Below are 113693 nucleotides of genomic sequence, written 5' to 3'. Positions count from 1 at the left end.
TAACCTCAGCTCGGTCTTGAGCACTTTGCCGTAGTTATTCTTCGGCAAGCTCTCGACCCTGATATAGCTCTTGGGACGCTTGAACCGCGCAATGCGGCTGAGGCACAGCGCATCCAGCTCCGCCTCCGGCACCTGCCCTACAATGAACGCCACGACTTCCTCGCCCCAATCGGGATGCGCGCGCCCGATGACCGAGGCTTCGCTCACCCCATCATGTTCCAACAAGACTTCCTCGACCTCGCGGGGATAGACGTTAGATCCGCCGGTGATGATCACATCCTTGCTGCGGTCTTGCAGGGTCACGAAGCCTTCGGCGTCCATCATCCCCACATCCCCTGTCATCAGCCAGCCGTCTTTCAGCGTTGCCTCGGTGGCGGCTGGATTTTTCCAATAGCCCGGCATAACGGTCTGCCCACGCACCATAATCTCGCCCGCCACACCATTTGCAACTGGCCTGCCGTTAGCGTCACCAATCCGCACCTCAACCGCGGCCTGCGCGCGGCCAACGGACCCCAGCCTGCCCCGCCAATTGGGATGACTGCGATCTGAGACGCTGGCGCGGGGCAGTGCCGTGATCCCCATCGGGCATTCGCCCTGCCCGTAAATCTGCACGAACACCGGGCCAAAATGATCCACCGCATCAATGATGTCGGCGGTATACATCGGCCCGCCCGCATAAACGATCGTCCGCAGCCCCCTACCAGTGCGCCGCAATGCCCGCGCGCCGTCTGTCAGCCGTTTGACCATCGTGGGGGCCGCGAACATATGCACACCGCCAAAATGTTCTGCCAGATCCAGAATTTCGGGCACATCAAACCCGCCCGAAACAGGACAAACATGCCGTGCACCCGCCTGCACATGCATCAGATTGTACAACCCCGCCCCGTGGCTGAGCGGCGCGGCATAAAGCGCGGTATCCTCCCCCGAGACCTGATCCACATCGACGCCGTAGCAAAGCGCCATGGACAGGGCCATGCCATGGGTGATGATCACGCCCTTGGGCTTGCCCGTGGTGCCTGAGGTGTAGAACAGCCAGGCCAGATCATCGGCGGCGCGATCCACGACGCCGTCCACAGGTGCGGATGCCAAAACCGTGCGATACGCCGGGGATGGGGCGACCAGCATGCTGTGATCCTGGCGCAGACCTTCGGCCAGATTGGGGCTGACAAAGACCAGCTTTGCCCCGGAATCGTTTAGGATAAAATCAGCCTCGCGGCTGTGTAGCTTGGCGTTAATCGGCACCACGGCCGCCCCAGCGTACCAAATACCGTAAAACACGATCAGATACTCCGGCGTGTTCTTCATAAAAATTGCAACGCGATCGCCGGGTTTCACCCCTTGGGCCTGTAACCACCCCGCCACTGCCCGCGCGCCTGCATCAAATTCGGCATAGGTTGCGACCTGTGTTTCCCCAAAGAACAAGGCGGGCCGGTCCCCGTCCGCCTGCGCACTGCGCACCAGCCACTGCGCTAAATTCATGGTGAATGCCCCTTTGTTTTCCGCAGTTTGGCAAGCCGCTGCCCTATAGGCAACTGGTTGCTTTCCATAACCGCGCCCATGTCCTATAAGACATCAGCTTTGGGGCTGAGGCATTCGAGCCCCGCGTTATATACTGGCTGAGGAACAAAATGACAAAAAACACCCATGACGCAGATGTGGCATTTATCCGTGCACTTGCCGAGTTGTTGAATGAAAACGACCTGACCGAACTTCAGGTCAAGCGCGATTATTCCGAAGATGATAGCCTGAATGTGCGGGTTAGCCGCAAACCACCTCAGCAGATCGTCGCTGCCCAGCAGGCCGTGGCTGCGCCCGCGCCGACGGCCGCTGCCGCCCCTGTGGCTTTGGCAGCCCCTGCCCCATCAGCAGCAGACAATGCCGATCCTGCTTCCGACCCCGGCGCGGTTGTGTCGCCCATGGTTGGCACGATCTATATGCAAGCCGAACCGGGTGCACCGGCCTTTATCAGCGTTGGCAGCACCGTCGCCGAAGGTGACACATTGCTGATCGTCGAAGCCATGAAAACGATGAACCACATCCCCGCCCCCCATGCAGGCACGGTCAAGCGTATCTTGGTCGAAGATGGTGCGGCTGTCGAATTCGGCGCACCTTTGGTGATTCTGGCATAAGGCGTAAACCCATGTTCAAGAAAATCCTTATCGCCAACAGGGGCGAGATCGCGTTACGCGTGATCCGCGCTGCGCGCGAAATGGGCATTGTATCTGTCGCGGTACATTCCACCGCGGACAGCGATGCAATGCATGTGCGCATGGCCGACGAATCTGTCTGCATCGGCCCGCCGTCCTCGCAGCAATCCTATCTGTCGATCCCATCGATCATCGCCGCCTGCGAGATTACAGGTGCCGAGGCGATTCACCCCGGTTATGGTTTTTTGTCTGAAAATGCGGGCTTTGTTCAGATCATCGAAGACCATGGCCTGACCTTTATTGGCCCCACAGCTGCGCATATCCGCATCATGGGCGACAAGATCACCGCAAAGGACACCATGAAAGAGCTGGGCGTGCCCTGTGTGCCCGGTTCTGACGGCGGCGTTGCGACTCTTGACGAAGCCAAGCGTATCGGTGACGAAATCGGCTATCCCGTCATCATCAAAGCCACGGCTGGCGGTGGCGGCAAAGGCATGAAAGTCGCGCAAACTGCGGCTGACATGGAACGCGCCTTTATGACGGCCCGTGCCGAGGGTAAATCGAACTTTGGCAATGACGAAGTTTACATCGAGAAATACCTGACCACGCCGCGCCACATCGAAATTCAGGTGTTTGGTGATGGCAAAGGCCGCGCTGTGCATTTGGGTGAACGCGATTGTTCGCTGCAACGCCGCCACCAAAAGGTGTTCGAGGAAGCCCCCGGCCCCTCGATCACGGAAGCTGAGCGTGCGCGCATTGGTAAGGTCTGTGCCGATGCGATGGCAAACATCAATTACATCGGTGCCGGCACAATCGAATTCCTGTACGAGAACGGCGAATTCTATTTCATCGAGATGAACACACGTTTGCAGGTCGAACACCCTGTGACCGAAGGCATCTTTGGCGTTGATCTGGTGCGCGAACAAATCCGCGTCGCGTCCGGCATGGACATGTCGTTCACCCAAGAAGACCTTAAGATCAACGGTCACGCGATCGAAGTGCGGATTAACGCGGAAAAACTGCCTAACTTCTCGCCCTGCCCGGGTAAAATCACGCAGTACCATGCACCCGGCGGTCTTGGTGTGCGGATGGATAGCGCGCTGTATGACGGCTATTCGATCCCGCCCTACTACGACAGCTTGATCGGCAAACTGATCGTCCATGGCCGCGACCGCCCCGAAGCCTTGGCCCGCCTGAAACGCGCTTTGGGAGAGCTAATCGTGGACGGGGTCGATACCACGATCCCGCTGTTTCACGCGTTGTTGGAAGAAAAAGATGTGCTGACAGGGGATTACAACATCCACTGGCTTGAACATTGGCTTGAAAACAACTTGGGCGATGCCTGACCTCACGCCAGAGCTTTTGCTACATGGCTATTCCATGGGTATCTTCCCCATGGCCGAACACCGCGACGACCCGGATATTTTCTGGGTCGATCCGCGTTTACGGGGCGTCTTTCCTTTGGACGGGTTCCATATCTCGCGCAGTCTGGCGCGGGCCATGCGGCGCACGGGTTTTACCGTTTCGATCAACAGCGCCTTTGCTGACGTCGTAACCGGCTGCGCAGACCGCGAAGAAACGTGGATCAACGCCGAAATTTTTGCCCTCTACCAGGCCCTTCATCAAGGCGGCGCTGCGCATTCGCTCGAGCTGTGGGAGGGCGATGCGTTGGTGGGCGGCGTTTACGGTGTCACGCTGGGAGCGGCATTTTTCGGCGAAAGCATGTTTTCACGCCGCGATAACGCGTCAAAGATTGCCTTGGCCTGTCTGGTCGACCGGCTCAAACGGGGCGGGTTCACGCTGTTTGATACGCAGTTTCTAACGCCCCATCTTGCGTCGCTGGGCGCGGTCGAAATTCCCCGCGACGCCTATCACAAACGTCTTGAGGCAGCATTGGAGTTGAATGCCGATTTCAACAGCCCTTCCCCTGCCACGCCTCAGGAGGTGGTGCAGCGGATGACCCAGATGTCATAGCGCGGATGCTCAAGCGCTGACAAAGCGGGCGACGAGGCAATCATCCAGCCTGAGAACAGACGGTTTTCCTTACCAAACTCAACTATCTCAAGCTCGGCAAAGGCGTCACCAGCGGGGTTTCCCACGGGAAAGCGGCAATCGTTCATCTGCACAGCCAGACTGCCCGCACGCACGATTTCGCCGCGCTTGATCTCGAAATCTTTGGTTTCGCCAGATATCTTATCCAAAGCCCGCAGCAACGCCCCATCGGCGCTGGTCACCTGCTGGGCCTGTACGGGCAACGCAAACAACGCCAAAAAAATCAGTATCTTACCCATCACTCACGTCCTTGACCTGAAACGAATTTCAACAAAAGCGGAATCAGGCTCAACGCGCCTTGCCTGTCGCTGATCACATCCCCATCCGACACATAGAACTGCGATCTGCCCGCCGCGCTGTCGTTGGGAATTTAGACACAGTGATCCACCGATACAACTGTGCCCATCCGATGCCAGCGGCCTGCCCTGCATAAACGATAAAACCCAACGCAGCGGCCAAAACGACGCCGCCCCTCATTGTTTCCGGCAGGTCACCACCCATGGATTATTCCGGGCTCCAAGCCTCGTAATCGCCGCGGTCCGCGGGGTGTTCGCGGCGGATCGAACCCGCTGGCGCATAGGCCAAGGCCGTGCCTGTCAGGTTTTCCTGATGCGGCTTTTCCCAGTGTTTATGTGCCAAAGGGCGGTCCTGAGGCGTTTCATCCCAAGTATGATGTAGCCAGCCGTGCCAATCGGGGTTCACCCGCGAGGCCTCAACCTCACCGTTAAAGATCACCCAGCGTTTGCTGTCATCCGCGTTGCGATAGTAAACGTTGCCCTCGGCATCTTCACCCACCTTGGTGCCCTTGCGCCAAGTAAACAGCTGCGTGTTCAGGGTCTGGCCGTTCCACCATGTCACGGCGCGCAAGAAAGAAGATAGAATGCCCATTTAGGTCTCCTGAAGCTTTGGTTTGTCTATGCCCGATTGGTGGGGCAACGTCTAGTCATCGCTGGCGGCACGGCCCCTGAATTTAACCGCCTAACCCTGCTTTGACCCTGATTTTGCTGCGAAAAGCCGCCCATTGCGCAGATGTATCAATTTTTTGCAATTTTGGGTCCCTCACCCTATATTAAGACCTACAGGCGTAAAAGGATCTGTATCAGCCGGAAGAACTGGCTTGCGGTCCTTTTGTATGATACGAGAAACGCATACCGATTGAGGGGTAGAGCAATGACAACTGACGGTTTCGGCAACGGCCTTCCCCGTGATGGCTTTGGCAACGGATAAGGCCAAGCTGCTTTAGACGATGATTGCGCGCGCATTCCTCTTTATATTTGGCGCGTTGCTAGTCCTTTGTACCCTTTGCATATTCCTGTTGATCCTGCTGCCCTTGGCATCGGCCAGCTTATCCAGCGTTTATGCATTATTTCCTAACAAGCCCAGTCCGCAATACACGGCATTCCTGACCGCAACCGGCACCATCGTTGCTGCGATTTCAGTGGTTGCGGCGATCCTGACCTTTTGGTTCAGCACCCGCGCCGCCCGCCACGCGCAGCGCAAGCAGCATACGATTACGGTTTTGCTGGAAACGCGGCTTAGTTCGGAATTCCAAGGCACCATCGAAAAACGGCGCGCCTATTTCCCCGAATATACCGATGTGGCCTTTGACGACTGGAACGCCGCACGCAATACCATGACGCCGCCCGGCGCGTCGATGGATGTTATTGCGGAACATAAGGTCAGACGGGACAGCGCCCTCGCCCTGACGACGCTGCTGAATTACTATGAATTTCTGGCGGTTGGCATCACCGAGGGCGACTTGGACGAAGAGATGCTGAAAAAGACGCTCAGATCCATCATGTGCAATCTGGTTGACGATTCCAGACATTTGATTGCGGGGATGCAAAAGATTAATCCCAACACGTATGAGCATCTGACCGCGCTTTATGGTCAATGGCGCAAGCAAAATGCCCGCGACATTAATGGCAGCCCGAACGAGCGACCCATCCCACGCCTGCGTTAAGCAGTAGGGACCAGCGCCGTCACTTCGATTTCAATGCGGTATTTAGGGTCGATCAATCCGCATTCGATCATCGTGGCGGCAGGCGGGTTCTGACCAAATGTTTCAGAAAGCATAGGCCAGCAAGGTTCAAATTCGGCCCGGTCGGGCAGATAATAGTTCACCCGCACCACGTCCGCCATGGAACAGCCAGCCTGCTTCAACGCGTTCTCGATCGTGGTTAATGCGGCACGACATTGATCGGTGACCGTATAGCCCTGCCCCACAGTGCCCGCGACATGGGCGAAACCGCCCGCGACGACGGCGCGGCAATAGCCGATCTTGGCCTCGAACTCTCCGCCGGAAGATATACGCTGTATCATGGTCTGTCCTTTGTGAAATCTCTGCGGCACAGTCAGACCCAATCGCCGATCTGACGTCAAGATAACAAAACCCCAAGAACGTCTAAAGCGCTGCGACCAAATGAAAAAGCGCGACCAAAAGGCACGCTTTCATCAATCTATAGGGGCGATACTTAGCCTGCGGTTGCGGGCTCTTTCTCGGCTTCGGCATGAATCATCAGCGGCGCTGCGTCCGACATCACGGCCTCTTCGTTCACCACAACCTCTGTGACCGTCTCCATGCCCGGCAATTCGAACATCGTGTCCAGCAGGATATCTTCGAGAATAGAGCGCAACCCGCGCGCACCTGTTTTCCGCTCAATCGCGCGCTTGGCGATGGCAGACAGCGCATCATCGGTAAAGGTCAGCTCTGTGTCTTCAATCTCGAACAGGCGTTGATACTGCTTAACCAGCGCGTTTTTCGGCTGGGTCAGGATGGTCACAAGCGCGTCTTCATCCAGGTCTTCCAATGTTGCCAAAACTGGCAAACGGCCCACGAATTCCGGGATCAAACCAAATTTCAATAGGTCTTCCGGTTCCAGATCGGTGAAAATCTCGCCGATGCCGCGGGCATCCTTGTCGCGCACATCTGCGCCAAAGCCCATGGCCGACCCTTTGCCGCGTGCGGCGATAATCCGGTCAAGACCCGCAAAGGCCCCGCCACAGATGAACAGGATGTTGGTTGTATCCACCTGCAGGAATTCCTGCTGCGGGTGCTTGCGTCCGCCTTGCGGTGGAACAGATGCAACCGTCCCTTCCATCAGCTTCAGCAGCGCTTGCTGAACGCCCTCGCCCGATACATCGCGGGTGATCGAAGGGTTCTCGGATTTGCGGGTGATCTTATCAACTTCGTCGATATAAACGATGCCACGCTGCGCACGCTCAACATTATATTCAGAGGCCTGCAGCAGCTTTAGGATAATGTTTTCAACGTCTTCGCCCACATAACCCGCTTCGGTCAATGTGGTGGCGTCGGCCATGGTAAACGGTACATCCAAAATGCGTGCCAGCGTTTGCGCAAGCAGCGTTTTACCGCAACCGGTCGGCCCGATCAGCAGGATGTTGGATTTCGCAAGTTCGATATCCCCACCCTTCTGGGCGTGGTTCAAACGTTTGTAGTGGTTGTGCACCGCAACGGACAAAACGCGTTTGGCCATTGCCTGACCGATCACATAATCGTCCAGCACGTCACAAATATCTTTGGGTGTCGGCACGCCATCGGTGGCTTTCAGGCCGGATGCCTTTGTCTCTTCGCGGATGATATCCATGCACAGTTCGACACATTCATCGCAGATGAACACAGTCGGCCCCGCAATCAGCTTGCGCACCTCATGCTGGCTTTTGCCACAAAAGCTGCAGTACAGAGTGTTTTTGCTATCGCCGCTGGTCGTATTCGCCATTTCAACCCTTTCAGGTCTGTCTTGTGATTTGCCCACCTTAAGGTGGTGCAGTTTTGCATTTGCTCGGTGCCAGCTTAGGCCAGCGGTGCGCGGTCCACAATCGCAAAATCGTTAACCGCGCACGCCTTATTTACTTGCCGCTTTTATCGGCGTCCGGGTCATCCATTTTACCGCGGTTTTCGACGATTTCGTCGATCAAGCCCCAGTCTTTCGCTTCTTCGGGGGACATAAAGTTGTCGCGCTCAAGGGCCGCTTCTACTTTATCAAGCGATTGGCCTGTGTGTTTGACGTAGATCTCGTTCAGGCGGGTTTTCAACTTTTGCGTTTCTTGCGCATGGATCATGATGTCGGTCGCCTGACCTTGATACCCGCCAGAGGGTTGGTGCACCATCACGCGGCTGTTGGGCAGCGAGAACCGCATGCCCGGCTCGCCCGCTTGCAACAGCAGTGACCCCATCGATGCGGCCTGGCCGATCACCAGCGTCGACACCTTGGGTTTGATGTATTGCATGGTGTCGTAGATCGACAAACCCGATGTGACAACGCCACCGGGGCTGTTGATATACATCGAAATCTCTTTCGACGGGTTTTCGGCCTCCAGGTGCAGCAACTGCGCGACGATCAGCGACGACATGCCATCATGCACAGGGCCGGAGAGGAAAATAATCCGCTCTTTCAGCAGACGCGAGAAAATGTCGTATGCGCGTTCGCCCCGGCTGGTCTGTTCAACCACCATGGGGACAAGCGTGTTCATATAGGTATCGTGTGGATCGTTCATAAGCCTGCCTGATTGTGCCGTCCGCAGGACCATACCCGCGAAACCCTTACTCACAGATTAGTCGCGCCATACTTGGGGTTCAAGGGGTGGTCTCCCTTCCAGTGACAGACAACGGGCTGCCCAGCGCAGGTTTATCGCCAAGGCCCTGCCCGCTGCGTGCAGATATACCGCCGCGCGATGTGCAAAACGCCTTATTTGGCCGCCTGAAAAAATGTCGAAAAATTTATCGAACTCGCTGCCCGTGCCCGCCGCCGACCGCCGTTTGTCACAAAACCTTCGTTTCATTGGCACGCGGTTGTGACATACCAAAATGATGTTTCGCGGCATCACAGCAAACATGCAGGAGCAGCCATGACCCGCCATGATATCCTTAACGATCCCTCTATCGGCAATAAGGCCGAAGCGTACGAGGCCTTTGACGACATCCCCACAAACCCCAACCTTGAGCGTACGATTGGCGATGTCATCAATGCGCGCTATGGCCGCCGCGAGATCCTGCGCGGCATGTTGGGTGTGACCGCGACCACGACCCTGTTCGGCACCTCGGCCTTGGTCGCGCCCCATCAGGGCAATGCCGCCCCCGCAAGCCGCTATCGCTTTGATGAATTGGCCTGGGGCAACGACGAAACTCACCATGTGGCCGATGGTTATGACGCGCAGGTTTTGCTGCGGTGGGGCGATCCGATCACCGCCGACGCGCCCGAATTTGACGTGATGAACCAGACCGCCGCCGCGCAGTTGAAACAGTTCGGCTATAACAACGATTACGTTGGGTTTGTGCCGCTGAACGATGATGGCACGCGCGGTTTGCTTTGTGTGAACCACGAATACACCAACGAAGAGGTGATGTTCCCCGGTCTTGGCCGTCAGGACCGCGCCGGATTTTCCGGCATGACGCCTGAATTGATCGACATTGAAATGGCCGCCCATGGGGGATCGGTTGTCGAGATCGCCAAAGATGCTAGCGGCGTTTGGCAGGTCGTGCGTGACGGCAAGATGAACCGCCGCATCAGCCCGCTGGACACCGCAATGACGATCGATGGCCCCGCCGCGGGTCATGCCCGTCTGCAAACCAATGACGACCCCACCGGCACCAAGGTGATTGGCACGCTGAACAATTGCGCGGGCGGCATGACGCCATGGGGCACATGGTTAATGGCCGAAGAAAACTTTCACGGGTATTACTGGACAGATAATCTGGATGCCGACGGCAAGCCAGTGATTGATCCCACCAGCCGCGAAGCTGCCTCGCAGAAACGCTATGGCGTGCCGGGGATGTGGTACGCATGGGGTCAGAAATACGACCGCTTCAACATCGACAAAGAACCCCACGCGCCCAATAAATTCGGCTGGGTGGTCGAGGTTGACCCGATGGACCCGACATCCACCCCGATCAAACACACAGCCCTTGGCCGGTTCCGCCATGAAGGGGCCGAAACGACAGTGTCGAGCGATGGCCGTTTGGTGATCTACATGGGCGACGACAACCGCTTTGACTACCAGTATAAATACGTCTCGGGCGGCAAGGTATCCGGCGACCGCGCCGCCAATTCCAAACTGCTTAGCGATGGCACCCTCTATGTCGCGCGCTTTGAAGAGGATGGCACTGTGCTTTGGCTGCCCCTGATCCATGGTGCCGGGCCTCTGACCGCGGAAAACGGGTTCAATGACCAAGGTGACGTGATGATCGACACCCGCATTGCCGCCGATCTACTCGGCGCGACCCCCATGGACCGTCCCGAAGACGCGCAGCCGCGCGGCGATGGCACGGCCTATATCATGCTGACCAATAACACCAAACGCGGCGAAGATGACCTGAACGCCGCAAACCCCCGCGCCAAAAGCAGTTTCGGCCATATCATCGAGATCAAGGAACAGGGCGGCAACCACGCCGCGACCATGGGCACTTGGTCGATCTTGGTAAAATGTGGCGATCCCTCGCTGGCCGAGGTTGGCGCACAGTGGAACCCGGACACGTCTGAAAACGGTTGGTTCGGCAGCCCCGACAACTGCGCCATCGACGCCGATGGGCGGCTGTGGGTCAGCACCGATCAGGGCGGCAGCTGGGCCAAGACGGGCAAGTCAGACGGGCTTTATGCCGTTGAGACCGAAGGCGACGCGCGGGGCACGTCCAAGCTGTTCTTTCGCTGCCCCGTCGGTGGGGAAATGTGCGGCCCCTATTTTACCGATGATGGCGAAACCCTGTTTGTTGCGGTTCAGCATCCGGGCACGGATGGCACAAAAAACCTCGCCGGGTTCGAGCGTAACAGCACATTTGAGGACCCCGCCACCCGTTGGCCCGACTTCGATCCTGCCATGCCCCCGCGGCCGGCGGTGGTGGTCATCACCAAGCAGGGCGGCGGCAAAATCGCCGTATAACAACACCTTACCCTTCTGCATGCGCGCAGATACTAAGCCTGGGGTTCCAGCCCCGGGCTTTTTCATACGAAGGTCGTTCCACGAGCTTCATCGAATCATATTTACAAAACTAGTTTTATAGTTTTAATTGAGCGCATGACAGATCACATTAAAACCGCCCGCTCTCTCGCCGCTCTTGGCCACGACACCCGTCTGGCCGTCTTTCGCCTGCTCGTTCGCGCAGGCCATGACGGTCTGAACGTGGGCGAAATTGGCCAACATTTGGGGGCGGCCCCTTCAACTCTTGCACACCACCTTAGCGCCTTGGTCGATGCGGGGCTGGTCCTACAGACCCGTCAGGGGCGGCAAATCGTTAATCGCGTCGATTTTGACGCGATGCAGGAAACAGTGGCCTTTTTGACGTCTGAATGCTGCGTCGGGGTCACATTAAACAAGGAAGACGCCGCATGAGCGATATCACCCTCCCCCCCCGCAATCGCTATACCGATCTGCTGCATCGCATCTGGACAAACGAACGCGTGTGGCTGTTTTGCGCGGGCCTGCTGGCCGTGCTTTTCATCTTTAACCCACCGCAAGCCATCAGCAGCGCCCAATTCGCTGTGCAAAACCTGCTGAATGTCGGCCCGTTTCTGATCCTTTCAATCGGGATCGCCGCCTATGCAGGGGCGACGGGCGCGGACGGACTGATTGCGCGGGCCTTTACCGGATCGCCTGCCGTCATGATCGTGATTGCAGCCCTTGCGGGCGGGCTGTCACCGTTTTGCTCTTGCGGGGTGATCCCGTTGATTGCTGCCCTGCTGGCCATGGGTGTGCCCCTGTCCGCCGTTATGGCATTCTGGCTGGCATCGCCGGTGATGGACCCGTCGATGTTTTTGCTAACCACAGGTGTATTGGGGGTTGAGTTCGCCATAGCCAAAACCCTTGCCGCTGTGGGCCTTGGTATCTTTGGCGGCATTGTCGTACATGCCATGGGCAAAGTCGGCGGTTTGACTGATCCACTGCGCGAAGGCGTCGGCAATGGCGGCTGCGGTGCCTCCAAGGTGCGCAGCGTACAGCCGGTGGTGTGGAAATTCTGGCAGGACGATGCCCGCGTGACCAAGTTCTGGCGCGAGGCCGTCAAGACCACCTTGTTCCTTGCCAAATGGCTGACACTGGCGTTTTTGCTCGAAAGCCTGATGCTGGCGTGGGTCCCGGCCGAGCTGATCACCAGCGTCTTGGGCGGCGCAGGATTTGCCCCCATCGGTCTGGCCACGTTGGTCGGTGTACCCGCCTATCTGAACGGCTATGCAGCGCTGCCGTTGGTCGGCGGATTGATGGGCCAAGGCATGGCACCGGGTGCGGGACTTGCGTTCCTGGTCGCTGGTGGCGTCACATCTTTGCCCGCCGCCATCGCCGTGTGGGCCTTGGTCAAAAAGCCGGTATTTCTTCTCTATGTCGGCATCGCATTGGTCGGGTCACTCACCTCTGGGATATTGTTCCAGCTGTGGGTGACCCTATGAACGCGTTACTCTGACAGACACTCGGCAAAGGATGTTGCAAGCCCCTGGATCACCTCGCCATACAGCGCAGGTCCGGGGGTCAGCTCTGCGCCCAAGGGGTCAAGCGGCGCTGATTTCACGCCGCCCCCTTCGGCCAAGGCATCAACGAGGCCGGCGTTGAACTGCGGTTCGGTAAACACACAGACAGCATTGACCGATTGCACAACCTCGCGCACCTCGGCCAGCCGCGCCGCACTGGGCGCGCTGCCATCACTCAGAGAAAGCGCAGCACTCGCCTCTACGCCGAAACGTGCCTCGAAATAATGGTATGCATCGTGGAACACGGCAAAATGCCTGCCTTGCAGGGGCGTGAGCTGTGCCTGAATATCGCCCTGCAATTCAACCAGATCGGCCTGCCCCTTGGCCGCGTTGTCCGCATACAGGGTGGCGTTCTCGGGATCTAGCTGGCCAAGCGCCTCGGAGATCGCTCCAAGCCACAAGGACGCGTTAACCGGGTCAAGCCACAGATGTGGATCAATGGCTCCCGGCGCGTGGTTATGGCCATCATGGTCTGCATGATCCTCGCCATCATGTTCTGCGTGTTCTTCATGGTCGTCGTGCCCCTCATGATCATCGTGATCATCATCCTTAGCGTGATCGTCGTGGTCGTCATGATCCTCATGAGCTTCGTGATCGCCATCCTCGCCATGCGCGTCATGGTCCTCATGAGCGTCGCCCTCATGATCGTCGTGATCGTCATGGTCATCACCGTGATCATGGGCCTCAAACGCTACGCCTGCGCGGTTGGTCAACACACGGATGCCTGCAACGTCCTCAAGCTCAAGATGCAGCGCGTTGCCCGCCAAGGAGTCAATCGGCTCTTCCAGCCACGGGGTCAGCGCAGGGCCGACCCAAACCACCAAATCTGCATTGGACAGCGCGCGCGCCTCGGAAGGGCGCATGGCATAGCTATGGGGCGACGCGCCCGGCGGGATCGTCAGATCAGGCGTCCCCACCCCTGCCATCACCTGGGAAACAAGCGAATGCACAGGCGCAATATCCGTCGCCACGCGGGGAACATCGGCCCACGCAGCGGTGGACAACAGCAGCAAAGAGACAGGGGCGAGATAACGCATAAGGACACTCCGAAATGTAATAATATAACGCTTGATACAGCGAGTGTTATAACATATCAATACCCAAACTTTCAACGGAGTCACAATGGCCACCATTGGATTTGAAACCCACGATCACCACGCCTGCGTGAGCGACACAATGGCCAAGGCCGAACAACGCTGTGCCGCCCTTGATCTGCGCCTGACGCCCGTGCGTCGCCGGGTGCTGGAGCTGTTGCTGGCCGAGCATCGCGCGCATGGGGCCTATGATATCCTGGCACATCTGGCAGCCGAAGGGTTGGGCACCCAGCCCCCCGTTGCCTATCGTGCGCTGGATTTTCTGGTCAAGGCAGGCTGCGCCCACCGGATCGAAGCGCTTAATGCCTATATTGCCTGCGCTCATCTGGGTCAGGACCACACGCCGGCCTTTCTGATTTGCCGCAGCTGCCAATCGGTCGCCGAAAGCGACACAACCCTAACCGATGGCCGTCTTGGCAAAGCAGCACGCGCCGCCGGGTTTCAAATTGAACATACCGTCGTCGAGGCCCAAGGTCTGTGCCCCGCATGTCAGCCGCAGGATACCTTATGAGCCTTATTTCGGCGCAGAACCTCACCATCGTCCTGAATGGGCAGACGGTTCTGAAAAACGTGAACTTCTCGATCAATCGCGGTGAGATCGTGACCATCGTCGGCCCCAACGGGTCGGGGAAATCCAGCCTGTTGCGCGCGTTGATCGGGGCGTTAACCCCGGCCAGCGGCACTGTTACCCGCGCCGACAACCTGCGCATCGGATATGTGCCGCAAAAGCTGCAGATTGATGCCACCTTGCCGCTGACCGTGCGCGGGTTCTTGAACCTGCCCCATCGTCAGCCCCGCACTGTCGTGGAAAACGCGCTGAAAAAGGCCGGCGTCGGCGATTTGGCCAAACGGCAAATGGTTGATCTGTCCGGCGGCCAGTTTCAGCGGGTCTTGCTTGCACGTGCCCTGCTGAACGCCCCTGACATCTTGATACTGGATGAGGCGACCCAAGGGCTCGACCAGCCCGGGGCCGCCGCATTTTATCGCCAGATTGATGATGTGCGTCGCGAAATGGGCTGTGCTGTGTTGATGGTCAGCCATGATTTGCACGTGGTCATGGCCGCCTCGGACCGTGTGGTGTGCCTGAATGGGCATGTCTGCTGCGAAGGCACCCCCGAGATCGTCGCTGATGCCCCTGAATACCGCGCCCTCTTTGGGACGGGGACCCAAGGGGCCTTTGCGCTGTACCGGCACGAACACACCCATTCACATGATCACGACCCGGATCACGATCATGACCATACACATTGCGACGGGGCTCACTGAATGCTGGACGATTTTCTACTTCGCGCGGCCCTTGCCGGCGTTGGCGTGGCGCTGGCCGCAGCCCCCTTGGGTTGTTTTGTCATCTGGCGGCGCATGGCGTATTTCGGCGATGCAACTGCGCATGCCGCCCTGTTAGGGGTAGCACTTGCCCTGTCACTGGATTTGCCAGTCTTTAGCGGCGTTTTGGTTGTCGCCCTGGCGATGGCCGTCATCGTTGCCGGTCTAAACGGGCGCAATGTCAGCACCGACGCCTTGCTGGGGGTTCTGGCCCATGGCGCGCTGGCCATCGGTTTGGTGGCCGTGTCCTTGCTGCCCAATCAACGGGTTGACCTCAGCGCCTATCTGTTCGGGGAAATTCTGGCCGTCACCCGGGGCGATCTTGCGGTGATCTGGGGCGGTGCGGCGATATCCATCGGGCTGCTGGTCTGGCGTTGGCAAGCGTTGCTGTCCGCGACGTTGAACCCCGATCTGGCCACCGCAAGCGGGTTGAACCCCAAACGCGAACAACTGATCCTGACGCTGGCCCTTGCTGTCACGGTTGCCTTCGCCCTGAAGGTTGTGGGGGCGTTGTTGATTGCGGCGATGTTGATCATACCCGCCGCCACAGCACGCCCGTTTTCGCGCAGCCCCGAGACGATGGCGATCACAGCCGCGGTGATTGGGATGATCTCGACCTTGGGCGGGCTGGCCGCGTCCTTTGCATTCGACACGCCCACAGGGCCCAGCATGGTCTGCGTCGCAGCAGTCCTTTTTGCGACGTCGACGGGTATGGCGGCGATCTTCCGGCGCTAGGCCCCTGCCTTTAACCCTTTGAAATAAAGGCGGTTGCTTCGATCTCTACGCGGGCTTCATCCTCGATCAGGCCCGCGACAACGACCATTGCCATTGCCGGGAAATGCCGGCCCATCACCTCGCGGTAGGCACGACCCACCTCGGCTTGGGCGGCCAGATATTCGGCCTTGTCGGTCACATACCATGTCAAACGCATGATATCTTCGGGCACCCCGCCTGCGGCTTCGACCACATCGCGGATGTTGCGCAAGGCCTGCTTCATCTGACCGATAAAATCATGTGCCTCGAATTTCTGTTCTGCCGTCCAGCCGATTTGTCCGCCGACAAACAGATGCCCGTCCGCGCTGAGCATCCCGTTGGCATAGCCTTTGGCCGGGGCCCACCCTTCGGGCTGGATCACTTGATGAGACATTTGTTTTCCTTTTCAGACAGGCGCTTAGACGCCAAGATATTGATCGGCCACGGCAGCATCCAGGACGTCCATGCGCCCCGACCAGACAGAAGTGCCCCGTTCCAGTATAACGGCACGGTCTGCGACATGTCGCAATTCGGCCAGTGATTTATCGACAACCAGCAAAGCCAGCCCGGACTCGCGCTTGAGCGTGGCCACGGCGGCCCAGATTTCCTGACGCACGACCGGGGCCAGCCCTTCGGTCGCCTCGTCCAGCATCAGCAGCGTCGGGTTGGTCATCAACGCGCGGCCAATCGCCAGCATTTGCTGTTCGCCCCCCGACAGTGACGCCGCAATCTGATCGACGCGTTCGCCCAAGCGCGGGAACAGGGCGCAGACACGCTCAAAGTCCCACGCGCCCGGACGTGCAGCAGCGATCAGGTTCTCGTAAACGGTAAGCGGGCCGAAACAGCGCCGCCCCTCAGGCACCAGACCCAGACCGGCCTGCGCGGCCTTGTAGCTGGGCAGTGGGCCCAGATCACGGCCGTTAAACTGCACCGTGCCAGCCGATTGTTTCAGCATCCGGCAGATGACTTTGATCGTGGTGGATTTGCCCATGCCATTGCGCCCCATCAGCGCGCAGACCTCGCCAGCCTCAAGCGCCAGATCGACGCCGAACAACGCTTGGGACGGCCCGTAAGAGGCTGTAATCCCTTTAAGTTCCAGCAAGCTCATGCCGCATCCTCCGCCCCTAGATAGGCCTCTCGCACGGTGGGGTCGCGCTTGATTTCATCCGCCGTTCCAGTGGCAATCACCCGCCCGTAGACCAAAACGCTGATCCGATCCGCAAGGGCGAAAACCGCATCCATGTCATGTTCAACCAGCAAGATCGGGGCCTGCACCCGCAACGCGTCCAAGAACCCCGTGAGCCGTTTTGATCCTGACGCACCCAGCCCCGCCATCGGCTCATCCATCAAGAATACCTTGGGCTCTAGCGTCAGGGCCACGGCGACCTCAAGCAAACGGCGCTGTCCGTGGGACAAATCAGCCGTGCGTTTGGCCGCCTGATCGGTCAGCCCGACGCGTTCCAGCGCCGCCATCCCGCGATCCACTAACCTGCGGTCCTTCATCACCGGGCGGAAAAACCGCATGACGCCGCCATCATGACCCAATGCGCCCAACACCGTGTTTTGCAGCACCGTATATTCCATCGCCAACGATGAGATCTGAAACGTGCGCCCCAGCCCTGCCCGCGCGCGCGGTACGGTGCCCAAAGCGGTCACATCGCGGCCCGCAAATTCAACCGTCCCGCTATCAGAGCGTAAGCCCCCCGCGATCTGCTTGATCAACGTCGATTTGCCAGCCCCGTTCGGGCCGATCAGCGCGTGGATTTCCCCCGGCATCAACGTCAGCGACACATCATCGGTCGCCTTGAGCGCACCAAAGCTTTTGTTCAGGTGCGATAGTTTCAACAATGGATCAGTCATGTGCCACCTCACGCCCTGCGATCGTGCCAATCAGGCCGCCGCGCGCAAAAAGCACCACAAGCAGCAAAAGCAGCCCCAGATATACGTGCCAGAACTCGCTTAGCCCGCCCAAAGTATGTTCGAGCAGGATATAGAGCGCTGCGCCAGCCACGGGGCCAAACAGCCGCCCCACCCCGCCCAAGATGACGAACACCATGATCTCGCCACTGGTGTGCCAGCTGAACATCGTGGGGCTGACAAAGCGGTTAAGATCGGCAAACAGCGCCCCCGCCAATCCGGTAACGGCCCCCGAAATCACAAACGCCACCAGACGCAACCGAAACGGGGTAAGGCCCACGGTTTCCACACGCTCGGCATTTTGCCGCGCCGCCGACAGCGCCAGCCCAAAGCGTGCCTTGGCCAGACGGCCCGCACCAAACAGAACGATCGCCAGGATGCCAAAGGCGATGGCAAAGAACTGGATCGGGTCAAGGGTATTGAGCCCCGGAAATTCGTTGCGAACATAGATAGATAACCCGTCCTCGCCGCCGTAAGCAGGCCAAGAGATCGCGAAATAATACAGCATCTGACCAAAGGCGAGCGTGATCATGATAAAGTAAACGCCGGTGGTGCGCAGGCTTAGCGCGCCAATGGCGAGGGCCGCCAGCGCCGAGGTGACAATCGCAACTCCCCAGATCACCAGCATCGATTTGGTGCCCTCGATCAGAAACGGCGTTTCCATCAGCGGCGTATAGCTTTGAGCGTGGCTGGCGAGGATGCCCATAGCATAGCCCCCCAGCCCGAAAAATGCTGCGTGCCCGAGGCTGACCAGCCCGCCAAGACCGAGTGCGATATTCAGGCCAACCCCCGCGAGCGCAAGGATCGCAGCCTTGGTCGCAAGCGTGATGATAAACGGCTCATCCAGTGCGAATGCGACCAGCGCGGTGGCGGGTAGGATTGCGAATAACACAATGTTCAAAAGGGTTTCGCGGGTCATGTTACTTCCCTCCAAACAGGCCGGAGGGCTTGAACAGCAACACCCCGACCATCAAGATATAGATCGACATCGATGCCACCGCCGAGCCGACCGATGTGGCCGAGGACGCCTGCATGAATGTCCCGAAAAGCGGCGGTAGCAACACCCCGCCCAACGTGTCGGTCAACCCCACAAGGATCGACCCGACCAGCGCGCCCTTGATCGATCCGATGCCGCCGATCACGATCACTACAAAGGCAAGGATTAAAACCGGCTCGCCCATGCCGACCTGCACCGATTGAATTGCCCCCACCAGCGCACCGGCAAGCCCGGCAAGCGCCGCACCAAGGGCAAAAACCATCGTGTAAAGCCTTGAGATATCAATGCCCAAGGCGGCGATCATCTCGCGGTCCGCCTCGCCTGCGCGGATCTGAATGCCGATGCGCGTCTTCGCGATCAACCAGAAAACCCCGGCGGCAACCAGCAAGCCGACCCCGATAATCACCAAACGATATAGCGGATATAATATGCCCCCGGGCAGCATGATCGGGCCAGCCAGCGCTGCGGGCACGTCAAGAAACAGCGGGAACGAGCCAAACAGCCAACGCGTCCCTTCGGAGAAAATGAGAATAAGTGCAAAGGTGGCAAGCACCTGGTCCAGATGATCGCGGTCATAGAGACGGCGGATCACCAGCAATTCTATCAAAGCGCCAGCGGCAGCCGCAGCGGCCAGTGCGGCGACCAGTGCCAGCGCGAAAGACCCCGTCCACCCCGCCACAGCAGCGGCGGCAAAAGCGCCAACCATATACAGCGATCCATGGGCCAGATTGATCAGGCCCATCACGCCGAAAATCAGGGTCAGGCCAGCAGCCATCAGGAATAGCATCACACCGAACTGAAGCCCGTTCAGGACCTGTTCGATCAATAATATCATCGACATAAGGGGGCGTTCCTTAGGTGGGTCTGGCAGGTATCAACCTGACTGAACACGCTGCGCCAGCGAACACCGGCGCAGCGCTGTCGGTTACATTTTACAGTCAGCACCATAGACGTCTTGGTGGTCGCTGGACGCCACACCGACGATCTTGTTTGTCACGACATCACCCTCTTTGATGACCTCGCGCATGTAGATGTCTTGGATCGGGTGGTGGTTTGGCGCGAATGCAAAATCACCCCGGACCGAAGCAAAATCGGCTTCTTCCAATGCGGCTTGGAACGCGGCTGCGTCCGCGACATCTGCCTTGCCCATTGCACTTTGCAACAGCAATGCCGTGTCATAGCCTTGCGCCGCATAAAGCGATGGCAGGCGGCCATATTCGGCTTGGAAGTCCGCAACGAATTTCTTATTCGCCGCGTTGTCGATGTCCTTGGACCAGTGCGATGTGTTCTTGACGCCCAATGCAGCATCGCCAATCGCGCCCAAGATACCTTGGTCAAAGCTGAATGCCGGACCCATCACATTTTTATCGACCCCGGAACCGGCAAATTGTTTCATAAATGAAATTCCCATGCCGCCAGGAAGAAAGAAATACACCGTATCGGCATCAGATGCGCGGATTTGTGCAATTTCCGCCGCATAGTCGGTTTGGCCCAATTTGGTGTAAACCTCGCCCACAACTTCACCCTTAAAGGTGCGTTTGAACCCGGTCATACCGTCTGTGCCCGCAGGATAGTTCGGAGCCATCAGGAATACCTTTTCGATGCCGTTCTCGCTGGCCCACAAACCGCCAGCCTCGTAGAAGGCATCATTCTGCCAAGCGACGTTGAAATACAGCGGGCTGCAGCCTTTGCCGGCCAATGCCGATGGACCTGCGTTCGGGGATAAATAGAATTTGCCCTGCGCAGTCGCCGCAGGCACAACGGCCATGGCAAGGTTGGACCAGATGATACCGGTCAACACGTCGACCTTTTCAGACTGGATCAGTTTGTCGGTCAATTGCACCGCAACATCAGGTTTACGCTGGTCGTCTTCGATGACCAGTTCCAGATTTTCGTTGCCCTTGGCCGCCAGCACAAAGCCGTCGCGCACATCGATACCAAGACCGGCACCGCCACCAGACAGCGTTGTGATCATGCCGACCTTGACCTTGCCGCCATCGGCATAAGCCATGCCCGCGCCAAGCGCCGCGATCGAGGCCGCAGCAATAAGTGTTCTTAGTTTCATTGTCGTCTCCCTTGGTGTGTGGGTCTCTTTTTTGGACCCGTTTGATAATTCTACAGTGACGTTTGTGGCGGAGCGGTCAAGCAGCGCCTTATGTGACCCGGGACTTCACCTTGTATGCGTCGTCATCCCAAAGATTATTGTTCATTACGTCAGCGATAATCCTGACCGCTGCGGACACATCGGCGCTATCGATGTACAGCGGCGTAAAGCCAAAGCGCATGATGTCGGGTGCCCGGAAATCGCCGATCACGCCGCGATCAATCACCGCCTGCATTGCGGCATAGCCGTGTTCAAAGCGCCACGACACCTGCGAGCCGCGTATCGCGGCATCGCGTGGGCTGGCCAAGGTCAATGCAGGCACATCGCGTTCAATTTCCGCGATGAACTGTTCTTGCAATGCGATGGAGGCAGCCCGCAGATCGTTCATATCCACATCGGCCCAAAGCTCCATCGCGACCTCAAGTGCTGTCAGCTGGATCACCGGGGGCGTGCCCACCCGCATCCGTTCGACCCCATGTCCGGGGGCATAACTCAAATCAAATTCAAACGGTTGGCGGTGTCCCAGCCACCCAGCCAACGCAGGTTCAACCGTATCCGCCAGATCAGGACGCACATAAATAAAGCCCGGCGCGCCCGGTCCCCCGTTAAGGTATTTATAGGTACAGCCCACGGCGAATTCCGCGTTCGAGGCCGTCATATCCACGGGCAACGCGCCCGCAGAATGCGCCAGATCCCAGACCATAACAGCCCCCTTGGCATGGGCCAGTTCCGTCACCGTTTTCATGTCATGCTTGCGGCCCGTGCGGTAATCAACCTCGGTCAGCATGACCACGGCGATGTCTTCACTGATCGCATCCATGACCTCTTCGGGGGCCACAGTGCGCAGCTCGTATCCCTGCTCCAGCAGCTTTACCAGCCCTTCAGCCATATAAAGGTCAGACGGGAAATTCCCATTATCGCTTAGGATCACGCGGCGATCCTTGCGCAGTTTCAGCCCCGATGACAGCGCCTGAAAGACCTTGATCGACAGGGTGTCGCCCATGACAACCGACCCGTCGGGCGCACCAATAATGCGGGCGACCATGTCGCCAACGCGGCTGGGCTGGCCCATCCAGTCAGCCTTGTTCCAGCCCCGGATCAGCATTTCGCCCCATTCATCCGCCATCATCGCCTGCACACGCGCAGGCACAGCACGCGGCAATGGCCCCAGCGAATTACCATCAAGATAAATCACATTTTCGGGCAAAAGGAACGCGTCTTTCTTCAAAATATCAGCCACTTAAAGGGCTCCTCTCACGTGCCACAGTTCCGGGAATAATTCGACTTCAAGCATTTTGCGCAGATAGGCCACGCCGTTTGTGCCGCCCGTGCCCCGTTTAAACCCGATGATCCGCTCGACCGTGGTCACGTGGTTAAAGCGCCAGCGACGGAAATAATCTTCGAGATCAACCAGCTTTTCGGCCAGCTCGTACAATGCCCAGTATTTCGACGGGTCTTCATAGACTTGCTGCCACAGATCCTGCACCCTAGGTTGCGCATCCCAGTTGGTCTGGCCCGGCTCCCCCGCGAGGCTCTCATGCCCTAGCCCCTTGCAGAGATGGCTGATCGCAACCTGATACAGGCTGGGAAGCGCCAATTCGTCTTGCAGCGCCTTCAGCGCCTCTGGCTTGTGTTTATGGACCTGCATCAACGCACCATTGCGATTGCCCAGCAGGTATTCGACCAGACGGTATTGATGCGACTGAAACCCGCTGGAATTACCCAAAGACGGGCGAAATGCGGTGTATTCACTGGGCGTCATTGTGCGCAGCACATCCCAGGCGCTGTTAAGTTGTTCAAAAATCCGCGCCACCCGCGACAGCATCTTGAACGCCGAAGCCAGATCATCCGTCAGCATAACCTGCCGTGCGGCTTGCAGCTCGTGAATCGCCAGCCGCATCCACAGCTCTGAGGTCTGATGCTGCACGATAAACAGCATCTCGTCATGGGCGTCACTTAGCGGGTGTTGCGCCGTCAGGATCGCATCAAGCCCCAGATAATCACCATAGGACATGTCCTTGGCAAAATCCATTTTCGCCCCTTCAGAGGCTTCGTCAAAACTACTCACTGTTTTTCCCTTAGCGCGAAACGCTGTATTTTGCCTGTAGCGGTTTTTGGTAAAGCATCGACAAACTGAATGTCTCGTGGATATTTGAACGGTGCGATACTGGCCTTAACATGATCCTGCAACAGCTTGATTGTGCTTTCATTTTTCGTTGCATCATTGGCCAGAACAACATGTGCCTGTACGATCGATCCGCGCTGTTCGTCGGGCTTTGCCACCACGGCACATTCCAACACAGACGGGTGCGCCAGCAGCGCCGCCTCGACCTCGGGACCAGCGATGTTGTACCCAGACGAGATAATCATATCATCGTTGCGCGCGGCAAAATGCAGGTATCCATCATCGTCCATGCTAAAGCTGTCACCGGTGATGTTCCAACCATCTTTGACGTAAACCGCTTGCCGTTCATCCGCGAGATAGCGGCATCCGGTGGGCCCTTGCACAGCCAAATGCCCCACCTCCCCGCGCGGTAATTCCTGGCCACCCGCATCGACAACCCTGACCCGATATCCCGTAACGGGCTTGCCGGTGCATGCCGCACGATGGTCGTTAAAGCGGTTCGAAATAAAGATGTGCAACATCTCCGTCGCGCCAATGCCATCCAGCATCGGCTTGCCGGTCTTCTCCTGCCATTCATGGTAAACAGGCGCGGGCAAAGTTTCACCAGCGCTGACAGCAGCACGGAGGCTCGACAAATCGGCACCGCCGTCCATCGCCACCAACATCGCGCGATAGGCCGTGGGCGCGGTAAAACACACGGTCGCTTTGTATTTCTCAATGATTTCAATCATATTCGGCGGCGACGCTGTTTCAAGCAACGTCGCAGCCGCGCCAAACCGCAACGGGAAAATCGCCAACCCGCCCAAGCCAAAGGTAAATGCCAAGGGCGGCGATCCGACGAAAACATCCTCTGGCGTGACGTTTAAAACTTCGCGGGCGTAGCCGTCAGCGATAATCAGCAAGTCCCGGTGAAAATGCATCGTCGCCTTGGGGCTGCCCGTCGTGCCTGAGGTAAAGCCAAGCAGTGCCACATCATCAACAGCCGTATCAACCGCCTGAAACTGCACCGGTTTTTCCAGCGCAAGCCGGTCCAGTTCAGCATCATGGTTGCTGGTCCCGTCGAACCCCACCACAGATTTCAAAAACCGGGATGTTTTGGCGCAGGCCGTCATCTCGTCCATCAACCGCGTGTCGCATATCGCGTGACTGATCTCGGCCTTGTCGACAATCGCCGTTAACTCTCCAGCACGGAGCATCGGCATCGTGTTCACCACCACGGCACCCGCCTTGGTCGCGGCCAGCCAACAGGCCACCATCGCAGGGTTGTTTGCCGACCGGATCAACACCCGATTGCCCGGCTCCACGCCTAAGTCCTCGACCATCGCGCGCGCCAGCTTGTTGGTCCAATCGGCCATCTCTTTATAGCTGCGTCTGCGCCCGTTACCGATCAGGGCCGTATGGTCACCAAACCCTTTTTCCACCATTTTATCAGTAATTTCAACGGCAACGTTCAATCGATCTGGATACTCAAAACCGTCGAGTATCAAATCCGGCCAGCTGTCCAATGGCGGCAGATTGTCTCGTGAAAAGCTATCGACATGTGCTGACGGCTGCATATCTAAATCCCCTTACATCGCACCAATGGTTTGACGCGCAATCACGACCCGCTGCACGTCCGATGCGCCTTCATAGATGCGCAACGCTCTGATTTCGCGGTACAGGCTTTCCACCATCATACCGTGGCGAACCCCGTCGCCCCCGAACAGTTGCACGGCCTTGTCGATCACAATCTGCGCATGGTCTGTGGCAAACAGCTTGGCCATCGCTGCCTCGCGGGTGACCCGCGGCGCGCCTTGATCTTTCAGCCATGCCGCGCGGTAAATCAGCAAGGCCGATGCATCCACATCCACGGCCATATCCGCAATGTGCCCCTGCACCATCTGTAAATCCGCCAGCGGTTTGCCCTGTACCTGACGCGCAGTGACCCGTTGCAGCGCCTCGTCCAAGGCCCGACGGGCAAAGCCCAAAGCCGCCGCCGCGACTGTCGAGCGGAACACATCCAGCACCGACATCGCAATGGCAAACCCCTGCCCCGGCGCGCCCAACATTGCAGACGCTGGTACCCGGCAATCGGTAAACCGCAAGGTCGCCAGGGGATGCGGCGCAATCACCTGCAACCGCTCGGCAACCTCGAACCCCTGCAAACCCGCAGGCAAGATAAACGCCGACAACCCACGCGCACCCGGCGCTTCGCCCGTTCTGGCAAACAAGGTGTAAACATCCGCGATGCCACCGTTGGATATCCAGGTTTTCTCGCCGTTCAGAATATAGTCATCACCGTCACGAACTGCTGTCATGGTGGAATTCGCAACGTCCGATCCAGACTGCGGCTCGGTCAAAGCAAAGGCAGAGATCGCCGCGCCCGACCGCGTCTTCGGCAGCCACTCAGCTTGCTGCTCTGGCGTGCCGAACAGACTGGTGGCCCCCGTCCCAAGCCCCTGCATGGCAAAGGAAAAATCAGCCAACCCATCATGGCGCGCCAATGTTTCGCGGATCAGACACAAGCTGCGCACGTCCAACGCCTCGCCTGCTTGCGCACCCGAATACTGCAGCCAACCACCCGCGCCCAACATCGCCACCAGCGACCGGCATGCTGCATCGGTATCGCTATGATCTACGCCAGCCAAAGCCCCTGCCGCCCATGCGTCCAAATCATCCGCCAAGGCCCGATGCCGATCCTCAAAGAACGGCCAATCCAAAAAACTGCGATCAGACATTGAACACCGCCCTCTTGTTCATTTTGCCAAGTAAACTCCCGCCGGAGGCTCCCGTACTCACATCAAACACCATCGCTCAGTTTCCCTCAAACACGGGCCGCTGCTTGGCGACAAAGGCGTTGTAGGCGCGTTCAAAATCACCGGTTTGCATGCAAATTGCCTGAGCCTGCGCCTCTGCCTCAATCGCTTGTTCAATCGACATGGACCATTCCTGCGCCAGCATCGTCTTGGTCATCATGTGGGCGAAATTCGGACCTGACTGGATTTGCTGCGCCAGTTTCAGCGCTTCAGCTTCCAATGTATCACCATCGACCAGACGGTTGAAAAATCCCCAGCGTTCGCCCTCATCTGCCGACATCGACCGCCCCGTATACAGCAGTTCAGCGGCGCGGGTCTGGCCGATCACGCGGGGTAAAATCGCGCAGGCCCCCATGTCGCACCCGGCGAGGCCAACACGTGTGAACAAGAACGCCGTCTTGGCCTCGGGCGTGGCGACCCGCAAATCGGATGCCATCGCGATGATCGCGCCCGCGCCGACACAAATCCCGTCAACCGCCGCGATGACTGGCTTGCCGCAGTTCACAATGGCCTTGACCAGATCGCCGGTCATGCGGGTAAAGCGCAGCAGCTCTTTCATATTCATGCGGGTCAGCGGTCCGATGATGTCATGCACATCCCCGCCCGAGCTGAAATTCCCGCCGTTTGACCCGAAAATCACCACGTCTACGTCATCTGCATAGACCAGATCGCGGAACCAGTCGCGCAGCTCGGCATAGCTGTCAAAGGTCAGCGGGTTCTTGCGATCAGGCCGGTCCAAACGCACCGTGGCAATCCCGTCTTTGATCTCGCAAAGAAAGTGTTTCACGTCGCTACGCATGGCTTGGGTCATCTAATTCTTCCTTATTTTCAGCGGCTTGAGCCACTGCTATCAGTTGTGCGGCCATCTGGCGGGCATCTGCCGCGCTGATGCCGTGCAGCATATCGTTGATCCACCCCTCATGGGCGCTGGCTTGCTCTGCGAATTCGGCGTTCCCGGCCGCTGTCAGCCGCAGGATCATGGCGCGGCGGTCCCCGGGAACGGGTACGCGCTCCACCAGCCCCTCTTCGGCGAGCCGGTCGGCGATACCCGTGACATTGCCGTTGGACACGCGCAGCACGCCTGAAAGCTGGCTCATCTTCAATCCTTCGGGATGGCGCGACAAGGCGGCCATCACGTCAAAACGTGGCAAGGTGGTTTTGAACTCAAGCCGCAGCTTATCGCGCAAGTGCCCGTCAACATGGCGGGTCAGGCCCAGCAGGCGCAGCCACAGGCGCAGGCGGTCTTTTGACGCGGTTGTCATATCTCGCCGCCCGAAACCGACAGCGCATGCCCATTAACCATCGATGCGCCGGGCGAGGCTAGGAATGCCACAGCTGCCACCACCTCGTCGGTGGTGATCATGCGCCGCATCGGGTTGCCCCCGACCACCATTTTTTCCGCCTTTTCACGCGGGATATCAAAGCGCGTCATCACATTGGTGACCGCCGTTTGGCCCATATCGGTATCCACAAACCCCGGGCAGACTGCGTTGCAGGTGATGCCGTCACGGGCGACTTCCTTGGCCAGCGCACGCACCAGCCCCAACACCCCATGCTTTGCCGCCACATAGGCCGAGATATTTGGCCCCCCCTGCAACCCCGCGGTCGAGGCGATGGCAATCAACCGCCCGCCTGCCTGCATCCCGGCCAGCGCGGCGCGGAAGGTCAGGAATGTACCGGTCAGGTTCACATCCAATGTCGATTGCCAGTCGGCCAGCGTCATGTCGCGCAACTTGGCAGGTGTGCCCGCCCCTGCGTTGGCAATTACAATGTCATAGGGCGCGTCAAATAACGCCTGAACCGCAGCCTCATTGGTCACATCCAACGCACGGCATGTCATTCCGCGGCCGCCATCGGTTTCCTCCAACGCCTCCATCCGGCGGCCCGCAATGGTAACATCGGCACCGTCCTGCGCAAAATGTCGTGCGATCGCGCGCCCGATGCCCGAACCACCCCCTGTAACAAGTACTCTGACCATCAGACACGTCCTCCCATTTCTGCGGCGCGGTCGGCATTACGCCACGCCTGATCACGCCCTGCCTCATAAGGTTTGGGCCAGACCGCCTGACGGTCACCAATCGCGGCCCCCTCGTGCAAGGTCCAATAAGGGTCAGCCAGATGCGCCCGCGCAAGGCACACCAGATCGGCGCGCCCGGCCATCAGGATTGAATTCACGTGATCGGCCTCGAATATATTGCCCACCGCCATCGTCTTGATCCCGCCATCGTTGCGGATGCGGTCCGAGAACGGCGTTTGGAACATGCGGCCATAGACCGGTTTGGCCTGGGTCGAGGTTTGTCCGGCGGATACGTCGATGATATCGGCCCCTGCCTTGTCAAACATCGCTGCAATTTCAACGGCTTCTTCAGGGGTCACACCATCATCACCCGCCCAGTCATTCGCTGAAATACGCACTGCCATCGGCTTGTCCTGCGGCCAGACTGCGCGCATCGCGGCGAATACCTCCAAAGGATAGCGCATGCGGTTTTTCAGCGATCCGCCGTATTCATCATCGCGTACGTTCGACAGCGGAGAAATAAAGGACGAAATCAGATAGCCATGGGCGGCGTGCAGTTCAATCATGTCGAACCCGGCACGGTCCGCCATCTGTGTCGCGGCCACAAACTCGGCCTTGAGCGCATCCATATCGGCGCGCGTCATCGCCTTGGGTGTCGCATTTTCATCTGACCACGGGATCGCAGAGGCGGACAACAGCGGCCAGTTCCCCGATGGCAAAGGCGCATCCATGGTCTCCCAGCCCACCTGCGTGGACCCTTTGCGCCCGGCATGACCGATTTGGCAGCAGATTTTTGCAGGTGTTTCGGCATGCACGAAATCCGTCAGCCGCGTCCAAGCGACCTCATGCTCTGGCGCGTAAAGGCCGGGACAGCCCGGTGTAATCCGCCCCTCGGCCGAAACGCATGTCATCTCGGTATAGACCAACCCTGCCCCGCCCTTGGCGCGTTCACCATAATGGATCAAATGCCAATCGGTTGGCGTGCCTTCGACCGCCTTGTACTGCGCCATCGGCGACACCACGATGCGGTTCTCCAACGTCATATCGCGCAGTTGGAACGGTGCAAACATCGGCGCGCGGGCGGGCAGATTGCTACCTGCGCCCGCTTGATCCATGAACCACGCCTCGGCCCCGCCCAGCCATTGCGGATCGCGTTCACGCAGGTTTTCATGGCTGATGCGCTGGCTGCGGGTCAGCATCGAATAGTTCAATTGCACCGGATCAAGGTCCAGATAGCGCTCCACATCCTCGAACCACTCGACCGAATTGCGGGCCGCCGATTGCAGACGCAAAACCTCGAGACGGCGCGCCTCTTCGTATTTCGCGAACGCCGATTTCAGATCCGTATCATCGGTCACATGCTTGGCCAGAGAAATCGCGGATTCCAGCGCCAGCTTGGTCCCCGACCCGATCGAAAAATGCGCGGTAGCCGAAGCATCGCCCAACAGAACGACGTTCTCGTGGCTCCATTTCTCGCAGAGAACGCGGGGGAATTTGATCCAGGCAGACCCACGGATATGGCCCGCGTTGGTCATCAACTTATGCCCGCCCAGGTGATCTTTGAATATTTCCTCGCAGACAGCGATGCTCTCTTCTTGGCTCATCTCACCAAAACCGAACGCGTCGTAGGTTTTTTGCGAGCATTCCACGATGAAGGTCGCCGTGTCGGGGTCAAATTGATAGGCGTGCACCCACACCCAGCCCTTGTCGGTTTTTTCAAAGATAAAGGTAAAGGCATCATCGAATTTCTGATGTGTGCCCATCCAGACAAACGGGCAGCGCCGTACATCAATGTCGGGTTTAAAAATGCCCTGAAACTCAAGCCGTGTTTTCGAATTCAACCCGTCGCAGGCCACCACCAGATCATAGTCGTCCATGTAAGCTGACGCCGATTTCACCTCGGTCTTGAACTGAAGGTTCACGCCGAGGGCCCGCGCGCGTTCCTGCAAGATCAGCAGCAGTTTCTTGCGCCCGATCCCGCAGAACCCATGCCCCGAGGACGTGATCACCTGCCCCTTGTGGTGCAGTGCGATATCATCCCAATAGGCGAAATGGCTGCGTATTTCAGCGGCGCTGATGGAATCGTTTTGTTCAAGGTTATCAAGCGTTTCATCGGACAGAACGACGCCCCAGCCAAAGGTATCATCGGGCTTGTTGCGTTCAAGAACGGTCACATCCGCATCGGGCTGACGCAGCTTGAGAGAGATGGCAAAATACAACCCCGCGGGCCCACCACCCAAACATATCGCCCGCATAACGCCACTCCCCATTCTGCCGATATCGATGACGGTAGAGTGAGTCGTTTATTATTTCAAGTATAGATATTTTAATCTTAAAGTATTTATTCCACCGCGCAAATTTTATGCGGAAACTACCGCGCGGCGAATGGAAAGCCGTCATACTCAGTTTTTATGCAGCCATAGCTTGCGTAAGCAAAGCCCACTGTCATGCATTGACACATCCAATAATATAGATAGACCAGTCTACCTATTTATCGCGAGGTCAGAATGCCACCACCATCGAAACATCAAGGCGCAAGCGCGCGGGATCGGTTGCTCAACGCAGCAGCGGTGTTGTTCTATAACGATGGCATTGCCGCCACCGGGATCGACGCAATCACCGCACGTGCGGGCGTTGCAAAGCAAAGCCTTTACAATAACTTCGCGTCCAAATCTGATCTGGTGACCACATATATTGAACAGCGTCATGATGAATGGCTGGCCCTTTATGCCGCCCGCGCGGCAGCGGCACACCACCCCAAAGACATAATAATCGCGGTCTTTGACGCCTATGATGACCACGCGACATTCGCCTATGAACGCGGCTTTCGCGGCTGCGGCCTGCTTAATGCCGCCGCTGAACTGGGCGCGGGTGATGCGGGCCGCAAAGCGGTGCGCCGACATAAGGAACAGGTCGAGGAGATATTGCACAACCAGCTCTCGCAGCTTCTGCCCGATGACGCAGGGCGTGCCGAAACGCTGGCCGCACATCTGGCCTTTTTACTTGAGGGCGCAATGACCCGCGCCGGGCTAGAGGGGGATGCAAACCGTCTGCGCAGCGCGCGCGCCATGGCCCGAGATATGCTGGCGCGTCTATGACCTCCGCCCCATCGAACGGCCCCGCCCCATCCAGCCCGCAACCCCGGCAGACAATCGGTGCCCTCTTTTGCCTGTTCGCAGCGATCGCTTGGGGCACGACCGGGACAGCCGCCACATTCGCCCCCGGGGTCAGCCCGCTTGCGATCGGAGCCGCGGCCATGGGGATCGGCGGCGCGCTTCAGGCTTTGATCGCATACAAAGGCATCTGGACCCATCGGGCAGCGCTGCGGCGCGAGCGGATGGCATTGCTGGTCGGGGCCGTTTCTGTGGCGATCTATCCGTTAGCTTTCTACGCCTCCATGCGCCTTGCGGGTGTGACGGTGGGCACGGTGATCTCAATCGGGTCCGCGCCGCTGATCTCAGCGCTGATCGAATACGCGCTTGATGGCCGCCGCCTGACCGTTCGCTGGGCCATTGGGGCTGCCATCGGTCTTGGCGGCATCGGACTGCTCAGCTTGTCCGAGAGTGGCCATGGCACGGCAAGCAACGTCCCCTTGGGCGCACTCCTCGGCCTCGTGGCGGGGGGCACCTATGCGCTGTATTCATGGACGGCCCAACGGATGATGCGCCGCGATTTACCGCCGCGCGTCGCCATGGGCGCGACCTTTGGCCTTGGCGGATTGCTGCTGTTGCCCGTCCTGTTGATCACCGGCGCATCCTTTCTGGACAGCGCGGGCAATCTGGCGGTCGGGCTTTACATGGCACTGGTCCCGATGTTCTTGGGCTACCTCGCCTTTGGCGCAGGCCTGGCCCGCGTGCCCGCCAGCATGGCCACAACCATCACCCTGTTCGAGCCCGTGGTGGCCGCCGTCCTAGCCGTTTACGTGGTCGGTGAAACGCTGCCAGCGCTTGGATGGCTGGGTGTCGCACTGATCGTCGCATGTCTGCTGTGGACCACGCTACCTTGGCCGCGCAGGAAGGTTCTGGCGGCGTGAGGCTTTAGTTAGTTTGTACGGGAGGATTATCGGCCCTGCCTGAGCTCAGGATTCCTAACCCGAAGATAACGGTTGCTGCGAGAGCGATTGCGGGGAGGAAGACGGTTGGGGATCTGTTGTAGCGGGTTGCGACGCGACGCCAGTCTTTGATCCTGTTAAACATTCGCTCAATCCGGTTGCGCCTTTTGTAGCGGCGCTTGTCGTATTTGACGGTCCTTGTGCGTGACTTGCGTCCTGGGATGCAGGGCTTTGTTCCGTTGTCTGTAAGGGTATCGCGGAGCCGTTGAGCATCTGACATCAAAGCCGCCGCTCCAGTGTAATCGCTGACTTGCCCTGCGATGATAAAGAAGCGGACTGGGCGAGCAATGGTGTCGGTAACTGCATACAGTTTGGTGTTCATACCACCTTTGGTATGCCCAATCAGGCGTCCACGCCCCCTTTTTAACCGCAGGCTGGACGCCGTACGATGTGCTTTCAGGTAGGTGGCGTCGATTGAGAGGGTCTTGTTGTCGGGGTCCCGCTCAGCCAGCCCGATCATGATCAGGGCAAACACGCCCATATCAGTCCAGCGCTTCCAACGGTTATACAGGGTCTTTGGTGTGCCATGCTCGGCAAGCGCGCCGCACCACCTTAACCCATTGATAATGATGAAGATCACACCCTTCAAAATGCACCTTGAACCCGTGCTGGCGCAGGATTTTCTGATAATCGTGTGAACAGTATTGCGACCCGCGATCCGTGTGGTGGATGCTGCCTCTGGACGGTGTTCTGAACGCAATGGCCATTTTCAACGCACGGATCGCCAAGTCCCGTTTCATTCGATTGCTGACCGCCCAGCCAATGACACGGCGTGAATGCAGGTCCAGAATCACGGCAAGATACAACCATCCCTCGCGTGTCCAGACATAACTGATATCACCCGCCCATTTCTGGTTGGACGCGTTGGCGGTGAAGTCACGACCCAACAGGTTCGGCGCAATGTTGAACTTGTGATCGCTGTCGGTCGTCACCTTATGTTTGCGCGTTCGTACAACGGATATACCGTTCTGGCGCATCAATCGGGCCACCACTGACCGACAGTTGATTGCAACGCAATCGATATGAAAGGGGCGGCGGTGTCCGACGTCCAAGCCGATTTCCTTCAGCTCTTCCGTCATCCGTAGCTTGCCGTAGCTGCCCAAGCTGAGACGAGATTGTTCTTTGAGATATGCCAACGTGACGAGCAATTTCCGCCAAAGCGGCGAGTGCTTCTTATGTAGTTCAGCTAAACCGACAGTTAGTGGTTCCGGCGATGATGTGGCGCTTTCAGCGTCGTCGGAACTTCCGAAACGCCATCACCGTACGACAGGCAGAGCCTCCATACGCGTGGTATACCGTGGGCTGCGATGGTCTGCGCGGATGCAAGGGCCGAAAGAAGATTACGCCAAAGGCGAGGAGATCGCCAAGGTCATCTGAGCACCGGTAATGCGATCCCACCGTGTGACGGTCGAGAAAATGGCCCTGCTTGAACCGGGCCTGTCAGAAGCGCTTTGCGCCTCGCTGCTGCTGATGATAAAGGAGGGGATCGACGGAAGTCGTCGCCCGCGGTGTCGACTGGCAGGCCGCGACGGATTTCCTGTTGGCGCATATGAACGTGCTAGGTGCGGTGATCTTCGGGCAGACCGAGGGCGTGTTTTCAGATGCGTGCAACAAGGCTATGGAATTCGGCAAGCCGGTTCTGATGCGCGACGACTGGAACCGGTTTGTGAGCCCGACGAGATCGCATCACCATCCAGCGGATCACCTGAGATGGCTCTGGATCGCACCTGCTGCCGCTTGTCCGGCGGGTCAGGTTCGTTGCGGTACCAAGCCCCCCAGAGCTGTCTCACAATTTTCGATCACAGGAAAACGCTGACTAGTCCGGGCCATGCCATCAGGATCGAAAGCGCCAGAATCTGGATCGCAATGAAGGGGAGGAACCCCCTGAAGATTGCTGTCAGAGAGATTTCCGGTGGTGCGACAGATTTCAGATAGAATGCCGCAGGACCAAAAGGCGGCGACAGGAAACTTACCTGCATGTTCATGCAAAACAGTACCCCGAACCAGATTGCAACATGGCTTGGGTCAATAGTACCGACAAAGCCCAGCTCGTCGGACGGCATGGCGAGGACGATGGGCAGAAAAACCGGCATGATCAAAAGAACGATACCCACCCAATCCATGAACATGCCCATCACCAGAAAAAACAGCATCATGACCAGTATGACGCCCATTGTCGGCAGGTCCGCGCCGACAATAAGATTGGCTACATATGTGGGGCCGCCAACAAGCGTATAGGCGGATGCAAGTGCTGCCGCGCCGACAGTCACCCAGATGACCGTTCCGGTGGATTTCATTGTGCGCATTAGAGAATCCATGACCACCTCAAAGCTCATTTCACCCCGTAGTAATGAGATCACGAAAACTGCCACGACCCCCATTGCCGCTGCTTCGGTAATACCGGTGATCCCGCCATAGATTGAGCCAAGAACAACCCCGATGACGACAATCGGGGGCACCAGCCCCTTGCCCATCTGCCAGCCGATTTTCAACCGCTCGAACCCGAATACGAAATACCCCAGGGCCAGTCCCGCTGTAAACACACCCAAAAGGATCGGCAGATCGTCCGCCATTACAAGCGCAATGGTATCGCCCCCTTCCTGCACGGCGTTGGCCCCAGTGACGGTAAAGAATAACGCGCGAGCAAACAGCAACCCGGTTACGCCTGTTGCGATCATCATTAGAAATCCCGCGAAAAGAAGGGTTTTCTCACCGGTTGGCGGGTCGTCGGGATCAGGCTCGGGCAGCGGTGCTTGGCTTGGGTCAAGTTGCGTGCACGCGACAATGTAGATGATAAAGAAACTGGCCAGCATTAACCCCGGTAGAAAAGACGCGGTGAACAAGGCTTTGATCGAGGTTTCAGTCACCAGACCATAGAAAATCAGGACAATGGACGGCGGGATCATTGTGCCAAGCGATCCACTGGCGCAGATCGTTCCGATGGCAAGGTTCTGATTGTACCCCAGTCTCAGCATCTGTGGCAGCGCGATCAACCCCAACAGAACCACCTCGCCGCCGACGATCCCCGACATCGCGGCCATGATCACGGCCATGACCGAGGTCACGATTGCGATCCCGCCCCGCGTCCGGCTCAACCAGACACTCAATGACGTATACATATCCCGGGCGATGCCACTTCGTTCAAGAAGTGCTGCCATGAATATGAATAAGGGTACGGATATGAGCACGTAATTCGTCATCTGGCGATAGATCGCCTGACCCACAACAGCCAGCGGACCTCGCCCGAAATCTCGCAATAACAGGTCTGGTCCGAATTTCATGAACAAGACGCCGACCGCAAGCGTCGCGGACGCAAAGCCAAGGGGCATGCCGACTGCTAGTAAAATGAAAAGGCCTAGCAACAGCAGCAGTGAGATCGTCCCGATGTCCATGATTTCTTATCCTTCGATGCTTTTCCGGATCGCCTCGATCTCGATTTCGTCTACGTCATCGGCTGGCGTGTGGCTTTCGGGGGCCTTGTTCCAATCAGCAACAAGGTTCGAAAGCGCCTGTATAGCAACCATCACGACGACGATCAGAATGGACGGCTTGATCGTTGCCGGGATCGGTGGATCCCATGCCGTGCCAAAGGTTTCCCACCGGAGAAACTTGGCCACCGCTTCGTTGTATCCACCCCAGATCAGGAAGAACGCAAAGGTCCAGATCAGCACCACAGAAAGAACGTCGCAGGATTTCTGAAGCCATCGCGGGAAATGATCATAGACGATATAGATACGGATGTGGCTGCGCTGCTGCATGGCGTAAACGCCGGACAGCAGAAACACGAAACCGGCGATCCACAGCGATAGCTCGTTGGCCCAGAGCGTCGGCCTCTCGAAAACATAGCGCGATACGACCTCATAGAACATGACGATGACGATGCCCGCCGTCGCCAGCATCGAAATGCGCGAGGCGACGAGGCTGACAATGTCGAAATATCCCTGTGGGTGGCTCTCGATATGTCCTTTGCTGTCCGACAGGAACACGGCGGTACTGACAAGCGACGTCAATGCAGCCAAAAGCGTGACCTGGACGATAATATTCTCGCTCGGGGCAAGCATCTCTTTCATTCCGGTGTGCTGCCCCAGAATGGAACCGATGACAGCGAGCCAGAAGGCGAGCGCAAGCGTCACCGCGAGGCTTGCGATCATAACCCATTGAACAGGCTTGCGGAAAGAACCCAACCACAGGCTTTGCGTCATGTCTGTAACCCCGCGTGAAAAGGCGGACCATCACTGGCCCGCCTGTCACATCTGTTTTGGACTCGGATCACTCGATTTTGCCGATCCGTCTCAGGAAGGTACGGTGCGCATCGACAAGTGCGCCAGCTTCGGGCGTCTTTTTGGCCCATCCATCCCATGCCCGTTGTGCGCCCGCACGAAACTCTGCCCGGTCCTCGGCCGACCAGTCATAGAGCGTGACACCCTTCTTACGAAGGTCGTTGGCGGCTTCTTCGTTGGCCAGCGCAATGCGCATGGATGTTTGCAGTGCAAGCGCTTGTGTTGCCACTTCGATGATCGCCTGAATGTCATCGGGTAGACCGTTCCATACGTCCAGATTGAATGTGACGTGGTCCACCGGCATCGAATGGAAACCGGGATAGGTCGCATGCGAGACGATGTCGTAAAGCCCAAGCCCGACATTGTTGGCAAGGCTTGATGCATCTGCGCCGTCGATGATGCCGGTTTCAAGGGACGTAAAGACCTCGGTAAAGTCGATCACGATAGGTGATGCTCCAAGTTCCGCAAAGATCTCGGTTTCAAGACCGGGAGGCGAGCGAAACTTCCAGTTCTTCAAATCTTCCGGTCCAGCCAGCGGGCTTGAGGACGACATGGCTTCCTGCCCGCCGGTCCACCACCCCACAAGGTGCATCCCGTGGTCATTGTAAAGGTCGTTTGCGGCTTCCTGGCCGCCGCCGAAGTAGAAGAAGCTGTAAAGTTCCCACGGCGTGTCATATCCGCCCATCGGATCCCCCACGAACTGGAACGCGGGGTTCTTGCCGGTCTGGTAGGCCCCGCCGTGCATTTCGCCATCGAGAATGCCGGATGCTGCAGCATCAAACCCCTCCACGGTCGCAACGACTGCCGAAGACCAGAACATCTCGATATCGACACGCCCATTCGTCATGCGTTCAACATTGTCGATGAATTCTTGCGCAAGCTGACCGGAAACGGACTCTGCCGAATATTGGGTTTGCAGGCGAAGTGTGTGTTCCTGGGCGAACGCCGGAACAGTCATCATGGCTGTAATGGCAGTTGCCGCCCCTGTGCGTAGTAGATTCATTCAATCCTCCCCATTTTTTCGTTCCTTCAAGCAAATTCCGCTTTGATCCGCGCCAAATATTGAACTTTGCTATAGCAAACTGGTAGGGTCATCATATAAGTATGTCAATAGTCTAATATATTAGTTAGGAAAATCATCCCTTGGACGAGCTATTTGATTTGTCAAAGAAAGTTGTGGTTGTTTCGGGCGGCAGCCGCGGTATCGGGCTGGCGCTAGCAGAGGCATTCGCCCTGCGAGGTGCGACCGTTGTTATCACGGGCCGTGACGCCGCGCGCCTGAATGAAGCTGCGCAGAAGGTGGCGGGCGTACAGACACAGGTATGCGATGTGACGAACGCGGATGCCGTCGCAGCCAGCGTCAAAGACCTCGGGCAAAAATTCGGGCGCATAGATACGTGGATCAACTGCGCTGGCGTGAACATCAGGAAGCCAGCGGTCGATTTCACTGCAGACGAGTTTGACGCGATTATTAGCACGAATTTGCGTGGCGCATTCCTTTCGGCCCAGGCAGTGGGGCGGCTCATGATCGACCAGAAAGGGGGGAGCATCATCAATATCGATAGCCTCTCCAGCTTCAGTTCCTTGAAGCATGTCACCCCCTACGGCATGGCAAAATCGGGCTTATCAAGCATGACGCGCGCGCTCGCCACCGAGTGGGGCCGTGATGGCGTGCGCGTAAATGGCATTGCGCCGGGGTTCATCTTGACCGATCTGACGCGCGAACTTTGGTCGGACCCAAATCTACAGAGCTGGAACAGGGCAGTGACGCCGCTAGGGCGTATGGGGGCTGTCGAGGATCTGATTGGTGCCGCGATTTTTCTGGCTTCTCCGGCATCGACCTATGTCACCGGACAGACTCTTCGCGTCGATGGAGGGATATCAGCGGGTATTGCATGGCCGATTGATGGACTCTTTGAGGTCAAAATGGCTTAGATCTGTACATGGGTTCGACCCGGTTAAGGTGATCGCGCATCATTTCAACGGCGGCGTGATGGTTTGTTGTGCGGTTTATGGAAGGGGAATTGGCTACCTTGCTTAGATTTTCTTAGAGCAATCAAGACCACACTGGCTTGACCCACTATCTATAGCGTCACCACCCTTTGAGATCGCGCGGTTTGAGAGTACACTCAACATTATAGCTCGATCACAAACATTATGAGAAATATTAAGGTTAGGTTATTATGATAGAAATCACTTTGATTATTGGCGACTCCGACCAAGGGAAATCCACTTTGGTGAGGTGCCTCACGGGAAAGTCGCGTGACATGCAAAGTCACCCGCACCAGAAAAACATCGTGTCGCTGGACTGGGTTTTGCCAAATCCACCCACCCAAACTCACGAAACACTCGTTTTGATCTCTTCCCTTAATGAGGGGGACAGAAATAACAACACAAAGAATACAACTGTTGCTATCCAGCCCGCCGACTTGGAGGGTATACTGGATATTTATGGCTCCCCTAAAATACCGCAGACAAAAGAAGAAACATTGGCAAGGGCAATTCTTTGTATTTCAAGCTCTGTTCGAGCTCCCGGCTGGACGTTAGCTGATTATCATAATGTCATGACTGCCCAAAGGTTTGCAGGTCGGTACCCTGTCACGAATGTCGTACATGTAGGTCAAGTTACCATAGGCCACGCGTTAATTTGGCCTAACCCAACGGTTCCAGGTCAAAGACTAGCCCCGATTATTGTTCCAGGTCCTTTAGTAGCAGCAAACTCCGTCGCACAGGCAGCAAGGCCTCAAATCGGGCTTGTATGACCTCAGATAGCCTCATCGGTTTTCTTTGCGTGCTAATGATGGCGTAAAAAACGATTGATCCGCAGCAATAGCCAGACATCATAAAAAACCCGCCGTCACAGAGGCTGGATGGTTGTTGCTAGTCAAAACTGGTTGTTGAAATGGTGCCCCCACACGGACTCGAACCGCGGACCTATTGATTACAAATCAATTGCTCTACCAGCTGAGCTATAGGGGCACTGGGCGTTCGTTTAGAAGATTGCTCGGGGGGGCGCAAGAGGGGAAATAGCAGATATTTTGCAGTTTTACAGATCGGCCAAGAACGGCTATTGCCTTGGTCACACGATAGAAGTTGAGCTGGATATCCATGCAGTTGGTTTTACACGCAGGTGCCCATTACACCGAAGAAGAACGTTTGCTGAAAAGCCTGCTGGCCAACAGTGAGCGCCTGACCAAAGAGGGCATCTTTGTGCCCGGCCCCAGCACCTATCGTGGGCTGTTTCGCGACACGTTGAACGCGATGTACAAATCCAGCGCCGCCGAGGGCGCGCGGGATGTGTTGCTGGATGCGGTTCTTGATGACGCCCAGGCGCAACGCGTTATCTTGTCGGACCCCAATTTTTTCCGCACACCGGCCACGGCTGTCGTCGAGGGGATGCTTTATCCCGCGGCACCGGTGCGGATGATGCGTATTGTACAGCTGTTTCCCGAGGATGAGATCGAGCTGTTTTTGGGCATTCGTAATCCCGCGACCTTGCTGCCCATTTTGCACGGCGTTTCTGCGGATAACTCCGATGCGCATTTCTGGGGCATCAAGGATCAGGCCGATGTGTGCTGGTCCGAGACATTGGAGCTGCTGCACGATGCCGCGCCAGAGATCGCGGTAACCGTTTGGTGCAATGAGGATGCGCCGATGCTTTGGGGCACCATCATGCGAGAAATCACTGGCGTCCCAAAGAACACGAGGCTCAAAAACGAGTTTGACCTGCTAGAGACTATCATGACCGTAGAGGGCATGAAACGTTTTAGGTCCTACATCGCGGCCCACCCCGACATTTCGGGCGCGCAAGAGCAAAAGGTGATTGCGGCGTTCCTGAGCAAATTCGCCATGGAAGACGCCATCGAAGAAGAGCTGGACATGCCCGGCTGGACCGATGATCTGGTCGATGAAATGACGGAAAACTATGACCGGGATGTGCTGCGTATTCAGAAGATCCCGAACGTTCGGATGATCATGCCCTAGCGGCATCATTTTTGCCTGTAATTCACGAATATACGCGTCGCGCCCATGTGCCGGGCAGTAGGTCTTGGCCCCGTGGTGCAATGCTCGCAATTATGCCGGCGTTCCTATAGGCCAAGCCATTTGCATTTCGTGTTGCAAATCGTGGCCGGTCTCCCCGTTGGCATAACGCGATGTCCAGCCAAGGCTCCCGAAGAATTCTTTGAGAGCCTTCTGCGCTTGAGGCCTGCTTTGCGAGACGAAGCTGCCTTTGAAATCACAAGAGCCAATAGTCGCTTCTAGCTTTTACCTTAGCAAGTTCAGAAAGTACCCTGTCGATATCATCTTCCGAAGTGCTCCAATTTGAAATACTCATTCTGAAGCCTTCTTGTCCTTGCCAAGACGCTGAACCAAACCATGCTTCACCTGAATCCTGAACCTCTTTAACAATCTTCTCGCAGCGCATCGGATCCTGTGAGAGCGTACAAAAAACCTGATTGAAATGAACATCGTGCGGTACAGTAAATCCCATTTCTTGCACGCCCTCGGCAAGTCGAACTGCGAGGAGATGCAAACGATCGACCAGCGTAATAACACCATCCTGACCAAGAGAAAGAAGCGCAGCATATGTCTCTGCGCCGCGCGCAGCTCGGCTGAACTCAGGCGCAAGATCCGCCGGACTGGGTTCGTTTGGCGGCAGGTAGGATGCGCCGATAGCCATGGAGGCCCGCATCGCAACGTGATGACGACATAATGCCACGCCAGAATCGTAAGGCGCATTCAGCGTCTTATGGGCATCAACGACCCAACTGTCCGCCCTTTCGAGCCCCTCAAGTGCTGCCCCTATCTTTTGGGAAACCCGTGCCCAGAGTCCAAATGCACCATCTACGTGAAGCCATGCGCCAGCGGCCTCGCATTTGGTCGCGATCTGAGCCAAAGGATCTGACGCACCGGTGCAGACATTGCCGACTTGTGCCAGAACCAAAGTCCGGTCATCAATCTGCGGCATCGCCTCTGGTTGCAAACGGCCTTGATCGTCGACGGGTACGAATTCGATGTCGTCCGACCCCAATCCGACGATGCGCAGTGACTTCAGGACTGTTGCATGTATCTCCGCACTGGCTACGACGCGTATCGGGGGTGCTCCAATCAGGCTTTTGCCTCGCCTATGGCCTTGGCGGTCCAGAAGTTCGTCACGCGCCGTTGCCAAGAGCGCGACATTCGCCATCGTTGCGCCCGTGGTAAATACGCCTTCGGTCTTGGGTGGCAGTTTCAAAAGGTCGACCATCCAACGAATTGCCACCTCCTCCATCGCCACAACAGAAGGGCCAGTTGGCGCGTCAGCAACCTGATCCCAAGCCGTAAGCATGGCGCGCGTACCACTTGCCGCAGGAAGGGAACCGCCGATTACATAACCGAAATACCGGCCAGCGGCACTAGCCACCGTGCCCGGAGCGCCAACCCGATCAATTAGATCGAGAACGTCGAGATCGGAAATGCCCCTCTTTGGTAAAGCGAAATCAAACGCTCCGAGCCCATCTGTAGATGCACGAACTGGCCGATCTGACAATGTCGTAAGGTAAGACGCACCACGACGCGCGCCTTCTTGTAAAATCGCCGCTTGGCGTTCGAGCGGGTTAGTTGATAAGGTCATGACGCACCATATTGAAAGGTTTCTATATTGACAAATGACAATATAGATGAGAAGTCAACGGTAAGGGCCTTTGCGGCGCTGGCCAGCTCGGCCAGACTGCAGATAATAATGTGGCTACTTGACCCACGGGCCCATTTTCCTGAGCAACGGGATGGTGATCTATTGGATGATGGCGTTTGTGTCGGCTTTATCACCCAAAAAGTAGGGCTGAGCCAACCGACGGTCAGTTCCCATATGAAAAAACTTACCGAAGCGGATCTCGTCACAGCAAAGCGGATTGGGAACTGGATATTCTATAAACCAAATCGGAAGGAACTAGAAAGGGTTGGGCTGCAGACAATATCGGCAGCTCGGATTAAACCCACAAAGGGAAGAGCTTTAGGTCCAAAAAATTGAGAATGCGGTCATCCGTTGGCAGCGCAGCATTCGACACTTTGGGCTCTTTCGACCCGTCCGCTGCGTTGTTCAATAATGGCTGGTTCAGAAAATCTCGCCGTTCGCTGCGGTTGCGCTAATGTCGGATTCGGCAAAACTGCGTCTCTGAGACGGGTTTGTTTCGAAAGTCACTCAATCCATCGCATAGATGTCAATACTATCAAATACCTAAAGGAACACCGCCTGTCACAGGAAGGTTCATTCCGGTGACGTAGTTTGCTTGTGGTCCTGCAAGATAGGCCACCGCATTGGCGACATCGACGGGCAACCCAGCGTCTCTCAAAGCTACATTCGCGTATCGCTGCTTCTTAATCTCGGCGACAGAAAGGTCACGTTCTTTTGCGAGGCGATTGTTGGCGGCAGTATGCATGTCCGTCGCGATGTAACCAGGGCAGACGGTGTTGCACAGAATGCCGTCAGGTCCGAACTCTGCGGCAAGTGTTTTGGAAAATCCGACCAGGCCGTGCTTCATAGTCGTGTATGCCCCAAAACCCGGCTCCGCTCCAAGGCTGCCCGTAGATCCGATATTGATAATTCGCCCACCCCCGATTTGGCGCATGTGAGGTATAACCGCCTGCGACAGCATCATAGGACCCAATAGATTTACACAGAAACTTGCGCTCCACTGCTCAGGGGTTGTCGATAGGAAATTATTGGACCCAGCCAACGATCCAGCATTATTGACGAGAATATCTAAGCGCCCAAATTGCGCCAGCGCCTGTTTTATCCCAGCTTCAATGCTCTCAGCGCCCGTAACGTCCAAAATGAGAGAAATCGCCATCCCATCAGAGCTAACAATCTCCGCGATAGTGTTCTGTAGCAATTCCGAACGCGACACTGTCTTGCCGCCCACATCCATCTGACCGTCAATGTCCGTGACAACTACCGCTGCACCATCTTGCGCAAGCCGCAGAGCGATAGCGCGACCAATGCCGTGCGGCGCAGATGCGCCGGTAACCAATGCGACTTTTCCTTTTAGCGGATGCATATCAGAACCCTTCAATTGGGATTTCAATCTAACAAGAGCTACATGATTGACCAATGACAGCAAGGTCGAAAGACCAAGACCTGATCTATTGCGAAGTCCTCAAAAATGTCAGCGGGATCGTAGAGAGCTTTGGCTCAGGCACGATAGCCGACATTCATGCGTTTCGCAGGAGCGGTAACATTGGGCTCGAAACTGACATTGCGCCTCGAGGCTCTGAAACGCTTAACGGCACCACGAAATGCAAAGGGCTAGCCTATAGGCAGGTCGCCTTATTTTTGCTAAGTTTCCATCACTTTTTTGATGATAATCACAAGAGACGGATAGCCCAATGAAACTTAGTAACTTTCCTATCAAACGAATTATTTTAGCCTCGGCTTTGGCCGCTTTCTACAGCACTGCGCAGGCGTCAGACCACCGCGATTCACCCTATACACTGAAACACCCAAGGGCCGATATCGGTGATGTTTTCCTGTTTCATGGAACCCAGACCGGGGGGCTGGCCATGGCGATGACATTGAACCCGCTGTCCGGTTCCGGGACCGAAGGCACCCTGCCCTCAGACAAGATCACCCTGTCACCAGAGCTGGTTTACATATTTAACTTTGACACCGATAACGACGCCAGGGCCGATGTCGCCTATAAAATCAAGGCAGGCGAAGCCACCGATGGCCAGAAACAACATCTTGAATTGCGCCGGGCCATCGGTGCTGAGGCACGCGATAACCAGTGGACAGGGATCGTGCGTGGCCAGGGCGAAACCACCGTGCTGAACCAGCCGTTGAAGGTGGTACATGGCAAAATGGACGAGCTGCTGTTCGTAGGACCGCGCCGCGATCCGTTTTTCTTTGACTTTCTGGAAGTGGATGCCCCCGTGGCGCTGGCGATCACCCAGGCGCTGGCGGGCGGCGACCACCTTCCTGCGGCAGGATCGTCCGACTTGGCGTTTGGACGGACGGACATGACATTGATCGTGTTGGAGGTGCCGGATATGGGCAAAGAGCCCGTGAATTTCTGGGTAACGGTGGCGGAAAAATCCGGAAAAACCGTTGACCGGATGGGCCGCGCGGGCATTCAGGGCATTTATCTGGTTGATGCGCCCACGGGGTATAATCCAGAATATTACACCCCGCGAAATGCCGCGAAATATCCAACGGTTGGCGATCTAAATGACGCCTACAACGCCTCGGCCCCGCACGAGGACCGGCCCAACTATTCGGAACAATTCACCTATCGGTTTCGACAGCTTGAGGTCAGCCAAGACACGCTGTCCAAGAAGGTTGATTTCTATCTGCCCGACATGATCCACTGGGACCCAAAAGCAAAGCCCGGCTACCCCAACGGGCGCAACCTGCGCGAAGACGCGATTTTCTGGACGCTGCAAGACCTGAACCCCTTTTTGCAGCAGGGCGATGGTACCGATCTACCCAGTATCGGCACGCAAAGAATGAGCGACCGCTTTCCCTATGTCGCCCCCTCGATCAACCAAGAGTTCAAGCCGGGTAGTCAACTCGAACCGGTTCACCCGATCTTTATGAAGTAAGCAACCGATACACTTGCAAGATGCCTTTGCCCTTTGCCTCGATATCGCCACGCTCGGCCACCCTTTCGCGGGGTTTGACCAGCGCGGCGGTGTCTGCTGACAGTAAAACGGTATTCTCATCGCAGGCACTGACCATACGTGCAGCGGTATTCACCGTATCCCCCCAGATATCAAAACTGGGGGTTTTGGTGCCCACCACGCCGCTCGAAATCGGGCCGGTATGGATGCCGATCCGCAAACCCCAGCCCGCGACTTCGTCCTGCGCAGTCCGGTCCAGGTTATGCTGAACATAGGCCATGATTTCCGTTGCGGCAGCACAGGTGGCGGCGACATGATCAAGGTGCCCTGCCCCGTTCAAATCCCCCGCCACCGTCATATAAGCATCCCCGATGGTTTTGACCTTTTCAACGCCATGCTTGGCCACGATTTCGTCGAACGCACCATAGTAGCGATCCAGCATCCGCACCAAAGCGACCGGATTCATCTGCTGGGTGCTTTTGGTGAAATCGACAAAATCCGTGAACATCACTGTCGCCGAAGAAATATGGCGCGGGCGTACCTTACCGGTGGCCTTTAGCTCTTCGGCGATGGCTTCGGGCATGATGGACCGCAGCAGCTGTTCGGTACGTTCCTTTTCTGCCTCGAGCGACGCGTATAGCTGTTCGATCTGGGATTTCTGATCTTCGATATCCGCAATCACACGGCGTTGAAACGCATGCGAAGCATCCATCAAATCCTCAAGCTCCACGCGGCGCAAGTCGGATTTTTGAAGCCGCTTTTCCAATCGCCGCAACTGCTTTTCAGGGTCCGAACCTTTTCGGTCAGAAGTCTCCGATGCCATAAACGTTGATTAAACCGCAGGTGCGGCCCCCAACAAAACAGCGAGAAACGCGTTGGTATGCTGTTCTGCTTTGCCCTGATTGCCTGCCGGTCCGATCTCGCCGTAGGTATAGAAACCAGCGGTCGGGAATGCGCCGCCAATGATCGCCTCAAAGCTTTCGTATTCCTCTTTGGTGCGCGACCCCAAAGCGGCACGCCGCCCCGCGCAAGAGAAAAACAGCGCAGCATCCGGGCTTTGCTTGGGAAAGCCTTTGAACGCATTCTCAACCGCAGTTCTGGACGCCGCAATGATTTCATCGCGCGAGGCCGTGGCAAGCTGCACCTCTTTATTCTCTTCGATGGGGTTCACAAAAGTTACCGCCCCGGTGTCCTCGTGAAACGCCTGAGGCGAGGAAAGCAGGAAATCGTCGCGCTCGGAGCTATAGACCGCCAAAGGGAAATGCACCGATTGGCCCGCGACATAATCACGGTAAAGGTCGATTGCCGGACTGCCGTCAATTTCATAAATGGTTGAACCTTTGGCCTTTGTGACCTTGTGCCGGTTCCCAAGCGGGACATAGCCCGTTGCTGCGCCGCAGGAATAAACCAGCGGCCCCGACATGATCAACACGACGACAGAATCCGACGCCACTTCGGTGTTGCACAGTTGCTTGGTCCCCTGAAACCGCATCTGGTCACCCGACGCGCCGCCGACCACGGGAAAATCTTCGCCCAAAGCGTCGCGCAGGCCGCCAACAATATCGCTGATGTTCGGGCCGATTCCTTCGGGCATGGCCACGCAAAGCGCTGGATCCTTATCAGTTTTCGACTTTGCATCCGCCACCGCGGCCGCGGTCGCCTTTTTCGGATCGGCCGATGCGCCGTGGCCGATGCCAACGGTAAAATCGATTGTGTCGGACCCGAACAGGGTAATCACGACGCTGTCTTCGATAAATCCGCCCGGTCCTGCGACTTCGCCGTCCGTCGTGCAGCCAGCCAGCTCAACCCCCGGCAAGGCCTTGGCAAAGGTGTCAACCAAGGCCTGCGCATCTACGTCAATCCCGACAAAGGCAAGCGCCGCCTTGGGGGCCACCCCGTTCATTCCAGCCATCGCAATCTCAAGCGCCTCTTCGACGGCCTCGACTGTATTGCTCTCCTCGCTCGCGCCAGTTGCAATCTTTAACATATTCATTCTCTCCCCAGATGAATTGTTTATGATGTATATATAATCTTTAATTAGCCATATTAACCCTTTGTTAATCTCTGGTTGTGCAAGACTACACGCAAAACTGGAACCCACAATCGTACAACCAGACCAAAGTTCATCCATTAACATGTCGATTAGCGTTTTTTAGCATCTTTACACGTTTTGCCGCCAATCAGGCGCGCCTCATCGCGATGCACATACATGCTTTAGATGTCGTCTCTCTCTTGCGGTGATGGTCAGTTTTTCACCGCCACATTTAAACTGATTGAGGACGTGGCTGACAGAATCCACCGTCCGCCAGAAGCTGTCGCAGCGCGCAATCCCCTACCCCTCCCAGGGCCGCAAACCATGACCATGGACGATCTTCTTGGTCTGGTCGAGCGCGGTCTGCTTGAAGGCCTCAAGAACCATCGGCAGCCAGTTGCCCTTTTCAGTGGCCGTGACCCATGGGTCTTGGGTCGTGGAAATTAGAAAACTGATCGGTTGCCCTTGAGTGGGCGGCAAGGACAAACGCGCACCAAAGGCATCCACGAAGTCCTGACCATAATCAGCAACGTCAAAAGCAGAAGACGTTACAAACATCGGCTGCTCGGGAACGTGACCGCCATCATATGTGCCGATGCTTAGCGCCTGAAACATTGCCTTGTTGAATTCATTGGCCAGCCTAACATCCGTATTCCAACCATCCGCCGTCCGAAAGTTCAGCGAATACGTCACGATATTCTGATCCGATCCCATTTCGCGAAACACCTCTTGGGCGTCGGGATGGGTGGCAAGATATTCCACCAGATCATCATTCTCGCGCGGCACAATCTCATTGCAAATCAACGCAAGCTGCTTGGCAATTTCTGCCTTGGATTTCCCCTGCTTTTCGGCCGGCAACCGCTGGAATGGCACCACTTTGAAACACTCATCTGGCCCCGCAAGGGCAAGCAGCTGCGCGTAAAACCGTTTTGAGTTGAAGATACATTTGCCAAGCAGCTTTCCATACCCCGACTGGTCGGGACGGATGATGGCATGGGACAGATACACGCCTGCCGCCGCCGCGCCGGGTTTGGACCCTTCGATCCCGTAGACGCCCACGGTCGGGTCGACGCCGCCGTGATAAACCACCGGCGCGGTAAAGGCGATCAGGTCGCGCATCGCCCCGTTGCGATAGCATAAAGAACCCGCTGGATAGGGAATAAAGCCCGCCTTGTGCGGATCAACGGTTTGGGTATCCGCATGGGGCAGCGCCTTGTATTGACGCGTGACATAGTCGCTCATCACCATGGACGGTGTGTGCTCCGTTGCCCCCTCCTGATAGTCGGGCTGGGGGAAACGCGGCTTGCGTAGGATCGATGCGAAATACCCGCCCCAGGCCCCATCGACATGGATGGTAAACTCCATCCCCTTCTTACGGTACTCCTCGCGCAGGGCAACAATATCAGCCAGCGGATCGACCGAACTTTCCTCGGTCGAGCCTAACACTGCAACGACCTCAAGGATGGGACGGCGGTTTTGATAACAGTCTTCAATCTTTTTGCGCAAATCATCGATCTTCATGCGGCCATCCAGATCGACATGGGTATCGAGCACATAGTTCGCGCCAATGCCAAGCAACGCTGCGCCCTTCGGCCAGGAATAATGCCGCGTGCTGGGGGCCATGATGACCGGCAGCTGTGTCACATCCTTGATATAGCTGCGGTGCATCTCGGCCAGACCGATATTCTGGACCGAGTATTTGTCCAGCATGTCCTTGATGGTGCCGGGTGAAATGCTGCAGTCGCTCTCGATGCTTGAACACATGTCAATGACGGTATCCACACCAAGGTTCATCAACGTCCAGCTGTCTAGCTCGACCAACTTGGCAGTACCGCCCTGCACCAGCTGAACCTCGTAATCCTTGGCCCCTGCCATGGATGGCTCAAGCTTGATCGCGGTGGCCAGCGACACCGGCAGATATGTCAGATTGCGCGCGGCCCACATGCTTTCTGCGTTGGCGACGGACCCATCACAGGTAATATGTGCCCAGGGAACGATTGTACCCTCCGGCGGGGACGAGGTTTCCGGTACGGTATACCCCAACATCCGCGCCAGATCCTTTCCCACCTCGATTTCCAACAATGTGGTGACCGGGGATGCTTCGGCGGCGACGTTGTTTTGATTGTAGAGCATCGCGGCGAAATAGCCGACGAAACCGGGCATCGTACAATCCCAATACATGTGGGATTGGTTGCGATAGCTCGACAGCGGAATAGACCCGTGCAGCGCACCCAACATGTGATCCAGTTGCTTTTCGAGCGCATCAATCGTGTCTTTATATTCCTTGGACTCTTTGATTTTCTCAGTGACGTAAACCGGATCATGAAATTTTTCACCGTATGTACGACGCGCGCTTGCGTTGGCGCTGACTGCTTTTTGGGCCATCTTGTGCATGACAGCTTCGTTCTCGCCCATCGGGCCAAAGAACCAGCCCGCCAATGACGAGGTGCCTTTTTCATTTAACAAGTCTAGATGATTGTTGCTTTGCGCCTTTGCGTGATACGCGGCGGCGACGTTTGCAAAATATGTTTTGTTATCTGAGGTGGTCATGAAGCATCGGCCTTTTTTCAAAATATGAAACAACAACGGCCCGCGTAAAATGCGGCACGTAAATCAAACAAACCAAGGACACCGTAATCGTATAACGTGTATTGTGGCAAGTTTTTGGTGCCCGTGCTCAAAATGAACACGGGGTTTCATAATTTTCGACAAAGGAGAGGTCGCGCTAAAGCCTGTGCCGCCCGCGACGACGTTCGATCAGCGCGTTTGCAGCCTTTCGATGATGCTTGCCGCTGTCACGGTTCCGATGGTTTCACCGTCTTCCTCGACCGCGATTTCACCAACCTTATCATCCAGTTGATGTATTAAATCATCAACGGGTGTTTCGGCGGCAACCGACGCGGCAACCGCCCCGACCACTGGCCCCATGACATCGCGCGCCGTTAGCACCCCCAGAGGGTTCATATTGGCAACGAATTCAGCGACATAAGGCGAAGCAGGGTTTGAAAAAATCTCGCGCGGGGTGCCACATTGCACAATGCGCCCCCCTTCCATGATGGCAATGCGGCCGCCCAATTTGAACGCCTCGTCCAGATCATGGCTGACGAAAATGATGGTGCGTTTTAGCTCGCGTTGCAGATCCAGTAACTCGTCTTGGAGGCGAGTGCGGATCAACGGATCGAGCGCCGAAAACGGCTCGTCCATCAGCAGGATCGGTGCCTCGGTCGCAAAGGCGCGGGCAAGGCCCACGCGCTGCTGCATACCGCCCGAAAGATCACCGACCTTGCGATCGGCCCAATCGGCAAGCCCGACGAGCGCAAGCTGTGTGTTCGCCCGCTCCAACCGTTCAGCCTTGGGGACGTCAGCCAGCTCAAGGCCCAATGCCACATTGTCACGCACCGAACGCCATGGCAGCAGCCCGAACTGCTGAAATACCATCGATACACATTCACGGCGGACCCGGCGCAGGTCGGCGGCGGAGCTTTCTGCAATGTCACAAGACCAGTCGCCATCGTTGACCCGAACAGTGCCGCGCGCCAAGGGGTTCAACCCGTTCACCGCGCGCAGCAGCGTCGATTTTCCGGAACCGGAAAGCCCCATCAAAACAAGGATTTCGCCCGCTTTGACGTCCAACGAACAATTGTGAACCCCCAGCACCTGACCGGTGGCGGCCTCGATCTCGGCACGATCCTGACCGGCGTCCATCAGCGGCAACGCCTTTTCAGGATGCTCGCCAAAAACGATGGATACATTGTCGAACTCGACAGCATTCTGTGGGGTCTTTTTCATATCAGCGCTCATTACCGTGTCACCCGCAACATACGGTCCAGCATAATGGCCACGACCACGATAATCAGCCCGGATTCAAACCCAAGCCCCGTGTTGACGGAATTCAACGCGCGCACAACCGGCACACCAAGCCCGTCCGCGCCCACAAGCGCAGCAATCACAACCATCGACAGCGACAACATGATGGTCTGGTTCAACCCCGTCATGATCTGCGGCAACGCATATGGCAATTCAATTTTCCACAAGGTCTGGCTGGGTTTCGCGCCAAAGGCCTGCGCCGCCTCAAGCAACGGTTTCGGGGTGGATGCAATGCCTAGCTGCGTCAAACGGATCGGCGCGGGCAGCACAAAAATCACCGTGGCAATCAGACCCGGCACCATGCCAATTCCGAAAAATACAATCGCAGGAATAAGATAAACAAACGTTGGCAGCGTTTGCATCAGGTCCAGCACAGGGGCCATATAACGGTACAATTTGGGGCGATGCGCGGCGGCGATACCGATCGGCACACCCACGCCCATACACACCACACAGGCCGACAAAACCAGTGTCAGGCTTTCGGTGGTTTCCTCCCAATAATCTTGGTTCAGGATAAACAAGAACCCCAGCACAATCATCAGCGGCGTCTTCCAGTTGCGCTGGATCGCCCAGGTCACGGCAGCAAATGCCGCGATGATGATCAAGGGATGCGGTGTTTGCAGAACCCATAGGATGGCGTCGATCAGCCATTCCATTGCGACGGACAGCCCGTCGAACAACCACCCTGCGTGGACCAACAGCCAGTCAAAAGCCGCCTCGGCGGCGTCATCAATAGGGATCTTATTGTCGGTGAGCCAGTTCATTGATGTCTCCGCGAAAGCGTTGTTTTAAATACAGAAAAGGGCCCGCCCAGTGGCAGGCCCTCTTGATCGTTAAGGGTTCATTACTCGACGATTGTTTTAGCAGCTGCCATCGCGTCGCCACCGTCTTGGGTGGTCACGCCTGCCAGCCACGTCCCCAGAACGCCAGGGTTCGCCTTGATCCACGCCGTCGCCGCATCTGCGGGCTCTTCACCATCGTCCAGAATGCCCCCCATGATTTCGTTTTCCATGGCCAGCGTGAATTCCAGATTGTTCAGCAGTTTGCCAACGTTCGGGCATTCTTCGGCATAGCCGGCGCGGGTGTTGGTAAAGACAGAAGCACCGCCCAGATTAGGACCAAAGAAATCGTCGCCGCCTTCAAGGTATGTCAGATCGAAATTGGCGTTCATGGGGTGTGGTTCCCACCCCAGAAATACAACCGGCTCGCCCTTGCCAGTGGCGCGCTTAACCTGCGCCAACATGCCCTGCTCGGACGATTCCTTGACCTCGAAGTCTTTGAGATCAAAAGCATTGTCGTCGATCATCGACTGGATCAGACGGTTGCCGTCATTGCCCGGCTCGATACCATAAATGGTGGCGTCCAGCGCATCTGCCTTGGCGGCGATATCGGCAAATGTCGTGATGCCCATATCAGCGGCGGCCTTGTTCACGGCCAATGTGTATTTCGCGCCGTTCAGGTTGGCCCGCACGGTATCCACAGTGCCCGCCTCACGGTAGGGTGCGATATCCGCCTCCATCGTGGGCATCCAGTTGCCTAGAAACACATCAACGTCGCCGGCAGCCATGGCCGTATACGTCACCGGAACGGAAAGGATTTTGATATCGGTTTCATAGCCCAATGCCTGCAAAACGACTGTGGTCGCCGCGGTGGTCGCTGTGATATCCGTCCAACCTACATCCGAAAATGTCACCTCGTCGCAGCCCGCAGCGGACAGGCTGGTGGCAAGGCTAAGCGTAAGAGCAGTCGTGGTTGCGAGAATCTTCATTTCGGGTATCTCCCCTGTGGTGTTATATTTGATAGCGCATTAGAGCGCTAACACCCCTCATGATGCAACCAGTTTCCTGCCCGCTGGCGGATTACTTTGCGGAGCCGGGGCGCAGACAGGCTTGCTTGGCTCAGGCGTGGTTGCTAGCCACGGGGGACCCGGCCCAAAGGCCCCCACAGAAAGGTTTTCCAAAATGCGCAGTACAGAATGGATCGGCCTGATATGGGGGGCGGACTATCCGATGGTCAGTGTGATCGCCACAAACGGAGAGGTGATTGCCAAGCACGCCGCACCTGTTGATCTGTCGCCCAGCAGTCTGGCTGAGTTTTTATCCGCCCAAGCGCCCACGCCGGTGCTTTGCGCAGGGTTGCCGGGGATGCCCACCGACATGTATCGCGCAGTCCCTGCGACACCGATGGCTGGCACATTTCAGATGGATACGCCCGACCCTCGGGTGGTGTTGCACGTCGTACCCGGATTGCGCCAAGCCAAGCCTGCCGATCTGATGCTGGGTTGCGAAACCGCGATGGCCGGGCTGCTGGCGCAAGAGCCTGATTTTGATGGCGTTATTTGCACCGTCGCCACCCAATCGCATTGGTCGCATATCAGCGCGGGCGAGGTCGTCAGCTTCCAAAGCTATCTGACGCCGGTGCTTGCCAGCACGCTTGCATCCACTTCGCCCTTGACGGGCTGCGCCGCGCAAGGGCCATTGGATGAGACGGCCTTTGCTCAGGCCGTCGATGATGTGATGGCGCGCCCGCAAAGCTTTGCCGCCACTTTGGCGCACATCTCTGCCGATGCGGCGCTACATGGCGCGCGCGAGAATGTTGGCTGGTCGCGCCTGATGGGGACGCTGATCGGGCTGGAACTATCCGGTGCCCGCCCCTATTGGCTGGGCCAGAACGTCGTGATCCTGGGCGATGGTGATCTGCCCGCCCTCTATAAGGCAGCACTTGCCAGCCAAGCGGTTCAGGCCCGGTTGATGCCCCGCGATGATCTGTCTCTTGCCGGGCTGCGGCAAGCATGGACGCAGATAAACAAGCAATAACGAAACCATAAGGCTGGGGGGGCTGGCCGCGGCCTTAATGTACCTACGGGCCTGTATTATTTGAACGTCACCTCGAATACTGCGCCCTTGACCTCGGGGCGCGTCACGACACGCAAGGTTCCGCCCCAGTCTTCGACCCGGCGGCGTGCAATGGTCAGGCCCATCCCGCTCCCTTCGACCACATCGCGCGGTTTAAGTGTGATGAACGGGTCGAAAACACTGTCGCGGAATTGTTCTGCGATACCATCGCCATCATCCCCGATCAGCAGCGCGCCATTCGTATCAATATTGGTGATAAATATCGTCCCCACTGGGCCATTGTGATGCTTGACCGAGTTGCACAGCAGCCCGGCCATAACCTTATCAAAGCTTCCACGTGGCAACGCGCATCGCTGTTCGGTCAAATTCACATCGATCGAAATCCCCTCGGGCTGCTCACACCGCTGCAAAAACGTCTCGACGGCCTCTCTTAGATCGACCTCCTCAACCGGATCGGTCGCCTTGTCCATTTCGCAAAGCTCGCGCACATCGGAGAGCAGCCGGTCCGCGCGCCGCGCGCTCACCTGAATGCCGGTCAGATATTGATACACCTCCTTGGGCACATTCTCTACGTTCTCTTCCAGGTCCTCTTTGATCCAGTCAGGCAGAGTTTCAACCGCCCGTAAACACGCCCTGAGGTCATGCACAAAATGGGAAACAAATGCATCCTGCGACACCCGCAGCCCCTTAACCCGAGACATCACATTTAGCACTGAAACTCTCCAAACCGGGGACTGACAGTGTGACGCTATCAGCCACGGCCTTCTGAATGGTTAATGCGTCCGATCAGAACGCCCGAAATCTTCGCGCGGCCTATCTGACCAAAAACGGTATTCTGGTCACCGACTGTTAATAAAAATCAGCCAACGTCACGACACGCTTAACAGAGCAAACGGATGGCCCTAATGCACGACGATCAAGGCAAAGATGGGGATGGTGCGGAAATTATGGCCCCCGAAAACAAAGAACTTAGCGTTCTTATCGTCGACGATTCTTCGTTTGATTGTCGAAACATCATGCGGCAGTTTCGCCGCACCAGCCTGCACTTGGCCGTCGACACCGCCAGCGATCTAGACCAGATGCGCGCGGCCCTCGATACGCGCAAATACGATGTGATATTCGTTGACTATCATCTGACCCATGAAACCGGTCTTCAGGCCCGGCAGATCATCAGCAAACACCCCGAAAACGGGCAGACGGCGACAATCATGATCACTGGCGAGGCGTCGCATGAGGTAGCCGTTTCAGCCATTAAAAATGGATGCAAAGACTATATAGCCAAGGAAGATCTGGACGCAATCTCGCTGGAAATGATGATGAAGTCAGCGACAAAGAAGCTTGAAAAACACGCTTCCAAAGTATTGCAAAGCGAAATGGACACCATCCACGACCGAACAATCGCCGCCATGTCCCAGTTGGTGCAAAATGAGCTGAGCGATGATCGCATCGTGTCGCTGATCGTTCGCGCGCTTCAGCACGTGACCTATGTTGACGGGTATCCCGTTCTGCAACAAACACCAGAGCTGGTCACGTCGCTAGAAAACGAAAAGCTGGACCACTTCGACTTTGGCGCGCTAGTGGATCAAAAATCTAACATAGTGTGATGCTGCTTAAGGACGGCCGCAGGGCATATCAATGGCGGAGGAGGTGTCCGCCCTCCTGCATTCCAACCCGTACCAGTAAATTTCTAAAATCAATAACTTAACCCACATCTAAGTCTTGACTGTTCCAATTCCGTCCCCCATATTCCAGATAAAATTGGGGGACGAAATGGCGGACGTGAAAGCAGCAATCGAACGAACCGGACCAAGCAAGCGGGCGGAGAAGGCGCTGTCCGCTGCCTTTGTGCGCACCGTAACGGCCCCCGGCAAATACACCGACGGCCACGGCTTGTTTCTCAAGGTCGATACATCTGGCGCAAAGCGTTGGGTGCAGCGCATTATGATACGCGGCAAGCGGACAGAGATAGGCATGGGGAGCGCTTCGCTTGTCACCTTGGCAGAGGCGCGGGAAGCCGCCCTACAGAACCGCAAGCTGGCGCGGGCGGGTGGTGACCCCCTGCAATCCAAACGCGCCTCAGAGGCTTTGCTGACGTTTGAGGAAGCATCCCGCAAGGTTCACAAAATCCACGAACCGACATGGCGCAACAAGAAGCACGCAGCGCAATTCATATCGACGCTGGAAACCTACACCTTCCCCCGCATCGGCAAGCTGAAGGTGTCAGAGGTGACCACGGCGGACGTGCTGGCCGTACTGCAACCCATATGGCTGGAAAAGCCCGAAACGGCGCGGCGGGTACGTCAACGCATTGGCACCGTCATGAAATGGGCCGTGGCTAACGGCTGGCGGCAAGACAACCCTGCGGACGCTATCGCCCAAGCCCTACCCAAACAGGACAAGACCCAAGCGCACCGCAAAGCCCTGCCCTATGACAAGGTGCCAGAGTTTCTGGACGCCCTCAAAGCATCGAGCGCGGGGGACGCCACCAAACTGGCGTTAGAATTGGTTATTTTAACGGCGTCACGGTCTGGCGAGGTACGTTTGGCAGAATGGTCGGAGTTCGATCTGGAGCAAGCCCTCTGGACGCGCCCAGCGCACCGCATGAAGTCGAAGAAAGAGCATCGCGCCCCACTATCGCCCCGCGCCGTTGAGGTGCTGTTACAGGCCCGCAAATTGGGGTCCGGCGAAGGTCTGGTGTTCCCCGGCACCAAATACGGCAAACCGCTGTCTGACATGACGCTTTCTAAACTGACCAAGGCGCTGGGCTATGACGTGGACGTGCACGGGTTTCGCACCTCGTTCAAGACATGGACCCAAGAACGCACCAACACGCCCCGCGATGTATCGGAGGCGGCGCTTGCCCACACGGTCAAGGACAAGGCAGAGGCGGCTTATGCACGGTCGGATTTCTTTGAGAAACGGCGGTCTCTAATGGAAAAATGGGAGAAATTTGTCTTGGGTTCGTCGGCTAAAGTAATAGCCCTATCGGTCTAGCCACAACCAAGTGTGTTCCACGAGAACAAAAGCACAACATCTGGCACTGTGTCTTGCGATGTGCAGGGCAATCTTGTATCTTCCAGACTATGCCTATCTTAAGTGAACACACTTGATCTGCCCGGAAGGGTACTTCACCCCGAAGATGCTAGAAACTCGCTTCGAAAAAGCGCTTTCTAGCGACAGGGTTTTTCCGCAGGTGTTCGCTTCTGCTGGTGGCAACTTCAACCGCGTGCCATCGAAGGAGCGTGCTACCGTGAAGCGGATTTGCACATTTCTGTTCGTTCAACGTTTTGTGGAAATAAACCGGAGTGACCTTTTGGTTTTCTGCCCGAGCAGAAATGCACCTCTCAAAATTGACAGCTGGCTCTTGAGGACAGCCAGTAATTTGCCTAACGTGCTGCCTGAAAATGCTCATCAAGCGGAAAAGATGTTAGCCGAAATATGCAAACTCTACCCCTTGCTACGTATCGACGAATGGTCAGTCGATTTTTGTTCGGTTGGCTTGATCCACATTGGATTAAGTAAAGCAGAAACCCGTTGTTTAGAAGTGATAGACGGATGGTCTTTGTGTCTACCAGATAACAAGCTACCCAATGATTTTGGAGCGAGCATCAACAGCATAGCAGCGCAATTGGCACGTGATGCTAGCGCAGATGGCTGCAAGAAAAGAGGACCGGGCAGAACCCGCAAGGTAGATGGCTTGGTTGATCGCCTTATTAGGCTCTATCCGAACGGCATTCCAAACAAGACGGCAAATCAAATTACTCGTGACCTGAGGCAGAATGGGCAAACAGATTTTTCAGATACAACATTGCGGAATGCTCTAAGCCAAGCAAAAATCATATTAAAAACATAATATTAGATCATTTATTTTGCGGAAAATAGTATCTGCAATTTACGTTTAGCGCCACCAGCATTGGTTTCCTCTAACGTTCAGTAACAGCCACATTGAACCTAAAGGAATTGATATGACCGAACATCACCTACGCCGCCCCGCCGTTGAAGCAGCAACAGGCCTTAGCCGATCAAGCATCTACGCTATGATGGATACAAACGACTTCCCCCGCCCCGTCCGCATAGGCAAGCGCGCCGTAGCATGGCCCGAAAGCGCCGTGACCGCTTGGCTGGCATCCCGCCCCACGGCTGACCGTGTCGGGTAAAACAACGCCCACGCAGTAACAAAACTGGCGCGGGCGCTGGGTAGTTTAGACACCTTCCAGATACCGCGCTGCAATCCATCAATCAAGGATTCAGTAACATGAAAATCCAAGTAACGCTCTTTCAGAGCGAACAATCCCGCACGTTTGAACTCAAAGGCCGCTTAGGCTGGGCGATGTTGAAACTTGTTGAAGCTGGCGCAAAAGGCGTCACCCCCATTACACACCCCGCGCCAAGATGGAACGGCTACGTGTTCGACTTGAGAGAGCTTGGTATCCCCATAGAAACCATCATGGAACCACACGAAGGCAACTATCCCGGCCAGCACGCCCGCTATGTGCTTTCCTGTGACGCTCAGGTGCAATTGCTAGGGTCTGAGGCGCTAATATGAGGATCGAACGCACAGCACCGCCCTTAGTCCCTGTCACGCCATTTGAGCGCCACCTTATCCACAGGCACAAACTGCCAGACCATTGGGCGCGCACCTATGACGAATTACGCGGGGGGCATCGCTAATGGCAAAAGGCAAGCGTAACGACAAAGAAGGGCAGTACACCACCCTGCACTATGCGCTGCTCAAGTCCGAAGCATGGCGGTCCCTTTCTGGGGCCGCTATCAAGGTCTGGTTAGAATTGCACACCCGCTTTCACGGCGGCAACAACGGCAACGTGAGGCTGTCTATGAATGAGGCGGTCAAGGCGCTGGGCATATCCAAAGGCACCGCCCAGCGCGCATTCGTCGAACTTGAGGAGAAGGGGTTCATTGCACTGGAAAACCCTGGAAATTGGTATCACCGCAAGGCGCATGAATGGCGGCTGACCACCAAGCGGATGCAAACCCCCAAGGGCGTCGCAGTAGCTACAAACGACTGGCAAAAGTGGCGCGCAAAAACAAAAGACGGTCCACCTGAGTACCCGTCACCATCGCCCACGGGTCCACCTCGAAACCCAAAGACCGACACTGGGTCCACCAGAGAACCCGTCAGGCCAGACTAAAAGGCGCGCTTGGGTACTGAGGTGGGACACTAATACTAACCACTCACAGGGCGGGCAGACCAATACGGAGCAGAGGCGGCAACACCCCAGACTTGGAAACAAACGGCAGAGCAAAGGGGGGAGCCAAATCGTTAGAGCGCGCGGAATAGAACCGACGGGGACAGTTAATTTCTTACATGGTCAGTTTAAACATAAAAAGTTGGATGCCCAAAGGGGGGCGCTGTAATCCTAATCGCCGTTCGGCGCGGGACGGGTACGAGAGCCCCAATGCGCGCATCCATAGTTTAGAATTTTTGGGCTTCACTGAACCGATAAAACTCAAACTTGGCTAATGATTTCGGAAAATATCTGGCAGACTCTTCAAAGTTCGCACCCCCCGCCATGTTGTATCACTCAATCAAAGCGCATCATTTTTCTAAGAAAAATCCAACTATACGCGGCTGGGTGGGTCGTTAGTGTATGTCGCAAAGGTGGCTCCGTGCATGATGTCTAAACGGACCTTGCGACCTTTCGTTGCACTAAACGCAACCTGCCCTTTTGCACAGTGTCACCCCCTATCAAAGAACCCATAATGCGCCTTGTTGACGCCATACGTCACGGTTCGATCCCCAAAGCGGCGGTTGAGTGTATCAATGGTTTTTGCGAGTTGTTCGCGTTTGTTTTGCTTCGCCATTTCAAACGGCAGTAGCATTTCGGCTGGCCGCTTTGACAAAGGCAAGATGTTCCCTAGGTGAACCCCCATGGATGAAATTAGATAGGGGTGCTTTTGGTCATACATCATGCGCCATAGTTGACGGTTCAAATCCAGAAAATGCGCCGTGTCTTGGCTGTGGTGTGTTTTGATGTTGCGTGACCATCGCCCGTCTGGTCGCTGTAGGCTCACAAATAGCGAGAATTGAGAGGCGGTATATTCGTCACGCCTTAACCGGGCCACGGACTTCTCTACCAACCACCGCGAAACCATATAGGCATTTTTGACTGTCCTGTTTTCAAGGGCAAGAACCTTGCTGTTGCCATAGCTGCCGCGTGTTGTCTGCCCTAGCGGTATGTTTTCCCCCTGCATCAAGCGCACATAACGTTCCCCCTCAATTGATCCCCAAATTGCGCGGGCATGTTTTGGATCGAGCCTGTAGAGTGTGGGAATATCATACACCCCGGCAAAATTGAGTTTTGCTAGGACGCCGCGTGCAATGCCGGGTAAATCATCAAGCGGAATATCTGCAAGGCGGTCTGGCATGTTGTCGGGTGATAACCATTGTAGCCCGTCCGGTTTTTCAAGTTTCCCCGCAATCTTTGCTAGCAGATGATTGGAACCTATCCCGGCGGAAAACCTAAGATTACTACCAATTTCGTCTTTCACTGCCCGCTTCATGGTGCGCACTAGATCAGAGGCAGGCAACAAGAGGGATGTTGTGCCACCAAGGGCAATCTGAAATTCATCAACACTTCGCACGCGCTCTAATTCTGCGAAACGGTCAAGGATTACGGCAATGCGTTGATTGTAACGCACATACAAACGATGGCGGCTTGGGCGCAGGATGATGTGCGGACACAAGCGCTTTGCGTCCTTAATGCTCATAGTTGTTTTGACGCCAAAGTCCTTGGCCTCATAGCTGGCGGCAACAAGGCATCCCACATCCCCCTCCATCGCGGTTATGCCTACAGGTTTACCGCGCAAGGCTGGTTCTTCGTGCTGTTCAACACTCGCAAAGAAGCTGTTCATGTCGATGTAAATGGTACGCAGTGGGTGCATTTTCTGTTGCGACTCCGTCCGAATGTTCCCTATATGTTCTTCTATGGAATTCAAAGATAAGATGTCAAACGTAGCTTTTGGGGGGAACTGGTCAGAGGAACTGACAGTGCGCCATGACGTCGATCAACTGCTCACAACCTTACGTTGGGCGGTTGATAACTGCGTCGAGGAAGACGTGAACACAGGGGCGGTGCGGGATGCGCTTGCTGCTTTGACAGATGGCTTAATCAAGGGTGAGGTGCTTGCCCAGCGCTTTGCCAAAGGCCATACAATCGCCAACCAATCATTGCGCAAACAACATTTTCGAGAGTGTTTGCGTCTGATTGAAAACTGGCTCAAGCAAAATTAATCTGCGCAAGGATTCCATCCTGACCACCCTTTGATTAACTTGCACTTACCTAATGATTTCGGAAAATATATTGGGAGGCACACTATGGGCGGATATGGCTCAGGACGCACAAGTGACAAACAAAAAGCCGAACACTGCAAATCCTTGGACGTGAACAAACTGCACCGCTCAAGCTGTTTGACCCCCGGCAGGCGTGGCCACTGGGTCTGGTCGCGCAATGGCGAGGAAACCGGACGGATAGGCTATCACGCAGAGGAACGTCACTTTGTCCTAGACTACAAGGTGCGAAGATATGGCGGCGTCTGGCAAAGCATCTCGCAATCGATCCCGCTGACCTACGCAGACTGCCACTATGGCGGCACGCGCCCCTATTTCAGATGCAACGGCATCGTGAATGGTCGACATTGCTCGCGGCGCGTCGGCAGGGTGTTCTTGGGTGGCAGTTATTTCCTTTGCCGCCATTGCTACGGCATCGCCTACGCCAGCCAGTCAGAGCCGCGCTATGACCGCATGTTGAGGCGCGCAAACAAGCTACGCACAGCGCTGGGCGGCGAACCCGGCACCGCGCATTGGATAGCACCCAAGCCCAAGGGCATGTGGCAACGGACGTATCAAAGAAAGCGGTTCGAGATTGAGTGGTACGAGAACCAAGCAGACGAACTTTTCATCAGAAAATTTAGCCATCTTCTCAGCGCAGAGGAACGTGAGTTGTTTTTCGGGCGATAGGCAACAAGGGCTTGTACCTGCACAATCTAAAGGGTTCTATCGGACTATATTTTCTAAGGAACAATTATGACACTCATTAGCGATTTTTTGGCAAAGGTGCAGGCTATTTATGCAACTGGAAATGCCACCGAACATTCTTACCGTTCCGCAATCGAGTTCCTTTTTTCCTGTCTGGACGAAACGATAACCGCCCTTAACGAACCCAAACGCGTACAATGCGGCGCGCCTGATTTCATTATCAACCAAGGCGACATTGTTATCGGCCATGTAGAGGCCAAAGACCTACACATTGGCTTGCGCGGCATGAAAGACGCCAACAAAGACCAGCAAAACCGCTATCGCAAGGCGCTGTCTAACCTGATCTATACCAACTGTCTGGATTGGGATTTTTACCGTGACGGCGAACTCTATGCTTCTGTCACCATCGCCGACTTGGTAATGGGTATCCAGCCAAACCCTGACAAATACGCTGAACTTGAACACCTGCTACGCGACTATATCGCCCAGCGCCCGCAAACGATTACTTCGCCCAAGAACCTTGCGGAACGGATGGCGGGCAAGGCAATCCTGATCAAGGACGTATTGCAGAACGCGCTCAGGGAAGATGAAAACCTGCGAACCGAACTTGCCGGACAATACCACGCGTTCAAAGAACACCTGATCCACGATATCACGCCAACCGACTTTGCGGATATCTATGCAGAAACCATCGCCTATGGCATGTTCGCTGCACGGCTCCATGACCAGACGCTCGACACCTTCGACCGCCATGAGGCGCTGGAACTGTTGCCCAAGTCGAACCCGTTCTTACGGTCCCTGTTTGGCTACATTGCCGGCCATGATTTGGACGAGCGGATAAAATGGATCATTGACGATCTAGCACGCGTATTCCGCGCGGCGGACGTTGCCAAGCTGATGGAGAATTTCGGCAAGCTCACAGGCCAGAACGACCCCTTTCTTCACTTCTATGAAACCTTCCTTGCCGCCTATAACCCCGCCAAACGCAAGGCGCGCGGTGTTTGGTACACGCCTGAACCCGTGGTTAACTTCATTGTGCGTGCAGTGGACGATGTGCTGCAAACCGAATTTGGGCTACCGGATGGGCTAGCTGATACGTCAAAGGTAACAATCCCTTGGGATACAGGCCAGACCGATAAAAAAGGCAAGCCCGTGATGATCAAGAAAGAGGTTCACCGCGTTCAGGTGTTGGACCCCGCCACAGGCACAGGTACGTTTCTTGCCGAGGTGATCAAACAGATTGCGCCCAAGGTTAAAGACGTGGCCGAGGGCATGTGGTCCCCCTATATCGAGAAAGACCTTATACCGCGTTTGCACGGGTTCGAGCTGCTAATGGCCTCCTATGCCATGTGCCATATGAAACTGGATATGATGCTGACGGAACTGGGCTACAAACCCACAGGCACACCGCCCCGCCTTGGGGTATACCTGACTAACTCGCTGGAGGAAGGGGAGCCGGCAAACCAAACGCTACCCTTTGCACAGTGGCTTTCAAACGAGGTGAAAGAGGCGAACACGGTAAAGCGTGATATGCCGATTATGTGCATTGTGGGGAACCCGCCCTATTCTGGGATTTCCACTAACAAAGGGGCATGGATTACCGGCCTCATAGATGACTACAAGTATGTGAATGGGGTTCATTTTGGTGAGCGAAAACATTGGCTTAATGACGACTATGTGAAATTCATCCGCATGTCGGAAAGCCTGATTGAAAAGAACGGCGAAGGCGTGCTCGGCTTCATAACCAACCACGGTTATCTGGACAACCCCACCTTTAGGGGTATGCGTTGGCATTTGATGCAAACCTTTGACAAAATCTATGTTCTAGATCTGCATGGCAATGCGAACAAAAAGGAAGTTGCGCCAGACGGACAACCTGACAAGAACGTCTTTGACATTAGACAAGGTGTTGCCATCATTGTTGCGGTAAAAAATACTGAAAAGGGCAAGGACTTAGCAGACGTATTTCATGGTGAACTATGGGGAAAACGTTCGGAAAAGTATGGTAGATTGATCAATGCTGTATCGGCTCCAAGCATTATGCCCAATAAGCTTTCAATCAAAGCCCCGCTATTTGAGTTCATGCCCACAGATCATTCGCAGAAAGCCCAATATGACTCAAATTTTAGCCTGGCTGATTTATTCTTGGTGAAAGGACTTGGTTTTCAAACTTCTCGCGACGACCTCGTAGTTGGATTAACTACGCAAGAGTTAATAACCAAAATTGACAAATTTTTAGACACCAATTCAGACGATAGCAAAGTGCGCGAACTGTTCTTTGGTGGAAGAAAAGCGGGCAAGTATCAGAAAGGGGACACTCGTCAGTGGTCCCTTTCTGTAGCTCGAAAATCACTCGCGAATGATCCGAACTGGCAATCAGATATCCAGCAAGCCTTGTATCGCCCATTTGACGTCCGCCCAATCCTATATCGCAAAGATATGGTTGATTGGCCGAGACCAGAGGTGCTCAATAATTTTCGGAAAGAAAACCTGTCAATTGTAATGAACCGACAAACAAAAGAGGATTTTGGGGTGCTGTGCTCAAACAAACTAACCGAACGTAAGCTGGCAGCGGTTTATGATGGCAGCACTACAGCCCCACTTTACCTTTACCCCGACGAACAAGACCTCGACCAAACCCGCCGCGTGAACTTTGCCCCCAAACTCTGGAAAAAACTCCAAGCCAAGGCCAAGCACCCGACCCACGGCATCCCGGACGAGGTGCAGACTTTCGACTACATCTACGGTGTGCTGCACTGCCCCGCTTACCGTGAGACCTATGCCGCGTTCCTGAAAATCGACTTCCCCCGCATCCCGTGGCCCGCCAGCCCCGATGTGTTCTGGGATATCTCGGAAAATGGCAGCGCCCTGCGTAAGCTGCACCTGATGGACCCCGCCGCCGTGGGCAAAGCGCCCTACCCTTTCAAAGGCGAGGGTGACGGCATGGTGGAAAAACCCGAACTCAAAGACGGCAAGGTCTGGATCAACGAAACCCAATATTTCGACGCCATCCCGCCTGTCTCATGGGAGTTCTACATCGGCGGTTACCAACCCGCACAAAAGTGGCTCAAAGACCGCAAGGGCCGCGCTCTCAGCTTTGAGGACGTGAAGCACTACCAAAGCATCCTCAAAATCCTCTCCGAGACTGACCGCATCATGCAAACTATCGAAATGGAATTTGAGGCATAAAATCTTTCGCCCGCTCAAAGCACGCTGGATCGTTGGCTATAGGGCGGGGAAACCCGTCTGAGCCTTAAAACCATGCTGTGCTTTTTTGGGGGGAGGTGCAAATATCAGATAGTTCAGGTAATAACCGCACCTATCTGTCAATTTATTACACCGTCAGTTTGAAGGTAAATAGATGACCATGCAATTTTGAATTGGAGGTCAAATGGGGGGACGAGAAAAGAACCGCCTACCTTAAACAACTGATATAAATCATTAATTTAAGGTGTAGTGGCGGAGGAGGTGGGATTCGAACCCACGGTACGCTCTCACGCACGCTGGTTTTCAAGACCAGTGCATTCGACCACTCTGCCACTCCTCCGCAGCACAGACCGCATAGAGGGGTGGTGGCGATTCTGCAAACCTCGAAATGCAGATATCTTTGCGGCAATCTGTGGGGAATTTTGCCGATCTTGCAGGCACAGCCTTTTCAGCGCCCGTTTCAAAGGCTACTGTGCGTCAAAGACCCCGGCAATGGGGCGTGAAACATGCCGTTTTGACGGCGCGAATGGACAACGGCAAAAACGCCGGGCAGCAGGCAAGGACGGCAAAAATGGACGGGCACAAAGTTTCTTTCTTTTCTCAGACGCGGCCGCTTTTCATGGCCACTGCAGCAGGTGCCCTTTTAGTTACGCTTGCCGGCTGTGAGACCGTAGATGGATTGAATTTCGGACAGAAAGACGCATCCGTCGCGACCTCTACCTCGACCAAGCTGGTAGAGCGAGACGTCGAAGCGCCCGATGTCTTTTCCGTTACAGATCAAGGGCTTTGGGATGGCCGCCCCAGCCTGGGCGGTGTCTGGGTCGCGCATCCGGATGTCAGTGACCCCGAGCGCGTCATCATCCGCAACGAGGCGAATGGCAAATTTGTGATCGGCGCATTGTTCCGGCGCGAACGTGATCTGCCTGGCCCCAATCTGCAAATGTCATCTGACGCAGCCGCCGCTCTGGATGTGCTGGCCGGTGCCCCCGCTCCGTTGAACGTGACCGCGCTGCGCCGCGAAGAGGTCGGGACCCCTGCCGAGGAGTCCGCGCCCGAAACAACCGTTGAGACACCAGCGACAGTCACCGAGACCACGCTTGCCCCCGTCGAGGCGATCGCCACGGCAGCGCTTGATACGCCCCCCCCTGCCCCCGTACCCGCGCAAAAAACGAACCTGTCCAAACCCTATGTGCAGATCGGGATTTTCAGCATCGAGGCGAATGCCAAGCGGTCGGCCAACCAGATGCGCAGCGCCGGTATGTTGCCCACCGTTAAACGCAGCGAAATCAACGGCAAGGCGTTCTGGCGGGTTGTCGTAGGGCCCGCATCGACCAAGACCGAGCTGAACGCCCTGATGACATCGATCAAAGCAGAAGGGTTTTCCGACGCCTACGCGGTGTCGAACTGACCAAGAGCCAAAGGAACTTTAAAATGATCCGCATTTTCGCCGCCACGTTTGCTTTGGTCCTTTGGTCGCTGCCGGCACAGGCCTTTGAAACCAGCGCGACCGCCGCTTACGTGATCGATCAGACGACCGGCACGGTGTTGTTGGCCAAGAACGCGGATGATCCCTTGCCGCCTGCGTCGATGTCGAAACTGATGACCCTCTACATGGCGTTCGAGGCGATTGAGCGCGGCAAAAGCAATGGCGGGCTTGATCTGACCGAAAAACTGCCGGTGTCGCAGCATGCGATGTCTTATGGCGGATCGACCATGTTTCTGGATACAACCGACCGGGTCACCGTCGAAGACCTACTGCGCGGGATCATCGTTCTATCCGGTAACGACGCCTGTGCTGTCATTGCCGAGGCGCTTAGCCCGGACGGCACGGAAGCCGGTTTTGCCCGGTTGATGACACGCCGCGCCCAGCAAATGGGTATGACCAGTTCAACCTTTGCGAATGCCAATGGCTGGCCCGCTGCAGGGCAACGCATGTCGATGCGCGATCTGGGGCTGCTCGCCATGCGCCTGATCGAGGATTATCCGCAATACTACCCAATGTTTGCGCAGCGTGAATTCCTTTTCGATGGCCGCGCGCCGCAAAACAAGTTCAACCGTAACCCGCTGCTGGGATTGGGAATTGGTGCGGATGGTCTGAAAACCGGCCACACCCAAGAGGCAGGATATGGGTTGGTCGGCTCGGCCAAGCAGGGCGATCGCCGTGTCATCTTTGTTATCTCAGGCCTTGATACCGCAGGGGCACGGGCGCAGGAATCCGAAGCGATTGTAAACTGGGCCTTTCGCCAATTTTCGCAGCGCAGCATGGGTGCCGCAGGAACCCAAATCGCGCAGGCCGATGTGGCCATCGGGTCCGCAAATACTGTCGGCATGGAGCTGGCCGATGATCTAACCGTGCTGGTCCCCGTCTCGGGCAGCAGCGATGTCACGGCAGAGGTGATTTACACTGGCCCCTTACGCGCACCCATTGCCAAGGGCGACCCCGTGGGCGAGCTGGTTCTGACCCGTGGCGATCTGCCCGAAGTACGCGCGCCCCTTGTGGCATCCCAAGCGGTCGCGCCGGGTGGCTTTTTCGTGAAACTGACGGCTGCCGCGCAACATCTTTTGACCCGCCTCAACGAAGGCCCAGAGGACGCTTCGTGAGCGCGAAGGGGTTCTTTATAAGCTTTGAAGGCATTGATGGGTCCGGCAAGTCGACGCAAACCAAGCTGCTGAAGCAAGCGCTTGAGACGGCGGGCCATGACGTGATCCTCACCCGCGAGCCGGGCGGCTCCCCCGGGGCCGAGGAAATTCGCGCGCTTGTTCTGCAAGGCGATCCTGATCGCTGGTCCGCCCAGACTGAGATCTTGCTGTTTACCGCCGCGCGCCGTGATCATTTAGAGCGGACAATCCAGCCCGCTCTTGATGCAGGCAAAGTCGTGATCTGCGACCGCTTTGCCGATAGCACACGGATGTATCAGGGTCTCAGCCGCGGTGATCTGCGCGCGACCGTGGATAAATTGCATGATCTGATGATCGGTGTTGAGCCTGACCTGACCCTTTTGATCGACATGGACCCCGCCGAAGGGCTATCGCGCGCCTTGTCCCGTAATACGGTCGAAGAACGGTTCGAAGATTTCGGCGAGGACCTGCAAGCTGCTATGCGCAAAGGTTTTTTATCTTTGGCGCAAGAGTTCAGCGACCGTTTCGTGGTCATCGACGGCGCACAGCCCGTCGCCTTGGTTGCGCAGGATATCTTGGCGGCCACCCAGAAACGCACCGGCTAAATGTGTTTGCCTGCTGCCCCTCTTCAAACGCCCTCATTCCATGGTAAACGCAATTCATGAGCGATGACGCCCCCCAACCAGACCGCATCGATGGCGCACGCCATCCCCGTGACACGCCCCGCCTGTTCGGCCAAGGCGGCGCGGAAGCTGCGTTTCTGGACGCTTTCAATTCCGGCAAACTGCATCATGGCTGGTTGCTGACCGGCCCGCGTGGCGTGGGCAAAGCGACGCTGGCATGGCGCTTGGCCAAGTTCTTGCTGGCGACACCTGATCCCGATGATGGCGGCATGTTCGCCCCCGAAACGCCCACCAGTCTGGACATTAATCCCGATCATCCCGTGGCCCACCGCATCGCTGCGGGCGGTGAAGGGGCGCTTAAATCCGTGACCCGGTCCGTGGATGAAAAAACCAAACGGCTGCGCAAGCAGATCGTTGTCGATGACATTCGCAAGCTGAACGGGTTTTTCCAGATGTCGGCGGCAGATGGCGGACGGCGGGTCGTGATTATCGATGACGCCGATCTGATGAACCCCAACGCGGCCAATGCCCTGCTAAAAATGCTAGAAGAGCCGCCCGCCCGCGCGATTATCCTGTTGATCAGCCACCGCCCCTCGGGGTTGCTGCCAACCATCAGATCGCGTTGCCGCACCCTGCGTCTTGGCACCTTGCCGCCCGAGGATATGGCGCTGGCACTGGCGCAGTCCGGAGTAGAGATCGAGGGCGACCCGGCGGCCCTTGCAGCCCTGTCGGGTGGGTCTGTCGGCGGCGCGCTTGGCCTTTCCTTGATGGGCGGTCTCAAGATGTATGCGGACCTTGTTGGCATTCTGGGCACCCTGCCCCAGCTTGACCGCTCCCGCGCGCTAGCCCTGGCCGAGGCCGCAGCCGCCCGCGGCGGCGAAGAAAAACTGTCGCTGCTGTTCACGCTGATTGACCTGCTGATGCTGCGCCTAGCCCGCACCGGTGCCACAGGCCAACCCCCGGAAACCGAGGCCGCACCCAATGAGCACGCCGTGTTGACGCGGCTGTCGGCCACCCCCGCCCAAGGCCGCGCATGGGCCGAAGCCGCCCACGAGATCAGCACCCGCGCGCGTCACGGGATGGCCGTCAACCTTGACCCTGCTGCACTGGTCCTAGATACCCTGTTCAAGATGGGTCAAACCGCACCCAGATGATCAACAAACGGGACCGGCATGAGCGACATTTACCCCATCACCGACAGCCATTGTCACCTTGATTTCCCCGATTTTCAGGATGAATTACCCGAAGTGATCGACCGCGCCGTGCAGGCTGGCGTCACACGCATGGTCACCATCTGCACCAAGCTGAAAAATGAACCCTCCGTGCGCGCCATCGCCGAAAAATACGCGCCGGTTTTCTATGCCGCCGGCACCCACCCAATGAGCGTCGCCTCCGAGCCGATGGCCAGCTATGATGATCTGATGGCGCTGACCCAGCACCCCAAGATGGTGGGCATTGGCGAAACCGGTCTTGATTACCACTATACCGCTGAATCCGCCGACATTCAGCAAACGTCGCTGCGCACTCATATTGCCGTGGCCCGCGATACAGGTTTGCCCCTGATCATCCATTCACGCGACGCAGCCGACGACATGGCCCGTATCCTGCGCGAGGAATACAGCAATGGCGCATATCCTTGCGTGATGCATTGTTTCTCCAGCACAGCCGAACTGGGCCGCGCAGCCCTTGATCTGGGGTTCTATCTGTCGATGTCCGGCATCACCGCCTTTCCCAAAAGCAGCGATTTGCGCGATATCTTTGCGGCAGCACCGCTTGACCGGATCCTGGTCGAAACCGACAGCCCCTATCTCGCCCCGCCACCCCATCGCGGCAGACGGAATGAACCGGCCTATACGGCGCATACGGCGCGGCGCGGGGCTGAAACCTTTGGCATCGACTACGCGACATTCGCGGCGCAAACCCAAGCCAACTTTGACCGGCTCTTTACCAAGGTCGCGGCCTTCTCCGAGGCGGCATAATGGCAACGATGAAGATCACCATTCTGGGGTGCGGGTCTTCGGGCGGGGTGCCACGCCTTGGCGGGCAATGGGGGGCCTGCGATCCGACCAATCCCAAAAACGCGCGTCGCCGCTGTTCCATCCTCGTGGAACGTATCTCCGATACAGGCACCACATCTGTGCTCATCGACACCTCCCCCGACATGCGCAGCCAGTTGTTGGACGCCAATGTCGGGCGGCTTGATGCGGTGATCTATACCCATTCGCACGCTGACCATGTGCACGGCGTCGATGACCTGCGCATGATCGTGATCAATATGCGCAAACGCCTGCCCGTCTGGGCCGACATACCGACCCGCGAGGCACTGCTCGACCGCTTCGGCTATGTGTTCATCCAGCCCGAAGGGTCGTCCTACCCGCCCATCCTCGACATGAACCTGATCGACGGCGACGTGACAATTGACGGCCCCGGCGGCCCCCTGAACTTCACACCGTTTCTGGTCAACCATGGTGGCATCGACGCGCTCGGCTTTCGGATGAACGACGTCGCCTATTTGCCAGACGTCGCCCGCATCCCCGATGCCGCTTGGCCTCATCTGGAAAACCTGACCTGCTGGATCGTCGATGCCCTGCGCCGCGACCCACACCCGACCCACAGCCACCTTGAACAAACCTTGGGCTGGATCGAAAAGATGGCCCCGCATACCGCCGTGCTGACCAACATGCACAACGATCTCGACTATGAAACCCTCGCCGCCGAAACCCCCGACCATATTCAACCCGCCTATGACGGCATGACACTGACCTTTCCCGCCTGATTTCATTTTGCCACGTAAACTCCACGGGGGTCTGGGGGTGTGAAACCCCCAGCGATCCGCTAAATAACCCAAGGCTTCTTTTGTGCAGACACTTCTTGATGTCATTCTTCCCGTCTTCTTGGTCATCGGTTTTGGCTATGTCTCGGTCTGGCGCGGTGTCTTTCCGACCGCTGGCATCGACGGGATCATGCGCTTCGCCCAAAGCTTTGCGATCCCCTGTTTGCTGTTCAAATCCATTGCAACCCTCGATCTGTCGGCCTCATTTGATCCACGGCTTTTGATCAGCTTTTATACCGGTGCCACGCTGTGCTTTGCGCTTGGCATTTGTGGCGCACGGCTGCTTTTCAAACGCGACTGGGAGGATTGCGTCGCCATCGGGTTTTGCTGTCTGTTCTCGAACTCGGTACTGCTAGGCCTGCCGATTACCGAACGGGCGTATGGCGCGGATGCGCTGACCGGCAATATCGCGATCATCGCGATGCATTCGCCTTTCTGTTACGGCTTGGGCATTACCGTGATGGAATTTGTCCGCAATCGCGGCCAGTCTGGCGTTGCACTGGCCCGCAATGTCGGCAACGCCATGTTCCACAACCCCCTCGTGATCGGGATTATTGCTGGCTTTATCGTGAATTTCAGCGGTATCGCCATTCCGCAAGTTGTAGATGATGCACTATCGCTGATCATACGCGCAGCCCTGCCAACCGCCCTTTTCGCGCTTGGGGCAGTGTTGTTGCAGTACAAGCCTGAGGGCGATTTGAAAGCCATTACAATGGTCTGCGCCATCGCCTTGCTTGTTCATCCGGCGATTGTCTGGCTGATGGGGTCCAGCTTTGGCCTGCCGCAGGATTTGTTCCGCTCCGGCGTTCTGACGGCGGCGATGGCACCGGGATTCAACGCCTATATCTTCGCCAATATGTATGGTCGTGCCCGGCGGGTGGCGGCCAGTTCCGTGTTGATTGCCACAGGTGCCTCGGTGCTGACCGCGTGGATGTGGCTGTCCATCTTGCCATGACGCCGGTGCTCTATTCCTTTCGCCGCTGCCCCTATGCGATGCGCGCCAAGCTCGCGATCTTGGCGGCCGACGTGCACGTCGAGCGGCGAGAGGTCGTGCTACGTGACAAGCCACAGGCGTTTTTAGATACGTCCCCCAGCGGCACGGTGCCTTGCCTTTCATTGCCAGACCAAGTGATCGACGAAAGCCTTGATATTATGATCTGGGCGCTATCACAGTCTGACCCCCAAGGGTTGCTGAACATGCCCAAACTCGGCTGGGACTTGATTGCGCGCTGTGACGGCCCGTTCAAATACGCGCTGGACCGCACCAAATACACCACCCGCTATCCCGATGATGATCCAACCCATCACCGCAGCGGGGCATCAGGATTTCTGGCCGATCTGAACGCTCAAATTGACGTGCATCTGTTTGATCAGCCCAGCTTGGCGGATATCGCCATCGCGCCCTTTGTCCGCCAGTTCGCCTTTATCGATAAGGATTGGTTCGACGCCCAGCCTTGGCCAATGTTGCAAGGTTGGCTGGCCCGCTTTCTGGCCTCGGATGCGTTTGCGCAGGTGATGGTCAAATACCCTGCATGGGTGCCGGGCGATACGCCCACCGCTTTCCCGTCGCAGGTAGATCAAGAATGACCCTTTGCAACATTGCGCCAGCGCGCTACTCCCATAGCCGTGAATACTGAACCAAATTCCGAACGCACACTGGCCGATCTTGGTTGGTCTGGCTTTTTCCAAGATCAGCTGGAGGACGCCGACGCCGCCCTGCGCCCTGCCCGCATTGCCACCGTGCACCGGTCGCGCATGTCGGCGGAAACGCTTGCCGGGCCCGTCAGGCTGCTGCTGCCGCCCAAGACCAACACCACTGATTTTGCAGTCGGTGACTGGGTGCTGCTGGAACCGGATGTCCCCATGTTGGTGCGCAGGTTGGATCGGCGGTCGCTGCTCAACCGGCAGGCCAAGGGCGGGCGCGTCCCGCAGTTAATCGCGGCGAATGTCGATACCCTATTTATCGTGACCTCGTGCAACGATGATTTCAATCCCGCACGTCTGGAACGCTATCTGGCCCTTGCCAACGAGGCGGGTACCGAACCGGTGATCGTGCTGACCAAAGCTGACAAGATTAACGATGCGACGCAGTACAAGGATCAGGCCCTCGCGCTGCAACGCGGCCTTGATGTGGTCACTGTCAACGCCAAGACGCCCGACGCCGCCACGGTATTGGCACCATGGTGCGGCGATGGCCAAACGGTTGCTTTGGTGGGGTCGTCCGGCGTGGGAAAATCGACTTTGCTGAACACCCTTGCTGGTAAGGACGCGGAGGACGCACAACTGACCGGCGGCATTCGCGAGGATGACGCAAAGGGGCGGCATACGACCACCTCACGATCCCTGCACGCGATCAAGGGCGGCGGCTGGCTGATTGATACGCCGGGGATGCGCACGCTACATGTCGCCGATGTGTCAGTGGGTCTGGATGTCCTCTTTGCCGAGATTACCGAGCTGGCGCCTAACTGCCGGTTCCGCGATTGCACCCACTCGCATGAACCCGGATGCGCCGTGCAAGCGGCAGTTACGGACGGGGATTTGGACCCGACCAGGCTAGACCGCTGGCGCAAGTTACAAGACGAGAACCGCGACAATACGACAGCGTCTTCACAAACCCGTGGGAAACGGCGGTAGGTATCGCAAGGTTCAGCGCAGTATATAATTAAATATTATCAATATCTTAACTCAATCTCACAGAAAGCAAACCCTACCATAGCTTTCCATCTGCCCAAACCGCAGGCAGGAACCTTTCCCCAATGCCCGTGTTGCCTCTTTGAATTCCAAAAGGAGCGAGCATGTCCAAGATCACCACGATAAACCCCGCCACCGAAGAAGAAATCCAATCCTATGACATGATGTCAGAGGACGAAGCCACGGCACGGCTAGAGGCCTGCCATGACGCATTTCTGGAATGGCGCGAGCTGTCGCACGACGAGCGAGCCCCTTATCTGACCAAGATCGCCGCCAAGCTGCGCGACAACGCGGATGAGCTTGCGGCCCTTATGACCAAAGAAACCGGTAAGCTTCTCAAAGATGGTCACCGCGAAGTGGAAATCTGCGCGGCTATTTTTGAGTATACCGCCAAACACGGCCCCGATGCCCTTGCCGATGAAGAGCGCACCCATGGCGCAGAGGACAAGCGCGGCGTCGTCACCTATCAACCCATCGGCGTGATCTATTCGATCCAGCCGTGGAACTTTCCGCTCTATCAACCCGTCCGCGTCTTGGCGGCTAACCTGATGGCCGGCAACGGTTGTGTGTTGAAACACGCCAGCATTTGCACCGGTTCGGGCCTGCGCCTGCGCGAGCTCTGCATAGAGGCCGGCCTGCCGGAAGATCTGTTCCAAGTGATCCTGATCGACCACGACACGAGCGACAAACTGATCGAACACCCCAAAGTACGCGGCGTGACCATGACAGGCAGCGATGGCGCGGGTCGCCACATCGGGTCGGTCGCTGCCAAAGCGCTGAAAAAGACCGTCCTCGAGCTGGGGTCTAACGACGCCTATCTGGTGCTTGAGGACGCGGACATTGACGTGGCGGTCAAATATTCCGTCATGGGGCGGCTTTATAACAATGGCGAAACCTGCGTTTCGGCCAAACGGTTCATCGTGACGGACAAGGTCTATGACGCTTTCGTCGAAGCCTTCTCCAAAAAGATGGCCAACATCACCATGGGCGACCCGACGGATGAGGCCAGCCAACTCGGCCCGCTATCCAGCCAAGACCAATTTGATACGGTGAAAGGTCAAGTGGACAAAAGCGTCGCCAAGGGGGCCAAGGTGCTGTGCGGTGGTGAGGCACCCGACCGCAAAGGGGCTTATTACCCCGCGACCGTGTTGGCAGATGTCACGCCCGGCATGCCTGCCTATGACGACGAAATCTTTGGCCCCGTGGCCGCCGTCATCCGCGCCAAGGATGATGCCGACGCCATGCGCATCGCCAACGACAGCCGCTACGGCCTTGGCGGAGGTATCTTCTCACGCGACGAGGATCGCGCGTTGAAACTGGCCCGCGATCATTTTGATACGGGGATGGTGCGCATCAATTCCTTTGGCGCGGCTGACCCCAACATGCCTTTCGGCGGGGTCAAGGATTCCGGCTATGGGCGCGAGCATGGCGGCTTTGGCATGAAGGAATTCGTGAACGTCAAAGCGATCTTTCTGCCCTGATCAAACGGGTAGCACACCACAATCAAACACAGTAACACGTTGAAGGAGTACAAAAATGAGCATGAATATTATAGTCGCAGGTGCCACAGGCAAAACCGGGTCGCATGTGGTGAAAAATCTTATTGATCAAGGGCATGAGGCAACCGCATTGGTGCGCGAAAGCTCTGACACCAGCGATCTGCCCGAGGGCACGCATTTGCGCCACGGCGACCTGACCGATTTGTCGGGTGATGTCTGCCAAGGCATGGATGTCGTGGTATTTGCCGCCGGATCGGGCGGCGATACGGATGTCGAGATGACCGACAAGGTGGACCGCGATGGCGCGAAACGTCTCACCGATCTGGCCGCAGCGGCGGGCGTGAAACGCTTTGTCATGCTTAGCTCTGTCGGTGCGGATCAGGAAAACCCCTCAGGCGATCTGGCCCATTACCTCAAGGCCAAGCACGCCGCTGATGAACACCTGAAAGCATCGGGCCTGACCTATGCTATTCTGCGCCCGGTCGCGCTGACAGATGATCCACGCAGCGATAATGTGATCCTGGGCGACGGCGTGGACACATCAGCCGAGGCGTCGCGCCGCGATGTGGCAGATGTTTTGACCGATGCCGCAATCAGCGGACAATACGACGGGATGGCGCTGAATATGCAATCAACCTGATCCGCTGATTATCCATCCCCCAGTTACAAACGCGCGGGCACCCAACGGTGTCCGCGTTTTTGTGTTTGACCCTAGACCTGTGACAACCGGAATATTTATTGCCTCGGGCCTGTCACATGCTATTTCAAAACAACAACAATAGATGGATCACATTGTGACAACAGAAACGCTTGGCGCGCTGAACCCCGTAACGGCAATCGCATTGGTCGGTGCCATTGGCGTTGGATCGCAATGGATCGCGTGGCGTCTTCGGATGCCTGCAATCGTGTTGATGCTGGTGGCCGGTATTCTGATCGGCCCCGTGTTCGGTATCTTTGATCCCGCCCGCGATATCGGGCCTTTGATGGCCCCGATGATATCTATCGCTGTGGCGATTATCCTGTTTGAGGGCGGTCTGTCGCTGAACTTTCACACGCTGCAAGACGCCGTTGGCGGGGTCAGGCGGCTGGTCTACATCGGCGCGCCCTTGGGGTGGCTGATGGCGGCGCTGTCACTGCATTATGTGGCGGGGCTTAGCTGGTCCAGTTCGGCCGTGTTTGGCGGTATTATGATCGTCACCGGCCCCACGGTCATCGCGCCGCTTCTGCGCACCGCGCGGCTGTCGCGCCGCCCTGCGACCCTGCTGCAATGGGAAGCCATCATTAACGATCCCATCGGGGCCTTGGCCGCCGTCCTCGCGTTCGAGGTGGTGCTGGCACTGAATACGGCCACCACTGCATCAGAGGCGATGATGGAACTGTTGGTTGGGGCGGTCGTGGCAACCGCTGCCGGGGTGGCAGCTGGCGTCGGCCTGTCGCGCGGGTTCAAGCGCGGCTGGGTACCGGAATACATGAAAGTCCCGGTGCTTTTCGCGCTTTTGCTGGGGGTGTTCGCCGCATCTGACGCGGTGCTGCACGAAAGCGGGCTGCTGGCCGTAACGATCATGGGCATTGTGATCGCGAACTCCAAACTGCCCAGCTACGAAGAACTACGCCGCTTTAAGGAACACGCGACGGTCCTTTTGGTGTCGGGCGTGTTCATTCTGTTGGCGGCGGGGCTGGATGTGGAGGCGCTTGGCAATCTGGATTGGCGGGCGGCGGCGTTTGTGGCGGTGGTCGTGCTGGTGGCGCGCCCCCTGACGGTATTCATCTCCCTTATCGGGTCGGGCATCCCGTTTCGTGAAAAGCTGCTGGTCGCGCTGACCGGACCGCGCGGCGTGGTTCTGGTAGCTGTGGCGGGCCTGTTTGGGGAACGGCTGCTCAGCCTTGGCTTTGAAGACGCCGCATTGATCGCGCCGCTGGCCTTTGCTCTTGTGGCGGTAACGGTCGTGGTCAACGGCTTTACCCTCGCGCCTTTTGCACGACTGCTGGGGCTGGCCGGTGCCGATGTGCCCGGCGTCGTCATTATTGGCGGTGCAGATTGGACAACGGCCCTGGCCGAGGTTTTGCGCAAGGCCGAGGTGCCGGTTTTAATGACCGATCCGAACTTTGTCCGGCTGCGCAAAGCCCGCGCCGCAGGAATCGAAACATTCTCGGGTGATATTCTGTCTGAGGCCGCCGAACAGCGGGTCGAACTGGTCAGCTATGCAACCTTGATCGCCGCCACGGACAATGATGCCTACAACACGCTCGTGACCACCGACCTCGCCCCGGAATTCGGGCGGGAAAACGTGTTTCAAGTGATGCGCGAACGCGCCGACAGCAGCCGCCACCAATTGCCCCGCACCTTGGGTGGCCGCCCGCTGGGCCTAGGGGCGACCCATGCCGAACTCGAAGAGTTGGTGGCCGCTGGCTGGACCTTCCGCATCACCAAATTGACCGAGGAATTTACGCTCGACGATTGGCGTAGCGAGACACCGGATGGCAAATTACTGGCACGCATTACGGCAAACGGGACCATCCGTTTTATCCGCAAGAACGAAGACTTCAAAGGAGCGCCCGGCTTGCGCATCATCGCCTTGCGCCCGCCCGAAGAGTGAGGCATATCGAGGTGAACCGCATCGATATCCAGTGTGATTTTCACGCCCCTGCAGTTTGATCACAGAAAAATTCACCCGACCCCAACAACAACATATTGACACCAACTGGCATTCCACCTCAATATGTAGTTGCTTTGGTTCCTGCGGTGCGAGTCGCAGGCTAAGAGGGAAACCGGTGCGATACCGGTGCTGCCCCCGCAACTGTAAGCGGCAAGTGTTGGCCTATGACCCACTGATGCAAACGCATCGGGAAGGAGGCCCCACATCCGAGCCGCGAGCCAGGAGACCTGCCCAAGCATGATACGACCACCGCGAGCGGAGGGCTTTAGGACGTGTTTTAGGTTGTGGCCGTGTTGGCCATGCCCTGCGCGCCTCCGACCCTTTGCACCAAAACAGATAGGGATATGGGCATGACCATCATAGTTTATTCGAAACCCGCTTGCGTGCAATGCACTGCCACCACCCGCGCACTGGATCTGCGCGGCTTGGAATACCGTGTGATCGACCTGACACAAGATGCCGAAGCCATGCAAAGCGTGACCGAAATGGGCTACCGTCAGGTGCCCGTAGTGGTGGCGGGTGACGCGCATTGGGCAGGTTTCCGGCCCGATATGATCGGTCAACTGGCCTAAGGCGCTGTGAGCGGGCTGGTCTATTATTCGTCGGCTACGGGCAATACCGCGCGGCTGGTTGCCGCCCTCGGGATTGATGCCATGCGCATTCCCATTCGCCCGTCTGATCCGATGCCAGCCCCTGCCCGCCCCTTTGCGTTGGTCTGCCCGACATTCGCCGATGGCGCGGGGCGTGGCGCGGTCCCCAAACAGGTGATCCGCTTTTTGAATGAGCCGTCACATCGCGCGCTGCTGCGCGGAGTGATTGGCGCGGGAAACCGCAACTTTGGTGCGACCTTCGCGCTGGCCGGCGATGTGATCGCCAAGAAATGCAACGTGCCCGTGCTCACCCGGTTTGAGCTGGCGGGCACGGACCTAGACATCGCCAGCATTCGCGACGGGCTGGACAAATTTTGGAGAACACAATGCTTGACGACGGTATGACCGCTGGGCTGGACTATCACGCGCTGAACGCGATGCTGAACCTATACGACGAGGCGGGCCACATCCGCTTTGACGCTGACCGCAAGGCCGCGCGCGAATACTTTTTGCAGCATGTGAACCAGAACACCGTGTTCTTCCATTCGCTTGAGGAAAAACTGGGGTATCTGGTCGACGAGGGATATTACGAGGCCGCCGTGCTTGAGGCCTATCCATCTGAATTCCTACGCGAAATTTGGGACACCGCATTCAAGCAAAAATTCCGGTTTCCGACGTTTTTGGGCGCGTTCAAGTATTACACCTCCTACACGCTGAAAACCCGTGACGGGAAACGGTTCCTGGAACGCTACGAGGACCGCGTTGTGATGACCGCGCTGACCTTGGCGCGGGGCGATCAGACCCAAGCAATGGCGTTCATGCATGAAATTCTGTCGGGCCGTTTCCAGCCTGCAACGCCGACATTTCTGAACGCGGGCAAGCAAAGCCGGGGCGAGCTGATTTCGTGCTTCCTGCTGCGTCTTGAGGACAACATGGAAAGCATCGGGCGCGGTATCAACTCTGCCCTGCAGCTTAGCAAGCGTGGCGGTGGCGTGGCCTTGATGCTGACCAACGTGCGTGAACATGGCGCGCCGATCAAAGGGATCGAAAACCAATCCTCGGGCGTCATTCCGGTGATGAAACTGCTTGAGGATTCATTCTCCTACGCCAACCAGCTGGGGGCACGACAAGGTGCGGGTGCCGTGTATCTGAACGCGCATCACCCTGATATCTTTAACTTTTTGGACACAAAGCGCGAGAATGCGGACGAGAAAATCCGCATCAAAACGCTTAGCCTTGGGGTGGTTATTCCCGACATCACCTTTGAGTTGGCCAAGAAAAACGAGGACATGTATTTGTTCTCGCCCCACGACGTCGAGCGGGTGTACGGCGTGCCGTTCTCGGATATTTCGGTCACCGAGAAATACGCCGAAATGGTCGACAACAAACGCATCCGCAAGAAAAAGATCAACGCGCGCGAGTTCTTTCAAACCTTGGCGGAAATCCAGTTTGAAAGCGGCTATCCCTATATCATGTTCGAAGACACGGTGAACCGCGCCAACCCCATAGCCGGGCGCATCACCATGTCGAACCTGTGTTCGGAAATCTTGCAAGTGAACGAGGCTAGTACGTTCAACGACGATCTAAGCTACGATCATCTGGGCACCGACATTTCGTGTAATCTGGGGTCGCTGAACATCGCCAAAACCATGGATGGCCCCAACTTTGGCGCGACGGTTGAAACATCAATCCGCGTGCTGACGGCCGTGTCTGAAATGTCGGCAATTGATTCCGTGCCATCGGTGCGGCGCGGCAATGACGAAAGCCACGCAATCGGCTTGGGTCAGATGAACCTGCACGGCTATCTTGCCCGCGAACGTATTCATTATGGCAGCGTTGAAGGCGTCGAGTTCACCTCTGTCTATTTCGCCGCCGTTGCGTACCATGCGATCCGGGCGTCGAACCTTTTGGCGCAGGAAAAGGGTCAAAGCTTTGCCGGATTTGAACAAAGTGAATACGCCAGCGGCACCTTCTTTGACAAATACACTGACCGCGACTGGCTGCCCGAAAGCGACACCGTCAAGGCGCTGTTTGAAGGCAAAGACCTGCCAACTCGCGAAGACTGGGCCAAGCTGCGCGAGCTGGTCATGAAACACGGGCTCTATAACCGCAATTTGCAGGCCGTACCGCCCACGGGGTCGATCAGCTATATCAACAACTCAACCTCGTCGATCCACCCGATCGTCAGCAAGATCGAGATCCGCAAAGAGGGCAAGATCGGGCGCGTCTACTACCCCGCGCCGTTCATGAACAACGACAATCTGGAATACTACCGCGACGCCTATGAGATCGGGCCAGAGGCGATCATTGATACCTATGCCGCAGCCACGACCCACGTGGACCAGGGCCTGTCGCTGACGCTGTTCTTTCCGGCCGAAGCATCAACCCGCGACATCAACCGCGCGCAAATCTATGCGTGGAAAAAAGGCATCAAAACCATTTATTACGTCCGCCTGCGCCAATCCGCCCTTGAGGGTACGGAAGTCGACGGCTGCGTTTCGTGCACATTGTGAGACCCGACATGAAAGATCTTGACCACACCCCCGCCGTGCCCCGCGCCATCAACTGGAACCGCGTCCAAGACGACAAAGACCTTGAGGTCTGGAACCGTCTGACCGTCAATTTCTGGCTGCCTGAAAAGGTGCCATTGTCAAACGACGTGCAAAGCTGGGCCACCTTGACCCCGCAAGAACGCACATTGACGATCCGTGTGTTGACCGGCCTGACCTTGCTGGACACGATCCAGAATACGCTGGGCGCACCGGCCTTGATGCCAGACGCGCAAACGCCCCACGAAGAGGCCGTGCTTAGCAACATCGCCTTTATGGAGGCGGTGCATGCGCGGTCCTATTCGTCTATCTTTTCAACGCTCTGCTCGACCAAGGACGTTGATGAGGCGTTCCGCTGGTCCGAAGAAAACCCGCATCTTCAGGCAAAATCACGTCTGATCCTGCAGGAATACAACGCCACCGCAGACCCGTATAAGCGCAAGATCGCATCGGTGTTTTTGGAAAGCTTCCTGTTCTATTCGGGCTTTTATTTGCCGATGTATTGGTCCAGCCGGGCCAAGCTGACCAACACCGCTGATCTGATCCGTCTGATCATCCGCGACGAGGCGATCCACGGCTATTACATCGGCTATAAATTCCAACGCGCGACCGAACAGCTGCCCGCCGAAAAACGCGACGAGCTGAAGGATTTTGCGTTCTCGTTGATGTTCGACCTTTACGAGATCGAGTCGCATTACACAGCCGAGCTGTATGATGATCTGGGCCTGACCGAAGACGTCAAAGCGTTCCTGCATTACAACGCCAACAAGGCGCTGCAAAATCTGGGCTACGAGGCGCTGTTCCCGGCACAAGCCTGCGAGGTCAACCCCGCGATCCTTGCCGCCCTGTCAACGGACGGTGAAAACCACGACTTCTTCTCGGGCAGCGGATCGACCTATGTGATCGGCAAGGCCGTCGCGACAGAAGACGAAGACTGGGATTTCTGATCCCCATCAAACAAACAACGCCGTCCCAAACATTCGGGGCGGCGTTAACCTAGGACCTTTTGATCAGGCCGCAGGCGACAGAATGTGAATTTTGCGATCTGCCAACATGTCTTTGGTCTTGGCACCGTATTCCTTCATATGGGCCGATCTGGCATGTGCGCCTAGCGCGTCCATGCTGGCCCATTTTTCGACCACCACGAACGTATCTTCGCCAAAGGCGCTTTGCATCGGGCCCGCGTTTTCGGTGTCGATTGTTGCCTCATAGGCGATACAACCGTCTTCGGCCAACACCGCCGGAACATTGGCATTGAACAGCTTCAAAACGGCGGCACGCTGGCCCGGTTTGGTGGTGATAACGGCGACTACGTGAACGAGTGACATATGTGTTTCCTTGTTTACAGTGTTGGGGCGCGCAAGCTGGGGCGCACCCATTCAAATCTATGCGGCCACCTGCGCGGTGTTTTTATTGTCCCACCAGATCAGGGCAACCATCACTGCCGATGCCAGCCCGCCAATCAGGGTCGTCATCAAACCCGGAAAGCTGAACGCAAAGCCCGCGACAGCAAGCGGCAAGCGCATCCAGGGCCTCACCAGTCCGAAGCCCAGCAGATACCCCTCAAGACCGCCAGACAGCAGCATAATCCCGATGATGATCGACGGCAAAACATAAATCAGCGGGGTCAGGTCGCCTTGCAGCACCAGCGCCGGTTGGAACAAAAAGAACAACGGCACGAAATAGATCACCACCCCAAGGCGCATCGCCGTAAAGGAGGTTTGCATCGGTTTCGCCCCCGCGATTGTCGCCGCAAGAAACGCAGCCGCGCCCACGGGTGGCGTAATCACCGATAGCATTGCGTAGTAGACGATAAAGAAATGCACCGCGACGACGTTCAACCCACCGATTTCAACGATCGCCGGGGCCAATGTCACCGCGAGGAAAATATAGGCAACGATCGCCAGACCCGCCATGCCCATGATGAAACAGGCCAGCACCCCAAGCGCGATGATCAGATAAACGTTATCCCCACCCAAAGCGACAAGACCCGAAGTCATGGAGCCGGTCACACCGGTGATGGTCAGCGCACTGACGACAAAGGCAATCGGCAAGATGATCGCGGCGGTCTGTGTGACCAGCACGCCCACCTGACGAAGCGTCGCAAATAGGCGCGTCGGCGTCATCATCGTGGAGCGCTGTAGAAAGCTGAGGGCGATCATCAGCGCACTGGCATACCATGGCGCATAATACTCCCACCGCATGTACAGCAGCCCCCAGACCAGAAACACCATGACCGACAGGAACGGCCAGCCGCGTTTCATGACTTCGCGGGCCGATGGCAGCTTGTCTTGGGTCATGCCCACCAAACCTTTGCGCGCGGCATAGGCGTCAACCTGCAACAGCAAGCCGAAATAAAACAGCAAAGACGGCAGGATCGCGGCCACCATGATGGTCGCGTAATCCACGCCAATGGTGATCGCCATCACGAATGCAATCGCGCCCATTACGGGCGGCATCACCACCCCACCGGTTGAAGCGCAAGCCTCAATCGCGCCAGCATAATGCGGCGGGTATCCGACCTTTTTCATGGTCGGAATGGTGATCGACCCGGTGCCAGCAATGTTCGAGAAGATCGAGCCTGAGAGTGATCCAAAAAATGCGCTCGCAACGATGGATACTTTGGCAGGACCGCCGCGATATTTCCCGAAACCCGCATTGGCCAAATCGATAAAGAACTGCCCTGCCCCCGTCGCAATCAAAACCCCAGCAAACACAAGGAAACCAAGAACGATCTCGGCGACGATCTTGGTCGTGATCCCCATCAACCCTTCGGTGCGGAAAACATGCGCCTCGATCATACGTTCAAATGTATAGGGAATGCCCATAAGCAACCCAGGAAAGAAGTCGGCGACCAGCGGGTAAAGCCCCAGAAGGAACACAACCAGCAAAAACGGAAGGCCGCCCGATCTGCGGGCAAGTTCTAACATCAACAGCCATATCACGACGCCCGCAGGGTAGTTCGTCCATCCGGCTTGTACGATGTCCCAAGCGTGAGTCGAAAACCACATGCATATGCCAAAACCGATGACCGCCGCGATCACGTCATAGATCGGCACGCTGCGTTGGCCTTTGCGCGCGGGCAAGGCGATGAATGCCGCAGCCAGAAAAATACCGATAAAAAACCAGTAATATTGCCCTTCAATCAAACGCTTACCGCCAATGGGCACCCCGAACGCATAGGCCAGCCCCATGGCCAGACCGCAGGTGCAAAGGACCACAAAGGTGATGCTGGTCCAGGAAAACAACCCGCCCAAACGCGTCATTTCCGCGCCGGGTTCGCTATCAATATCCCGTGCTGCTTGGGGGGAAGTGTCTGACATGTGTCGATCCAACAAATAAAGTGAATGAAACTGCAATGATCAGGGCGAAGCGGGTGACCGCTCCGCCCCTTTCAAGTTCAAGCTCCGCTTACAGACGCGAGCGGAACACCTGTAGGCCATCGGTGTGTTTGGCCATGATTTCCAAGAATGCTTCGTTCTCGAAATTGATCTCGACACCTTGTTCCATCGCCTCTTTCAGGCCGGCTTGGCGTGCGGTCATCCACTGATCCATCTGGTCAATTGCAGCGTTGTTCCACACGTCATCCGCATCGGTCCATTGGCCGATTTCACGCAGGTATTTCACCGTGCCTTCGTGAACCGGGATCGGGTTGCTGTCCAAATAACCCCGGAACAGGTCGACCGACATCCGCGCCGCCAATGCATGTGAGCCTTTGTAGGCATCGTGAGACTGATGCATCCATTTCGCCATGTTATAGGCAAAATCAACATCCGCCGTCGCAGGCACCGCATAGACAAAGTTAGACGTCATCGAATTGACACCCTGTGCCGTTTTCACGCCCAGCGAAACCTTTGTCGGGATCGTCATGGGGCGATGGTTCAGATAGCCGTTCCATCCGTCCTTGTTTTCAGGGTCCATGGCCAGCCAGCGGATGCTGCCGGGGGCACCTTCCATTTCGGACAGCACCGATGAGATCGGCGAACAATATGCGACGTCTGATTTCCCCTCGACTACCGAGCGGCAGTTTTCGCCATAGCTGGACGCGGGAACAAAGGTGATTTTCTCGGCCGCTTCCTCTGGCGACAGGCCAACAAAGGCCGGCAGCGCCTGTGTCACTGCGCGGACGATCGCAGGGGAAAACACACCCGATGTGACGCGCACGCCGCCTTTGGCGATGTCGTCAATGCTTTGCAGATCGGAATCTCCGGCCACGACAAAACCCCATGGTGTGTCGTTGTGATGCCACAAAATACGTTGCGGCAGCGGTTTCACAGCCGCATAGCCGCCAATACCCTCGGTTTGGGACGCCATCTCAGACGCGGACACCGACGAAATCGCGATATCTTCACGATCTGTCAGGCGTTTATAGCGCATGGGTTCACTGCCTTCGGGCACGATACGCACGGTTGTACCGGTCTCCTTTTGCAAGGTCGGGCCCCAACCGTTTGTCGAGGCAAAGCTACCCGTTGACGTGCCTGGCGTACCGATGACCAGCAGCCGCGGCCAATCATAGTCTTGCGCGATTGCGCTGCTTGAAAGGCCCAGCGTGACGGCAAGCGCGCCTAAGCCCAACTTTGCCGTAGTGTTCAATTTCTTCATTATTAACCCTCCCGGTTTTTGATTTATTTATGGGTCTCGGGCGCTGGTTCTGCATGCGCAGATGTCCACGGACGGGCCCAAGCCATTTGATTTTCCGATACTTAAATACCGGCGAATGTACTGATTTCTAGGCTCAATCCCGGCACCTCCCCTTGCCGGCTGCACGTATCATGGCAAGACGGGACATCGTGAAATGACCCTGATATATCTTGCCGTCGGTATCTGTCTCCCAAGAGATACACGACCGATTCACTCAGAAAGACTAGGAGCAAACTTACCTAGCGGCAATACCGCAAAGCGGAACACAGTTTCGCAACTCTTTAGATTGATTTCAACACCTTGATACCCGCATTTGGTGTTCGAACTTGCGAAGAACCCTTATTTTGTTGACGATCTCTTTCGCTTAAAACTGGCGAAATCCATCGTTCATCCGCACATGCGCGCCCAATCAGCGGCATTTCTGACAAATGACGTTACGTGCAAAGATGTAGATGCCATCGCGCGGACGCCATTGACGCTGGCGGATTACGCCTGCTTACTTGTCTGGATCAGGGTGGTTACTGTTTCGCCATTGTAACCACCGCCAAGGGTAAGGAATCCATAAATGACCAAACGTATCGCAATCGTTGGCGGCGGCTATATCGGCGCGGAGCTGGCCAAGGCGCTGGACGGCAAGGCCGACGTTACCTTGATCGAAACGCAAAGCCATTTTGTTCATACGCCCGCGATGATCCGCGCTGTTGTGCAACCGCAATTGCTGGACCGTGCGTTGATCCCATATGACCGTCTGCTGCAACACGGCAACGTCCGACGCGCGCGGGCGATTGGCGTTGATGCCCAAGGCGTGACCCTTGAGGGCGGCGAGAGAGTGGATGCCGACTATATCGTCGTTGCAACCGGGTCGGATAATGCCACACCGTTCAAGGCAAACGGGCAAGACATTGACACCCTGCGCGCCGATAATGCGCAGGTTCATGACCTGCTTTGCACAGCGCAAAGCATTGCCATTGTCGGCGCCGGTGCCGTTGGGACGGAGCTGGCCGGCGAGATTGCGCATTTCATGCCCGACAAAGATATAACGTTGATATCAAGTGAGCCCGACTTGTTCCCGACGATGCCAAAATCGCTTGGCGCTGGTTTGCTTTCCAAACTGAAAAACGCAGGCGTCACTGTTATTCTCGGCGCGCGAGCCGACACGTTAGACAACCCGACAGCGCCCTATGCAGGCACCCTGACGCTGAGCAACGGCCGAAGCGTCACGGCGGATCTGATCTTTCCGGTTACCGGTTCCCGCGCGAGCTCGGGTATCCTTGAAACGCTGCCCGGTGCCGCGAAAACCACCGCAAATCGCATCAAAACCGACCCATGGCTGCGCCCTTCGGCGCTGCCAAATCTGTTTGCGGCAGGCGACGTGGCGGATACCGGCGATGCCATGACCATCGTCGCGACCGCCCGCCAACTGCCCTGGCTGAAAAAGACGCTGCACGCCCTCGTGAACGGGGCCAAGGTCGCGGATATCAAGCCGTACAAGCCTTGGGCAAAGGCACCCATCCTGATCCCGCTTGGCCCCGACAAGGGCAATTCGTTTCTTATCCTGTTCACAGCGGGCGATCTGGTGACCCGCCTGATGAAAGGCAAAGATCTGTTTTTGTCCAAGTATAACAAGCTGTTCAATCGGGCGGGCTGACGCCGCTATCGCTCTGCCCCGCCGCCGTGGATTTTGCGCCGCATGGCGAATTGATACAAGCCGGGCGACGCCCGAATGAGCAAAGACGCAATGCGCGCCACCCGGCCCACCGGAATGAAATCGCGCCCCTTCTGGACGCCGCGCAATATGATTGTGGCGGCCGCTTCGGGGCTCAGGTGATCGATCCCATCCGCAGCAGAACCGGGGCGCACGATCCCGTCCTCGGTTTGTTGAGCATTGCCCGTATTGGTCGCGACAAAGCTGGGCGCGGCGATCAGGCAGCGCACGCCAAAGGGGGCTTCCTCGGACCTGAGCGATGCGAAAAAGCCCTGCATCGCGTGTTTGGACGCGGCATAGGCGGTGCGGTTGTGCAGCGGCGCGAACCCCGCCACGGAGGAGACCGCCAGATGCGTGCCGCGGCTTTCGCGGATCGGTATCAAAAAGGCGCGCGTCATCTCGATGGCCGCGAAGTAATTGATCTCGAACACCCGCCGGTGGCTTGCCGGATCGGATTGCGCAAACGGGCCGATTTGCGACACGCCCGCGTTACAGATCACCATATCAATCGAAGGCCGCGCCGCAATAATCCGCGCTGCGGCATCCGCCAGATCCGTCCCGTCGGTCAAATCGACCGCCACCGGCGTTCTGCTGTCAGACGCCTGCAACCCCGCGATGTTGATGTCCATCAGCACGCAATGCCAGCCCGCTGCCTCAAGCTGATCGGCCATCGCCCGACCCAAACCGCCATTCCCGCCGGAAATAACTGCTGTTTTCATAGCCCTGCCTCGCGTTGCCACAAATCGAATACTTCGGCTGACGTCAGTTCAGGCGTATAACCGAACACCTGTTTCAACCGGTCATTGGCCAGCACCGGACGGTATTGCAAGAACCGCACCTGTTCCGGCCCGTATTGCGACAGGCCCAGCGGATGCAGCACCGCCAGCGCGGCCTTTACCCCCCAAGCTGGCAACCGCAACACATGTTTTCCCATGGCGCGGGCCAGATCATCGATGGACATCCAGCCGTCACCTGCCACGTTGAAAATCCCCGCAGGCGCATCGGTCGCCGCGTGTCTGACAATCCGCGCCAGATCTTGCGTCCAGATAAACACAAACGGGCTGTCGCTGCCGCGGATCGACAGCATCCGTTTACGGCGAAACAGGGCGGTGATCTGATTGTCGACCCCTGCGCCCAGAACCGTCCCCACGCGCAGGATGACCTGCTCAAGCGTTGGCGTGGTTTTGCGTGCGGTGGCCAGCATCTCTTCGACCTGACGCTTGTGATCAGCGTAGGCAAATTCTGGGTTGCCGCGGCAGGGCGCATCCTCGGTCAGAGGCACGGGGTTATCCGGGTGATAGCCATAGGCCGCACCGGAGCTGGTCACCACCAAGCGTTTCACCCCATGTGCCGCGCATGCGTCCAGCACATTCCGCGTGCCGGTGATATCGACCGCGAATGCCTGTTCACGGCTCATGCCCGGCGGCGGGGTCACGATGGACGCAAGGTGCACAACGACGTCGGGGCGCTCCTGTCCGATTACCTTGTGGGGGTCCGTGCCCGTCACATCCATCCGCCGAAATCGCAAATGGCCGGGCAAACCAGTGTCAGCAAGATCGGTCACCACAAGGTTTTCAGACGGCAAGGCAGCGGCCAAGGCGCGGCCAACCATCCCAGCCCCGCCAGTAATCAAAATACGGGTCATCGCGCGGCCACCGTGCGTGACATGAACCTCGCCAAGGCAAGGCCAGAAATCGCATGCCAAACGCCCCAGAACGCCGCGACAATCGCCATGCCGCCCAGCCCGCCGAAGAAACCAAAGATCAACACCAGCCCAAGGCCCGAATTCTGAATACCCGTTTCGATCGTCACGGCGCGACGGTCAAAGGGGGACAGCCCCGCCAAGGTCGCCAACGCATAGCCGCCCCCGAGGCCAAGCGCATTATGCACAATCACCAGCCCTGCGATGCCACCGGCGAACGCAAGGAACAGCCCCCAGTTGGCGGCAAGGGCGATCACGATAAAGCCAAGGAAAATCCCCATCGACAACCATTGCAAGGGCATGCGCAGCTTGCTGGTGATATCAGGGCGTTTGGCATTCAGCACCAGCCCAAGGACAAGCGGCAGGACCAGCATCAGCCCCACCGTGATTGCAATGCTGACAGGGTCAATCACCGTCGCGCGCAGGATCTCAGCCGAGGGGGGATACAGACTGCCCCAAAAGGCGATATTCAGCGGCGTTAGAACAATCGCGACAATGGTCGCAAAGGCCGTCATCGACACTGACAAAGCAGCATTCCCACCCGCGCGATGCGTGATAAAGTTCGATATATTGCCGCCCGGACAGGCCGCAACCAAGATCAACCCAAGGGCTACCGATGCCTGCGGTTGCGTCACCAGAACAAGCATATATGTCAACGCAGGCAGCAGCAGAAACTGCGACATCAAGCCAACGATTAATGGTTTAGGCGCATTCGCCAGTATCTTAAAATCACGCGGTCTTAAGTCAAGCGCGATTGAGAACATAACCACCGCCAGAATGGCATTCAGCACCATCAACGACCCCGCAGAGAACGCGAGCACAGCTTCGTCAATCATGTCCGATCTCCTGCTAGTTTGGCAATCCACTGGCCCACCGCTTTGCGATAAGTTGCCTTGTCGACGTAATAGGCCATGCGCGGCAGATCGATATAACTCATGCTCCCGGTAGCCCGCTCAAACCCGCGCGCCTTGGTCTTTTTCAGCTCACGTGCTTCGGGCGTCCCATCGCGCAACCCTTTGATATAGCGGATAACCATCTCGGCCTGTTCGTGCCTCCCTTGCCAGCCCAGGCCTGATGCCTCGACCATACCCAACACGAAAATATCGTCACGTTCGGGATGCATGCAGTTCAGGTACAGATGCGGTGCGTCGCCTTGCCAATTCAGATGCGCATCATCGATAAACGGGTAATCCAGCTTGTACCCCGTCGCGGCGAGGATCATGTCGTATTCTGCGCTGGACCCGTCTTTGAAATGCACCGTTTTGCCGTCGAAACGGTCGATATCCGGGCGGATCGTAAGATCCCCATGACCTGCATGGTACAGCACCAGCGAATTAACCACAGGATGGCTTTCGTACAGCTTGTAATCCGGTTTCGGGAACCCATATTTCTGCGGATCCCCCACGAACCATTTCAAGATCGTGCCGTCCACAATCCGCTTGAGCGCCATAGGCAGTTTGATCGCCCCGCCCATCGTATCGGCGGGTTTGCCAAAGACGTATTTTGGGACGAAATAGTACCCCCGCCGCATCGACAAATCGCATGACACCCCGTGATGGATTGCGTCCACAGCGATGTCGCAGCCGGAATTGCCCGCACCGATGATCAGCACGCACTTGCCATCAAACTGGCTGGCGTGCCGGTATTGCGATGAATGGATAAGCTCGCCATCAAACTCGCCCTTAAAGCTGGGCATGTTCGGCGTGCTCAGCGTTCCGTTGGCGATCAGCAGACCCGCGAATTCCTCGACATGTTCGCCGCTATCGTCGCGCCACGTGATGCACCAGCCGCCATCGGGGCCATCGAGCGAGGTACAGTCCAGCACCTTGGCCCCGAACCGGTAGTGTTTATGCAGGTCAAAATGTTCCGCGAACTCCTCAAAGTATCGCTTCATCTCTCGGTGCGAGGGGTATTCGGCAACCTCTTCGCGCATCGGGAAATCGGTGAATTCGGTCATTTTCTTGGACGAAATCAGATGCGCCGTCTCGTACATGGTCGACAGTGGGCCATCGATATCCCACAGGCCGCCTACGCCAAAATTCAGCTCGAACCCCTGAAATTCAATGCCATTTTCCACCAGCAGCTTTGCCGCTGCCAACCCCATCGGCCCTGCCCCTATCAGAGCAAGCCGTTTAACCGCGTCTCCCATCGCGTCCTCCCTTTGTTAATCATTAACTTGAACACTTGTTCAATTTAAGGCAAGGTATTTTCATGACAAACGTACAACCCCTTGATGCCAAGCGAAAAAGAGCCCCCTCAAAGCGCGCACTTGAGACGAAAGCCCGTGTTTTCGATGCGGCAGAGAAAATTTTCGCCCTCAGCGGATATGATGGTGCCACGATACGCGACATCGCAGCAGAAGCGGGTGAGCCTGTGGGCACGATCCACCATCACGGTGGCGGCAAGAAAGCGCTGTTTCATCAGACTGTTGCACGCCGGGCTGATACATTATCACGGGTCAGGTTGGCCGCGCTTGAACAAGAGAAATCGGCAGGCACGCCGCCGCTTGAGGCTGTCGTCGCCGCCTTTGTCCGCCCCTTCTTTGATCTTTCAGCACAAGACCCCGCTTGGCGCGATTACGCACGGCTGGTTGCGTTTGTGTCGGCTGACGACCGTTGGCGCGATATCTCGGCTGAATGTTTCGACACGACGGCCGGGCTATTCTTGGCGGAGCTTCAAAAGCTGCTTCCCCATGCATCCAGACAACAGGTTGCCGAAGGGTTCGCGTTTTCCGTCGCCGCCATGCTTGCTTTGCTGACCTCACGAGAGCGTATTGGCGCGTTGGGCGCGGGATATTCAACTGAGGAGGCGCAAATCGACCGCCTTATTCGCTTTTGCGCGGCGGGCATGGTTGTGTGAAAATCGCATTGCGGCACGGTGATGGCTACAGCCACCACCATGCCTTATCGTTGTTAATCCAGATCAAAGTGGTCCAGCATCGCTTCGACGATTGTGTTCAAGACCTGCGCGCGGTCCGTGCCTTCGGGATCCGTGCAAACCGGATCGTCTTTTTCCTCACGCAAGATCGCCTCGCCCGCCGGTTTGCACAGCCCTAGCGCGCTGAAGTGCATGGCAGGGGCGATGTCCAGAACCCGCGCTTGCGGCACCAAAGCTTCAAAATTGCTGCCCGCCGTACTTGTGTCGGTCGCGGCAAGGCGGTCATCGCCCTCACCCAATCCGATCAGCAAAAGCGGGGCGTCAAACTCCTGCATATCTGCGGAGGTCAAGCCCCATGTCACACCGGGGTCAATCGCCGCAACCCGGCTTATCCGGTGATCCTTGTAGGACGCGTTATATTTCCGCGCGTCCAGCGTTGCCGGGTCATGTCCGGCCGTGGCCAGTTCAACGCAGAACTGCGACTGAGGCCCCGCAGCCTCGCAATAGTCATAGAGCCCATCCCGTCTGGCCTGCACACCGCCCAAGGAAAGCGCGGTCCACCCGCCATAGGAAAAGCCAGCCGCGTAAATGCGTGTTTCGTCAATTAAGGGCGCAAAGGTCATGTCCTGCATCACGGTGTCCAACGCGGCCGACAAATCCTGCGCACGGGTCCAATGGTTGAATGCCCCGTCCAGATCCAGATCAAAGGTCGTGCTGTTCGGGTGATTGACCGCAATCACGATCGCGCCACGCTCTGCCAGACCCGTACCAAGCCACGCCATCCGCGCATAGTTTCCGCCCCAGCCATGTGACATCAGAACGACCGGATATTGCCCAGCCACGGGGTCTGCGTTTTCAAGGACAGGCGCGCCGTAAAACACCGCGTTTTCGCCAAAGATGGCTTTGTCCTGCCCGGTGGCCGGAAACATGACAGACATTTCCATTTCGTGACTGTGGTGCTGGACCGCGATGGTCCGTTCAATCAACCCCACCTCTGATGCAAATGCGCTAGTCGCGACAGGCACCAGCAAAGCGGCGGCAAGAACTATATGTTTCATCGGATAACCTTTCGAATATTTGGTTTGAATGTTGACACCCCTATTCAACCGCTCGCATGGTTCCAGACGACCGATATCCGGTTTCAGGTCGTGCAGATCGGGATTTAGGACCTTTGATAATTAGAAAAGCAGACGTTACTTGATGCCAGTTTTACCCGTTCCCATGATCGTCAGTTTACTGCTGCTCGGCTTTGTTCTGCACCGGATGCTGACCCGCAAAACACATATCACGCTGTTGGTTCTGATCACCGTTTGCGCGGTGCAAAGCGCAATCATCGCGTTGGTCCAATATTACGGCGTGCCTAGCCTGCGGATCGTTCAAGCACTTCTTGCCACCATCATCCCCGCAATCGCCTGGCTGGCCTTTCGACAGGCATCGGCAGGTCATCTGCGCAATCAAAACATCTATATTCATCTGGTAATCGGGCCTGTCCTTGCGGTGATCGGTATGATCGTTAACCCCGATTGGCTGGACGTGGTGATCCCCTCTCTTTTTGCGGGATATGGCCTCGCTATCTTGATTGTTCTGCGCCAAGGCGAAGACAGCCTGCCCCACAGCCGGTTAGAAAACGGCTATCTGATCGTTTTGGTCTGGCGTGTTCTGGCGCTTGCTTTGATCGGGTCTGCGGCCACCGATATTTTCATCGCGGTCCGCATTTCATTGGGGCATTCAGATATGTTGCTTTGGCTGCCCAGCCTGTTGTCGTCGATCACGCTGCTGATCTTGGGCGCGATTGGCCTGTCGCACGCCATTGAAAGCCAAGATGCCCCCCAAGCCGAGCGCAGCCCCGATACCGAACAGGACAGGAAGCGCGACTCTGCCATTGTCGAAAAGCTTGAGACATATATCGAGACCAACAAGCCCTATCTTGACCCCGACCTTTCGCTGTCGCGTTTGTCCCGAAAATTGCTGGTACCGGAAAAACAGCTTTCGAGCGCGATTAATAAGTACAAAGGCGAAAATGTCTCGCGTTATATTAATGCCCACCGCGTCCAGCACGCCTGTTTGATGATACAAGACGGTGCATCAGTAACCGACGCGATGTTCGCCAGCGGATTTAATACCAAGTCGAATTTCAACCGGGAATTTCTAAGGGTGATGGGCACCAACCCACGGCTTTGGATGAAATCGCACCTGCAGGATTAGATGAACCGGCGGCTTTACGATACCTGATGATACGCTACATTAAGGCTCTTCATTTTCCATAGGTTCGGTCCGACACGCCAACGGCGGACAGCTCTGCTTCGATCTCTGCCAGGAAAATAGTCTCTGCCTCGGAGTGACGGCGCGCCGGATTGCTCAGCAGATATATGCTGACCAGCGGCAGGTCCTCGTAGGGGGGCAGCTGGCGGATGTGTCCGGCGGCAACATCCTGTTTGGCCACGTGAAGCGGCAGCGCACCGATCCCGACATTCGCCATGATCATACGCCGGATTTCGTTCAGGCTCGACGACACACCGCGCCAGTTGCGCGCCAAGTTCAGCCGGGCGCGTAGCATCGACACGGCCTCAAGCGGGCCACCTTCGGCTTCTGTCTGAAAGGCCACAAAGGGTTCGCCCTCGAGATCCTGCGGATCGATGTCCTTTACGCCAAACAAGCGGTGCCTTGCCCCGCAATAAAGCCCGAAATATTCGTTATACAGCACCATGGTGTTCAGTTTTTTGGGAATGCGCGGCAACAGGCAAATCCCGAAACTTGACCGGTTCAAGGTCACCATTTTCTCGACTTCGTCGCTCTCGTACACCGAAAAGGAATAGGTCACGTTGGGATGGTCATTCGAAAAGCGGTTGAGGAATTCATCAAAATGTTCCGAGATCACTGAACTGGTAATCGCGATTGATATATGCCCACGCAGTTCCGCATTCCCCTCCTCCATGATGGCGGGCAACTGTGACACGGTGCCAAAAATACCCGCGCATTCAGCGTATAGTACCTGCCCCGCGCGGGTGATCGAAAATTCGTTCGGTTTGCGGATCACCAGCGTTTGGCCAAACGCCTGTTCCAACCGTTTCAGGGCCGCCGACACCGTTGGTTGTTTCAGCCCAAGATGGGCCGCAGCCTTTGAGATGCCGCGCTGTTCCGCAACCACCATAAAGGTGCGTAGCAGGTTCCAGTCTAGGTTCCACGGAAACCTGTTTTGATGCGGTAGTATCATAGTTATCATCTATACTTATGATGCGTATTATTTATTTGCATGATACAATTCTCTTGTGCAAGTCTTTTTGCAGAGCGGGCCAACCGCCTTTGTATCACAGGTGAATCACTCACCAAAAACCAGCATGGAGACCAAAATGACTTCTCGTCGTACGATCCTGAAAACTGCCGTTGTTGCAGCAGGCTTTGCCGTCGCGGGCCTAAGCGCCGCCGTGGCCGAAGAGCTTAATACCCTAAAGGAAAAAGGTGTTATTCGCATCGCAATGTCCGGTGCCTATCCTCCCTTTAACTTTGTTAACGATCAAAATGAGGTTGTTGGCTTTGACCCCGCCGTTGGCACCGAGATAGCCAAGCGTATGGGCTTGGAAGCCGAGATCGTCACCACCGCATGGGATGGAATCATTGGCGGTTTGTTGGCCAATAAATACGATGCAATCGTAGGCTCCATGACCATCACGGATGAGCGCGACGAAGTTGTCGATTTTGTTGGTCCTTACTATTCCGACAAGCGCGCAATTTTTACGCAACCGGGTTCCGACATCAAAAGCCTTGCCGATCTTGAGGGCAAGAAAGTTGGCCTAACCTTGGGCGAAACCCACGAAGACTGGGCCCGCGCAAAAGGCTATGACATCAACACATATAAGGGCCTGCCTGAGCTGCTGCTTGAGCTGGAAAATGGCCGCGTCGATGCGATTGTGAACGATTCAATCGCGGCCATCCTTGCGATGACAGCGAAAGAGCAAGAATTCGCAATGTTCGACGATCCGGACACGAAACCTTTTGGCGCTGGCATTGCCATCCGCGAAGGTAGCCCCGAGCTTGCCGCCGAAATGCAAAAGGCGCTCGATTCCATGATGGAAGACGGCACCTATGTCGCTTTGGCTGAAAAGTGGATTGGCGCAGACATCCGCTAAGCCCTGTCGCCTCTCGCCCGTTAGCGCGGCGAGAGGCGCTTCGCCATCCGAGCCATGCAGCTAAACACCACAATGACTGAAAAAGGAGGGGCGACATGGATATTGACCTGATGCTCAAAGTCTATCCGTTCTTTCTTGAGGCGGCAGGACTGACCATTCTACTATCGATCCTGACGGCCATCCTTGGGCTTTTCTGCGGGATACTGGGTGTCGCTGCCCGTCTGTCACGCTTTGCCTTTATACGATTTCTGGGCGCGGCCTATGTCAGCGTGTTTCGCGGCACACCCGCGCTGATCCAGCTCTTCATCCTCTACTTTGGCGGCCCGCAGATCGGCATCCAGCTTGACGCCTTCGAGGCCGGTGTAATCGGTCTAGGTATCAATGCGGGTGCCTATATGACCGAAACAATCCGTGGCGCGATCATTTCGATCGACAAGGGCCAACGCGAGGCCGCCCGCACTTTGGGCCTAAGCAGCTGGCAAGCCATGTATAAGATCATCTTGCCGCAGGCAGCACGGCTAATGGTCCGCCCGCTGGGGGTGAACCTTAACATGCTGATCAAGGCGACTGCGCTTGTCGCGGCGATCTCGGTGATTGAACTGACCTACACCGCACAGCGCTATATCGGATCGACCTACAAGCCCTTTGAAATGTTCCTGCTCGCAGGGGTTCTTTACATGATCATCATCTATGTCGTCGGCCGGGGCGTTGCTTGGCTTGACCGCAAAGTACAGATCACCTGATTGGAATAGGAAAAGCAGATGGGCCTAGATTTTTCAATTATTCCCAAGCACTTGGACATTATCCTACTGGGGTGCGCATGGACAATCGGCATTACCGTTGTCGCTGCGATTATCAGCTTTTTCGGTGGCATCGTCTTTGCGGTGATCGCGCTCTATGCACCTTGGATCATCCGGCAGCCGTTTCGCCTGGTTGCTTGGGTTTTCATGGGGACGCCGCTGCTGCTTCAGCTGTTCCTGATCTATTTCGGCTTGGTGCAGATCGGCGTTGACCTGCCCGCCTTTGTCGCCGGGGTCATCGGGTTGGGCCTGCACTTTGCCGTCTATAACTCCGAGCTGATCCAAACCGCGATCCTGTCCGTCGACAAGGGGCAGATGGAGGCCGCCCGCACGGTCGGCCTAAGCCGTGGTCAAGCGTTGCGCAAAGTCGTGATCCCGCAAGCGGTACGTGCCGTGATCCCCCCGATTGGCAACAACATGATCGCCCTGCTCAAGGACAGCGCATTGGTGTCAGTCATCGGGGTAAGCGAGCTGACGCTCTCGGCCCAGCGCGTGATCGGTAAAACCTACCGTCCTTTCGAATTCTACATTCTTGCCGCGGCATTCTACTATGTCATCAACCTTTGCATGGAATGGGTGCAGCGTAAAATTGAACGCCGCATTTCGCTTTCCCGCTGATCCACAAGGCCAAAACAATGACCGATAAACAAGACTTCGTAGACATCCGTCACGCGCAGAAATCATATGGCAATCTTGAGGTTCTCAAAGACATCAGCCTAAAGGTGAAACGCGGGCAGATCGTCGCCATCATCGGGCCTTCGGGTTCGGGAAAATCCACGCTTTTGCGCGCGATCAACGACCTTGATCCGTTGACCAAGGGCGAGATTTGGCTGGACGGCGTTCAGGTCAATAAAAAGCTGCCGCACCGGCAGTATGAAAAGCACATCAATGAGATGCGCCAGCAGATCGGGATGGTGTTTCAACACTTTAACCTGTTCCCGCATATGACCGCCCGCGACAATGTCGCCATGGCCCCCAAGATGCTTAAAGGATTGTCTAAAGAAGAGGCTGACAAACTGGCCGAAGAACAGCTGGACAAGGTAGGTATGCTTGAGCGGATCGATTACTACCCCTCGCAACTGTCCGGCGGTCAAAAGCAGCGCGTCGCGATTGCCCGCGCGCTGGCGATGCACCCCAAGCTGATGCTGTTTGACGAGGCGACATCGGCGCTGGACCCTGAACTGGTGGATGAGGTGAACCAGGTCATGAAAAAGCTGGCCGAAGAGGACATGACGATGATCATCGTCACCCATGAAATGGATTTTGCCGCCTCGGTCTGTGATCGTGTGTTGTTCATGGATCAAGGTGTGGTTGTCGAAGAGGGCCCGCCCGAAGTTCTGTTCAAAAACCCCACCAAGGCGCGTACCCGTGAATTCTTGGGCAAACACCTTGGGGCGAACAAATGACCGACGCGGCGTCTTACCTGTTTTACCAATCCCGCAACCCCCGCCCCTTTCTGGATTATGGCGAGGGGATTTATCTCTTCGACGAAGACGGCAAGCGGTATATCGACGGATCGTCAGGCGCGATGGTGTCAAACATCGGCCATTCCACCCCCCGCGTTCTGGCCAAGATCAAAGCGCAGATGGACAAGGCGACCTTTGGCTACCGTTTGCATTTCCGCACCCACCCGTCCGAGGATCTGGCCGCCAAAACTGTTGCGATGACGCCAGACGGGCTGGACCGTGTGTTCTTTGTGTCTGGCGGATCGGAGGCCGTTGAAAGCGCGGTAAAGCTGGCGCGGCAATATGCCCTTACCCAAGGGCAGCCCAACCGGCACAGGGTCATTTCGCGGTTCCCCTCCTATCACGGCTGCACCCTTGGGGCGCTGGATTTGACGGGCTATGATCCCTTGCGTGCGCCCTTTGCCCCGATGATGGAAGGCATGCCCAAGATCGACGCGCCTGCCACCTACCTGGACCGCGATAACCTGACCGAAGAGCAACGCGGTCTGAAATATGCCGAATTGCTGCGCGACAGAATACTGGAGGAAGGGCCGGAAAACGTGCTGACCTTTGTGATGGAACCCGTAGGCGGTGCCTCGACCGGGGCCTTGGTCGCACCAGACAGCTATTACGGGCGCATCCGTGAGATTTGCGACGAATACGGCGTGCTGCTGATCTATGACGAGGTCATGACCGGCGCAGGCCGCACCGGCAAATTCCTAGCCGCCGAACATTGGGGCATCACGCCCGACATCGTTGCCATGTCCAAGGGATTTGGCGCAGGCTATGCCCCGCTTGGCGCGATCATAGCAGGCGCGCGTATCGTTGAACCGGTACTGGACTCGGGCGGGTTCCAGCACGGGTTTACCTATGCGGGCAACCCTTTGGCCTGCTCTGCTGGGCTCGCTGTGCTAGAGGAAATGGAAGATCAGGGATTGATCGAAAATGCCGCCAAGATGGGCGAAGTTTTAATGGCCGAGTTGCGCGCCTTGATGGACCGCTATCCCTTTATCGGCGATGTGCGTGGCAAGGGGCTGCTGACCGCCTTTGAATTCGTGTCGGACCTCAGCACCATGGAACCGCTTGATCCTGCGCTAAACGCCTATGAACGGCTGGTTGAGCTGGCCTATGCCCGCGGTTTGATCATCTATTCGCGTCGCACGCGGGGCGGCACGGCGGGGGATCATTTCCTATTGGCCCCACCACTGATCATCACCGAGGCGCAGATCGGCGAAATGATGGTGATCCTGCGGGACGCGCTAGATGCCTTCGCCGCCGAGATCGGCCAGCCGGTTGAGCACGCCGCATGAGGTTTCCAGACAAGACATGCGCCATGGATGCGGCGATTGGCAGGATCAAGGACGGTCATACGGTCATGATCGGGGGTTTTGGCGTGCCGGGTACCCCCATGACGCTGATCCACGCCTTGGTCGCACATGGCGCAAGGGACCTGACGGTGATCAAGAATGATGCGAACGAGCCGGGCATGGGCATCGACCATCTCTTGCAAAGCGGTCAGGTTAAACGTCTGATCACAACCCATTTGGGGCTGAACAGCCACGCGATCGAACTGATGAATACAAAACAGATTGAGGTTGAATTTAATGCGCAGGGCATTTTGGCCGAACGTATCCGCGCCGGCGGGGCTGGTATTGGTGCGATCCTGAGTGACATCGGCATCGGCACCGAACTTGCACATGGCAAACAGGTCGTTGAAATGGCGGGGGTATCTTATGTGGTCGAACCTGCTTTGCGCGCCGATGTGGCCCTGATCCACGCGGACCGGGCCGATACATTCGGCAACCTCGCCTTTGCCGCGACTGCGCGAAACTTCAACCCCCTGATGGCCATGGCAGCGGATTGTGTAATTGTCGAATCCGAAAGCATTATGCCGCTGGGTGCGATTGACCCCGATGATGTGCACAGCGCAGGGGTTTTTGTGGATCACGTGTCCCCGCTGGCCGAGCTGTCAAAGGAATACGCCGTTGTCCAACGCTAGGGAACGCATGATTGCCCGCGCCGCGCGCGAGATTAGCCCCGGTACCGTGGTGAATTTGGGTATTGGGTTGCCAACGAAGGTGGTGAACCATCTGCCCGCTGATTTCCCCGTATGCCTGCATACTGAAAACGGGCTGACGGGTATTGGCCCCACGCTGTCACCGGAAGATGCGGATAGAAACCTGATTGATGCCGGTGGGGCCTATGTCTCCGCCCTGCCCGGTTCTGCGTTTATGCATAGCGCGGACAGCTTTGCCATCGTGCGCTCGGGGCGACTTGACCTGACGATGCTTGGCGCGTTCGAGGTCAGCGCCGCGGGCGATCTGGCCAACTGGAAAATCCCCGGCAAGTTCAGCCCCGGCGTCGGCGGCGGGATTGAGCTGGCGCAAAAAGCGCGCCGTGTGATCGTGTTGACCACCCACACGGACCGAGCGGGAAACCCCAAGCTGAAACAAACCTGCACCTTGCCCCTAACGGCGCATCGCTGTGTGTCGCGCATATTCACAGATATGGCCGTGATTGACGTCAGCGCGCAGGGCTTTCATCTGGTCGAAACCGCCCAAGGCGTCACCGCCGCCGAAGTCGCCGAGGCCACTGATGCGCCGCTGATCCTACCCGATACACCCCACCCCACATTCTGAGGCACCTCAATGCAAGACGATCTGAACACCCGCATCTGCGCCGCCGTCGACGCCGCCTTTGACCACCAACTGACCTTTCTGTCTGACCTTACGGCCCACCCGTCGACGCGGGGCAACGAACAATCCGCGCAAGACTTCATGGCCGACGAACTGGAGAAACGCGGCTACGCGCTGGATCGCTGGCAGATCGATATCGCTGAAATCCAGCACTTGCCGGGGTTTTCCCCCGTGCTTGACCCCTATGAGGACGCGGTAAATGTGGTCGGCACTCATCGGTCAACAACACAGCAAGGGCGGTCGCTGATTTTAAACGGGCATATCGACGTGGTTCCGGCCGGACCGCTGGGCATGTGGGACAGCCCGCCGTTTGAGCCGCGTATCGAAGGCGGTTGGCTATATGGGCGTGGTGGCGGTGATATGAAGGCCGGGTTGGCCTCAAACCTGTTCGCGCTTGACGCCCTTGCCGCCTGTGGGTTTGCCCCCGGCGCAGATGTTTATTTTCAATCCGTGGTCGAGGAAGAATGCACCGGCAATGGCGCGCTGGCCTGTCTTGCGCGCGGCTATAGGGCGGATGCTGCCCTGATCCCCGAACCGTTTTCCGAACATCTGGCCATCGCGCAGCTTGGGGTGATCTGGTTTCAGGTCCACCTAAAAGGTCTGCCCACACATGTCGCCTATGCGAGCCAAGGGGCAAACGCGATCGAAGCGGCCTTTCCCCTGATCCGCGCCCTGCACGAGATGGAACACCGCTGGAACGCGGCGGAAAACCGGCCCGATGATTATGCCCATATGGATCATGCGCTGAACCTGAATATTGGCAAGATTGAAGGCGGCGATTGGACCAGCTCGGTTCCAGCGTGGAGCGTGTTTGACGTGCGCATGGCAATCTTTCCAGGCCAATCCATCGACGCCGCAAAGGCCGAGATCGAAAAGGTGATCCTGGATGCCGCCCGCGAGAACGCGTTCCTTAGCAATTCCTTGCCCGAAATCGTCTATCACGGCTTTCACGCCGAGGGGTATGCCCTGTCCCAAGACAGCTCTGCCAATGCGCTTTCGGCCATCAACGCCCTAGAGACCGCGCATCACGACGTCACGGGCGAGGCACTGGTCCGCGAGGCCATCACCGCGACCACCGATGCGCGGTTCTTTGGTCTATATGCAAACACCCCCGCGCTGGTTTACGGCCCCCGCGCCGAGGCAATCCACGGCTTTAACGAGCGGGTCGAGATTGAGAGCATACGCCGCGTCACCAAAGCAACCGCCCTGTTCATTGCCGATTGGTGCGGCACCGAAGAACGTTAGGGACACATGATGCAATCGCTCTCTCCGACCCAAATCGATTACCTGACGCGGCTGCGTCACGATCTACACCGCGCGCCAGAGCTATCGGGCGAAGAAGCGGTCACTGCCCAAGGCATCACTGCCGAGCTTACCGCGCTGGCCCCCGACCGGATTTGGACCGGTTTGGGCGGCCACGGCGTTGCGGCAGAGTTCAAGGGGCACGCCCCCGGCCCCACCGTTATGTTGCGTTGCGAATTGGACGGCCTGCCCATTCATGAGCAATCCGATCTGCCGTATAAATCGCAAGTCGACGGCAAAGGGCATCTGTGCGGTCATGACGGCCATATGGCCAGCATGGTTGGTGTCGCGATGGCGCTGGCGGCGCGCCCTGCGTCGGGGCGGGTGATCTTGCTGTTCCAACCAGCCGAGGAAACCGGCGCAGGTGCAAAAGCGGTGATCGACGACGCCCGCTGGCCCGACATCCGGCCCGACTATGCCTTTGCCTATCATAATGTGCCGGGCCGCCCCTTGGGCGAGATCGGCCTGCGATCGGGGCCGGGAAATTGCGCGTCACGCGGGATGCAGATCCTGCTGACGGGGAGAAGCTCTCATGCTGCGGCACCAGAGGACGGTATATCGCCCGCTGGTGCCATGGCTGGGCTGATGGCCACGCTGGGCGCGCTTGGCTATGGCACCATTGACCAAGAGAACTTCGCCCTGTCGACGCTAACCCACGCAAAGCTTGGCGAGCCCAGCTTTGGCATTGCCCCCGCAGATGGCGAACTGCGTGTGACTTTGCGCACCATGACCAACGACCGTATGGACAGCCTGATTGCCGCAGCGCAGGCGCATATCGAACATGAAAAGGGGCCACTAAAGATAGAGGTTCGGTGGCATGACGTCTTTCGGGCGGTGATCAACGACCCCGAGGCGACGAAAATCGCACGCAATGTGGCGACGGATTTGGGATTTACCATCAACGAAATGCCCACCCCCATGCGCTGGTCCGAGGATTTTGGCCGCATCGGGGACGACGGGGCCAAGGCCGCGATGCTGTATATCGGGTCGGGTGAAAACCAGCCCCAATTGCACAACCCTGACTATGATTTCCCCGATGCCCTCCTGCCGATTGTCACGGATCAGTTTTGCGGCATCCTTGCACGTTTGCTGGGTCCGCCCACGCCATGACAGAGGACAGATGCCCTGGCTCGTGGTGCGAAATTCACCGCGATAGGATATCACATAACCTCACGCTTGCCCTCGGTCTGCTGCCCAAAGGGCGCAGGTTCTGTGCGGTGCTCAAAGCCGATGCCTATGGCCACGGCATCGAGCAGGTCGTGCCCCTGATCCAAGCACAAGACGTTACTTGCATTGGCATCACCTCAAACACCGAAGCCTACGCCGTGCGCACGGCGGGCTTTACCGGCACGTTGATCCGCCTGCGCGCCGCCACACCCGCCGAGATCACGGACGCGCTGGGTGCGCGTGTCGAGGAACAGGTGGGCTCTCTCGAGGTTGCACAAAAGCTGTGGGATCTGAAAAACGCAGGTCACCCCGTGCGGGCGCATCTGGCGTTGAATACGCTTGGCATGTCGCGCGACGGCCTCGAGATTGCGACCGACCAAGGCCGGATCACCTGCCTTGCTATTGTTAAGATGCTTGGCGAGGATGTCGTGGGCATCTGCACGCATTTCCCAGACAACACCCCCGCATCCCTGCCTACCGCGTCAGACCTGTTCCAAGATCAGGTGTCGTGGATCATCGATAACACCACACTCGATAGATCGCGCGTCCTTGTGCATGCGGGAAGCTCGCTTACCTTGGTGGCCGATCAACCTGTTAAGACCGATATGTACCGCTGCGGGGCGATCCTTTACGGGATATTAAAACCCGAACTGGGGTTCCAAACCACAATGGAGCTAAAGGCGCGCATAGTCAGTCTGGGCCATTATCCCAAGGGGGCGACCGTTGGCTATGACGGGGCCTATCGGCTGCGCAGTGATCGGCGGTTGGCGTGTGTTTCGATCGGCTATGCGAACGGGTTCCGGCGCGATGTGCAAGACGGTGCAGCCTTGGCGATTGGAGCCCAAAGCGCACCAGTACTGGGAAAGGTTTCGATGAACACGGTCGTTGTCGACGCCACGGATCTAGACAGCGTAGAAGTCGGCGGCGAAGCGACGGTATTTGGCCAGACCGGCGACACCCGGAACATGCTGGGCAAAACGGAGCACCAATTCCGCACAATTATGGCGGATCTCTACGCTGACTGGGGCCTGCGCAACCCGCGTGTATTTCGCTGACGTGGATCATCCTCACCGCGTATAAATCCACGAACAGCCCCCACCAGACCGCCGTTGCTTCAACCCACCCGACACCGATCGGGCATAGCATTACTCGCTTGGGAATAGCCTGCCTGCTAAGGTCGCACTCCGTGTTGCGGTGAATATAGAACCAACTCCTTGAGAGCTTTTTTCGACGGTATCCTCATCATGACGAATTCCTTTAAAAAGGACCATCGCGATGCCCCGGCTGAGAATATCCACGCTCCGAGAGTGTCTAACGACCATCACCAGTTGGGCGTATTTTCCGTATAGCTCGCAGATACAGCACGTTTACGAATGTGGATCAAAAGGCGGTGCGCGAACGCGCCGCCATAAATTTACCGCATGTAAATCAATAATTTAAATGAAAAATGGTGCGGGTGAAGGGACTCGAACCCCCACGCCATAGGCGCCAGAACCTAAATCTGGTGCGTCTACCAATTCCGCCACACCCGCATGGCGCGGTCTCTATCAAACAACGCTCAGGTTGGCGAGTGTAAAAAACACAAGACACCAACAGTTTTTTGCAATATCATAATCGGCACCTGAGGCAGGTAAAATAAGGAAAATACGCCCATGAAACCGAATACGGTCGTGCGCGGCGGCGAAAACAATTCGCCAGCGGGCCAATATATGCCCTATGTCAGCGTCGATACCGGACTGACATCGGGGACTCGTTTGCTCACCCTTGATGGGGAAATTCCAGCGGAAATTCTCAGCATTGGTGACAAGCTCATTACGCGCGACTGCGGGGTTTCCAAAGTCACTCATATCCAACGTACAACCCGTAAGGTGCGCACGATCTCGTTTGCAGCCGGGTCTTTGGGCCATACACGCCCTGAACGCGATACGTTTTTGGCGGGTGATCAAATGGTTCTGATACGGGATTGGCGCTCGCGGGCGCTGTTCAACTGCGAACGGGCTTTGGTACCGGCGCGGGCCCTTGTGGATCATGAATTCATCATCGACCAAGGCGAACAAACGCAGGTGTTGATCCAGATATTCTGCGCCGACCCGCATATCATCTATGCAGGTGGGCTTGAGCTAGGGACAGCCGATGCCAGCCGAGCAAGGGGTGCTGCGCTGGACGCCGCATAAGCGGGGCAGAATACCGTCAACGCCATGTGTTTGACGCATATTCAAACTACTTAAGCGCCCAGTTCTGTCATAGACCTACTGTGCCCCTGCCCCCTACGGCTGTGGAATCGCAGCGGTAGGAAACCGCGTGGCAACTGGGACTTATCGGGCCGAAAGCAGTCGCTGCAGGGGAAGGTGCGCCGGTTCTCGGCCCCGACAATTTCACTTATGCCTAATATTTAGACGTATAGTATATTAATTGTGCTGTGCGCTCGAAATTTCATCGCTTGATGTGGACTCCTCCGCACGTCTGGTAGACCGTCGCCTTGCATCGTGAAATGACGCAGATGCAAACATTAATGGCGCATATCGGCAGGGAGGCCTCAGATGAAAAAGATCGAAGCTGTGATCAAACCGTTCAAGTTAGATGAAGTAAAAGAGGCACTTCAGGAGGTCGGCGTTCAAGGTCTGAGCGTGATCGAAGTTAAAGGCTTTGGTCGTCAAAAAGGCCACACCGAACTGTACCGTGGTGCCGAATATGTCGTTGATTTCCTGCCCAAGGTTAAAATCGAGATTGTTCTGGATGATGACCAGGTCGATGCCGCTGTTGAAGCCATCGTGAACGCTGCAAAAACCGAAAAGATCGGCGATGGCAAGATTTTTGTCAGCACCATCGAACAAACAATCCGCATCCGTACCGGCGAGACCGGTTCAGACGCGCTGTAATCCAACAAAGTTTTAAGAAAAAGGATATCATCCAATGAGCACCAAGGACTTCTTGAAAAAAATCAAGGATGAGGACATCGAATACGTAGATGTTCGCTTTACGGACACACGCGGCAAGCTGCAGCACGTCACAATCGTTTCGGACCTGGTTGACGAGGACTTCATCGAAGAGGGCTTCATGTTTGACGGCTCCTCGATTGCGGGCTGGAAAAGCATCGAAGCATCGGACATGAAACTGATGCTCGACACCGACACCGCCTATATCGACCCGTTTTATGCAGAAAAAACCATCTGCGTACACTGCTCCATTGTTGAGCCCGACACAGGCGAAGCCTATGACCGCGACCCACGTGGCACGGCACAGAAAGCCGAAGCATATCTGAAATCTTCGGGTATTGGTGACGTGGCCTATATGGGTCCAGAAGCCGAATTCTTCCTGTTCGACAACGTTAAATTCTCGAACTCGATCAACAAGGTATCCTACGAAGTTGACGCATCTGACGCGTCCTGGAACACTGACACCGACTATGAGATGGGCAACATGGGCCACCGCCCCGGCCTGAAGGGTGGGTATTTCCCGGTCAACCCAGTCGACGAATCCCAAGACCTGCGCGCTGAAATGCTGTCGACGATGAAACGTCTCGGCATGAAAGTGGACAAGCACCACCACGAGGTTGCGTCCTGCCAACACGAGCTGGGCTTGATTTTCAGCTCTCTCACAAATCAAGCGGACGAGCTGCAAAAGTACAAATATGTGATCCACAACGTGGCGCATGCCTATGGCAAATCGGCAACCTTCATGCCCAAGCCGATCTACGGCGACAACGGGTCCGGCATGCACGTGAACATGTCGATCTGGAAAGACGGCAAGCCTTTGTTTGCAGGCGACAAATACGCCGACCTGTCCCAGGAAGCGCTGTATTTCATTGGCGGCATCCTGTCTCACGCCAAATCGTTGAACGCCTTCACCAACCCAGCGACCAACAGCTACAAGCGTCTGATCCCCGGCTTCGAGGCCCCCGTTCTGCGCGCCTACTCCGCGCGCAACCGCTCGGGTTGTGTTCGGATCCCATGGACAGAAAGCCCCAAAGCCAAGCGCGTCGAGGCACGTTTCCCCGATCCCGCAGCCAACCCATACCTGTGCTTCGCTGCACTGTTGATGGCTGGCCTTGACGGCATCAAGAACAAGATCGATCCGGGCGAAGCCATGGATAAAAACCTCTATGATCTGCCTGCCGAAGAACTGGCTGATATCCCAACCGTATGTGGTTCCCTGCGTGAAGCGCTGGAAGAGTTGCAAAACGACATGGACTACCTGCTGGCCGGTGACGTGTTCACCAAGGATCAGCTCGAAGGTTATATCGAACTCAAGATGGAAGAAGTGCACACCTACGAGCACACACCCCACCCTGTTGAATTCGGCATGTACTACAGCTGCTGATCCACAACAGGCACACACAGCGAAAGGGCGTCCCATATGGGGCGCCCTTTTTGCATGTTGTCCGGCGGGGTATTCACACTAGTTTCACTTTGAAGTTTTAACACCAACGGCTAATATTGCCTAAATTCCGTCACTTTGAGGTTCCCCCGATGTATCCATTCAAGATTTTAGCCGCGGCCTGTCTGTTCACGGCGGGCCTGTCATCGGCGGTGAACGCTGCGCAATGCGGTAACAACGCGGGCGGCTTTAATGCATGGAAATCCGCCTTCGCCAAAGAAGCCGTTGCAGCCGGGGTCGGACAGGCCGGGTTAAACGCACTGGCCCGCGCGCAATATGCCTCTGGCACAATCGCGGCAGACCGCAATCAAAAGTCATTTAAATACAGCTTGTCAAAGTTCATGCAGGTGCGCGGTGCCGATACCATCGTGGCCCAAGGCCGCAAACGCAAAGCCCGCGATGCCAGCTTCTATACCGCCCTTGAATCCCGCTATGGTGTCCCTGCTGGCGTGATCATCGCCATCCACGGGATGGAAACCGCATTTGGCCATTTCATGGGCGACAGCGCCGTGGTCTCAGCAATCACCACCCTGACCTATGATTGCCGCCGTTCGGCATTCTTTGAACCCCACGCCATCGGCGCACTGAAACTGGTTGATGCAGGGGCGATCACCAACACCACCAAGGGCGCGAAACACGGCGAATTAGGACACACCCAATTCCTGCCGGGCAATGCCCTGCGCTACGGCGTCGATGCAAACGGGGACGGACGCGTCGATTTCTACAATCAGGCCGACGCCCTCGCCTCAACCGCAAACTTTCTGCGCCAAAAAGGCTGGCAACCCGGCATCGGTTACCAAGAAGGCCAAGGCAATTTCGAAGTCATCAAGCAATGGAATGCCGCCGGCGTATATCAAAAGGCAATCGCCATCATGGCCGCCCGCATCGACGGCTAGCCGAATAACAAGCGGCGTGCACGATGTGGCACGCAGCCTCTCATTTCCAAATGGTCCAAAATCCTCGCCGAAGGCATCAGTGACCTCCTCACACACTGTCCCTTGAAATCCGGGCACTAACCCGCCATATGGGGCAAAGGGAAAGGCCCCTGCCGTCCGCATTCCGGTGAAGCCCTTGAAAACACGACACCTTCAATCTCGCCGATTGATGGGCAACGCGGACCCCCTTCGACTTTTGCGAGAGCAGGAGTGTTAAACATGACAAGCCAAATACCTTCGACCGATGTCCTGAAATCTCAGGCAAAACGTCTGCGCGCCGATCTCGCATCCCAAGGCAAAGCCGTTTCCCATGCGGCCACATTGGAAATGGTGGCCCATCAATGGGGCGCGCGCGATTGGAACACGCTCAGCGCACAGGCCAGCGCCCCAACCCACGGCTGGACGCCCGGCGACCGCGTCTCGGGCAATTACCTTGGCCAGCCCTTCAAAGGCATCGTGAAAGCCGCCAAACTGTCCGGCAGTGGCATGTGGTCACTTACCCTGCGCTTTGACACAGCGGTGGACGTTGTTACCTCACCGCACTTCAGCAACCTGCGCAGGCAGGTCACGGCGGTGGTGGGTGCCGATGGGATCTCACCGCGCAAGACCTCGGACAGAAAACCGCATCTCGCGCTCGACCCACGCTAACCTGACACGCCTGCCCGGTCATTCTGAGGCAGGCGTGCCCTCGCGGCGCACCACCGTGGTGTGGATGGTAAAAACCACAGCATCTGTTTCCGGCAGCCGCAAAATACATTGTCGTTCCGATCGCAGAAACGGCATCGCCTCGTCGACCTCACGCTTGCGCGGCTGGTGCAGATCAGCATCGGCATAGGCCAACCGGTTGAACCGCCACAACGGCCGGCCCACCTGTACCCCGTCAAACAACCGCTGCACACGGCGCGCGATATTCGCGTCATATTCATCGACCGGAACATGGATCGCCGTCAAAGGCTGCTCGACCTTCTCTGCCAGCCGCCAGTTTGCGGGAAAGCATAATACAGCGGCAACCAGAACATGCTCATCCCCCCGCTTTTGCAAAACGCAAATGTCTTCCTGCACCAAATGTCCCAAACTGTGTAGTGGTGCACTCCAGTCCAGATCAACCGCGCGCCCGTCCGGGCAAACGGCCCGACCTGCCCCGACATCAAACCCCAGCTTCGGCAAAACCGTTAACGCTTCGCGCAACACCTCGCGACTGGCCGCCCGCGCTGCCTCCGTCTCATACAAGACGTCTTGAGGGCGCTCTGCGATCAAGGTCGCGCGGTACTGCATCTGCGCATCGTAAGCATCATCCACGCGCAACCAATCTGCCGGTCCACAGGGCGCAACACCCGGTAACCGCACATCGCCGCGTTGCTCGGGCGGGAAAACCTGCTGTAAAATCATTCTCATGGTCCAAATGTTACGGGCGCGGTTCTGCCAAGTCACATAAAATGATAGGCGCGCCTACCTTACGTATTCTCTGGCTCTCAAATATCCTCGCCGAAGACGAAATTCTTTGGGCCATCGCCAAAAGGAAGAAATGCCTTCGGCTAGGATGTTAGTCCATTTGGAAAAAGAACGTTACTGCGCCAAAGCATCCCGAAGCGCGGGCAGGAAGCGTTGTTCATAATCGCTTCCCACCAAGGGACCAGCAAAGCGGAAGCGTACCGTCCCATTACCATCGATGATGAAGGTTTCAGGCGGGGCGGTGACACCCCAATCAATCGCCGTGCGCCCCTGAGGGTCAAAGGCGACGCCCCGAAACGGATTGCCATCATCGGTTAGATAGCTGCTGGCCGCGCGTGCAGTGTCTTTGAAGTTCACCCCGATAATAGCGATCCCGTCAGCATCCATTTGCAGCAAGGTCGGGTGCTCTGCCCGGCAGGGTGGGCACCAGCTGGCCCAGAAATTGACCAGCGTGACTTCGCCATTGTTAAAGGCATCGGTCGCGGGGACTGCAAACCCGTCGAGCGCCTTGTCGGGCAGCGCGGGGGCGGTTTGCCCGACAAGTGTCGATGGCAGCCCTTCGGGGTCGGGTCGAAACATACCAAAGGCAGCAAGCGCGACGAACGCTGCAAAGATCAGCGGCGGGGCGATCATCAGCGGTGAGATTTTAGGCATCTTTATTCGCCTCAATGCGGGCCAGTTCCGCCCGCGCCCGGCGGCCCTTGCGCAAGCTCAGCACGATCAACCCTGCAATCAGGAACAGCGAGAGCCCGTAAGCCCCCAGCACTTCTGCGGCGTATTTTCCCAGATCAGGCATCACATTTCCCTTTTACGGCGCGCAAGCAGCGCGCGGGCGCGGCGCAGGCGGATTTCGGTACCGGTGCGGTACAAAACCAGCGCCAGAAACAACAAGCCAAAGCCAACCATGCTGATCGCCAGCGGGTAAAAGAACACATCTGAGACCGTACGACCCCCTGTCGCCATCGGCACGGATGTTCCTTGGTGCAAGCCCTGGTTCCAGAATTTCACGGCATAGCGCGACAGCACCGCGAACACCGACCCCACAAGGCACAAGACCGAGGTGAGATCGGCAGCGGTATCCGGGTCCTCAACCGCCTCCCACAGCGCGATATAGCCAAGGTAGAACAGAAACAGGATCAGGAAGGACGTCAGGCGCGGGTCCCATGCCCACCACGTGCCCCACATGGGTTGGCCCCAGATCGCCCCGGTCACCAGCGCGATAAGGGTCATGGTGATCCCCACGGGGGCAGCGGCCTTGGCGGCCAAGGCGCTGACATGGTGGCGGCGGATCAGCCAGATCAGCGAGGCGACCAGCATCATGAACCACGCGTTGATTGCCATGAGGGCTGCGGGGACGTGCAGATAGATAATCTTGACCGTTGACCCCTGACGGTAATCATCGGGTGTCGCGAAGAAACCCCAGATCAATCCGACGACCACGCATATGGTCGCGGCCGCCCACAGGAACGGCTGCACACGGGCAGAGAGGCCCAAAAACTTCACCGGATTGGCGTATTCCCACAAAGACATGTTCCGTATTTATCCTTCCGCTAGGATGCACTCAATGGGCAAAACGTCTCAGGCGTGGTCCGTATCACCGCAATGTCATCCGCAACACCGCAGCCGAGGCAAATGGCATCAACGCAATGGTGCCCAGCGTGATGCCTGCCAGCAGGATCAGCGGTGTCGTACCATCCAGCCCCATGGCCCCTTGTCGTGCGGCCTCGGCCCCGAAAATCAACGTGGGCACATAGAGCGGCAAGACCAGCAGCGACATCAACAATCCGCCACGCTTTATCCCCACCGTGAGTGCAGCGCCAAAAGTGCCGATCACGGACAGGGCCGGTGTGCCAAAGGCGAGCGACGCGATCAGCCAGATATACCCGTCGGGTTCAAGGTTCAGCATCAGGCCCAAGATGGGCGCGGCCAGCACCAGCGGCAGGCCCGTCGTCAGCCAATGGGACAGTGCCTTAATGCTCAGCGCGGCCTCAAGCGGCAGGGGCGCGGTGGCCAGCAGATCCAATGTGCCATCTTCGTAATCCAGGGCCAGCAGGCGGTCCAGCGACAAGAGGCACGCCAGCAGCGCCCCCAGCCACAACACCCCCGGCGCAATGGTTGACAGCAATTCAGACTGCGGGCCGACGCTGAACGGGACCAGCACCGTCACAATCAAAAAGAACGCAAGCCCAAGGCCAAAGCCACCGCCCGCGCGGAACGCAAGCATCAGGTCGCGGTGCAGCAGGGCAATCATAGGAATGCCTCGTCACTGGCACCGCTGCGCATGTCGGACTTGCTGCGGTATGGGGTGACGTCAAAGGTATCTGCGTTCAGGCCAAGATCGATATGGGTCGCGATCAGCGCCATACCCCCTGCCCCCAGATGCGCGGTCACAGCCGCCGCAAACATCGCAACGGCATCGGCGTCTAGTGATACGGTTGGTTCATCCAGCACCCAGATGGGCCGCCCCGTCACCATCAACCGTGCCAACCCCAAGCGACGTTTTTGCCCAGCCGATAGCGTGCCTGCCAGCCGGTCGCGCAGCGGATCAAGTTGATAGGCCGCCAGCGCCGGTTCGATATCGCTATTGCCAAAGACCTGCGCCCAGAAGGTCAGGTTTTCCGCCACGCTTAGCATCGCCTTAAGGCCATCGGCGTGCCCCGCATAGGCGATGGTTTCATCTGCCCCGTCGATCTGACCCGACAGCGCAGGTTGCAGCCCGGCGATGGTGCGCAGCAGCGTGGTTTTTCCCGCGCCGTTTGGCCCGCGCAAGATTAGCGATGTACCCGGCGCGACCTCAAACGATACGCCGTTCAGCACAGGCACACCGCCACGGGCAACCGCCAGATCATTTACCCGCAATGTCATATCAGATCGGTATCATCGCCAGCGCGACGCGTCGGCCTTCGCTTAGCAGCACGTTATAGGTACGCGACGCCGCGGGCGATGACATGACTTCGAGGCCCAGCCCCGCCTCTTCGAGCTGGCGGCGAACGTCAGCGGGGACATGGGCGATTTCGGCCCCCATACCCAGAAACAGAATGTCGATCTCGCCTGCCAGCGCCAGCAGTGCTGCCACATCGTCAAAACTGCCCCATGTCTGCGTACCCATGGCCCCGGTAATCACCGGCCCTTCGATCACGGTGCCGCCAATGCGGAAAAAACCGGGGCCGTACCCTTCGACAGGTTTGGCATCGTTAAACACAACCTCGTTCAGGCGCATGACCTTATCCTTTCCACAGCGGCAGGCTGATAATAGCGGAAAGCCCGATAACAATATAGGCTACAGTACGGAAAAGCCTCTCGGAGCCGGGGTTAAAGAGCCGCGCCCCGATCATATTGGCCAGGACGCTGGGAATACCCATCAATAGGCCCAAGACAACGATCTGCCAGACCAACAAATCGCTGGCCCAGAGCATGGCAAACAACAGCAGATCAATGCCCAGCAGATACAGCAGAAAATTCGCGCGGATCACTGCGATTGGCAGCTTGCTGGCCATATAGAGCATAATGACAGGCGGCCCGGCGATGCCCGCAAACCCTGTCATAAAACCACCCAACGCACCCGTGCCGACAACCAGCGGCGGGCTAAGGGTGCCCGGATACCGCCATCCTGTGATCAGGAGCACCAGCAATGTCATCACGACACCCGACACAATCCAGCCGAA

General features: G+C 57.0%; 114 protein-coding genes, 3 tRNA genes, 3 pseudogenes and 1 riboswitch (2 of these 121 cut by a window edge). Of the genes and pseudogenes, 63 read left to right on the top strand and 57 right to left on the bottom strand.

Annotated features, from left to right (window positions below; genetic code table 11):
- Window positions 1–1479: the 5' portion of a class I adenylate-forming enzyme family protein gene (locus BM347_RS01970; RefSeq protein WP_093914733.1), read on the bottom strand. Its footprint begins 15 nt before the window's first position; only the first 1479 of its 1494 coding nucleotides appear in the window; the start codon lies at window positions 1477–1479; the stop codon falls past the left edge of the window.
- A gap of 149 nt (window positions 1480–1628) precedes the next feature.
- Between BM347_RS01970 and accB the strand changes: the two genes are divergently transcribed.
- The 3 genes from accB to aat are packed head-to-tail and all read left to right on the top strand — an operon-like array spanning window position 1629 to window position 4121.
- Window positions 1629–2129, top strand: a complete 501-nt coding sequence (gene accB, locus BM347_RS01965) for an acetyl-CoA carboxylase biotin carboxyl carrier protein (RefSeq protein WP_093914732.1) — start codon at window positions 1629–1631, stop codon at window positions 2127–2129.
- Between the two features lie 11 nt (window positions 2130–2140).
- Window positions 2141–3493, top strand: a complete 1353-nt coding sequence (gene accC / locus BM347_RS01960; protein ID WP_093914731.1) for an acetyl-CoA carboxylase biotin carboxylase subunit — start codon at window positions 2141–2143, stop codon at window positions 3491–3493.
- Window positions 3486–4121, top strand: coding sequence for a leucyl/phenylalanyl-tRNA--protein transferase (gene aat / locus BM347_RS01955; RefSeq protein ID WP_093914730.1), 636 nt, complete (start codon window positions 3486–3488; stop codon window positions 4119–4121). Before accC ends, aat begins: the two co-directional genes overlap by 8 nt.
- On the opposite strand, the gene BM347_RS01950 is transcribed toward aat, so the two are convergent.
- Window positions 4085–4438: a DUF2155 domain-containing protein gene (locus BM347_RS01950; RefSeq protein ID WP_093914729.1), complete on the bottom strand. Its 354-nt coding sequence runs from the start codon at window positions 4436–4438 to the stop codon at window positions 4085–4087. The genes aat and BM347_RS01950 overlap by 37 nt on opposite strands.
- 265 nt (window positions 4439–4703) lie before the next feature.
- The gene (locus BM347_RS01945) at window positions 4704–5087 is read right to left on the bottom strand and encodes an NADH:ubiquinone oxidoreductase subunit NDUFA12 (RefSeq protein ID WP_093914728.1); all 384 of its coding nucleotides are present in this window, start codon (window positions 5085–5087) and stop codon (window positions 4704–4706) included.
- Window positions 5088–5514: 427 nt separating this feature from the next.
- On the opposite strand from BM347_RS01945, the gene BM347_RS01940 reads away from it, so the two are divergent.
- Window positions 5515–6162, top strand: a complete 648-nt coding sequence (locus BM347_RS01940; protein WP_175498469.1) for a DUF4760 domain-containing protein — start codon at window positions 5515–5517, stop codon at window positions 6160–6162.
- Here the strand turns inward: BM347_RS01940 and BM347_RS01935 are convergent.
- The 3 genes from BM347_RS01935 to BM347_RS01925 form a co-directional block, all read right to left on the bottom strand.
- Complete coding sequence (locus BM347_RS01935) at window positions 6159–6521, bottom strand: RidA family protein (protein WP_093914726.1); 363 nt, start codon at window positions 6519–6521, stop codon at window positions 6159–6161. The two genes, BM347_RS01940 and BM347_RS01935, sit on opposite strands and share 4 nt — an antisense overlap.
- 152 nt (window positions 6522–6673) lie before the next feature.
- Complete coding sequence (clpX, locus tag BM347_RS01930; protein ID WP_093914725.1) at window positions 6674–7939, bottom strand: ATP-dependent Clp protease ATP-binding subunit ClpX; 1266 nt, start codon at window positions 7937–7939, stop codon at window positions 6674–6676.
- Between the two features lie 130 nt (window positions 7940–8069).
- Window positions 8070–8717, bottom strand: coding sequence for an ATP-dependent Clp protease proteolytic subunit (locus tag BM347_RS01925; protein WP_093914724.1), 648 nt, complete (start codon window positions 8715–8717; stop codon window positions 8070–8072).
- Window positions 8718–9068: 351 nt separating this feature from the next.
- Here BM347_RS01925 and BM347_RS01915 point away from each other — a divergent pair, with 351 nt between their 5' ends.
- The 3 genes from BM347_RS01915 to BM347_RS01905 all read left to right on the top strand — a co-directional run bounded on the left by BM347_RS01915 (window position 9069) and on the right by BM347_RS01905 (window position 12595).
- Entirely contained in the window at window positions 9069–11096 is a 2028-nt protein-coding gene (locus tag BM347_RS01915) for a PhoX family protein (protein WP_093914722.1), read from the top strand.
- Between the two features lie 135 nt (window positions 11097–11231).
- Window positions 11232–11546 (top strand): ArsR/SmtB family transcription factor, encoded by a 315-nt coding sequence (locus BM347_RS01910; protein WP_093914721.1) that lies wholly within the window; start codon window positions 11232–11234, stop codon window positions 11544–11546.
- Window positions 11543–12595 (top strand): permease, encoded by a 1053-nt coding sequence (locus BM347_RS01905; protein WP_093914720.1) that lies wholly within the window; start codon window positions 11543–11545, stop codon window positions 12593–12595. The genes BM347_RS01910 and BM347_RS01905 overlap by 4 nt, the downstream gene beginning before the upstream one ends.
- Before the next feature lie 5 nt (window positions 12596–12600).
- On the opposite strand, the gene BM347_RS01900 is transcribed toward BM347_RS01905, so the two are convergent.
- The gene (locus tag BM347_RS01900; protein ID WP_093914719.1) at window positions 12601–13710 is read right to left on the bottom strand and encodes a zinc ABC transporter substrate-binding protein; all 1110 of its coding nucleotides are present in this window, start codon (window positions 13708–13710) and stop codon (window positions 12601–12603) included.
- Between the two features lie 85 nt (window positions 13711–13795).
- Between BM347_RS01900 and BM347_RS01895 the strand changes: the two genes are divergently transcribed.
- From BM347_RS01895 to BM347_RS01885, 3 genes are read left to right on the top strand one after another with little or no spacing between them, the layout of a single operon-like run.
- On the top strand, window positions 13796–14278 hold the full coding sequence (locus tag BM347_RS01895; protein WP_093914718.1) for a transcriptional repressor: 483 nt from the start codon (window positions 13796–13798) through the stop codon (window positions 14276–14278).
- Entirely contained in the window at window positions 14275–15033 is a 759-nt protein-coding gene (locus tag BM347_RS01890; protein WP_093914717.1) for a metal ABC transporter ATP-binding protein, read from the top strand. The genes BM347_RS01895 and BM347_RS01890 overlap by 4 nt, the downstream gene beginning before the upstream one ends.
- Complete coding sequence (locus BM347_RS01885; protein WP_093914716.1) at window positions 15034–15825, top strand: iron chelate uptake ABC transporter family permease subunit; 792 nt, start codon at window positions 15034–15036, stop codon at window positions 15823–15825.
- Window positions 15826–15835: 10 nt separating this feature from the next.
- Here BM347_RS01885 and BM347_RS01880 read toward each other — a convergent pair whose 3' ends face one another.
- From BM347_RS01880 to BM347_RS01815, 14 genes are all read right to left on the bottom strand, one after another.
- Window positions 15836–16237, bottom strand: coding sequence for a RidA family protein (locus BM347_RS01880; protein WP_093914715.1), 402 nt, complete (start codon window positions 16235–16237; stop codon window positions 15836–15838).
- 24 nt (window positions 16238–16261) lie between these two features.
- Window positions 16262–16951: an ABC transporter ATP-binding protein gene (locus tag BM347_RS01875; RefSeq protein WP_093914714.1), complete on the bottom strand. Its 690-nt coding sequence runs from the start codon at window positions 16949–16951 to the stop codon at window positions 16262–16264.
- On the bottom strand, window positions 16948–17703 hold the full coding sequence (locus BM347_RS01870) for an ABC transporter ATP-binding protein (RefSeq protein ID WP_093914713.1): 756 nt from the start codon (window positions 17701–17703) through the stop codon (window positions 16948–16950). Before BM347_RS01870 ends, BM347_RS01875 begins: the two co-directional genes overlap by 4 nt.
- Entirely contained in the window at window positions 17696–18679 is a 984-nt protein-coding gene (locus tag BM347_RS01865; protein ID WP_093914712.1) for a branched-chain amino acid ABC transporter permease, read from the bottom strand. The genes BM347_RS01870 and BM347_RS01865 overlap by 8 nt, the downstream gene beginning before the upstream one ends.
- Before the next feature lies 1 nt (window position 18680).
- Window positions 18681–19598 (bottom strand): branched-chain amino acid ABC transporter permease, encoded by a 918-nt coding sequence (locus BM347_RS01860; RefSeq protein ID WP_093914711.1) that lies wholly within the window; start codon window positions 19596–19598, stop codon window positions 18681–18683.
- Window positions 19599–19682: 84 nt separating this feature from the next.
- Window positions 19683–20822, bottom strand: coding sequence for an ABC transporter substrate-binding protein (locus BM347_RS01855; protein WP_093914710.1), 1140 nt, complete (start codon window positions 20820–20822; stop codon window positions 19683–19685).
- 88 nt (window positions 20823–20910) lie between these two features.
- Window positions 20911–22101 (bottom strand): kynureninase, encoded by a 1191-nt coding sequence (kynU, locus tag BM347_RS01850; RefSeq protein ID WP_093914709.1) that lies wholly within the window; start codon window positions 22099–22101, stop codon window positions 20911–20913.
- Window positions 22102–22929, bottom strand: a complete 828-nt coding sequence (locus tag BM347_RS01845) for a tryptophan 2,3-dioxygenase (protein ID WP_093914708.1) — start codon at window positions 22927–22929, stop codon at window positions 22102–22104. It lies immediately after the preceding gene.
- Complete coding sequence (locus tag BM347_RS01840; protein ID WP_093914707.1) at window positions 22926–24542, bottom strand: AMP-binding protein; 1617 nt, start codon at window positions 24540–24542, stop codon at window positions 22926–22928. Before BM347_RS01840 ends, BM347_RS01845 begins: the two co-directional genes overlap by 4 nt.
- Window positions 24543–24554: 12 nt before the next feature.
- Window positions 24555–25703, bottom strand: coding sequence for an acyl-CoA dehydrogenase family protein (locus BM347_RS01835; RefSeq protein ID WP_093914706.1), 1149 nt, complete (start codon window positions 25701–25703; stop codon window positions 24555–24557).
- Window positions 25704–25779: 76 nt separating this feature from the next.
- On the bottom strand, window positions 25780–26580 hold the full coding sequence (locus BM347_RS01830) for an enoyl-CoA hydratase family protein (RefSeq protein WP_093915374.1): 801 nt from the start codon (window positions 26578–26580) through the stop codon (window positions 25780–25782).
- Complete coding sequence (locus tag BM347_RS01825) at window positions 26573–27043, bottom strand: MarR family winged helix-turn-helix transcriptional regulator (protein ID WP_093914705.1); 471 nt, start codon at window positions 27041–27043, stop codon at window positions 26573–26575. The genes BM347_RS01830 and BM347_RS01825 overlap by 8 nt, the downstream gene beginning before the upstream one ends.
- A complete protein-coding gene (locus tag BM347_RS01820) occupies window positions 27040–27759 on the bottom strand; it encodes an SDR family NAD(P)-dependent oxidoreductase (protein WP_093914704.1) in 720 nt (239 codons plus the stop codon). Before BM347_RS01820 ends, BM347_RS01825 begins: the two co-directional genes overlap by 4 nt.
- Complete coding sequence (locus BM347_RS01815; RefSeq protein WP_093914703.1) at window positions 27759–30053, bottom strand: bifunctional salicylyl-CoA 5-hydroxylase/oxidoreductase; 2295 nt, start codon at window positions 30051–30053, stop codon at window positions 27759–27761. The genes BM347_RS01820 and BM347_RS01815 overlap by 1 nt, the downstream gene beginning before the upstream one ends.
- 252 nt (window positions 30054–30305) lie before the next feature.
- Here BM347_RS01815 and BM347_RS01810 point away from each other — a divergent pair, with 252 nt between their 5' ends.
- Complete coding sequence (locus tag BM347_RS01810) at window positions 30306–30896, top strand: TetR/AcrR family transcriptional regulator (protein ID WP_139226438.1); 591 nt, start codon at window positions 30306–30308, stop codon at window positions 30894–30896.
- A complete protein-coding gene (locus BM347_RS01805) occupies window positions 30893–31831 on the top strand; it encodes a DMT family transporter (protein WP_093914702.1) in 939 nt (312 codons plus the stop codon). The genes BM347_RS01810 and BM347_RS01805 overlap by 4 nt, the downstream gene beginning before the upstream one ends.
- A gap of 4 nt (window positions 31832–31835) precedes the next feature.
- Here the strand turns inward: BM347_RS01805 and BM347_RS01800 are convergent.
- From BM347_RS01800 to BM347_RS17810, 3 genes and pseudogenes are all read right to left on the bottom strand, one after another.
- A pseudogene (locus tag BM347_RS01800) lies at window positions 31836–32507 on the bottom strand (transposase); the annotation flags it as partial.
- Window positions 32491–33063, bottom strand: a pseudogene (locus BM347_RS01795) (IS3 family transposase); the annotation flags it as partial. The pseudogenes BM347_RS01795 and BM347_RS01800, both read right to left, overlap by 17 nt.
- A 102-nt stretch (window positions 33064–33165) precedes the next feature.
- Window positions 33166–33231, bottom strand: a complete 66-nt coding sequence (locus tag BM347_RS17810; protein WP_093915373.1) for a DUF4113 domain-containing protein — start codon at window positions 33229–33231, stop codon at window positions 33166–33168.
- Between the two features lie 64 nt (window positions 33232–33295).
- On the opposite strand from BM347_RS17810, the pseudogene BM347_RS17795 reads away from it, so the two are divergent.
- A pseudogene (locus BM347_RS17795) lies at window positions 33296–33346 on the top strand (hypothetical protein); the annotation flags it as partial.
- 112 nt (window positions 33347–33458) lie between these two features.
- Window positions 33459–33725: a phosphogluconate dehydrogenase C-terminal domain-containing protein gene (locus BM347_RS17745; RefSeq protein WP_281247837.1), complete on the top strand. Its 267-nt coding sequence runs from the start codon at window positions 33459–33461 to the stop codon at window positions 33723–33725.
- Here the strand turns inward: BM347_RS17745 and BM347_RS01780 are convergent.
- From BM347_RS01780 to BM347_RS01770, 3 genes are all read right to left on the bottom strand, one after another.
- The gene (locus tag BM347_RS01780; RefSeq protein ID WP_093914701.1) at window positions 33709–35301 is read right to left on the bottom strand and encodes a TRAP transporter large permease; all 1593 of its coding nucleotides are present in this window, start codon (window positions 35299–35301) and stop codon (window positions 33709–33711) included. The genes BM347_RS17745 and BM347_RS01780 overlap by 17 nt on opposite strands.
- 6 nt (window positions 35302–35307) lie before the next feature.
- On the bottom strand, window positions 35308–36111 hold the full coding sequence (locus BM347_RS01775) for a TRAP transporter small permease subunit (protein ID WP_093914700.1): 804 nt from the start codon (window positions 36109–36111) through the stop codon (window positions 35308–35310).
- Between the two features lie 67 nt (window positions 36112–36178).
- On the bottom strand, window positions 36179–37192 hold the full coding sequence (locus tag BM347_RS01770; RefSeq protein ID WP_093914699.1) for a TRAP transporter substrate-binding protein: 1014 nt from the start codon (window positions 37190–37192) through the stop codon (window positions 36179–36181).
- Window positions 37193–37350: 158 nt separating this feature from the next.
- On the opposite strand from BM347_RS01770, the gene BM347_RS01765 reads away from it, so the two are divergent.
- Window positions 37351–38124: an SDR family NAD(P)-dependent oxidoreductase gene (locus BM347_RS01765; protein WP_217644001.1), complete on the top strand. Its 774-nt coding sequence runs from the start codon at window positions 37351–37353 to the stop codon at window positions 38122–38124.
- 248 nt (window positions 38125–38372) lie between these two features.
- Window positions 38373–38951, top strand: a complete 579-nt coding sequence (locus tag BM347_RS17415) for a hypothetical protein (RefSeq protein WP_139226437.1) — start codon at window positions 38373–38375, stop codon at window positions 38949–38951.
- A 141-nt stretch (window positions 38952–39092) separates the two neighbouring features.
- Here BM347_RS17415 and BM347_RS01760 read toward each other — a convergent pair.
- A tRNA-Thr gene (locus BM347_RS01760) sits at window positions 39093–39168 on the bottom strand.
- A 114-nt stretch (window positions 39169–39282) separates the two neighbouring features.
- Here BM347_RS01760 and BM347_RS01755 point away from each other — a divergent pair.
- Window positions 39283–40173 carry a hypothetical protein gene (locus tag BM347_RS01755; protein ID WP_245764161.1) on the top strand — a complete coding sequence of 297 codons (891 nt, stop codon included), beginning with the start codon at window positions 39283–39285 and terminating at the stop codon, window positions 40171–40173.
- A gap of 253 nt (window positions 40174–40426) precedes the next feature.
- Here the strand turns inward: BM347_RS01755 and BM347_RS01750 are convergent, their stop codons facing one another.
- Window positions 40427–41803 (bottom strand): pyridoxal phosphate-dependent decarboxylase family protein, encoded by a 1377-nt coding sequence (locus BM347_RS01750; protein WP_093914696.1) that lies wholly within the window; start codon window positions 41801–41803, stop codon window positions 40427–40429.
- Window positions 41804–41830: 27 nt separating this feature from the next.
- Here BM347_RS01750 and BM347_RS01745 point away from each other — a divergent pair, with 27 nt between their 5' ends.
- Complete coding sequence (locus BM347_RS01745) at window positions 41831–42199, top strand: ArsR/SmtB family transcription factor (protein WP_245764160.1); 369 nt, start codon at window positions 41831–41833, stop codon at window positions 42197–42199.
- Between the two features lie 199 nt (window positions 42200–42398).
- Here BM347_RS01745 and BM347_RS01740 read toward each other — a convergent pair whose 3' ends face one another.
- Entirely contained in the window at window positions 42399–43226 is an 828-nt protein-coding gene (locus BM347_RS01740; protein ID WP_093914695.1) for an SDR family NAD(P)-dependent oxidoreductase, read from the bottom strand.
- 328 nt (window positions 43227–43554) lie between these two features.
- Here BM347_RS01740 and BM347_RS01730 point away from each other — a divergent pair, with 328 nt between their 5' ends.
- Complete coding sequence (locus BM347_RS01730) at window positions 43555–44766, top strand: DUF4331 family protein (protein WP_093914693.1); 1212 nt, start codon at window positions 43555–43557, stop codon at window positions 44764–44766.
- Here BM347_RS01730 and BM347_RS01725 read toward each other — a convergent pair.
- From BM347_RS01725 to BM347_RS01700, 6 genes are all read right to left on the bottom strand, one after another.
- Entirely contained in the window at window positions 44756–45607 is an 852-nt protein-coding gene (locus BM347_RS01725; RefSeq protein WP_093914692.1) for an adenylate/guanylate cyclase domain-containing protein, read from the bottom strand. The genes BM347_RS01730 and BM347_RS01725 overlap by 11 nt on opposite strands.
- A 9-nt stretch (window positions 45608–45616) precedes the next feature.
- The gene (locus BM347_RS01720; protein WP_175498468.1) at window positions 45617–46771 is read right to left on the bottom strand and encodes an FIST signal transduction protein; all 1155 of its coding nucleotides are present in this window, start codon (window positions 46769–46771) and stop codon (window positions 45617–45619) included.
- Between the two features lie 345 nt (window positions 46772–47116).
- Entirely contained in the window at window positions 47117–49366 is a 2250-nt protein-coding gene (locus tag BM347_RS01715; protein WP_093914690.1) for a pyridoxal phosphate-dependent decarboxylase family protein, read from the bottom strand.
- Between the two features lie 207 nt (window positions 49367–49573).
- Window positions 49574–50605, bottom strand: coding sequence for a choline ABC transporter ATP-binding protein (gene choV, locus BM347_RS01710; RefSeq protein ID WP_245764159.1), 1032 nt, complete (start codon window positions 50603–50605; stop codon window positions 49574–49576).
- 11 nt (window positions 50606–50616) lie between these two features.
- Window positions 50617–51447: a choline ABC transporter permease subunit gene (gene choW, locus BM347_RS01705; protein ID WP_093914688.1), complete on the bottom strand. Its 831-nt coding sequence runs from the start codon at window positions 51445–51447 to the stop codon at window positions 50617–50619.
- 80 nt (window positions 51448–51527) lie between these two features.
- Window positions 51528–52451, bottom strand: coding sequence for a choline ABC transporter substrate-binding protein (locus BM347_RS01700; protein ID WP_093914687.1), 924 nt, complete (start codon window positions 52449–52451; stop codon window positions 51528–51530).
- A gap of 193 nt (window positions 52452–52644) precedes the next feature.
- Between BM347_RS01700 and BM347_RS01695 the strand changes: the two genes are divergently transcribed.
- A complete protein-coding gene (locus BM347_RS01695; protein ID WP_093914686.1) occupies window positions 52645–53499 on the top strand; it encodes a 2-dehydro-3-deoxygalactonokinase in 855 nt (284 codons plus the stop codon).
- Between the two features lie 56 nt (window positions 53500–53555).
- On the opposite strand, the gene BM347_RS01690 is transcribed toward BM347_RS01695, so the two are convergent.
- On the bottom strand, window positions 53556–54215 hold the full coding sequence (locus BM347_RS01690; RefSeq protein WP_175498467.1) for a sensor histidine kinase: 660 nt from the start codon (window positions 54213–54215) through the stop codon (window positions 53556–53558).
- A gap of 228 nt (window positions 54216–54443) precedes the next feature.
- On the opposite strand from BM347_RS01690, the gene BM347_RS01685 reads away from it, so the two are divergent.
- The 6 genes from BM347_RS01685 to BM347_RS01660 all read left to right on the top strand — a co-directional run bounded on the left by BM347_RS01685 (window position 54444) and on the right by BM347_RS01660 (window position 58688).
- A complete protein-coding gene (locus tag BM347_RS01685) occupies window positions 54444–55142 on the top strand; it encodes a response regulator (RefSeq protein ID WP_175498466.1) in 699 nt (232 codons plus the stop codon).
- A 166-nt stretch (window positions 55143–55308) separates the two neighbouring features.
- Window positions 55309–56532, top strand: coding sequence for a tyrosine-type recombinase/integrase (locus BM347_RS01680; RefSeq protein WP_093914683.1), 1224 nt, complete (start codon window positions 55309–55311; stop codon window positions 56530–56532).
- 145 nt (window positions 56533–56677) lie between these two features.
- Window positions 56678–57391, top strand: coding sequence for a hypothetical protein (locus BM347_RS01675; RefSeq protein WP_093914682.1), 714 nt, complete (start codon window positions 56678–56680; stop codon window positions 57389–57391).
- Window positions 57392–57503: 112 nt separating this feature from the next.
- Window positions 57504–57695 carry a helix-turn-helix transcriptional regulator gene (locus BM347_RS01670; protein ID WP_093914681.1) on the top strand — a complete coding sequence of 64 codons (192 nt, stop codon included), beginning with the start codon at window positions 57504–57506 and terminating at the stop codon, window positions 57693–57695.
- A 98-nt stretch (window positions 57696–57793) separates the two neighbouring features.
- Window positions 57794–58084: a winged helix domain-containing protein gene (locus tag BM347_RS01665; RefSeq protein ID WP_093914680.1), complete on the top strand. Its 291-nt coding sequence runs from the start codon at window positions 57794–57796 to the stop codon at window positions 58082–58084.
- A 124-nt stretch (window positions 58085–58208) separates the two neighbouring features.
- Window positions 58209–58688 carry a helix-turn-helix domain-containing protein gene (locus tag BM347_RS01660; protein WP_093914679.1) on the top strand — a complete coding sequence of 160 codons (480 nt, stop codon included), beginning with the start codon at window positions 58209–58211 and terminating at the stop codon, window positions 58686–58688.
- 547 nt (window positions 58689–59235) lie between these two features.
- Here BM347_RS01660 and BM347_RS01655 read toward each other — a convergent pair.
- On the bottom strand, window positions 59236–60411 hold the full coding sequence (locus BM347_RS01655) for a Y-family DNA polymerase (RefSeq protein WP_245764158.1): 1176 nt from the start codon (window positions 60409–60411) through the stop codon (window positions 59236–59238).
- Window positions 60412–60484: 73 nt separating this feature from the next.
- On the opposite strand from BM347_RS01655, the gene BM347_RS01650 reads away from it, so the two are divergent.
- From BM347_RS01650 to BM347_RS01640, 3 genes are all read left to right on the top strand, one after another.
- Entirely contained in the window at window positions 60485–60790 is a 306-nt protein-coding gene (locus tag BM347_RS01650) for a hypothetical protein (RefSeq protein ID WP_245764157.1), read from the top strand.
- A gap of 150 nt (window positions 60791–60940) precedes the next feature.
- The gene (locus tag BM347_RS01645; protein WP_245764156.1) at window positions 60941–61516 is read left to right on the top strand and encodes a hypothetical protein; all 576 of its coding nucleotides are present in this window, start codon (window positions 60941–60943) and stop codon (window positions 61514–61516) included.
- Between the two features lie 549 nt (window positions 61517–62065).
- Complete coding sequence (locus BM347_RS01640) at window positions 62066–64723, top strand: type ISP restriction/modification enzyme (protein WP_245764155.1); 2658 nt, start codon at window positions 62066–62068, stop codon at window positions 64721–64723.
- A gap of 268 nt (window positions 64724–64991) precedes the next feature.
- Here BM347_RS01640 and BM347_RS01635 read toward each other — a convergent pair.
- Window positions 64992–65081, bottom strand: a tRNA-Ser gene (locus tag BM347_RS01635).
- Window positions 65082–65360: 279 nt separating this feature from the next.
- Between BM347_RS01635 and BM347_RS01630 the strand changes: the two genes are divergently transcribed.
- From BM347_RS01630 to nrdF, 16 genes are all read left to right on the top strand, one after another.
- A complete protein-coding gene (locus BM347_RS01630) occupies window positions 65361–66149 on the top strand; it encodes an SPOR domain-containing protein (protein ID WP_245764154.1) in 789 nt (262 codons plus the stop codon).
- Window positions 66150–66172: 23 nt separating this feature from the next.
- The gene (locus BM347_RS01625) at window positions 66173–67342 is read left to right on the top strand and encodes a D-alanyl-D-alanine carboxypeptidase family protein (protein WP_093914674.1); all 1170 of its coding nucleotides are present in this window, start codon (window positions 66173–66175) and stop codon (window positions 67340–67342) included.
- Entirely contained in the window at window positions 67339–67965 is a 627-nt protein-coding gene (gene tmk / locus BM347_RS01620; RefSeq protein ID WP_093914673.1) for a dTMP kinase, read from the top strand. The genes BM347_RS01625 and tmk overlap by 4 nt, the downstream gene beginning before the upstream one ends.
- Before the next feature lie 56 nt (window positions 67966–68021).
- The gene (locus BM347_RS01615) at window positions 68022–69137 is read left to right on the top strand and encodes a DNA polymerase III subunit delta' (RefSeq protein ID WP_093914672.1); all 1116 of its coding nucleotides are present in this window, start codon (window positions 68022–68024) and stop codon (window positions 69135–69137) included.
- An 18-nt stretch (window positions 69138–69155) separates the two neighbouring features.
- On the top strand, window positions 69156–69962 hold the full coding sequence (locus BM347_RS01610; protein WP_093914671.1) for a TatD family hydrolase: 807 nt from the start codon (window positions 69156–69158) through the stop codon (window positions 69960–69962).
- Window positions 69962–70759, top strand: a complete 798-nt coding sequence (locus tag BM347_RS01605) for an MBL fold metallo-hydrolase (RefSeq protein WP_093914670.1) — start codon at window positions 69962–69964, stop codon at window positions 70757–70759. Before BM347_RS01610 ends, BM347_RS01605 begins: the two co-directional genes overlap by 1 nt.
- Window positions 70760–70841: 82 nt before the next feature.
- Window positions 70842–71771, top strand: coding sequence for an AEC family transporter (locus BM347_RS01600; RefSeq protein ID WP_093914669.1), 930 nt, complete (start codon window positions 70842–70844; stop codon window positions 71769–71771).
- On the top strand, window positions 71768–72403 hold the full coding sequence (locus BM347_RS01595; protein WP_093914668.1) for a glutathione S-transferase: 636 nt from the start codon (window positions 71768–71770) through the stop codon (window positions 72401–72403). Before BM347_RS01600 ends, BM347_RS01595 begins: the two co-directional genes overlap by 4 nt.
- A 39-nt stretch (window positions 72404–72442) precedes the next feature.
- Window positions 72443–73450: a ribosome small subunit-dependent GTPase A gene (gene rsgA / locus BM347_RS01590; RefSeq protein ID WP_245764153.1), complete on the top strand. Its 1008-nt coding sequence runs from the start codon at window positions 72443–72445 to the stop codon at window positions 73448–73450.
- A 161-nt stretch (window positions 73451–73611) separates the two neighbouring features.
- A complete protein-coding gene (locus BM347_RS01585) occupies window positions 73612–74988 on the top strand; it encodes an NAD-dependent succinate-semialdehyde dehydrogenase (RefSeq protein WP_093914667.1) in 1377 nt (458 codons plus the stop codon).
- A 61-nt stretch (window positions 74989–75049) separates the two neighbouring features.
- Window positions 75050–75646, top strand: a complete 597-nt coding sequence (locus tag BM347_RS01580; protein ID WP_093915369.1) for an SDR family oxidoreductase — start codon at window positions 75050–75052, stop codon at window positions 75644–75646.
- Window positions 75647–75788: 142 nt separating this feature from the next.
- Window positions 75789–77603, top strand: a complete 1815-nt coding sequence (locus tag BM347_RS01575) for a cation:proton antiporter (protein WP_175498465.1) — start codon at window positions 75789–75791, stop codon at window positions 77601–77603.
- A gap of 118 nt (window positions 77604–77721) precedes the next feature.
- A riboswitch (cobalamin riboswitch) is annotated at window positions 77722–77912 on the top strand.
- Window positions 77913–78013: 101 nt separating this feature from the next.
- Entirely contained in the window at window positions 78014–78235 is a 222-nt protein-coding gene (gene nrdH / locus BM347_RS01570) for a glutaredoxin-like protein NrdH (protein ID WP_093915367.1), read from the top strand.
- Window positions 78236–78241: 6 nt separating this feature from the next.
- Window positions 78242–78658 carry a class Ib ribonucleoside-diphosphate reductase assembly flavoprotein NrdI gene (nrdI, locus tag BM347_RS01565; RefSeq protein WP_093914666.1) on the top strand — a complete coding sequence of 139 codons (417 nt, stop codon included), beginning with the start codon at window positions 78242–78244 and terminating at the stop codon, window positions 78656–78658.
- On the top strand, window positions 78640–80766 hold the full coding sequence (nrdE, locus tag BM347_RS01560; RefSeq protein ID WP_093914665.1) for a class 1b ribonucleoside-diphosphate reductase subunit alpha: 2127 nt from the start codon (window positions 78640–78642) through the stop codon (window positions 80764–80766). The genes nrdI and nrdE overlap by 19 nt, the downstream gene beginning before the upstream one ends.
- Before the next feature lie 8 nt (window positions 80767–80774).
- A complete protein-coding gene (gene nrdF / locus BM347_RS01555; RefSeq protein WP_093914664.1) occupies window positions 80775–81749 on the top strand; it encodes a class 1b ribonucleoside-diphosphate reductase subunit beta in 975 nt (324 codons plus the stop codon).
- Between the two features lie 63 nt (window positions 81750–81812).
- On the opposite strand, the gene BM347_RS01550 is transcribed toward nrdF, so the two are convergent.
- From BM347_RS01550 to BM347_RS01540, 3 genes are all read right to left on the bottom strand, one after another.
- The gene (locus BM347_RS01550) at window positions 81813–82130 is read right to left on the bottom strand and encodes a putative quinol monooxygenase (protein WP_093915366.1); all 318 of its coding nucleotides are present in this window, start codon (window positions 82128–82130) and stop codon (window positions 81813–81815) included.
- Between the two features lie 57 nt (window positions 82131–82187).
- Complete coding sequence (locus BM347_RS01545; protein WP_093914663.1) at window positions 82188–84125, bottom strand: TRAP transporter permease; 1938 nt, start codon at window positions 84123–84125, stop codon at window positions 82188–82190.
- An 88-nt stretch (window positions 84126–84213) separates the two neighbouring features.
- Window positions 84214–85404, bottom strand: coding sequence for a TAXI family TRAP transporter solute-binding subunit (locus BM347_RS01540; RefSeq protein ID WP_093914662.1), 1191 nt, complete (start codon window positions 85402–85404; stop codon window positions 84214–84216).
- A 604-nt stretch (window positions 85405–86008) separates the two neighbouring features.
- Between BM347_RS01540 and BM347_RS01530 the strand changes: the two genes are divergently transcribed.
- On the top strand, window positions 86009–87091 hold the full coding sequence (locus BM347_RS01530; RefSeq protein WP_093914660.1) for an NAD(P)/FAD-dependent oxidoreductase: 1083 nt from the start codon (window positions 86009–86011) through the stop codon (window positions 87089–87091).
- A 5-nt stretch (window positions 87092–87096) separates the two neighbouring features.
- Here the strand turns inward: BM347_RS01530 and BM347_RS01525 are convergent, their stop codons facing one another.
- From BM347_RS01525 to BM347_RS01510, 4 genes are read right to left on the bottom strand one after another with little or no spacing between them, the layout of a single operon-like run.
- Window positions 87097–87867 (bottom strand): SDR family NAD(P)-dependent oxidoreductase, encoded by a 771-nt coding sequence (locus BM347_RS01525; protein ID WP_093914659.1) that lies wholly within the window; start codon window positions 87865–87867, stop codon window positions 87097–87099.
- Entirely contained in the window at window positions 87864–88793 is a 930-nt protein-coding gene (locus BM347_RS01520; RefSeq protein ID WP_093914658.1) for an SDR family oxidoreductase, read from the bottom strand. Before BM347_RS01520 ends, BM347_RS01525 begins: the two co-directional genes overlap by 4 nt.
- Window positions 88790–89686 carry a bile acid:sodium symporter family protein gene (locus BM347_RS01515; RefSeq protein WP_093914657.1) on the bottom strand — a complete coding sequence of 299 codons (897 nt, stop codon included), beginning with the start codon at window positions 89684–89686 and terminating at the stop codon, window positions 88790–88792. The genes BM347_RS01520 and BM347_RS01515 overlap by 4 nt, the downstream gene beginning before the upstream one ends.
- On the bottom strand, window positions 89683–90999 hold the full coding sequence (locus BM347_RS01510) for a flavin-containing monooxygenase (RefSeq protein WP_093914656.1): 1317 nt from the start codon (window positions 90997–90999) through the stop codon (window positions 89683–89685). Before BM347_RS01510 ends, BM347_RS01515 begins: the two co-directional genes overlap by 4 nt.
- Window positions 91000–91061: 62 nt before the next feature.
- Here BM347_RS01510 and BM347_RS01505 point away from each other — a divergent pair, with 62 nt between their 5' ends.
- Entirely contained in the window at window positions 91062–91709 is a 648-nt protein-coding gene (locus BM347_RS01505; protein ID WP_093914655.1) for a TetR/AcrR family transcriptional regulator, read from the top strand.
- A 53-nt stretch (window positions 91710–91762) separates the two neighbouring features.
- Here the strand turns inward: BM347_RS01505 and BM347_RS01500 are convergent, their stop codons facing one another.
- Window positions 91763–92785 carry an alpha/beta hydrolase family protein gene (locus BM347_RS01500; RefSeq protein ID WP_093914654.1) on the bottom strand — a complete coding sequence of 341 codons (1023 nt, stop codon included), beginning with the start codon at window positions 92783–92785 and terminating at the stop codon, window positions 91763–91765.
- 142 nt (window positions 92786–92927) lie between these two features.
- Between BM347_RS01500 and BM347_RS01495 the strand changes: the two genes are divergently transcribed.
- A complete protein-coding gene (locus tag BM347_RS01495; RefSeq protein WP_093914653.1) occupies window positions 92928–93932 on the top strand; it encodes a helix-turn-helix domain-containing protein in 1005 nt (334 codons plus the stop codon).
- Window positions 93933–93981: 49 nt separating this feature from the next.
- Here the strand turns inward: BM347_RS01495 and BM347_RS01490 are convergent, their stop codons facing one another.
- Window positions 93982–94941: a LysR family transcriptional regulator gene (locus BM347_RS01490; protein ID WP_093914652.1), complete on the bottom strand. Its 960-nt coding sequence runs from the start codon at window positions 94939–94941 to the stop codon at window positions 93982–93984.
- A 136-nt stretch (window positions 94942–95077) separates the two neighbouring features.
- Here BM347_RS01490 and BM347_RS01485 point away from each other — a divergent pair, with 136 nt between their 5' ends.
- The 10 genes from BM347_RS01485 (at window position 95078) to BM347_RS01440 (ending at window position 104319) form a co-directional block, all read left to right on the top strand.
- Complete coding sequence (locus BM347_RS01485) at window positions 95078–95854, top strand: transporter substrate-binding domain-containing protein (protein WP_093915365.1); 777 nt, start codon at window positions 95078–95080, stop codon at window positions 95852–95854.
- A gap of 95 nt (window positions 95855–95949) precedes the next feature.
- On the top strand, window positions 95950–96597 hold the full coding sequence (locus BM347_RS01480) for an amino acid ABC transporter permease (protein WP_093914651.1): 648 nt from the start codon (window positions 95950–95952) through the stop codon (window positions 96595–96597).
- An 18-nt stretch (window positions 96598–96615) separates the two neighbouring features.
- On the top strand, window positions 96616–97272 hold the full coding sequence (locus BM347_RS01475) for an amino acid ABC transporter permease (RefSeq protein ID WP_093914650.1): 657 nt from the start codon (window positions 96616–96618) through the stop codon (window positions 97270–97272).
- A gap of 17 nt (window positions 97273–97289) precedes the next feature.
- Window positions 97290–98060 (top strand): amino acid ABC transporter ATP-binding protein, encoded by a 771-nt coding sequence (locus BM347_RS01470; RefSeq protein WP_093914649.1) that lies wholly within the window; start codon window positions 97290–97292, stop codon window positions 98058–98060.
- The gene (locus tag BM347_RS01465) at window positions 98057–99409 is read left to right on the top strand and encodes an aminotransferase family protein (RefSeq protein WP_093914648.1); all 1353 of its coding nucleotides are present in this window, start codon (window positions 98057–98059) and stop codon (window positions 99407–99409) included. Before BM347_RS01470 ends, BM347_RS01465 begins: the two co-directional genes overlap by 4 nt.
- Window positions 99406–100098 carry a CoA transferase subunit A gene (locus tag BM347_RS01460; RefSeq protein ID WP_093914647.1) on the top strand — a complete coding sequence of 231 codons (693 nt, stop codon included), beginning with the start codon at window positions 99406–99408 and terminating at the stop codon, window positions 100096–100098. Before BM347_RS01465 ends, BM347_RS01460 begins: the two co-directional genes overlap by 4 nt.
- Window positions 100085–100738 (top strand): 3-oxoacid CoA-transferase subunit B, encoded by a 654-nt coding sequence (locus BM347_RS01455; RefSeq protein ID WP_245764152.1) that lies wholly within the window; start codon window positions 100085–100087, stop codon window positions 100736–100738. The genes BM347_RS01460 and BM347_RS01455 overlap by 14 nt, the downstream gene beginning before the upstream one ends.
- 9 nt (window positions 100739–100747) lie before the next feature.
- Entirely contained in the window at window positions 100748–102040 is a 1293-nt protein-coding gene (locus BM347_RS01450) for an ArgE/DapE family deacylase (RefSeq protein WP_093914645.1), read from the top strand.
- 9 nt (window positions 102041–102049) lie between these two features.
- Window positions 102050–103207 (top strand): amidohydrolase, encoded by a 1158-nt coding sequence (locus BM347_RS01445; RefSeq protein ID WP_342742163.1) that lies wholly within the window; start codon window positions 102050–102052, stop codon window positions 103205–103207.
- Window positions 103204–104319, top strand: a complete 1116-nt coding sequence (locus tag BM347_RS01440; protein ID WP_093914643.1) for an alanine racemase — start codon at window positions 103204–103206, stop codon at window positions 104317–104319. Before BM347_RS01445 ends, BM347_RS01440 begins: the two co-directional genes overlap by 4 nt.
- Before the next feature lie 393 nt (window positions 104320–104712).
- Here the strand turns inward: BM347_RS01440 and BM347_RS01435 are convergent.
- Window positions 104713–104796, bottom strand: a tRNA-Leu gene (locus BM347_RS01435).
- A gap of 120 nt (window positions 104797–104916) precedes the next feature.
- Here BM347_RS01435 and BM347_RS01430 point away from each other — a divergent pair.
- The 5 genes from BM347_RS01430 to BM347_RS01410 all read left to right on the top strand — a co-directional run bounded on the left by BM347_RS01430 (window position 104917) and on the right by BM347_RS01410 (window position 109224).
- Window positions 104917–105438, top strand: coding sequence for a Hint domain-containing protein (locus tag BM347_RS01430; RefSeq protein ID WP_093914642.1), 522 nt, complete (start codon window positions 104917–104919; stop codon window positions 105436–105438).
- Between the two features lie 366 nt (window positions 105439–105804).
- Window positions 105805–106143 (top strand): P-II family nitrogen regulator, encoded by a 339-nt coding sequence (locus BM347_RS01425; protein WP_093914641.1) that lies wholly within the window; start codon window positions 105805–105807, stop codon window positions 106141–106143.
- Between the two features lie 34 nt (window positions 106144–106177).
- The gene (gene glnA / locus BM347_RS01420) at window positions 106178–107584 is read left to right on the top strand and encodes a type I glutamate--ammonia ligase (RefSeq protein ID WP_093914640.1); all 1407 of its coding nucleotides are present in this window, start codon (window positions 106178–106180) and stop codon (window positions 107582–107584) included.
- 149 nt (window positions 107585–107733) lie between these two features.
- Window positions 107734–108537, top strand: a complete 804-nt coding sequence (locus BM347_RS01415; protein WP_093914639.1) for a lytic murein transglycosylase — start codon at window positions 107734–107736, stop codon at window positions 108535–108537.
- A gap of 258 nt (window positions 108538–108795) precedes the next feature.
- Window positions 108796–109224 (top strand): glyoxalase superfamily protein, encoded by a 429-nt coding sequence (locus tag BM347_RS01410; protein ID WP_093914638.1) that lies wholly within the window; start codon window positions 108796–108798, stop codon window positions 109222–109224.
- An 18-nt stretch (window positions 109225–109242) separates the two neighbouring features.
- Here the strand turns inward: BM347_RS01410 and BM347_RS01405 are convergent, their stop codons facing one another.
- The 8 genes from BM347_RS01405 to BM347_RS01370 all read right to left on the bottom strand — a co-directional run.
- Window positions 109243–109971, bottom strand: coding sequence for a heme-dependent oxidative N-demethylase family protein (locus BM347_RS01405; protein WP_093914637.1), 729 nt, complete (start codon window positions 109969–109971; stop codon window positions 109243–109245).
- 171 nt (window positions 109972–110142) lie between these two features.
- A complete protein-coding gene (locus BM347_RS01400; protein WP_175498462.1) occupies window positions 110143–110682 on the bottom strand; it encodes a DsbE family thiol:disulfide interchange protein in 540 nt (179 codons plus the stop codon).
- Complete coding sequence (ccmD, locus tag BM347_RS01395) at window positions 110675–110824, bottom strand: heme exporter protein CcmD (RefSeq protein ID WP_093914636.1); 150 nt, start codon at window positions 110822–110824, stop codon at window positions 110675–110677. Before ccmD ends, BM347_RS01400 begins: the two co-directional genes overlap by 8 nt.
- Window positions 110824–111558: a heme ABC transporter permease gene (locus BM347_RS01390; RefSeq protein ID WP_093914635.1), complete on the bottom strand. Its 735-nt coding sequence runs from the start codon at window positions 111556–111558 to the stop codon at window positions 110824–110826. The genes ccmD and BM347_RS01390 overlap by 1 nt, the downstream gene beginning before the upstream one ends.
- Window positions 111559–111622: 64 nt before the next feature.
- Window positions 111623–112279, bottom strand: a complete 657-nt coding sequence (gene ccmB, locus BM347_RS01385) for a heme exporter protein CcmB (protein ID WP_093914634.1) — start codon at window positions 112277–112279, stop codon at window positions 111623–111625.
- Window positions 112276–112893: a heme ABC exporter ATP-binding protein CcmA gene (gene ccmA, locus BM347_RS01380; protein WP_093914633.1), complete on the bottom strand. Its 618-nt coding sequence runs from the start codon at window positions 112891–112893 to the stop codon at window positions 112276–112278. The genes ccmB and ccmA overlap by 4 nt, the downstream gene beginning before the upstream one ends.
- Before the next feature lies 1 nt (window position 112894).
- On the bottom strand, window positions 112895–113248 hold the full coding sequence (locus BM347_RS01375) for an Mth938-like domain-containing protein (RefSeq protein ID WP_093914632.1): 354 nt from the start codon (window positions 113246–113248) through the stop codon (window positions 112895–112897).
- Between the two features lie 4 nt (window positions 113249–113252).
- Window positions 113253–113693 carry the 3' portion of a sulfite exporter TauE/SafE family protein gene (locus BM347_RS01370; RefSeq protein WP_093914631.1) on the bottom strand. The gene runs 315 nt beyond the window's last position, so only the last 441 of its 756 coding nucleotides appear in the window; the start codon falls outside the window, past its right edge; the stop codon is at window positions 113253–113255.

This window comes from Sulfitobacter marinus, from assembly GCF_900116285.1.
Lineage (GTDB): Bacteria > Pseudomonadota > Alphaproteobacteria > Rhodobacterales > Rhodobacteraceae > Sulfitobacter > Sulfitobacter marinus.
Note: the sequence above shows the minus strand (reverse complement) of the source record. Positions and strands in the feature narration are given on the sequence as shown.

Excerpts from the sequence above, each read along its gene's own strand:
- clpX (WP_093914725.1), bottom strand. The coding sequence starts at position 7,939 with ATGGCGAATACGACCAGCGGCGATAGCAAAAACACTCTGTACTGCAGC.
- BM347_RS01400 (WP_175498462.1), bottom strand. The coding sequence starts at position 110,682 with ATGCCTAAAATCTCACCGCTGATGATCGCCCCGCCGCTGATCTTTGCA.
- BM347_RS17415 (WP_139226437.1), top strand. The coding sequence starts at position 38,373 with ATGATAGAAATCACTTTGATTATTGGCGACTCCGACCAAGGGAAATCC.
- BM347_RS01680 (WP_093914683.1), top strand. The coding sequence starts at position 55,309 with ATGGCGGACGTGAAAGCAGCAATCGAACGAACCGGACCAAGCAAGCGG.
- BM347_RS01465 (WP_093914648.1), top strand. The coding sequence starts at position 98,057 with ATGACCGACGCGGCGTCTTACCTGTTTTACCAATCCCGCAACCCCCGC.
- BM347_RS01780 (WP_093914701.1), bottom strand. The coding sequence starts at position 35,301 with ATGGACATCGGGACGATCTCACTGCTGCTGTTGCTAGGCCTTTTCATT.
- BM347_RS01855 (WP_093914710.1), bottom strand. The coding sequence starts at position 20,822 with ATGAAACTAAGAACACTTATTGCTGCGGCCTCGATCGCGGCGCTTGGC.
- BM347_RS01830 (WP_093915374.1), bottom strand. The coding sequence starts at position 26,580 with ATGCGTAGCGACGTGAAACACTTTCTTTGCGAGATCAAAGACGGGATT.
- BM347_RS01925 (WP_093914724.1), bottom strand. The coding sequence starts at position 8,717 with ATGAACGATCCACACGATACCTATATGAACACGCTTGTCCCCATGGTG.
- BM347_RS01950 (WP_093914729.1), bottom strand. The coding sequence starts at position 4,438 with ATGGGTAAGATACTGATTTTTTTGGCGTTGTTTGCGTTGCCCGTACAG.
- BM347_RS01840 (WP_093914707.1), bottom strand. The coding sequence starts at position 24,542 with ATGCAGCCGTCAGCACATGTCGATAGCTTTTCACGAGACAATCTGCCG.
- BM347_RS01580 (WP_093915369.1), top strand. The coding sequence starts at position 75,050 with ATGAATATTATAGTCGCAGGTGCCACAGGCAAAACCGGGTCGCATGTG.
- BM347_RS01515 (WP_093914657.1), bottom strand. The coding sequence starts at position 89,686 with ATGATTGACGAAGCTGTGCTCGCGTTCTCTGCGGGGTCGTTGATGGTG.
- BM347_RS01495 (WP_093914653.1), top strand. The coding sequence starts at position 92,928 with ATGCCAGTTTTACCCGTTCCCATGATCGTCAGTTTACTGCTGCTCGGC.
- BM347_RS01575 (WP_175498465.1), top strand. The coding sequence starts at position 75,789 with ATGGATCACATTGTGACAACAGAAACGCTTGGCGCGCTGAACCCCGTA.
- BM347_RS01860 (WP_093914711.1), bottom strand. The coding sequence starts at position 19,598 with ATGTCGATGATATTATTGATCGAACAGGTCCTGAACGGGCTTCAGTTC.
- BM347_RS01405 (WP_093914637.1), bottom strand. The coding sequence starts at position 109,971 with ATGAGAATGATTTTACAGCAGGTTTTCCCGCCCGAGCAACGCGGCGAT.
- ccmD (WP_093914636.1), bottom strand. The coding sequence starts at position 110,824 with ATGCCTGATCTGGGAAAATACGCCGCAGAAGTGCTGGGGGCTTACGGG.
- BM347_RS01605 (WP_093914670.1), top strand. The coding sequence starts at position 69,962 with ATGGCAACGATGAAGATCACCATTCTGGGGTGCGGGTCTTCGGGCGGG.
- BM347_RS01740 (WP_093914695.1), bottom strand. The coding sequence starts at position 43,226 with ATGCATCCGCTAAAAGGAAAAGTCGCATTGGTTACCGGCGCATCTGCG.
- BM347_RS01430 (WP_093914642.1), top strand. The coding sequence starts at position 104,917 with ATGAAACCGAATACGGTCGTGCGCGGCGGCGAAAACAATTCGCCAGCG.
- BM347_RS01630 (WP_245764154.1), top strand. The coding sequence starts at position 65,361 with ATGGCCACTGCAGCAGGTGCCCTTTTAGTTACGCTTGCCGGCTGTGAG.
- BM347_RS01885 (WP_093914716.1), top strand. The coding sequence starts at position 15,034 with ATGCTGGACGATTTTCTACTTCGCGCGGCCCTTGCCGGCGTTGGCGTG.
- BM347_RS01625 (WP_093914674.1), top strand. The coding sequence starts at position 66,173 with ATGATCCGCATTTTCGCCGCCACGTTTGCTTTGGTCCTTTGGTCGCTG.
- BM347_RS01910 (WP_093914721.1), top strand. The coding sequence starts at position 11,232 with ATGACAGATCACATTAAAACCGCCCGCTCTCTCGCCGCTCTTGGCCAC.
- BM347_RS01915 (WP_093914722.1), top strand. The coding sequence starts at position 9,069 with ATGACCCGCCATGATATCCTTAACGATCCCTCTATCGGCAATAAGGCC.
- BM347_RS01655 (WP_245764158.1), bottom strand. The coding sequence starts at position 60,411 with ATGAACAGCTTCTTTGCGAGTGTTGAACAGCACGAAGAACCAGCCTTG.
- BM347_RS01425 (WP_093914641.1), top strand. The coding sequence starts at position 105,805 with ATGAAAAAGATCGAAGCTGTGATCAAACCGTTCAAGTTAGATGAAGTA.
- BM347_RS01460 (WP_093914647.1), top strand. The coding sequence starts at position 99,406 with ATGAGGTTTCCAGACAAGACATGCGCCATGGATGCGGCGATTGGCAGG.
- BM347_RS01410 (WP_093914638.1), top strand. The coding sequence starts at position 108,796 with ATGACAAGCCAAATACCTTCGACCGATGTCCTGAAATCTCAGGCAAAA.
- BM347_RS01585 (WP_093914667.1), top strand. The coding sequence starts at position 73,612 with ATGTCCAAGATCACCACGATAAACCCCGCCACCGAAGAAGAAATCCAA.
- BM347_RS01550 (WP_093915366.1), bottom strand. The coding sequence starts at position 82,130 with ATGTCACTCGTTCACGTAGTCGCCGTTATCACCACCAAACCGGGCCAG.
- BM347_RS01445 (WP_342742163.1), top strand. The coding sequence starts at position 102,050 with ATGCAATCGCTCTCTCCGACCCAAATCGATTACCTGACGCGGCTGCGT.
- BM347_RS01595 (WP_093914668.1), top strand. The coding sequence starts at position 71,768 with ATGACGCCGGTGCTCTATTCCTTTCGCCGCTGCCCCTATGCGATGCGC.
- BM347_RS01820 (WP_093914704.1), bottom strand. The coding sequence starts at position 27,759 with ATGGTCAGAGTACTTGTTACAGGGGGTGGTTCGGGCATCGGGCGCGCG.
- BM347_RS01905 (WP_093914720.1), top strand. The coding sequence starts at position 11,543 with ATGAGCGATATCACCCTCCCCCCCCGCAATCGCTATACCGATCTGCTG.
- BM347_RS01610 (WP_093914671.1), top strand. The coding sequence starts at position 69,156 with ATGAGCGACATTTACCCCATCACCGACAGCCATTGTCACCTTGATTTC.
- BM347_RS01530 (WP_093914660.1), top strand. The coding sequence starts at position 86,009 with ATGACCAAACGTATCGCAATCGTTGGCGGCGGCTATATCGGCGCGGAG.
- BM347_RS01715 (WP_093914690.1), bottom strand. The coding sequence starts at position 49,366 with ATGACCACCTCAGATAACAAAACATATTTTGCAAACGTCGCCGCCGCG.
- choV (WP_245764159.1), bottom strand. The coding sequence starts at position 50,605 with ATGAAAAAGACCCCACAGAATGCTGTCGAGTTCGACAATGTATCCATC.
- BM347_RS01700 (WP_093914687.1), bottom strand. The coding sequence starts at position 52,451 with ATGAAGATTCTCGCAACCACGACTGCTCTTACGCTTAGCCTTGCCACC.
- BM347_RS01485 (WP_093915365.1), top strand. The coding sequence starts at position 95,078 with ATGACTTCTCGTCGTACGATCCTGAAAACTGCCGTTGTTGCAGCAGGC.
- BM347_RS01525 (WP_093914659.1), bottom strand. The coding sequence starts at position 87,867 with ATGAAAACAGCAGTTATTTCCGGCGGGAATGGCGGTTTGGGTCGGGCG.
- BM347_RS01500 (WP_093914654.1), bottom strand. The coding sequence starts at position 92,785 with ATGAAACATATAGTTCTTGCCGCCGCTTTGCTGGTGCCTGTCGCGACT.
- BM347_RS01480 (WP_093914651.1), top strand. The coding sequence starts at position 95,950 with ATGGATATTGACCTGATGCTCAAAGTCTATCCGTTCTTTCTTGAGGCG.
- BM347_RS01440 (WP_093914643.1), top strand. The coding sequence starts at position 103,204 with ATGACAGAGGACAGATGCCCTGGCTCGTGGTGCGAAATTCACCGCGAT.
- accC (WP_093914731.1), top strand. The coding sequence starts at position 2,141 with ATGTTCAAGAAAATCCTTATCGCCAACAGGGGCGAGATCGCGTTACGC.
- BM347_RS01865 (WP_093914712.1), bottom strand. The coding sequence starts at position 18,679 with ATGACCCGCGAAACCCTTTTGAACATTGTGTTATTCGCAATCCTACCC.
- BM347_RS01900 (WP_093914719.1), bottom strand. The coding sequence starts at position 13,710 with ATGCGTTATCTCGCCCCTGTCTCTTTGCTGCTGTTGTCCACCGCTGCG.
- BM347_RS01835 (WP_093914706.1), bottom strand. The coding sequence starts at position 25,703 with ATGTCTGATCGCAGTTTTTTGGATTGGCCGTTCTTTGAGGATCGGCAT.
- BM347_RS01815 (WP_093914703.1), bottom strand. The coding sequence starts at position 30,053 with ATGCGGGCGATATGTTTGGGTGGTGGGCCCGCGGGGTTGTATTTTGCC.
- BM347_RS01540 (WP_093914662.1), bottom strand. The coding sequence starts at position 85,404 with ATGAAGAAATTGAACACTACGGCAAAGTTGGGCTTAGGCGCGCTTGCC.
- BM347_RS01675 (WP_093914682.1), top strand. The coding sequence starts at position 56,678 with ATGCTAGAAACTCGCTTCGAAAAAGCGCTTTCTAGCGACAGGGTTTTT.
- BM347_RS01775 (WP_093914700.1), bottom strand. The coding sequence starts at position 36,111 with ATGACGCAAAGCCTGTGGTTGGGTTCTTTCCGCAAGCCTGTTCAATGG.
- BM347_RS01505 (WP_093914655.1), top strand. The coding sequence starts at position 91,062 with ATGACAAACGTACAACCCCTTGATGCCAAGCGAAAAAGAGCCCCCTCA.
- BM347_RS01935 (WP_093914726.1), bottom strand. The coding sequence starts at position 6,521 with ATGATACAGCGTATATCTTCCGGCGGAGAGTTCGAGGCCAAGATCGGC.
- BM347_RS01470 (WP_093914649.1), top strand. The coding sequence starts at position 97,290 with ATGACCGATAAACAAGACTTCGTAGACATCCGTCACGCGCAGAAATCA.
- BM347_RS01640 (WP_245764155.1), top strand. The coding sequence starts at position 62,066 with ATGGCGGGCAAGGCAATCCTGATCAAGGACGTATTGCAGAACGCGCTC.
- BM347_RS01945 (WP_093914728.1), bottom strand. The coding sequence starts at position 5,087 with ATGGGCATTCTATCTTCTTTCTTGCGCGCCGTGACATGGTGGAACGGC.
- ccmB (WP_093914634.1), bottom strand. The coding sequence starts at position 112,279 with ATGATTGCCCTGCTGCACCGCGACCTGATGCTTGCGTTCCGCGCGGGC.
- glnA (WP_093914640.1), top strand. The coding sequence starts at position 106,178 with ATGAGCACCAAGGACTTCTTGAAAAAAATCAAGGATGAGGACATCGAA.
- BM347_RS01665 (WP_093914680.1), top strand. The coding sequence starts at position 57,794 with ATGAAAATCCAAGTAACGCTCTTTCAGAGCGAACAATCCCGCACGTTT.
- BM347_RS01415 (WP_093914639.1), top strand. The coding sequence starts at position 107,734 with ATGTATCCATTCAAGATTTTAGCCGCGGCCTGTCTGTTCACGGCGGGC.
- BM347_RS01670 (WP_093914681.1), top strand. The coding sequence starts at position 57,504 with ATGACCGAACATCACCTACGCCGCCCCGCCGTTGAAGCAGCAACAGGC.
- BM347_RS01895 (WP_093914718.1), top strand. The coding sequence starts at position 13,796 with ATGGCCACCATTGGATTTGAAACCCACGATCACCACGCCTGCGTGAGC.
- BM347_RS01810 (WP_139226438.1), top strand. The coding sequence starts at position 30,306 with ATGCCACCACCATCGAAACATCAAGGCGCAAGCGCGCGGGATCGGTTG.
- nrdE (WP_093914665.1), top strand. The coding sequence starts at position 78,640 with ATGCTTGACGACGGTATGACCGCTGGGCTGGACTATCACGCGCTGAAC.
- BM347_RS01685 (WP_175498466.1), top strand. The coding sequence starts at position 54,444 with ATGCACGACGATCAAGGCAAAGATGGGGATGGTGCGGAAATTATGGCC.
- BM347_RS01730 (WP_093914693.1), top strand. The coding sequence starts at position 43,555 with ATGAAACTTAGTAACTTTCCTATCAAACGAATTATTTTAGCCTCGGCT.
- BM347_RS17745 (WP_281247837.1), top strand. The coding sequence starts at position 33,459 with ATGAACGTGCTAGGTGCGGTGATCTTCGGGCAGACCGAGGGCGTGTTT.
- BM347_RS01520 (WP_093914658.1), bottom strand. The coding sequence starts at position 88,793 with ATGACCCGTATTTTGATTACTGGCGGGGCTGGGATGGTTGGCCGCGCC.
- BM347_RS01695 (WP_093914686.1), top strand. The coding sequence starts at position 52,645 with ATGCGCAGTACAGAATGGATCGGCCTGATATGGGGGGCGGACTATCCG.
- BM347_RS01770 (WP_093914699.1), bottom strand. The coding sequence starts at position 37,192 with ATGAATCTACTACGCACAGGGGCGGCAACTGCCATTACAGCCATGATG.
- choW (WP_093914688.1), bottom strand. The coding sequence starts at position 51,447 with ATGAACTGGCTCACCGACAATAAGATCCCTATTGATGACGCCGCCGAG.
- BM347_RS01825 (WP_093914705.1), bottom strand. The coding sequence starts at position 27,043 with ATGACAACCGCGTCAAAAGACCGCCTGCGCCTGTGGCTGCGCCTGCTG.
- BM347_RS01870 (WP_093914713.1), bottom strand. The coding sequence starts at position 17,703 with ATGACTGATCCATTGTTGAAACTATCGCACCTGAACAAAAGCTTTGGT.
- BM347_RS01650 (WP_245764157.1), top strand. The coding sequence starts at position 60,485 with ATGGAATTCAAAGATAAGATGTCAAACGTAGCTTTTGGGGGGAACTGG.
- aat (WP_093914730.1), top strand. The coding sequence starts at position 3,486 with ATGCCTGACCTCACGCCAGAGCTTTTGCTACATGGCTATTCCATGGGT.
- BM347_RS01510 (WP_093914656.1), bottom strand. The coding sequence starts at position 90,999 with ATGGGAGACGCGGTTAAACGGCTTGCTCTGATAGGGGCAGGGCCGATG.
- BM347_RS01725 (WP_093914692.1), bottom strand. The coding sequence starts at position 45,607 with ATGGCATCGGAGACTTCTGACCGAAAAGGTTCGGACCCTGAAAAGCAG.
- BM347_RS01875 (WP_093914714.1), bottom strand. The coding sequence starts at position 16,951 with ATGAGCTTGCTGGAACTTAAAGGGATTACAGCCTCTTACGGGCCGTCC.
- BM347_RS01545 (WP_093914663.1), bottom strand. The coding sequence starts at position 84,125 with ATGTCAGACACTTCCCCCCAAGCAGCACGGGATATTGATAGCGAACCC.
- ccmA (WP_093914633.1), bottom strand. The coding sequence starts at position 112,893 with ATGACATTGCGGGTAAATGATCTGGCGGTTGCCCGTGGCGGTGTGCCT.
- BM347_RS01890 (WP_093914717.1), top strand. The coding sequence starts at position 14,275 with ATGAGCCTTATTTCGGCGCAGAACCTCACCATCGTCCTGAATGGGCAG.
- BM347_RS01750 (WP_093914696.1), bottom strand. The coding sequence starts at position 41,803 with ATGACCTTATCAACTAACCCGCTCGAACGCCAAGCGGCGATTTTACAA.
- BM347_RS01450 (WP_093914645.1), top strand. The coding sequence starts at position 100,748 with ATGCAAGACGATCTGAACACCCGCATCTGCGCCGCCGTCGACGCCGCC.
- nrdH (WP_093915367.1), top strand. The coding sequence starts at position 78,014 with ATGACCATCATAGTTTATTCGAAACCCGCTTGCGTGCAATGCACTGCC.
- BM347_RS01660 (WP_093914679.1), top strand. The coding sequence starts at position 58,209 with ATGGCAAAAGGCAAGCGTAACGACAAAGAAGGGCAGTACACCACCCTG.
- BM347_RS01720 (WP_175498468.1), bottom strand. The coding sequence starts at position 46,771 with ATGTTAAAGATTGCAACTGGCGCGAGCGAGGAGAGCAATACAGTCGAG.
- BM347_RS01475 (WP_093914650.1), top strand. The coding sequence starts at position 96,616 with ATGGGCCTAGATTTTTCAATTATTCCCAAGCACTTGGACATTATCCTA.
- accB (WP_093914732.1), top strand. The coding sequence starts at position 1,629 with ATGACAAAAAACACCCATGACGCAGATGTGGCATTTATCCGTGCACTT.
- BM347_RS01880 (WP_093914715.1), bottom strand. The coding sequence starts at position 16,237 with ATGTCTCATCAAGTGATCCAGCCCGAAGGGTGGGCCCCGGCCAAAGGC.
- BM347_RS01390 (WP_093914635.1), bottom strand. The coding sequence starts at position 111,558 with ATGTCTTTGTGGGAATACGCCAATCCGGTGAAGTTTTTGGGCCTCTCT.
- BM347_RS01490 (WP_093914652.1), bottom strand. The coding sequence starts at position 94,941 with ATGATACTACCGCATCAAAACAGGTTTCCGTGGAACCTAGACTGGAAC.
- nrdF (WP_093914664.1), top strand. The coding sequence starts at position 80,775 with ATGAAAGATCTTGACCACACCCCCGCCGTGCCCCGCGCCATCAACTGG.
- BM347_RS01805 (WP_093914702.1), top strand. The coding sequence starts at position 30,893 with ATGACCTCCGCCCCATCGAACGGCCCCGCCCCATCCAGCCCGCAACCC.
- BM347_RS01375 (WP_093914632.1), bottom strand. The coding sequence starts at position 113,248 with ATGCGCCTGAACGAGGTTGTGTTTAACGATGCCAAACCTGTCGAAGGG.
- BM347_RS01615 (WP_093914672.1), top strand. The coding sequence starts at position 68,022 with ATGAGCGATGACGCCCCCCAACCAGACCGCATCGATGGCGCACGCCAT.